The organism is Flavobacterium xizangense, assembly GCF_054075145.1.
This window is the reverse complement of the sequence record NZ_JBSIPG010000003.1, coordinates 57672-173014: the sequence shown is the minus strand read 5'-3', so window position 1 is coordinate 173014 and position 115343 is coordinate 57672. Positions and strand designations below refer to the sequence as shown.

At 33.2% G+C, this 115343-nt stretch carries 99 protein-coding genes (2 of these 99 cut by a window edge); 47 read left to right on the top strand and 52 right to left on the bottom strand.

Features of this window, described 5'->3' with window-relative positions:
• Nucleotides 1-568 carry the 5' end (the start) of a proline--tRNA ligase gene (gene proS / locus ACWA1B_RS10915; protein ID WP_456906772.1) on the bottom strand. It extends 911 nt beyond the left edge of the window, so 568 of the gene's 1479 nt are visible here — the first part of the coding sequence; it begins with the start codon at nt 566-568; its stop codon lies off the left edge, out of view.
• A 101-nt stretch (nt 569-669) separates the two neighbouring features.
• Between proS and ACWA1B_RS10910 the strand changes: the two genes are divergently transcribed.
• The 5 genes from ACWA1B_RS10910 to ACWA1B_RS10890 all read left to right on the top strand — a co-directional run bounded on the left by ACWA1B_RS10910 (nt 670) and on the right by ACWA1B_RS10890 (nt 6296).
• Nucleotides 670-1686, top strand: coding sequence for a hypothetical protein (locus ACWA1B_RS10910; RefSeq protein WP_456906770.1), 1017 nt, complete (start codon nt 670-672; stop codon nt 1684-1686).
• Nucleotides 1687-1731: 45 nt separating this feature from the next.
• Nucleotides 1732-3237: an OmpP1/FadL family transporter gene (locus tag ACWA1B_RS10905; RefSeq protein ID WP_456906768.1), complete on the top strand. Its 1506-nt coding sequence runs from the start codon at nt 1732-1734 to the stop codon at nt 3235-3237.
• Nucleotides 3238-3457: 220 nt separating this feature from the next.
• Nucleotides 3458-4771: a 30S ribosomal protein S12 methylthiotransferase RimO gene (rimO, locus tag ACWA1B_RS10900; protein WP_456906766.1), complete on the top strand. Its 1314-nt coding sequence runs from the start codon at nt 3458-3460 to the stop codon at nt 4769-4771.
• Nucleotides 4772-4808: 37 nt separating this feature from the next.
• Nucleotides 4809-5357: a hypothetical protein gene (locus ACWA1B_RS10895; RefSeq protein WP_456906764.1), complete on the top strand. Its 549-nt coding sequence runs from the start codon at nt 4809-4811 to the stop codon at nt 5355-5357.
• 33 nt (nt 5358-5390) lie between these two features.
• On the top strand, nt 5391-6296 hold the full coding sequence (locus ACWA1B_RS10890) for an N-acetylmuramoyl-L-alanine amidase (RefSeq protein ID WP_456906762.1): 906 nt from the start codon (nt 5391-5393) through the stop codon (nt 6294-6296).
• Between the two features lie 379 nt (nt 6297-6675).
• Here ACWA1B_RS10890 and ACWA1B_RS10885 read toward each other — a convergent pair whose 3' ends face one another.
• From ACWA1B_RS10885 to ACWA1B_RS10855, 7 genes are all read right to left on the bottom strand, one after another.
• The gene (locus tag ACWA1B_RS10885; protein WP_456906760.1) at nt 6676-7749 is read right to left on the bottom strand and encodes an outer membrane beta-barrel protein; all 1074 of its coding nucleotides are present in this window, start codon (nt 7747-7749) and stop codon (nt 6676-6678) included.
• A 595-nt stretch (nt 7750-8344) separates the two neighbouring features.
• Nucleotides 8345-9310, bottom strand: coding sequence for a glycoside hydrolase family 5 protein (locus ACWA1B_RS10880; RefSeq protein WP_456906758.1), 966 nt, complete (start codon nt 9308-9310; stop codon nt 8345-8347).
• Between the two features lie 10 nt (nt 9311-9320).
• Nucleotides 9321-10553 (bottom strand): glycoside hydrolase family 27 protein, encoded by a 1233-nt coding sequence (locus ACWA1B_RS10875; protein ID WP_456906756.1) that lies wholly within the window; start codon nt 10551-10553, stop codon nt 9321-9323.
• Between the two features lie 96 nt (nt 10554-10649).
• Nucleotides 10650-11690 (bottom strand): IPT/TIG domain-containing protein, encoded by a 1041-nt coding sequence (locus tag ACWA1B_RS10870; protein ID WP_456906754.1) that lies wholly within the window; start codon nt 11688-11690, stop codon nt 10650-10652.
• Nucleotides 11691-11709: 19 nt separating this feature from the next.
• The gene (locus ACWA1B_RS10865) at nt 11710-13308 is read right to left on the bottom strand and encodes a RagB/SusD family nutrient uptake outer membrane protein (RefSeq protein ID WP_456906752.1); all 1599 of its coding nucleotides are present in this window, start codon (nt 13306-13308) and stop codon (nt 11710-11712) included.
• Between the two features lie 12 nt (nt 13309-13320).
• Nucleotides 13321-16509, bottom strand: coding sequence for a SusC/RagA family TonB-linked outer membrane protein (locus ACWA1B_RS10860; RefSeq protein WP_456906750.1), 3189 nt, complete (start codon nt 16507-16509; stop codon nt 13321-13323).
• A gap of 313 nt (nt 16510-16822) precedes the next feature.
• Nucleotides 16823-17701, bottom strand: a complete 879-nt coding sequence (locus ACWA1B_RS10855) for an AraC family transcriptional regulator (protein WP_035647779.1) — start codon at nt 17699-17701, stop codon at nt 16823-16825.
• Nucleotides 17702-18007: 306 nt separating this feature from the next.
• Between ACWA1B_RS10855 and ACWA1B_RS10850 the strand changes: the two genes are divergently transcribed.
• The 6 genes from ACWA1B_RS10850 (at nt 18008) to ACWA1B_RS10825 (ending at nt 25726) form a co-directional block, all read left to right on the top strand.
• Entirely contained in the window at nt 18008-19144 is a 1137-nt protein-coding gene (locus tag ACWA1B_RS10850; RefSeq protein ID WP_456906748.1) for a glycoside hydrolase family 26 protein, read from the top strand.
• Between the two features lie 37 nt (nt 19145-19181).
• Nucleotides 19182-20573, top strand: coding sequence for an MFS transporter (locus tag ACWA1B_RS10845; protein WP_456906746.1), 1392 nt, complete (start codon nt 19182-19184; stop codon nt 20571-20573).
• Between the two features lie 30 nt (nt 20574-20603).
• Nucleotides 20604-21794 carry a glycoside hydrolase family 130 protein gene (locus ACWA1B_RS10840; RefSeq protein ID WP_456906744.1) on the top strand — a complete coding sequence of 397 codons (1191 nt, stop codon included), beginning with the start codon at nt 20604-20606 and terminating at the stop codon, nt 21792-21794.
• A gap of 6 nt (nt 21795-21800) precedes the next feature.
• On the top strand, nt 21801-22991 hold the full coding sequence (locus ACWA1B_RS10835; RefSeq protein ID WP_456906742.1) for an AGE family epimerase/isomerase: 1191 nt from the start codon (nt 21801-21803) through the stop codon (nt 22989-22991).
• Between the two features lie 46 nt (nt 22992-23037).
• Nucleotides 23038-24273: a glycoside hydrolase family 26 protein gene (locus tag ACWA1B_RS10830; protein WP_456906740.1), complete on the top strand. Its 1236-nt coding sequence runs from the start codon at nt 23038-23040 to the stop codon at nt 24271-24273.
• Nucleotides 24274-24430: 157 nt separating this feature from the next.
• Complete coding sequence (locus ACWA1B_RS10825) at nt 24431-25726, top strand: glycoside hydrolase 5 family protein (RefSeq protein WP_456906738.1); 1296 nt, start codon at nt 24431-24433, stop codon at nt 25724-25726.
• A 79-nt stretch (nt 25727-25805) separates the two neighbouring features.
• Here ACWA1B_RS10825 and ACWA1B_RS10820 read toward each other — a convergent pair whose 3' ends face one another.
• Nucleotides 25806-26762 carry an aldo/keto reductase gene (locus ACWA1B_RS10820; protein ID WP_456906736.1) on the bottom strand — a complete coding sequence of 319 codons (957 nt, stop codon included), beginning with the start codon at nt 26760-26762 and terminating at the stop codon, nt 25806-25808.
• Between the two features lie 114 nt (nt 26763-26876).
• Here ACWA1B_RS10820 and ACWA1B_RS10815 point away from each other — a divergent pair, with 114 nt between their 5' ends.
• Entirely contained in the window at nt 26877-27107 is a 231-nt protein-coding gene (locus ACWA1B_RS10815) for a DUF433 domain-containing protein (protein ID WP_456906734.1), read from the top strand.
• Nucleotides 27107-27442: a DUF5615 family PIN-like protein gene (locus ACWA1B_RS10810; protein ID WP_456906732.1), complete on the top strand. Its 336-nt coding sequence runs from the start codon at nt 27107-27109 to the stop codon at nt 27440-27442. Before ACWA1B_RS10815 ends, ACWA1B_RS10810 begins: the two co-directional genes overlap by 1 nt.
• 118 nt (nt 27443-27560) lie before the next feature.
• On the opposite strand, the gene bglX is transcribed toward ACWA1B_RS10810, so the two are convergent.
• The 3 genes from bglX to ACWA1B_RS10795 form a co-directional block, all read right to left on the bottom strand.
• Nucleotides 27561-29858 carry a beta-glucosidase BglX gene (bglX, locus tag ACWA1B_RS10805; protein WP_456906730.1) on the bottom strand — a complete coding sequence of 766 codons (2298 nt, stop codon included), beginning with the start codon at nt 29856-29858 and terminating at the stop codon, nt 27561-27563.
• 278 nt (nt 29859-30136) lie between these two features.
• Entirely contained in the window at nt 30137-31516 is a 1380-nt protein-coding gene (locus ACWA1B_RS10800; RefSeq protein WP_456906728.1) for a sialate O-acetylesterase, read from the bottom strand.
• Nucleotides 31506-32600 carry an SGNH/GDSL hydrolase family protein gene (locus ACWA1B_RS10795; RefSeq protein ID WP_456906726.1) on the bottom strand — a complete coding sequence of 365 codons (1095 nt, stop codon included), beginning with the start codon at nt 32598-32600 and terminating at the stop codon, nt 31506-31508. The genes ACWA1B_RS10800 and ACWA1B_RS10795 overlap by 11 nt, the downstream gene beginning before the upstream one ends.
• 207 nt (nt 32601-32807) lie before the next feature.
• On the opposite strand from ACWA1B_RS10795, the gene ACWA1B_RS10790 reads away from it, so the two are divergent.
• Nucleotides 32808-33314 carry a C40 family peptidase gene (locus tag ACWA1B_RS10790; RefSeq protein ID WP_456906724.1) on the top strand — a complete coding sequence of 169 codons (507 nt, stop codon included), beginning with the start codon at nt 32808-32810 and terminating at the stop codon, nt 33312-33314.
• A 37-nt stretch (nt 33315-33351) separates the two neighbouring features.
• Here the strand turns inward: ACWA1B_RS10790 and ACWA1B_RS10785 are convergent, their stop codons facing one another.
• Together ACWA1B_RS10785 and ACWA1B_RS10780 are read right to left on the bottom strand one after the other, a co-directional pair.
• Nucleotides 33352-34929 (bottom strand): L,D-transpeptidase family protein, encoded by a 1578-nt coding sequence (locus tag ACWA1B_RS10785; protein WP_456906722.1) that lies wholly within the window; start codon nt 34927-34929, stop codon nt 33352-33354.
• A 156-nt stretch (nt 34930-35085) separates the two neighbouring features.
• A complete protein-coding gene (locus tag ACWA1B_RS10780; protein WP_035647800.1) occupies nt 35086-35499 on the bottom strand; it encodes a DUF1573 domain-containing protein in 414 nt (137 codons plus the stop codon).
• A 166-nt stretch (nt 35500-35665) separates the two neighbouring features.
• Between ACWA1B_RS10780 and ACWA1B_RS10775 the strand changes: the two genes are divergently transcribed.
• The 3 genes from ACWA1B_RS10775 (at nt 35666) to ACWA1B_RS10765 (ending at nt 38481) form a co-directional block, all read left to right on the top strand.
• Nucleotides 35666-36928 (top strand): sensor histidine kinase, encoded by a 1263-nt coding sequence (locus ACWA1B_RS10775; protein ID WP_456906719.1) that lies wholly within the window; start codon nt 35666-35668, stop codon nt 36926-36928.
• A complete protein-coding gene (locus tag ACWA1B_RS10770; protein WP_035647801.1) occupies nt 36925-37611 on the top strand; it encodes a response regulator transcription factor in 687 nt (228 codons plus the stop codon). The genes ACWA1B_RS10775 and ACWA1B_RS10770 overlap by 4 nt, the downstream gene beginning before the upstream one ends.
• A 105-nt stretch (nt 37612-37716) precedes the next feature.
• Complete coding sequence (locus ACWA1B_RS10765) at nt 37717-38481, top strand: MBL fold metallo-hydrolase (protein ID WP_456906717.1); 765 nt, start codon at nt 37717-37719, stop codon at nt 38479-38481.
• A gap of 8 nt (nt 38482-38489) precedes the next feature.
• On the opposite strand, the gene ACWA1B_RS10760 is transcribed toward ACWA1B_RS10765, so the two are convergent.
• Nucleotides 38490-40706, bottom strand: a complete 2217-nt coding sequence (locus ACWA1B_RS10760) for a B12-binding domain-containing radical SAM protein (RefSeq protein WP_456906715.1) — start codon at nt 40704-40706, stop codon at nt 38490-38492.
• A 138-nt stretch (nt 40707-40844) separates the two neighbouring features.
• On the opposite strand from ACWA1B_RS10760, the gene ACWA1B_RS10755 reads away from it, so the two are divergent.
• A complete protein-coding gene (locus tag ACWA1B_RS10755; RefSeq protein WP_456906713.1) occupies nt 40845-46655 on the top strand; it encodes an Ig-like domain-containing protein in 5811 nt (1936 codons plus the stop codon).
• A 58-nt stretch (nt 46656-46713) separates the two neighbouring features.
• Here the strand turns inward: ACWA1B_RS10755 and ACWA1B_RS10750 are convergent, their stop codons facing one another.
• A complete protein-coding gene (locus ACWA1B_RS10750) occupies nt 46714-47991 on the bottom strand; it encodes an MFS transporter (RefSeq protein ID WP_456906711.1) in 1278 nt (425 codons plus the stop codon).
• A gap of 274 nt (nt 47992-48265) precedes the next feature.
• On the opposite strand from ACWA1B_RS10750, the gene bshC reads away from it, so the two are divergent.
• The 3 genes from bshC to ACWA1B_RS10735 all read left to right on the top strand — a co-directional run bounded on the left by bshC (nt 48266) and on the right by ACWA1B_RS10735 (nt 51842).
• Nucleotides 48266-49855: a bacillithiol biosynthesis cysteine-adding enzyme BshC gene (gene bshC, locus ACWA1B_RS10745; RefSeq protein ID WP_456906709.1), complete on the top strand. Its 1590-nt coding sequence runs from the start codon at nt 48266-48268 to the stop codon at nt 49853-49855.
• Between the two features lie 117 nt (nt 49856-49972).
• Nucleotides 49973-51244: an acyltransferase family protein gene (locus tag ACWA1B_RS10740; RefSeq protein WP_456906707.1), complete on the top strand. Its 1272-nt coding sequence runs from the start codon at nt 49973-49975 to the stop codon at nt 51242-51244.
• 178 nt (nt 51245-51422) lie between these two features.
• Nucleotides 51423-51842 carry a nucleoside-diphosphate kinase gene (locus ACWA1B_RS10735; RefSeq protein ID WP_012026941.1) on the top strand — a complete coding sequence of 140 codons (420 nt, stop codon included), beginning with the start codon at nt 51423-51425 and terminating at the stop codon, nt 51840-51842.
• Between the two features lie 168 nt (nt 51843-52010).
• Here ACWA1B_RS10735 and ACWA1B_RS10730 read toward each other — a convergent pair whose 3' ends face one another.
• Nucleotides 52011-52307: a DciA family protein gene (locus tag ACWA1B_RS10730; protein ID WP_035647835.1), complete on the bottom strand. Its 297-nt coding sequence runs from the start codon at nt 52305-52307 to the stop codon at nt 52011-52013.
• Complete coding sequence (locus ACWA1B_RS10725) at nt 52288-52728, bottom strand: hypothetical protein (RefSeq protein ID WP_456906705.1); 441 nt, start codon at nt 52726-52728, stop codon at nt 52288-52290. Before ACWA1B_RS10725 ends, ACWA1B_RS10730 begins: the two co-directional genes overlap by 20 nt.
• A 233-nt stretch (nt 52729-52961) precedes the next feature.
• Between ACWA1B_RS10725 and ACWA1B_RS10720 the strand changes: the two genes are divergently transcribed.
• Nucleotides 52962-54026 carry a serine hydrolase domain-containing protein gene (locus ACWA1B_RS10720; protein ID WP_456906703.1) on the top strand — a complete coding sequence of 355 codons (1065 nt, stop codon included), beginning with the start codon at nt 52962-52964 and terminating at the stop codon, nt 54024-54026.
• A gap of 271 nt (nt 54027-54297) precedes the next feature.
• Here ACWA1B_RS10720 and ftsY read toward each other — a convergent pair whose 3' ends face one another.
• From ftsY to ACWA1B_RS10665, 11 genes are all read right to left on the bottom strand, one after another.
• Nucleotides 54298-55251, bottom strand: coding sequence for a signal recognition particle-docking protein FtsY (gene ftsY, locus ACWA1B_RS10715; protein WP_456906700.1), 954 nt, complete (start codon nt 55249-55251; stop codon nt 54298-54300).
• A 188-nt stretch (nt 55252-55439) separates the two neighbouring features.
• Nucleotides 55440-55592, bottom strand: coding sequence for a DUF4295 domain-containing protein (locus ACWA1B_RS10710; RefSeq protein WP_008468081.1), 153 nt, complete (start codon nt 55590-55592; stop codon nt 55440-55442).
• 75 nt (nt 55593-55667) lie between these two features.
• Nucleotides 55668-55850, bottom strand: coding sequence for a 50S ribosomal protein L33 (rpmG, locus tag ACWA1B_RS10705; protein ID WP_008253902.1), 183 nt, complete (start codon nt 55848-55850; stop codon nt 55668-55670).
• A gap of 27 nt (nt 55851-55877) precedes the next feature.
• Nucleotides 55878-56114 carry a 50S ribosomal protein L28 gene (gene rpmB / locus ACWA1B_RS10700; RefSeq protein ID WP_008468080.1) on the bottom strand — a complete coding sequence of 79 codons (237 nt, stop codon included), beginning with the start codon at nt 56112-56114 and terminating at the stop codon, nt 55878-55880.
• A 71-nt stretch (nt 56115-56185) separates the two neighbouring features.
• The gene (locus tag ACWA1B_RS10695) at nt 56186-57439 is read right to left on the bottom strand and encodes a CinA family nicotinamide mononucleotide deamidase-related protein (protein ID WP_456906698.1); all 1254 of its coding nucleotides are present in this window, start codon (nt 57437-57439) and stop codon (nt 56186-56188) included.
• A gap of 193 nt (nt 57440-57632) precedes the next feature.
• Nucleotides 57633-57977, bottom strand: a complete 345-nt coding sequence (locus ACWA1B_RS10690; protein WP_456906696.1) for an Hpt domain-containing protein — start codon at nt 57975-57977, stop codon at nt 57633-57635.
• Nucleotides 57977-58588: a fumarylacetoacetate hydrolase family protein gene (locus ACWA1B_RS10685; protein WP_456906695.1), complete on the bottom strand. Its 612-nt coding sequence runs from the start codon at nt 58586-58588 to the stop codon at nt 57977-57979. The genes ACWA1B_RS10690 and ACWA1B_RS10685 overlap by 1 nt, the downstream gene beginning before the upstream one ends.
• 78 nt (nt 58589-58666) lie before the next feature.
• A complete protein-coding gene (locus ACWA1B_RS10680) occupies nt 58667-59437 on the bottom strand; it encodes an exonuclease domain-containing protein (RefSeq protein ID WP_456906693.1) in 771 nt (256 codons plus the stop codon).
• Between the two features lie 214 nt (nt 59438-59651).
• Entirely contained in the window at nt 59652-60995 is a 1344-nt protein-coding gene (locus ACWA1B_RS10675; RefSeq protein ID WP_456906691.1) for a dihydrolipoamide acetyltransferase family protein, read from the bottom strand.
• Between the two features lie 84 nt (nt 60996-61079).
• Entirely contained in the window at nt 61080-62243 is a 1164-nt protein-coding gene (locus ACWA1B_RS10670) for a glycosyltransferase family 2 protein (protein WP_456906689.1), read from the bottom strand.
• Nucleotides 62244-62274: 31 nt separating this feature from the next.
• Complete coding sequence (locus ACWA1B_RS10665; RefSeq protein WP_456906687.1) at nt 62275-63459, bottom strand: BamA/TamA family outer membrane protein; 1185 nt, start codon at nt 63457-63459, stop codon at nt 62275-62277.
• A gap of 109 nt (nt 63460-63568) precedes the next feature.
• Between ACWA1B_RS10665 and ACWA1B_RS10660 the strand changes: the two genes are divergently transcribed.
• Both ACWA1B_RS10660 and ACWA1B_RS10655 read left to right on the top strand, forming a co-directional pair.
• Nucleotides 63569-64177 (top strand): hypothetical protein, encoded by a 609-nt coding sequence (locus ACWA1B_RS10660; RefSeq protein WP_456906685.1) that lies wholly within the window; start codon nt 63569-63571, stop codon nt 64175-64177.
• A 5-nt stretch (nt 64178-64182) separates the two neighbouring features.
• Entirely contained in the window at nt 64183-64578 is a 396-nt protein-coding gene (locus ACWA1B_RS10655) for a hypothetical protein (RefSeq protein WP_456906683.1), read from the top strand.
• Nucleotides 64579-64656: 78 nt separating this feature from the next.
• Here the strand turns inward: ACWA1B_RS10655 and ACWA1B_RS10650 are convergent, their stop codons facing one another.
• Nucleotides 64657-65847, bottom strand: a complete 1191-nt coding sequence (locus ACWA1B_RS10650; protein WP_456906681.1) for a DUF5009 domain-containing protein — start codon at nt 65845-65847, stop codon at nt 64657-64659.
• 140 nt (nt 65848-65987) lie between these two features.
• Between ACWA1B_RS10650 and ACWA1B_RS10645 the strand changes: the two genes are divergently transcribed.
• Complete coding sequence (locus tag ACWA1B_RS10645; protein ID WP_456906679.1) at nt 65988-66731, top strand: tyrosine-protein phosphatase; 744 nt, start codon at nt 65988-65990, stop codon at nt 66729-66731.
• Nucleotides 66732-66813: 82 nt separating this feature from the next.
• Here the strand turns inward: ACWA1B_RS10645 and ACWA1B_RS10640 are convergent, their stop codons facing one another.
• The 15 genes from ACWA1B_RS10640 to ACWA1B_RS10570 all read right to left on the bottom strand — a co-directional run bounded on the left by ACWA1B_RS10640 (nt 66814) and on the right by ACWA1B_RS10570 (nt 84075).
• Nucleotides 66814-69198: a GumC family protein gene (locus tag ACWA1B_RS10640; RefSeq protein ID WP_456906677.1), complete on the bottom strand. Its 2385-nt coding sequence runs from the start codon at nt 69196-69198 to the stop codon at nt 66814-66816.
• Between the two features lie 14 nt (nt 69199-69212).
• Nucleotides 69213-69980, bottom strand: a complete 768-nt coding sequence (locus ACWA1B_RS10635; RefSeq protein ID WP_456906675.1) for a polysaccharide biosynthesis/export family protein — start codon at nt 69978-69980, stop codon at nt 69213-69215.
• A gap of 157 nt (nt 69981-70137) precedes the next feature.
• Complete coding sequence (locus tag ACWA1B_RS10630) at nt 70138-71556, bottom strand: undecaprenyl-phosphate glucose phosphotransferase (RefSeq protein ID WP_456906673.1); 1419 nt, start codon at nt 71554-71556, stop codon at nt 70138-70140.
• A 2-nt stretch (nt 71557-71558) separates the two neighbouring features.
• Nucleotides 71559-72671 (bottom strand): DUF1972 domain-containing protein, encoded by a 1113-nt coding sequence (locus tag ACWA1B_RS10625; RefSeq protein ID WP_456906671.1) that lies wholly within the window; start codon nt 72669-72671, stop codon nt 71559-71561.
• A 9-nt stretch (nt 72672-72680) separates the two neighbouring features.
• Nucleotides 72681-73778: a glycosyltransferase family 4 protein gene (locus ACWA1B_RS10620; protein ID WP_456906669.1), complete on the bottom strand. Its 1098-nt coding sequence runs from the start codon at nt 73776-73778 to the stop codon at nt 72681-72683.
• An 83-nt stretch (nt 73779-73861) separates the two neighbouring features.
• A complete protein-coding gene (locus tag ACWA1B_RS10615) occupies nt 73862-74920 on the bottom strand; it encodes a glycosyltransferase (RefSeq protein ID WP_456906668.1) in 1059 nt (352 codons plus the stop codon).
• A gap of 96 nt (nt 74921-75016) precedes the next feature.
• Entirely contained in the window at nt 75017-75886 is an 870-nt protein-coding gene (locus tag ACWA1B_RS10610) for a glycosyltransferase family 2 protein (protein ID WP_456906666.1), read from the bottom strand.
• Entirely contained in the window at nt 75879-77030 is a 1152-nt protein-coding gene (locus ACWA1B_RS10605) for an EpsG family protein (RefSeq protein ID WP_456906664.1), read from the bottom strand. The genes ACWA1B_RS10610 and ACWA1B_RS10605 overlap by 8 nt, the downstream gene beginning before the upstream one ends.
• A 24-nt stretch (nt 77031-77054) precedes the next feature.
• Nucleotides 77055-77924, bottom strand: coding sequence for a 6-hydroxymethylpterin diphosphokinase MptE-like protein (locus ACWA1B_RS10600; RefSeq protein ID WP_456906662.1), 870 nt, complete (start codon nt 77922-77924; stop codon nt 77055-77057).
• A gap of 4 nt (nt 77925-77928) precedes the next feature.
• The gene (locus ACWA1B_RS10595; RefSeq protein WP_456906660.1) at nt 77929-79350 is read right to left on the bottom strand and encodes a lipopolysaccharide biosynthesis protein; all 1422 of its coding nucleotides are present in this window, start codon (nt 79348-79350) and stop codon (nt 77929-77931) included.
• Between the two features lie 42 nt (nt 79351-79392).
• Nucleotides 79393-80607: a sialidase family protein gene (locus ACWA1B_RS10590; RefSeq protein WP_456906658.1), complete on the bottom strand. Its 1215-nt coding sequence runs from the start codon at nt 80605-80607 to the stop codon at nt 79393-79395.
• Nucleotides 80608-80682: 75 nt separating this feature from the next.
• Entirely contained in the window at nt 80683-81318 is a 636-nt protein-coding gene (locus ACWA1B_RS10585; protein WP_456906656.1) for an HAD family hydrolase, read from the bottom strand.
• A complete protein-coding gene (locus ACWA1B_RS10580) occupies nt 81308-82036 on the bottom strand; it encodes a 3-deoxy-manno-octulosonate cytidylyltransferase (RefSeq protein ID WP_456906654.1) in 729 nt (242 codons plus the stop codon). The genes ACWA1B_RS10585 and ACWA1B_RS10580 overlap by 11 nt, the downstream gene beginning before the upstream one ends.
• 4 nt (nt 82037-82040) lie before the next feature.
• A complete protein-coding gene (locus tag ACWA1B_RS10575; RefSeq protein WP_456906652.1) occupies nt 82041-83570 on the bottom strand; it encodes an aldolase catalytic domain-containing protein in 1530 nt (509 codons plus the stop codon).
• A gap of 79 nt (nt 83571-83649) precedes the next feature.
• Nucleotides 83650-84075, bottom strand: coding sequence for an adenylyltransferase/cytidyltransferase family protein (locus tag ACWA1B_RS10570; protein ID WP_456906650.1), 426 nt, complete (start codon nt 84073-84075; stop codon nt 83650-83652).
• 447 nt (nt 84076-84522) lie between these two features.
• On the opposite strand from ACWA1B_RS10570, the gene ACWA1B_RS10565 reads away from it, so the two are divergent.
• Complete coding sequence (locus ACWA1B_RS10565; protein WP_456906648.1) at nt 84523-85494, top strand: T9SS C-terminal target domain-containing protein; 972 nt, start codon at nt 84523-84525, stop codon at nt 85492-85494.
• On the opposite strand, the gene ACWA1B_RS10560 is transcribed toward ACWA1B_RS10565, so the two are convergent.
• Together ACWA1B_RS10560 and ACWA1B_RS10555 are read right to left on the bottom strand one after the other, a co-directional pair.
• Entirely contained in the window at nt 85478-86167 is a 690-nt protein-coding gene (locus ACWA1B_RS10560) for a DUF4386 domain-containing protein (protein ID WP_456906646.1), read from the bottom strand. The two genes, ACWA1B_RS10565 and ACWA1B_RS10560, sit on opposite strands and share 17 nt — an antisense overlap.
• A 17-nt stretch (nt 86168-86184) precedes the next feature.
• Nucleotides 86185-86616, bottom strand: a complete 432-nt coding sequence (locus ACWA1B_RS10555; protein ID WP_456906644.1) for a DUF6326 family protein — start codon at nt 86614-86616, stop codon at nt 86185-86187.
• 223 nt (nt 86617-86839) lie between these two features.
• Between ACWA1B_RS10555 and ACWA1B_RS10550 the strand changes: the two genes are divergently transcribed.
• The 4 genes from ACWA1B_RS10550 (at nt 86840) to ACWA1B_RS10535 (ending at nt 90536) form a co-directional block, all read left to right on the top strand.
• Nucleotides 86840-88702, top strand: a complete 1863-nt coding sequence (locus tag ACWA1B_RS10550; RefSeq protein ID WP_456906642.1) for an ABC-F family ATP-binding cassette domain-containing protein — start codon at nt 86840-86842, stop codon at nt 88700-88702.
• A gap of 82 nt (nt 88703-88784) precedes the next feature.
• Complete coding sequence (locus ACWA1B_RS10545; protein WP_456906640.1) at nt 88785-89156, top strand: four helix bundle protein; 372 nt, start codon at nt 88785-88787, stop codon at nt 89154-89156.
• 89 nt (nt 89157-89245) lie between these two features.
• Nucleotides 89246-89719, top strand: a complete 474-nt coding sequence (locus ACWA1B_RS10540) for an FKBP-type peptidyl-prolyl cis-trans isomerase (protein WP_456906638.1) — start codon at nt 89246-89248, stop codon at nt 89717-89719.
• Between the two features lie 31 nt (nt 89720-89750).
• Complete coding sequence (locus ACWA1B_RS10535) at nt 89751-90536, top strand: O-methyltransferase (protein WP_456906636.1); 786 nt, start codon at nt 89751-89753, stop codon at nt 90534-90536.
• Here ACWA1B_RS10535 and ACWA1B_RS10530 read toward each other — a convergent pair.
• Nucleotides 90529-91047, bottom strand: coding sequence for a hypothetical protein (locus tag ACWA1B_RS10530; RefSeq protein WP_456906634.1), 519 nt, complete (start codon nt 91045-91047; stop codon nt 90529-90531). The two genes, ACWA1B_RS10535 and ACWA1B_RS10530, sit on opposite strands and share 8 nt — an antisense overlap.
• Nucleotides 91048-91161: 114 nt before the next feature.
• Nucleotides 91162-91824, bottom strand: coding sequence for a DUF6565 domain-containing protein (locus ACWA1B_RS10525; RefSeq protein WP_456906633.1), 663 nt, complete (start codon nt 91822-91824; stop codon nt 91162-91164).
• Nucleotides 91825-92130: 306 nt separating this feature from the next.
• Here ACWA1B_RS10525 and ACWA1B_RS10520 point away from each other — a divergent pair, with 306 nt between their 5' ends.
• The 10 genes from ACWA1B_RS10520 (at nt 92131) to ACWA1B_RS10475 (ending at nt 104082) form a co-directional block, all read left to right on the top strand.
• Nucleotides 92131-92817, top strand: coding sequence for an ABC transporter ATP-binding protein (locus ACWA1B_RS10520; protein ID WP_456906631.1), 687 nt, complete (start codon nt 92131-92133; stop codon nt 92815-92817).
• 40 nt (nt 92818-92857) lie between these two features.
• Nucleotides 92858-93535, top strand: a complete 678-nt coding sequence (locus ACWA1B_RS10515) for a transglutaminase domain-containing protein (protein WP_456906629.1) — start codon at nt 92858-92860, stop codon at nt 93533-93535.
• A 68-nt stretch (nt 93536-93603) separates the two neighbouring features.
• Nucleotides 93604-94173 (top strand): cob(I)yrinic acid a,c-diamide adenosyltransferase, encoded by a 570-nt coding sequence (locus ACWA1B_RS10510; protein ID WP_456906627.1) that lies wholly within the window; start codon nt 93604-93606, stop codon nt 94171-94173.
• A 221-nt stretch (nt 94174-94394) separates the two neighbouring features.
• On the top strand, nt 94395-94616 hold the full coding sequence (locus ACWA1B_RS10505) for a DUF2795 domain-containing protein (protein WP_007138072.1): 222 nt from the start codon (nt 94395-94397) through the stop codon (nt 94614-94616).
• 86 nt (nt 94617-94702) lie between these two features.
• The gene (secA, locus tag ACWA1B_RS10500) at nt 94703-98044 is read left to right on the top strand and encodes a preprotein translocase subunit SecA (protein ID WP_456906625.1); all 3342 of its coding nucleotides are present in this window, start codon (nt 94703-94705) and stop codon (nt 98042-98044) included.
• A gap of 94 nt (nt 98045-98138) precedes the next feature.
• On the top strand, nt 98139-98585 hold the full coding sequence (locus ACWA1B_RS10495) for a hypothetical protein (protein WP_456906623.1): 447 nt from the start codon (nt 98139-98141) through the stop codon (nt 98583-98585).
• Between the two features lie 92 nt (nt 98586-98677).
• Nucleotides 98678-100837 carry a TonB-dependent receptor gene (locus tag ACWA1B_RS10490; RefSeq protein ID WP_456906621.1) on the top strand — a complete coding sequence of 720 codons (2160 nt, stop codon included), beginning with the start codon at nt 98678-98680 and terminating at the stop codon, nt 100835-100837.
• Between the two features lie 2 nt (nt 100838-100839).
• The gene (locus tag ACWA1B_RS10485) at nt 100840-102426 is read left to right on the top strand and encodes a PepSY domain-containing protein (protein WP_456906619.1); all 1587 of its coding nucleotides are present in this window, start codon (nt 100840-100842) and stop codon (nt 102424-102426) included.
• 172 nt (nt 102427-102598) lie between these two features.
• Nucleotides 102599-103165: a DUF2306 domain-containing protein gene (locus ACWA1B_RS10480; RefSeq protein ID WP_456906617.1), complete on the top strand. Its 567-nt coding sequence runs from the start codon at nt 102599-102601 to the stop codon at nt 103163-103165.
• Nucleotides 103162-104082, top strand: coding sequence for a YARHG domain-containing protein (locus ACWA1B_RS10475; RefSeq protein WP_456906615.1), 921 nt, complete (start codon nt 103162-103164; stop codon nt 104080-104082). The genes ACWA1B_RS10480 and ACWA1B_RS10475 overlap by 4 nt, the downstream gene beginning before the upstream one ends.
• Before the next feature lie 179 nt (nt 104083-104261).
• On the opposite strand, the gene ACWA1B_RS10470 is transcribed toward ACWA1B_RS10475, so the two are convergent.
• The gene (locus ACWA1B_RS10470) at nt 104262-104924 is read right to left on the bottom strand and encodes a TrmH family RNA methyltransferase (protein WP_456906613.1); all 663 of its coding nucleotides are present in this window, start codon (nt 104922-104924) and stop codon (nt 104262-104264) included.
• Nucleotides 104925-105125: 201 nt separating this feature from the next.
• Between ACWA1B_RS10470 and ACWA1B_RS10465 the strand changes: the two genes are divergently transcribed.
• The 4 genes from ACWA1B_RS10465 (at nt 105126) to ACWA1B_RS10450 (ending at nt 110999) form a co-directional block, all read left to right on the top strand.
• On the top strand, nt 105126-106433 hold the full coding sequence (locus ACWA1B_RS10465; protein ID WP_456906611.1) for a BNR repeat-containing protein: 1308 nt from the start codon (nt 105126-105128) through the stop codon (nt 106431-106433).
• A gap of 14 nt (nt 106434-106447) precedes the next feature.
• The gene (locus ACWA1B_RS10460) at nt 106448-107137 is read left to right on the top strand and encodes an SIR2 family NAD-dependent protein deacylase (RefSeq protein WP_456906609.1); all 690 of its coding nucleotides are present in this window, start codon (nt 106448-106450) and stop codon (nt 107135-107137) included.
• A gap of 79 nt (nt 107138-107216) precedes the next feature.
• On the top strand, nt 107217-108563 hold the full coding sequence (gene purB, locus ACWA1B_RS10455; protein ID WP_456906607.1) for an adenylosuccinate lyase: 1347 nt from the start codon (nt 107217-107219) through the stop codon (nt 108561-108563).
• 183 nt (nt 108564-108746) lie between these two features.
• The gene (locus tag ACWA1B_RS10450) at nt 108747-110999 is read left to right on the top strand and encodes a cation:proton antiporter (RefSeq protein ID WP_456906605.1); all 2253 of its coding nucleotides are present in this window, start codon (nt 108747-108749) and stop codon (nt 110997-110999) included.
• Between the two features lie 127 nt (nt 111000-111126).
• Here ACWA1B_RS10450 and ACWA1B_RS10445 read toward each other — a convergent pair whose 3' ends face one another.
• Entirely contained in the window at nt 111127-111765 is a 639-nt protein-coding gene (locus ACWA1B_RS10445) for a peroxiredoxin (RefSeq protein WP_426484120.1), read from the bottom strand.
• A 112-nt stretch (nt 111766-111877) separates the two neighbouring features.
• Complete coding sequence (locus ACWA1B_RS10440; RefSeq protein WP_456906603.1) at nt 111878-112789, bottom strand: AEC family transporter; 912 nt, start codon at nt 112787-112789, stop codon at nt 111878-111880.
• Nucleotides 112790-113036: 247 nt separating this feature from the next.
• Here ACWA1B_RS10440 and ACWA1B_RS10435 point away from each other — a divergent pair, with 247 nt between their 5' ends.
• From ACWA1B_RS10435 to meaB, 3 genes are all read left to right on the top strand, one after another.
• Nucleotides 113037-113444, top strand: coding sequence for an RrF2 family transcriptional regulator (locus ACWA1B_RS10435; protein WP_456906601.1), 408 nt, complete (start codon nt 113037-113039; stop codon nt 113442-113444).
• 57 nt (nt 113445-113501) lie between these two features.
• Nucleotides 113502-114143: an NAD(P)-dependent oxidoreductase gene (locus ACWA1B_RS10430; protein ID WP_456906599.1), complete on the top strand. Its 642-nt coding sequence runs from the start codon at nt 113502-113504 to the stop codon at nt 114141-114143.
• Nucleotides 114144-114398: 255 nt separating this feature from the next.
• Nucleotides 114399-115343, top strand: partial view of a methylmalonyl Co-A mutase-associated GTPase MeaB gene (gene meaB / locus ACWA1B_RS10425; RefSeq protein ID WP_456906597.1) — the 5' portion only. 150 nt of this gene lie beyond the right edge of the window; 945 of the gene's 1095 nt are visible here — the first part of the coding sequence; its start codon is at nt 114399-114401; the stop codon falls past the right edge of the window.

The window sequence follows — 115343 nt, the reverse complement described above, 5'->3', positions numbered from 1 at the left end:
TTTCAGACTCTTCAATAGCTTCCGCTTTTGTAGCATGAGCTGTATGTCCTTCTTGCCACAAAAACTCAGCAGTTCTTAAAAACAAACGAGTACGCATTTCCCATCTTACAACATTTGCCCATTGATTAATCAATAATGGTAAATCTCTATATGACTGAACCCATCCTTTATATGTAGACCAAATAATCGCTTCACTAGTTGGACGAACAATAAGCTCCTCTTCTAACTTTGCATTTGGATCAACCATTAATTTTCCCGGTCTTTCCTCATCATTTTTTAATCTATAATGCGTTACAACAGCACATTCTTTTGCAAATCCTTCCGCATTTTTTTCCTCAGCCTCAAACATGCTCTTAGGTACAAATAAAGGGAAGTAAGCATTCTGATGCCCAGTTTCTTTAAACATTCTATCCAACTCCGCCTGCATTTTTTCCCAGATAGCGTATCCGTATGGCTTAATAACCATACATCCTCTAACTCCTGAATTTTCGGCTAGATCTGCTTTAACAACCAGTTCATTATACCACTTTGAATAATCTTCTGATCTCGTAGTAAGGTTCTTACTCATATAATATAGTTTGGCACAAATTTTGTTTTAATAATTTTAACTAAATAGTTTGACAAAACTAACTATTTTTGTAATGTGCAACAATAAAAAACACCACAGATATGAAAACTTCTACTTCTCTCCGCCAAAACTCAAGTTACTTTTACTTAATTGGATTACTGAGTTTTCTACTTGCATCGTGTGGCTCTTACCAAAATTCCTCTTATTACGATAATGATGGGGTTTACGGTAAATCTACTAACACGTATACACAAACAAGCACCACAAGCACTAATAATCAATATAAAGATTACTTTAAATCACTCCAAGATGACAACCAGCCTACCGAAATTTTTACTGATGTAGACAATTACAGTAATTATGCAGTAAACGACAGCACTCAAACAGCATCAGTTGCTTATCCTGCTTGGGGAAGCGGAACCACAGAAACGTCGGTAACCTATTATTCTGATCCTTCATGGTCTTGGGGAATTGGATTTGGATGGGGATATCCTTATTATGGATACGGATATGGATGGGGATATCCTTACTACGGATGGGGATATTATCCAGGATGGGGTTACCCAGGTTGGGGATATCCAGGTTGGGGCTACCCAGGTTACGGATACTACAATAATTACTCTTACAGCTATGGAAGAAGAGGCTCTGCCGCTTATTACGGATCTAGAGGATATGCATCAAGAAATTCATATGCAGGAAGAGGCTCATATGCAGGAAGGAATTATGCTGGCAGAAGTTATGCTGGAAATAATTTCTCATCAAGAAATTACGCAGGAAGAAGCAGTAATTATAGTACAAATGGCAGAAGTTATTCCGATTTTAGAAGAAGCTCTTCTGTAAATGGCAGAACATATTCAAGTCCAACTTTTACAGACAGAAGAGGGACAGCTCAAGGCCAAAGTAGTGGTTACGATTATTCAAACAGAAGATCAAGCGCAGGGGCAACAAACAGAAGTTACAACCCTTCAAATAGCAGTTCATCAAGAACTTACTCTCCTAGCCCATCTCGTTCTATGAACAGTAGCGGCGGAAGCATGAGAAGCAGTGGTGGCAGCTACAGCGGCGGCGGTGGTGGCGGCGGAAGATCTTACGGTGGCGGTGGCGGCGGAAGAAGATAAAATTTCTTTCGTAAATCATTCAATCACTCTAAAATACTTAACCAGATGAAAAAAATATTCTTCCTTTTAATAACAGGACTATCTTTTAGCGCTTTACATTCACAAGAAGTATCTGATGCTGTGCGATATGCTCAAGATAACTTAACCGGAACTGCGCGTTATAGAGCCATGAGCGGTGCTTTTGGAGCTGTTGGTGGTGATCTATCATCCTTAGCTGTCAATCCCGCAGGTTCTGCTGTATTTAACAACAACCAAGTTGGAGTTACTTTCAGTAATCAAACCAAGAAAAACAACTCTAATTATTTTGGAACTGAAACCAGCGACAAAGACAATTCTTTTATCCTAAACCAAGCAGGTGGCGTTTTTGTTTTTCATGATCATAATCCAAATAACAATTGGAAAAAAATTGCGATCGGGGCAACTTATGAAAATACCAACAATTTCAATAATGAAATATTTTCTGCCGGTACAAATCCAAGAAATTCTATTGATCAGTATTTTCTGACTTATGCTAATGGAATACCTTTAAGCGTAATAACAGGAGTACCATATCGTGATATGTATTATGACGAACAACAAGCCTATTTTGGATATAAAGGATATGTAATTAATCCTGTTAACCCAAATGATGGCAATAACACACAATATGTTTCTGCAGTTCCTGGCGGCGGTAATTATTATCAGGAAAACGAAATTTACACAAGCGGCTATAACAGCAAATTAAGTTTTAATATTGCTACTTCATTCCAAGATATACTTTATTTGGGAGCCAATTTAAATGTACATATTACAGACTATAGAAGATCAAGCAGTTTTTACGAAGACAACAATAATCCGCTTGAAGCAGGCGAAACAATATCGAACTTGCGTTTTAACAATGACTTATATACTTACGGAAACGGTTTTTCTTTTCAATTAGGAGCAATTGTTAAAGTAACTGATGGCTTAAGATTTGGTGCGGCATACGAATCAAACACATGGTACGACCTATATGACGAAGTTGCACAAAGTTTATCAACAACAAGACAAGCAGCAGGTGGCCAGGAAATATATGAAAATATCAACCCAAACCTCATCAATGTTTATGACCGATATACTTTGCAGACACCAGGAAAATTTACTTTTAGTGGCGCTTATGTATTTGGAAAATCTGGACTGATAAGCGTGGACTACTCTATTAAGGATTATTCCAATACAAAATACAAACCAACGAGTGATCCAGGTTTTAGAGGATTAAATACGGATATGAGTAATCAATTGACATCTAACGGTGAATTACGAATTGGTGGAGAATTCAAAATCCAAAGATTAAGCCTACGTGGTGGATATCGTTTTGAAGGAAGCCCTTATAAAGACGGAACAACAATTGGTGATCTAAACAGCTATTCAGGAGGTTTAGGCTATAGTTTTGGAGCAACTAAATTAGATTTAGCTTATTCATATTCAGAAAGAAAATCAAATCAAGGATTTTTTGCAACTGGATTCACTGATGGAGCTAACATCACCTCAAAACTTAACAATGTTACTTTGAGTTTATTATTTGAATTGTAATTAGAAATTAAAATAGATTAATCAGGATTTCCGTCAAGTTCTTCTTGGCGGATTTTTTTTAGCCGCGATTGAAGCAGTAGCCTCTTATGATCCCGATGGTTATCAGAATCAGAAAATACAGCAAACAGCGGGATCAGCTTTATAAAAAACACCTAAAAGAAACCGAAACAGGCGGTGTTTGAATAAAAAAGTGTAATTTTGCACTCCAATTTATAAAAGTATGAGAACCAAGTCTTTAAAAAAGAACAAAATTAACGTAATCACTCTTGGGTGTTCAAAAAATGTTTATGACAGTGAAGTCCTTATGGGACAACTGCGTGCTAATGGAAAAGAAGTAGAACACGAAGCTCCTGCAGAGAAAGAAGGAAACATTATTGTAATAAACACTTGTGGTTTTATTGATAACGCTAAAGCGGAATCAGTAAATATGATTTTGGAATATGCAGACAAAAAAGACAAAGGCTTAGTAGACAAAGTTTTTGTAACTGGATGCTTGTCTGAACGTTACAGACCAGATTTAGAAAAAGAAATTCCGAATGTAGATCAATATTTTGGTACAACTGAATTACCACAACTACTAAAGGCTTTAGGTGCCGATTATAAACACGAATTATTAGGAGAACGTTTAACTACAACTCCAAAAAATTATGCCTACTTAAAGATTGCTGAAGGATGCGACAGACCTTGCAGTTTTTGTGCGATTCCTTTAATGAGAGGTTCACACGTTTCTCAGCCAATTGAGAAACTAGTTAAGGAAGCTCAAGGTTTAGCTAAAAATGGCGTTAAAGAATTAATTTTAATCGCTCAAGACTTAACTTATTACGGTCTTGATCTTTATAAAAAACGAAATCTTGGAGAACTTTTAGAGGCATTGGTTAAAGTTGAAGGAATTGAATGGATTCGTTTACACTACGCTTTTCCAACAGGTTTCCCGATGGATGTTTTGGAAATCATGAAACGCGAACCGAAAATCTGTAATTATATAGATATTCCATTACAGCATATTTCTGATTCTATCCTAAAATCAATGCGTCGTGGTACAACTCAAGCCAAAACGACTCAGCTATTAAAAGATTTCCGCGCATCAGTTCCAGGAATGGCAATCAGAACTACTTTAATTGTTGGATATCCAGGCGAAACTCAGGAAGACTTTGAAATTTTGAAAGACTTTGTTCAGGAAATGAAGTTTGACAGAATGGGATGTTTTGCTTATTCACATGAAGAAAACACGCATGCTTATTTATTGGAAGATGATGTTCCAGACGATGTTAAGCAAGCAAGAGCAAATGAAATCATGGAACTTCAGTCGCAAATTTCGTGGGACTTGAACCAAGAGAAAGTTGGACAAGTTTTCAGATGTATTATTGACAGAAAAGAAGGAGCTCATTTTGTGGGAAGAACCGAGTTCGATAGCCCTGATGTTGATAATGAAGTTTTGATTGACGCCTCTAAATATTACGTAAAAACAGGTGAATTTGTTAATATCAAGATAATTGAAGCAACAGAATTTGATTTATACGGAGAACCTGCTTAAATTTACGCTAAACTATTATCAATTTAGATAACTTATTATGAAACCAACTAACCTATTTTTATTTTTGATTTTCACTTTATGCTGTTTTAATGTAGCATCAGCTCAATATGGCGGCTATAATAGTTATAATAACGGTTACGGCGGAGGCTATGGACGTGGAGGCGGAATGGGAATGGACAGAAGTATGATGGCTGGTCCTCAAAGCTCTCCAAGCAAACCAAAAGAAATTCCTGCTGAAGAAACTGCTGCTAAAATTGTAGAACAAATGAAACCTGAACTGAAGCTTGACGATCTTCAAGCTATTGCAATTACAAATGTTTTGGCCGACAGCATGAAAGAGCAAGGAGTTCTTTTGAAAAACGAAAGCAGCAGTCAAGACCAAAAAATAGAGCAAATTAAGGCTTTACGAGAAAGTACAAACAAAAAAATCAATGCTTTCCTGAATCCTGATCAAGTTGAAAAATATACTGCGTTCATGGCTAATTTTAAAGAAATCAAAAAAGATAAATCAAAAAAGAAAAAAGATTCTAAAGACAAGAAAGAAGTAACAGAAGAAGAAAAAACAATAAAAGCTGAAGAAAAATAATTTCCAAACCTTCATCTTAAAATGTAAATGATCATGGTAAAAAAACATTTTTGTTATTTGATTTTAGCAATTATCATAGCTTCTTGCTCTACAAATCCATATAAAAATACTGAAAAAGTATACGATCAGCAGCTTAAAAATTTGGAAAACCAAATTACAAGCAAAGATCCACAACCAATTCCAGCAATTAGTCCGGTTGTAATTGACACCACCTATGCAGCTCAATTAGGTATTATAAAGGACACTTTGTCAAAAACAGGATCTACTCATTTAGTGAATGGGATAACAACAGAATGGATTGGAACTGTAAATTTCAATTTAAGAAAGCCAAGTTTTATCATAATTCATCATACAGCTCAAGACTCTCTTAAACAGACTATAAATACGTTTACAAAAACAAAAACGCAGGTCAGCGCTCATTATATTATTTCTGAAAATGGAAAAGTAGTGCAAATGCTGAACGACTATTTAAGAGCCTGGCATGCAGGCGCATCTACTTGGGGTAAAAATACCGACATCAACTCAAGCTCGATTGGAATTGAATTAGACAACAACGGTTTCAAGCCTTTTACAGAAAGCCAAATCAGCAGTCTTGTTGCTCTTTTGACAAAATTGAAAAAAGATTATAATATTCCGACGCAAAATATTCTAGGACACTCTGATATTGCACCAGGAAGAAAACAAGATCCGAGTGCTTTGTTTCCGTGGAAAACATTAGCCGAAAAAGGTTTTGGAATCTGGCCGGATGAAATTTTAGAAGAAGCTCCTTTTGATTTTAAAATTGAGAATGCATTGCGAATAATTGGATACAACACAAAAAATCTTTCGGCAGCAATTATGGCATTCAAACTACATTATATTCAAACTGATGTAACGCCTACTTTAGACCGAAAAACAATAGACACTATTTACTCTATCTATAAAAAGCAAGTGCAGTAATAAGTTTCAAAAAAAATACAAAAGCGCATTTCTTAAACATTTAGAAATGCGCTTTTTTTATGACCTAATAAGTGTATTAGGGCTAAAAATACTTTAGGGTGACTAAGCCAATAATTCTTCTTTTAATATTACCATTTGTAAAATTAAAGCTAGAGACACAGCATTTCCAATATCATTGCATCGACTAAAAGTTCTTATACAAAAATCATCTAGTTAGTATTATATTTAATAACTTACTTTTTACTGCTCACATTTCACGATTCACATTTCACGATTCACATTTTACAATTCACACTTTGGGTCAAAAATAAAAAAGCTGCCAAAACATTAATATGTTTCGACAGCTCCAAAAAAAAAAAAAAAATATCAATCTTTATCTCTAGAAAGAGTATGTTGTAGCTATAAGACCATAGAACGATCCACCTGTTGGCAATGCATCACTATCTAAAAAGATGTCTTCAGATGCAGCATCGTATCTTAACTCAGGAATTATAGTCAGTTTTCCAACTTTGTAATTTAAAGAAACTGTGTTTGCAAAAACACTTGAACCTGTTAAAGTCCCTAAACTTGGTGCAGCATCTTTAGCATCAAAATATTCCATTCTGTAAGCCAGTAATAATGATGGAGAGAATGTGTAATTTGCGTATCCTACTAATGAGAACCATTCTCCATCTAAATCGCCGTCAAAATCATTTTTTGTTTTAGCATAAGTAGCATTAAATCCAAGTCCGAAACTATCACTAATTGTTTTTGATGCAACTAAATCAAATTGTGTTTTATTCTCGTCAGATGCTGGATTACTACTTCCAGACGTAAAGTTCAAATAAGCGCTTCCTGTTTCACCAATATATCCAACTTGTCCGATATATGTTTTTTGTGTTGAACCAGCATCCATAGCTGATTTAAAATCCGTTGGATTAGTGATACCAAACATAGCCGTAAACTTTCCTGAAGTATATTGCGCTTTTACACCCGTATTAAAGAAAGGTCCGTAAGAGAAAGCATATGACATACTGTAGTTTTTATTATCAACAGCATCTAGTACCTCATACCCAATATGGGTACCAAAACTACCTGCAACAAATTTAAATTTATCAGTAACATTATAAGTAAAGAACAATTGTTTAATTAAAAATTTTGCGTTTATATCTTTATCTGTTGTTTCATTGTATGAAAATTCGCCTGCTCTTTTTCCGAATCCTAAGTCTACAAATACAGAAGCTTTCCCGAAAGTGTGTCCAGCTTCGATAGATGCCATCCCTAATTCAAATGAATCCTGAGAGTTGGTAAAGCTCGTTAATCCGTTCATTTGTTTAGAAAAATCGTATTTATAGTAAGCATCCGCTGATCCGCCCCATGTAGTTGCTGGTGAAACTGGAGTTTCTGTATCATCTTGGGCAAAAGCAAAAGAACTCGTTAACATCGCGGCAAAAATGTGTAATACTTTTTTCATGTTTTAATTGGTTTTTGGTTATTAATTGATTCTGGTTAGTTAATCTTTTATATAGCTGTAATTAATAGTATATGTCAATTCTAAAATCCCTCATCATCCTCAAAAAACCCCTTCATTTTCATTAGCGAATTTATTAACTTTTGTATGAGTAGAACAATCGAAAAGTAATTTTTTGATGTTTTACAAGCAGAATTACGGATTACAAAAATTAAAGAAGCAATAATCGTTATTTGACATTTATACGGATTCATTTTTGAAAATTTAATAACGTCATTTTGGTTATTTTTCAATTTTTAAAAGGGTTTTAAGCAAAAAACAAATCAAAAATTAAGAGAAATCAATATAAAAAACAACAAAAACAAAACACTACCCTAAAAAATTAGGGGGTAACAATAATACATTAAAAAACAAACCAAAACACAAAATAAAATCATCTCATTAAAAAAAGCTATTTTACGAAAACAAAATTCCTACAAAAATTAACCTACAAAATAACTAAGAACAATCTTCAACAAAAGATTCAATTTCTCATTTTGAGAACAAAAAAAGCCTGTTCAAAACGGAACAGGCTTCATAAAAAACAGCAAGAATTTTTCTATTCCTGCATATTATATTTCCTTAAAAACTCTCGAACCTTAATTCCAGATTCTTTCAAATCTCCATCCTTCCATTTACCTTCAGATTTGGCTGATTTCATAAGAATAGAACAAGTTTCATCTTTATCAGAAACCGACCACGTAATCCAGCTCAATTTTCGGGATTCCATCCAATCGATGTATTCCTGCCAAGCTTTCATGTTTAAAGGTCCGTCACCAGAAGCTTCCATTCCGGCAGATTCAGAAATAAAAATTGGTAATCCGCTTTTTATAGCAGCGTCCGTTCGATCTCTTAATTCTTTGCCATGAGTTGCTGCATAAAAATGCATCGTGTACATTATATTATTGTAACCTACAATTGGATCTTCGGCAGGAAGATTAATATCCTGATCCCAATGTGGGCATCCAACCAAAATAACATTATTAGGATCATTTTCTCTAATTACACGAATAATCTCTTCGGAATACGTTTTAACTTCCCACCAACTTTCATAATCGGGTTCATTAAACACCTCATATATTATATTAGGATATTTAGCATACTTTTTTGACATCTCGGCAAAAAAAGCCGATGCTTCTTTCAAATTAACATTATGACTATGCCAATCAATTATCACATAAATATCCGATTTGATAGCGCCATTTATAACCGCCTCAATTTTTTCTTTTGATTGTTGAGGCTCTTTCATATAAGACATCTCCCCTAACTCAATTCCATTTGCGGCTCTGACAACATTGCAATTAAAATCTTTCTTTAGCCAACTTACTGCTTTTTCATTATAAAACCTCGGCCACATGCTATGCCAGCCAAAACTCAAACCACGTAAAACAATTGGGTCGTTATTTTTATCTACTAATTGAGTTCCGTTAACACTCAACTGTCCATGTTTTTTGACAAACTGAGCTTGTAAAGCAAAAGAAAACAGCAACAAGACAATAGTGTAAAAATGGCTTTTTGATTTCATAATTTAAGATTTAAGGCGTTAATCTCAGTGTAATAACATCGTGTGACGCAAGGTCAGAAACAAAATTCTTTTTAGTTGTTCCGATTTCTTTGTTTTTCCAAAGATCCTTTATTTTATAGGTTACTTTATTAAAATCGGCTTCATAACCAAAATCAGCATCTTTGATACTATTCCCTTTAAAATCGAAATTAACTTTTTTAGCAACATCACTTCTGTTTAAAAAAGTAATTGCCCAATTTCCATCTGACAAAGGTTTAACCCAAACTTCTAAGCCGTCTTCTGCTGCATATTTAAATCCCTGAATTCCTAATTTATCCTGATTTACCGCAATCAAATCTTTGTTAGTTAAAATTGCTAATGTTTCTTTCGACATTTTTCGGTAATCATTTCCTGTAAATAAAGGTGACGAAAGCATGCACCACATTGCAAAATGCGATTTATCTTCAGTATCGTTCATTTCATTTCCAACTTCCATCATATCAAAATCATTCCAATGATCTGGGCCAGAATATTTGCGGATATCTTTTCGCATTTCTGCAATTTTCATAAATCCCCAAGACGACCAATTTTCCGGATGTTTAAATTCGCAGTCAAAACAAGGATAAATATCTCCTGAAATTCTCCAAAGATTCCCAACAGGTTTTCCCCATTCCCACGGCTGATTATCACCCCATTCACAAAGACTAAAAACAATTGGCCTTCCAGCCACTTTTAAGGCGTTACTCATTGTAGTATAAGCTTCAGGAGCCGTAATTCCTTTTGTATTGCACCAATCGTACTTTAAAAAATCAATTCCTAATTTAGCATAAAAACGGGCATCTTGATATTCATAACCACGCGTTCCGGGATATCCGGCACAAGTTTGAGTTCCGGCGCAATTGTACAAACCAAATTTTAAACCTTTGCTATGTACATAATCAATCAACGCTTTCATTCCGTTTGGAAATTTAACTGGGTCAGGGACAAGTTCACCATTTGCATCACGTTCTCTTGTCATCCAACCGTCATCTAAAACAATATAATTATAACCAGCCGCCGCCAAGCCTGACAAAACCATAATATCAGCGGTTTCTTTTACTAATTTTTCATTAATATCGGTTCCAAAAGTATTCCATGAATTCCATCCCATTGGCGGCGTCATGGCTAAACCTTCGAATTTTCCTCCTGACTGATTATGCGTATTTCCTTGCCCGAAACTCAGACAGGAAATAAAGAAAACGAATGTTGATATAATCTTTTTCATTATTAAAATTTCAAATTAATTATAATTAAAAAAAGTATTCCCTAATTGAGTAGATTAGGGAATACTTAAACAAAACTCAAAACAAATAAATGCTTTTTATTTTAATACAAATCCCATGTCATCCATAAGGATTGTATTTCCTCCAAAATTACCCGATTCCTGAAGTGTCAACTGATCGAAAGTCGTTGGATTTCCAATATCTGAAAACGGAATTTCAATTGTAGTCCAATTTGGAGTTATTGTCTTTTTAATTTGATAAGCCCATCCGCCAAAAACAAATATTACACTTGCACCAGTATTTGTCGATGTCGATTTCACTTTCACTCTAAATGCTTTATATTTTGAAATATTTCTAGAATTAAATTTCATATCAGCGCCATTCCATCCTCCAAATACAAATTTAATTGAAGATTTACCTTGAACTTTATCATCTTTAAAATCCGTATCAAAAGTATCGCCACCGCTCCACATCCAATGTCCGGCGTCACCTTGTAAAGCATCATCATATAATGCAGAACCAATCGCTTCCTCAGAAACAGTCGAACCAGAAATATTTGTTACCGTAACATATTTATCTGTTGCATTGGCTGGCATTTTAAATTTAATTTCAGTCAATGTAGAAGAAATTACAGGCACATCTGCTGTTCCTACTTTTAATGTTGGATTCAAGAAATAATCACCATAAACTGTTACAATTTCGCCTTCAGCAGCATTAATAGAATTATAGCTCTCTAATTTTGGTGTTGGCGGCGCAATCACAAAGTCATATAAAACAGTTCCCGTTTTTGTAACCAATTTTAATTTATTACTTGAATTTGCATATGGCGTTTTTTCATCAATTAAAACAAAAATTGCAGAATCCGTAACTAATGTCGGGTTGAAATAAGTATCAAAATCATTAAAATAGATTTTTGTCACATTAGCAAGGCCTGATCCCTGAATGATATAGTAATTTTTAGGATCTCCAACCTTAACCGGCACCAAATCACCTTCAACAGATTTTGCAACACTTGTGATTACAGGAGTTCCTCCAGAACCGCCTACAGCTTCATCATTATCGCATGAAGATAACACTCCGAGAACCATGAACACCATCGTGAAAAACGGCAAAAGGTATTTTATTTTTATATTTTTCATAATTGTCAAATTTTAGTAATTATTTAAAAGTATACGGAACTGGCGCTTGCAACAACTTAGGGTTTTTAGCCACCTCATTATCCGGATAATCCATATAGAAATCATTTGTTGCGTGATCTTGACTGTACACCGGCGTGTAATGACGTTCAGCATATCTGTCACCTCTGTTTTGAGCCGTCATAATTGCGATTGCTTTATTTTTGTCAATACGTCCTAAATCAAACCAATAATCTCCTTCAAAGCACAATTCTTTTCTTCTTTCTAAAAAGATATCATCAAAAGTAATTGAAGTTAAATTAGCCAAACCAGCTCTTCTTCTAACCTGATTGATTGAGTTTAAAGCACTCGCATCAGTTGTACTTGCATTTGCTCCTAAAACCGCTTCAGCATGAATCAACAACAACTCTGCATAACGCATAACATAAGTATTATTATCCATCATTGCCCATGCATCGGCTTGACCTGTAGCACTTCCGTTTACAACACCAATACAATATTTTTTAATTGCACCTCCAGAAGCCTGAGCCAAATCTTTACCAGTTGGAACAGTAAAACCAATTCCTTGTGTTGTTTTGATAGTTGGATAACTATCTCCTGCAACCATTACAGTTTCATGTTTTCTTAAATCACCGGCTCCATACAAAGAAAGAATCACCTCTTGACTTGGCCCAAAAACCCCTGCGTAAGATGCATTTGAAGTTGATAATGTACCATCCTGGAATCCAAATTGCGTGTTACAGTTATTTGCTGAACCGTAAGCTCCGTCACCTTTCCATTGAATCGCAAAAATAGATTCTTCATTATTATTGTTTGGATAAGTAAACAAATCTGCAAAACTTTTTCCTGGCAATTGATCACCTCCTAAAAGTTTAAATTCACCACTGCTGATAACCGCTTCTGCCATTGCTTTTGCATTTGCATAGTCCTTTTGATATAAATACACTTTTGCCAACATAGCTCTTGCAGAACCTTTAGAAACGTGTCCATTACTTGCGTAATTTGTCCCTCTTGTTTTAGTAGCCAATAATTCAATTGCTTTTAAATAATCCATTGTGATTAATTTATAAATATCTGCAACTGTATTTGTGTTTACATAAGGATTGCTTGTGTAATCAAGCGGGTTTTCGATAATTGGAACTGGTCCCCAAAGTCTTACCAAGTCAAAATAAGCAGTTGCTCTCATAAAATAAGCCTCCCCTATTGTATTGTCCAAAACAGCTTTATCAACGTCTGGACCTACTCGTGCCGCCAAAAAGTTAATAATCATATTAGACTGTTGTACATTTGCCCATAATGACGACCAACCATTTACTAATTCCGGATCACTTCCGTTTAATGAAAATGTTCTTAACCCGCTTACGTCTGGAGAACCCGAATACATGTTTCCGGAACCTACTTCAAGCGCCCACCAAAATTTATTATACATTTGGAACCAAGTTCTGCTATACATACCATTTGTAGCCGATGAAACCTGGTCGTTTGTACTGTAATAAGAATCTAAACTTATTCCATCTTCAGAAGGTCTGTCCGTAAAATCATCTGAACATGATGCAAAAGTCAGAAATGCTGCTGCTATAAAAAGCAAACTATATCTATTTAAAAAAGATTTCTTTTTCATTTTTTTTTTTTTTTAAAATTCTAAGTTAAGACCAACTAAAAATGTTCTTGCTACCGGATATCTTCCGTTGTCAATTCCTGATAAAAGCACATTTTGATTAAATGAGCCAATCTCTGGATCGTAACCTGAATAATTAGTAAACGTGTATAAATTTTGAGCAGATCCGTACAATCTTAATCTTGAAATTTTATATTTTGAAAGAACATCTTGTGGTAATGAATATCCTAATGTTACGTTTTGAATTCTCAAATAAGAACCATCCTCAACATAACGATCAGAAATAAGCAAGTTGTTATTTGCTGAATCCGCAATTGGCCTTGGATTATTGCTAGCTGTATTTGTAGAAGAATAATAATCCATCGCATCTACTAATTGATTGTCATATAACGAAGCATTCGTTGTACCAGCTCTTTTCGTCAAGTTCATAACATCATTTCCGTAAGATCCCTGAAGAAAAATTGAAAGATCTACGTTTTTGTATCTGAAATTATTTGTAAAACCGTAAGTGAATTTTGGATGCGGATTTCCGATGAATGTTTTATCAGCAGCATCAATTTTTCCATCATCATTTACGTCAACATATTTAACATCACCAAGTGCCGTTTCTCCGGCTCCAGTTCCAACAGGCTGACCAAATTGAATCGGCGCGCTATTCAAAACTGCCTGATCTTTAAAAAGTCCGTCTGTTTTATATCCGTAGAACAAACCAATTGGATTTCCAATAGTAGTATTAGTAACTACAACTGGTTGATATCCATTAGTATTTACTTCCTGAGTCAAAACGATTCCGTTTGCAATTTCATCCAAATTATTTTTGTAATGAGAAACAACTGCTGAAGCATTCCAATTGAAATTTCCTGCAGATCTCATATCATACCCAAGAGTCAAGTCGAAACCTTTATTGCTCATGGTACCTAAATTAGAATAAGGTGCAGATACTCCTCCGTATTGACCTCCGCCACCTGTTAAATAAAGAGGCAATGGAACCTGGAATAAGAAACCTTCTGATTTTTTGTCGTAAACATCAAAACTTGCAGAAAGCTTACTATCAAGCATTGTAAAATCAATACCAAGATTCGTCTGATTCAATGATTCCCAAACTAAATCTGGATTTGGATAATTTGACGGAAGGAATCCGCTTCCTAAACCAGAATTTTGTGTTCCTAGCATTGCAGAATAGCTGTTGTTTGGAATTTGCTGATTTCCAGTTTCTCCGTAACCCACTCTAATTTTAATATTATCTACATATTTGCGTGTTCCTTCCATGAAAGATTCATTAGATAATCTCCAAGAACCAGAAATCGCGTTGAAAACACCTTTTTGATTGTTTGTAGTTGGATCAAATTTAGAAGAAACGTCTTGTCTGATCGAAGCTGTAATACTGTATTTATCATTGAAATCATAAATAATACGAGCAAAAAGAGACGATAATGATGCGCTTCCTTTATATTGTGTTACTGTATTATTATCAACATCAGCTAAATTAATAGTGTGAATTGAATTTGTTTTAAAACCTTGTGCAGAAGCAATTACACCCTCCCAGTGAGAATCATTAGCTTCCTGACCTGCCAAAACTGTAAATTTATGTTTCCCGATAGTTTTATCATAAGTTAATAAATTTTTGATGTTTGTAGAATACCAATTTTGTCTTCTTACATCAAGATCGGCAAGCAAGTTTGTCTGGCTTCCCCATTTATACGATGGTCTAAAATCATCATTTTCAGAAAATTCAGTGTTTGCTGCAATTTCTAAACGGTATTTTAAACCTTTCACAATTTCAGCTTCAGCGTAAACATTTCCTAAGAAATTCTTTCTAACCAATTTATTATCTCTGGTTAAAGCCTCAGCAACTGGATTATAATAGGTTACACTTTGTTCAGATGATGGTGGTCCTGCAAAAGTTCCATCTGTATTTCTAACAGGAATATCTGGAGACTGCAATAAAGTATTAGAAATCAATCCAGAGAAACTTTGATTCACTGTAATTCTTTCATTTGTAATACCTCCCGTAAGATTACCTCCCACTCTTAACCAAGATTTAATTTTAGAATCTAAGTTCAATCTAACTGTATATCTTTTTAATCCAGAGTTAATGATTGTTCCTTCATTATCTAAATAACTTCCCGACAAATAGTAGCTTGTTCCGTCTTTTGCTCCCGAAAATGACAACTGATGACTATTAGAAATAGCCGTTCTGTATACCTCATCTTGCCAGTTAGTTCCTGGTCCTAATAATTCTGGATGTGCAAATTCCTGACGTGTTTGAAAACCCCATAATTTGGCCAAATTAGTTTTTAACGTTGCGTATTCTGGCAAAGTCAAAACATCTAATTTATTAGTTACAGAAGCAAACGAAGTATAGTTTTCATAAGATACTTTTCCAGTTCCTTTTTTACCTTGTTTCGTTGTAATTATGATTACACCATTTGCACCTCTAGAACCATAAATTGCTGTTGCAGAAGCATCTTTTAAGATATCCATAGATTCAATATCATTTGGATTGATCATAGAAAGTGGACTCATAGCGTTATTTCCGCTTCCTCCTGAAGAAGAAAAACCATCTTTTCCAGCCAAAGTTTGCCCACTTGTAGATTTTCCAGTTGCATCTCCGGAAATTGGCACGCCGTCAATTACATACAAAGGCTCGTTAGTTCCTGTGATCGAAGTTGTACCGCGAACTCTTACAGAAGCCGCACCTCCCGGCTGTCCCGAGTTGTTTGTTACTGAAACCCCCGCTGCTTTACCCTGAAGCATTTGATCAATAGAAACTTGCTTTAAATTTTCAATATCTGTTGATTTTACTGAAGATATTGCACCGTTTACGTCTTTCTTTTTCTGAGTTCCGTAACCAATTACAACTACCTCTTTTAAGTCTTCAGAGCTTGATTGCAATGAAACATTAATCTTTGTTCTACCTCCAATGGCTATTTTTTGAGAATCAAATCCAATAAATGAAACTAATAAAGTCCCGTTTGAAGGAGCGTCGATCGTATATTTACCGTCAAAATCAGTCGAAGCCGTAGTTTTTGTACCAACAACAGAAATGTTGGCTCCAGGAATTGTCATTCCTTTATCATCAGAAACTACTCCTGATATTTTAACCTGAGCAGTAATAAAATTACTCAGCAACAAGAATAAAATCAAAGGAACTGCTCTGTGGTTAGCATTCCAATGAATAAAGTTAGTCATTAGTTTTTTCATAATAAGTGTTTGGTTAGTTTAAATTTGTTTTACTCATAATTAAGTAATAAAAAAGGGTGTGATTTATTTTCTAAATTATGTAACAAATCTATAACAGAACAAAACATCAAATCGATAGTATTATATCATTTAATGATAATATTTTTACTATATCAGTTTAAAAAAACACATATGAAAATAAAACCAGATATTAATTGCGTTTTTCGCAATAGCACCTCTTAAATCACTACTTCTTATAAATAAAAATGAACGAATCTGCAAAAAGCAAACGATTTCGTTAAAAATAATATTTGTTTGTGAAAAAAAAGTATCACTATAAAATGCGTTTTAATCCAGAAAAATCTTCTCTATATTGGCTAGGCGTGCAGTTTTTAGTAGCTTTAAAACTACGGTTAAAATTGGCAATATTATTAAAACCCGATTTAAAAGCCACTTCTGAAACACTCATATCTTTTTCAACAAGCCATCGAGCGGCGTATCCAATTCGGATATCATTAATATAATTTACAAAAGTTTTTCCGGTGCGTTTTTTAATAAATCGGTTGAATGAAATGATTGACATGCTTGCCACATTTGCAGCATCTTCTAAAGTAATTTTATCAGCAAAATTTTTCTGAACATATTCATAAACCAGCTTCATTTTATCATAATCATCAAACGTATCATAATCTACAGTATAAGTAGAAAGCAAACGCTGATTTCTGGAATTGGCAAGATCATATAATAAGGAAGTGATTTCTAAAAAATAGTCCATGCCGTCTAATTTAGAAAGCCTTACAAGTCTTGGCGTTAATTCTTCGGCTACTTTTTTAGAAAACAAAATTCCATGAATCGAACGATTAAACATATCCCGAATCGGATTCATAATTCGTCTTGACAACAAAGATTCATGAAATAAATCATTATGAAACTGAATTGTAATTTCATGTATTTTTTTGCTGGTACATTTATTCAATTCCCAGCCATGATATAAATTAGGCCCAATCAAAACCAATTCAACATTGTCGATTTCTTCAATATTATCACCAACAACGCGCTTCACTCCTTTTCCGTTTAAAATAAAATTAATCTCAAATTCCGGATGATAATGAACTGGGAAATCAAAACTATCTTTAACTCGGTCAAAAACCAAAAAACTGTCTCCAGCAGACAGCGGCGCTATTTCTCTATAAAAATTTTTAGTACTGCTCATATCTATATAAAGCTATTTTATGAAGTAATTAGATCTTTTCGATTGCAATAATATGATATATAATTGATAAAATAATATTAATTATACGATAAACATCCAATTATCTTTGAAAAATAGAATTATCAATTTTATAAAAAGGTTATTAATAATAAACATTAATCGTTTTTAATAGAATATCTTTTTAAAGTTTTAATAATTTTATCTGAAAAAATATACTGAATCGTCGATTGAAAATTGAAGCACAAAAATTACATTCTCAATCTCTGAATTTGTGGATATTATATCCAAAAACATTATTAAACCAGAATGAAAAAAAACATACTAACCTTAATTATTACAGTATTTATTGGAACTTCATGTTCTTCAAAAGCTATTGTCAGTAATACTAATTTGTCACTTTCAGATAAAAAAGCGACACCTGAAACTGTTTCGCTGTATAAAAAACTAAATCAATTAGCGCAAAAAGGATATTTGTTTGGGCATCAGGATGACCTTGCATATGGCGTAAAATGGAAGTACGAAAACGGCCGAAGCGATGTAAAAGAAACCGCAGGAGATTATCCCGCAGTTTACGGCTGGGATATTGCAGGTTTAGAAAAAGACGATTCCAAAAATATTGACGGAGTTCCTTTTGACAAAATGAAACAATATATCAAAGAGGCCAATGAAAGAGGCGGAATTTCAACTATCAGCTGGCACTTTGACAATCCCGCAACTGGAAAAAATGCTTGGGACAATACGCCAAACTCTCTAAAAACAGTTTTGCCTGGCGGCGAAAATCATAAAAAATTTACTTCTTGGCTGGATAAAGCTTCTGTTTTCTTTTTGTCTTTAAAAGACAAAAAAGGAAAAAATATTCCGATTCTTTTTAGGCCTTATCACGAACTTACTGGAGGTTGGTTTTGGTGGGGGAAAGGAAATTGTACGCCCGAAGAATTTAAAACTTTATGGAAATTCACCTTTGAATATCTTCAAAAAAAAGGTGTTCATAATTTAATTTACATCTACAACACAAGCAGTTTTGGCACTAAAGAAGATTTTTTAGCCAATTATCCTAGCGATAATTTTGCTGATATTTTAAGCTTCGACAGTTATCAGAATAATGATGATAAAGACGGCAAAAAATTCATTGACGAGGTTCAGAAACAACTTAAAATTATAAATGAAATTGGAGTTGAAAAACACAAATTAATTGCCATTGCCGAAGCGGGTTATGAAGCAATTCCGGATCCTCAATGGTGGACAGGAACTCTAAACAAAGCAATTGGCGATTACAAAATATCATATGTTTTATTGTGGAGAAACCACGGCTGGCAGGAAAAAGAGCAAAAAATGCATTATTACGCGCCATTTCCTGGACAAGTCAGCGAAAAAGATTTTGTAGATTTTTACAACCTAGGCAAAACGCTTTTTGAAAAAGATATTCAGAAAGCCTTAAAATAGCAACCAAATCTAACTTACAACCTTTAAAAAGTATTCAATGCACGACAAAATTAATTTAAAAGAAAAAATCGGTTACGGTCTCGGAGACGCTGCATCATCCATGTTCTGGAAAATCTTCAGCATGTATCTTCTCTTTTTCTATACTGATGTTTTCGGAATAGCCCCTGCTGTCGTAGGAACCATGTTTCTAATTACCAGAATCTGGGATTCTTGTTTTGATCCAATTGTGGGAATCATTGCCGATAGAACAAAAACAAAATGGGGAAAATTCAGACCTTATTTATTATGGGTTGCCGTGCCTTTTGCCGTAATTGGAGTTCTAACTTTTTATACACCCGATTTTGACGAAAAAGGAAAAATAATATATGCTTATGTGACCTATTCGTTAATGATGATGATTTATTCGTTAATCAACGTTCCATATGCTTCGCTTTTGGGCGTTATGTCATCTGACCGAAAAGAAAGAACAACTTTGTCTTCATACCGAATGGTTTTTGCTTTCGGAGGAAGTCTTTTAGCGCTTTGGTTAATTGAACCTTTAGTAAATTACTTTGGCGGAAGCCTTAATTCTAAAACAGGCTGGCTAGCAACAATCGCTGTTTTTGGTGTTATTACAACTGCATTTTTCTGGGCTTGTTTTCTTTTTACCAAAGAAAGGGTTAAACCTATAGAAAATGAGCAATCTAACTTAAAAGAAGATTTAAAAGATTTGCTTAAAAACAAACCGTGGTGGATTTTATTAGGAGCCGGAATTGGCACTTTGGTTTTTAACTCCATTAGAGATGGTGCTGCTGTTTATTACTTTAAATATTATGTAAGCAGTTCTGTTAACTTCGATTTTTCACTTTTTGGAACTCATTTTCATATGGCGCCAACTTCAATTTATCTAGTGCTGGGTCAGGCCGCAAATATTATTGGAGTTATACTGGCTACACCAATTGCGAATAAAATTGGCAAGAAAAAAACCTTTTTTGGTGCCATGGCAATCGCCTCAGTATTGAGCTTAATTTTCTATTTCTTCGGAAAAGAAGACATTTTCCTAATCATGACTTTCCAAATTTTAATCAGCATTTGTGCAGGCTGTATTTTCCCGTTAATCTGGTCAATGTATGCTGACAGCGCCGATTACTCGGAATGGAAACAAGGACGCCGTGCAACCGGTTTGGTTTTCTCCGCTTCATCAATGTCACAAAAATTTGGATGGACAATTGGTGGCGCGGGCGCTGGATGGCTTTTGGGTTATTATGGTTTTAAAGCCAATGTTGAACAAACAGCCACCGCACAACACGGAATTCAATTAATGTTAAGCATACTTCCTGCAATCGCAGCCGCAATATCAGTCGCTTTTATTTTATTCTATCCTTTATCTGAAGAAAAACTGCAAACGATAGAACAAGATTTAAACGAAAAAAGAGACCAAAAACTATAAAAATAAATCCAGATACAGAAATAAAAATATATGACAACAATAAAATCTTCAGCTATTTTTCAGGACCGAAAAACAGCATTAGAAAAAGAACATAAAGCACTTGTGGAGCAAAAAAACGCTCCTGAAGAAAATGCTGGAAACGGAATTTATCAGCGTTATAAAAATCCTGTTGTTACCGCAGCTCACGTGCCTTTAAACTGGCGTTTTGACTTAAACGAAAAAACAAATCCGTTTTTGCAGGAAAGAATCGGAATGAATGCTGCGTTCAACGCCGGCGCAATGAAATGGAATGGAAAATATTTACTTGCCGTTCGTGTAGAAGGAATCGACAGGAAATCATTTTTTGCTATTGCTGAAAGTCCAAATGGTGTTGATAATTTTAAGTTTTGGGAAAAACCATGCGTAATTCCGCAAACCGAAGAACCTGACACAAACGTTTATGACATGCGTTTGATCAACCACGAAGACGGCTGGGTTTACGGTATTTTTTGTACCGAAAGAAAAGATCCAAAAGCACCTAAAGGCGATACAAGTTCGGCTGTAGCCAATGCAGGAATCGTGCGTTCTAAGGATTTAATAAATTGGGAAAGACTTCCGGATTTAATTTCGAACACAGGACAACAACGAAATGTAGTTTTACATCCGGAATTCGTTAACGGAAAGTATGCTTTATACACACGTCCACAAGATGGATTTATAGATGTTGGCGCAGGAGGCGGAATTGGTTTAGGTTATGTTCAAGACATGAAGAATCCGATTGTAAAAGATGAAAAAATCATCTTCGGAAAACAATATCATACCATTTACGAATTAAAAAATGGTCTTGGCCCTGCTCCAATTAAAACAGAAAAAGGCTGGTTACATTTGGCACACGGCGTTCGTAACACCGCTGCAGGTTTGCGCTACACCTTATATATGTTCATGACTGATTTGAATGACATTTCAAAAGTTACTCACGTTCCTGCCGGACATTTCATGGGACCTGAAGGAATTGAAAGAGTCGGCGATGTTTCAAACGTACTATTTTCGAACGGATGGATCGAAGACGCTGACGGAACAGTCTATATCTACTATGCATCATCAGATACGAGAATGCATGTTGCTGTTTCATCTGTCGCAAAACTTGTTGATTATGTTACCAATACTCCCGCTGACACTTTTATTTCTGCAGGTTCTGTCGAAACAATAATCAGCCAAATTGAAAAAAATAACGCAATATAATTCATCGTGTCAGCAAAACTAAAACAGTTTAAATCTGAATTAACTGCAGAACTGGATTCCATTTTACAATATTGGTCAAAAAATACTATTGACAATCAAAATGGCGGTTTTATTGGTCAGATTGATTTTGAAGAACACATTATCGCCAATACCGAAAAAGGTGCCGTTTTAAATGCCCGGATATTATGGTCGTTTTCGGCAAGTTATCAAGTTACCCAAAAAGAAGAGCATAAACAATTGGCCAAAAGAGCATTTGAGTTTCTTTCAAAATATTTTTATGACTCCGAATTTGGCGGATTATTTTGGAGTATAAATGCGGACAAAACTCCAAAAGATACTAAAAATCAGATTTATGCTCTGGCTTTTGCGATTTATGGATTATCTGAATATTATGCTATTTCTAAAGAGGAAAAAGCTTTAGAAATAGCCATCAATTTATATTTAAAAATTCAGGAACATAGTTTTGATCCTGAAAACAAAGGCTATTTTGAAGCATTAACACGCGATTGGCAACCTATTGACGATTTGCGTTTGAGCGACAAAGATGCCAACGAGAAAAAGACCATGAATACACACTTGCATATTGTCGAGGCTTATGCAAATTTATTTAAGGTCTGGAAAGACAAAGCACTTCAAGACGCTATTATTGGATTGCTTGAAACCATTCACAGGCATTTTATAAATACCGAAAGCGGACATCTACGTTTATTTTTTGATGAAAAATGGGTCGAAAAACCAGATGTGATTTCATATGGACATGATATCGAAGCAGCTTGGCTTTTATTGCAATGCGCTGAAATTTCTGAAGATAGAAGTTTGATTTCGCGCTATAAAAAACACGCTGTTTTAATGGCCGAAGTTACCAAAGAAGGTCTTGATACTGATGGTGGCTTATGGTACGAACTCGATCCAAAAAACAATGAATTGATTGCCGAAAAACATTGGTGGGTTCAAGCCGAAGCTTTAATTGGTTTTTACAACGCCTATCAATTAACAGATGACGAAAACTATTTAGAAATTGCTTTAAAGAACTGGGATTTCATTAAAAAACACATTCTCGACACACAAAACGGCGAATGGTTCTGGGGCGTTTACCGCGATTATACTTTGATCGAAAAAGACAAAGCCGGTTTCTGGAAATGCCCGTACCACAACAGCCGAGCCTGTTTAGAACTTATTCAGAGAATAAAAGACTAATATTTTACTTTCAAATTTCAAATTAAGCTTTTTAAATAAATTCAAAATGAAAAATACTTTTCTGCACATTCTTTATATAAGCTTATCTTTTTTAGCTCTTTGTGGATGTTCATCAAATGATGAAAGTGACCCGCCAGTTGTAATTGATCCGCCAGTTGTGGTCGATACTGATCCGCTAACGACTGCAAATGCATCAACATATTTAGTTGATGCCAATGCGACAAAAGAAACGGTTGCTTTGTTTTATAATTTGAAAAAATTATCCAAAACTAAAACAGCAATTGGTCAGCAAGATGCTTTTAATAGTTTTTATCAAGATGTGGGAGGCGATTCTGATATCAAAAAAAATACGGGATTTGATCCAGCAATTTTAGGTTCAGATTTTATGTTTATTACCGATAAAAGTAATGACGGCACAGCAAGTAATTGGTTTTATCAGCAAGAACAAAAAATTGTTTCTGATGCAAAAGCCGCTTACGCGAAAGGTGCAATAAATACTTTTTGCTGGCATTTGAGAGAACCAAATAGAGAGGAATCTTTTTATGCTGCCGATATGACATCGGAACAAAAAACTACGGCTTTTAGAAGCATTTTACCGGGCGGAGCAAATAATGAATGGTACAAGAAAAAACTGGATAAAGTGGCCAGCGTAGTTTTGAATTTAAAAGGCACAAACGGCGAATTGATTCCGATAATCTTCAGACCTTTTCATGAATTTGATGGAAGCTGGTTTTGGTGGGGTGCGAGTTTTTCTACTGCCGATGAATATAAAAAAGCGTATCAATTTACCGTTGATTATTTAAAGAATACTAAAGGCGTACACAACATTTTATATGCTTTTTCTCCTGACAATTCATACACCACTCAAGCCGATTATTTGAGTCGTTATCCTGGTGATAATTATGTAGACATTATTGGAATGGATAATTATGGTGATTTTAATAATCAAGGACAAACTGGAGCCGACAGAGCGAACAGTAAACTAAAAATCCTTTCTGATTATGCTAAAACCAAAGTGAAAATTGCTGCTTTAACAGAAACTGGTTTTCGCGTAACAAGCACAACACCTGCGATTTCCGATTGGTTTTCGACTTTACTTTATAGCTCTCTAACTAAAAATGACATCCAAATAAGTTATGTAATGTTTTGGAACAACAATAAAGACGGATATTACGTGCCGAATGGTTCTGTTTCAAATACAAACGACTTTAAAAATTATAGCACAAAAACAAAATCGGCGTTAGTGAATTCTTTGCCGAAAATGTATGAATTGCCGAAATAGTTTTTTTGTTTCTGGTTTCAAGTATCAAGTTGTAACAACAAAATGTCTAGAATAACGGATTGCCCTAGCCCTGATAGAAGTGGAAATCCTTTTGTGCCGGGGTTCGGCACAAAAGATTGAAACGGATAGCAGGATTAGCTCCTAAAAAATACAAATAATGAAAAACAGATTTCTAAAAACCTTTTTTTTCGTACTAATTTTTTCTGCAATTGCTTGTCAGGCGCAGGAAAGAATTACGGTAAAAGGAACGCAATTTTATAAAGGCGATAAACCGTACGCGTATATTGGAACCAATTATTGGTATGGAAGTTTACTGGCTTCTAAAAAAGTTGGCGATAGAAAAAGATTGCTTCGTGAACTCGACTTAATGCAGAAAAACGGCATTGACAATCTTAGAATTTTAGTTGGCGGAGACGGCGGAAAATACGATTTTACGGTTCGCCCCGCTTTGCAATACGAGCAAGGAAAATATGATGAAGATTTACTTGACGGATTAGATTTTCTTATAAATGAAATGGGCAAACGCAAAATGTATGCGGTTTTGTACCTAACAAACAACTGGGAATGGTCTGGCGGAATGTCGCAATATTTAGAATGGAACGGCAAAGGCCCAGTTCCAGTTCCGGGCATTGCACCAAATACATGGCCACAATTTATGTCTTATACAGAACAATTTCATAATTGTGAACCTTGTATGCAAGCTTTAGAAAATCATGTAAAATTTATAATGGGAAGAAAAAATGCTTATTCTCATAAAAAATATACCGATGATAACACAATTATGGCCTGGCAAGTTGGGAATGAACCTCGAACTTTTACACCAGAAAACGAGGCAAAATTCACCGTTTGGCTAAACAACATTGTGAATTTAATGGACAGTTTAGATAAAAATCATTTGATTTCTACGGGTTCTGAAGGATTGAACAGCTCGAATGATGATATCAAAATTTTTGAAAGAACGCATCAAAATCCAAATATTGATTATTTGACCATGCATATTTGGCCTAAAAACTGGGGTTGGTTTAAAGCTGATAATGCTGAAAAAACTTTACCGCCAACTTTAGAAAATGCGGGAAAATATATTGATAAACATTTGGCTGTTGCAAACCATTTAAAACGCCCTATTATCATTGAAGAATTTGGTTTAGGAAGAGAAAACGAAAGTTTATTACCAACTTCATCAGTAGCAAATAGAGATGTTTTTTATAATTATATTTTTGGCCGTGTTGCTGAAAGTGTTAAAAATAACGGACCATTGCAAGGAGCCAATTTCTGGGGTTTTGGCGGTGAAGGAAAAGCCATTAACGAATCTGGAAAATGGAATCCCGGAGATCCTTTGACAACAGATCCTCCTCAAGAACCGCAAGGTTTGAATTCGGTTTTTTCTTCGGATAAATCGACATTGGATATTGTAAAAAAATACAATTTAGAATTCAAGAAAATAAGATTATAATTCATCCCTATTTTCGTAGAGACGCAGAGCGGTGCGCCTCTACGAAATAATTGGTGTTTTATGTTTTTCAAAAAACATTTTACGCTAATATCTTCTCAATCGCATTCAGTTCGTCCTGAGTAAATTCAGTATTTTGCAGACAATCAATATTATTACATAATTGCTTTACCGAACTCGCGCCAATTAAAACCGATGTAATTCGTTTGTCTTTTTGAAGCCAGGCCAAAGCCATTTGAGCCAAAGATTGATTTCTATTTTGTGCAATTTCATTCAACTGAATTAATTTCTGAATTCTTTCCTGCGTTACCTCATCTTCTTTTAAATGTCCGTTCGGATTGTGCGCTCTTGAGTTTTCCGGAATTCCGTTTAGATATTTATCTGTTAAAAGTCCTTGTGCCAAAGGTGAAAACGCAATACAGCCTACTCCTTTTTCTTCTAAAACATCCAATAAACCATCTTCAACCCAGCGTTGTAACATTGAATATTTAGCTTGGTGAATCAAACAGGGCGTTCCTAATTGTTTTAAAACATCAACCGCAACACGAGTCTGTTCCGCCGAGTAATTACTGATTCCCACATAAAGAGCTTTTCCGCTTCTAACGGCGTAATCCAAAGCCATCATCGTCTCTTCAATTGGCGTTTCAGGATCTGGGCGATGCGAATAAAAAATATCAACATAATCGACTTTCATTCGTTTCAAACTCTGATCGAGACTTGACAGTAAATATTTTCTAGAACCCCAGTCGCCATAAGGCCCATTCCACATTGTGTAACCCGCTTTAGTCGAAATTATAATTTCATCACGCAAATTGCCCTGAAAATTATGCCAAAGAATTTTACCAAAATTAGTTTCCGCAGAACCCGGAACTGGCCCGTAATTATTCGCTAAATCATAATGAGTAATTCCTTTATCAAAAGCTTCTACAGCAATACTTTCAGCATTATCAAAATTATCTACTGATCCGAAATTGTGCCATAATCCTAAGGAAATTTCAGGTAATAATAACCCGCTTTTTCCACATCTGTTATATTTCATTATTTTAGTTTAAGGTTGGAAGTTTAATAGGTTTTAAAGGTAAAAAAAACAAACCTGATTATTTTAAAATCAAATAGTGTTTTATTTTTGTAAATTTGTTTAAATAATAAAATTATGGAAAATAGCTGGCAAAATTTAATTTCAATAAATGCTGACATCAGATTTGGAAAACCTGTTATTACGGGAACAAGAATTTGTGTTTCAGATATTCTTTCATGGCTTTCAACAGGAATGTCTTTTGAAGAAATTATTGAAGATTTTCCCGAATTAAAAAAAGAACATATTCTTGCAGCTTTAGCTTTTGCTGCAAATAGAGAAAATATTACCAAAATAATTGCAGCGTAATGAAGTTACTTTTGGATGCCAATATTTCATGGAGAATAATTAAACTTATTGAAAATAATTTTCCAGATTGTTCACATGCTAATGAAATCAAAGTAAATCAACCAGCAAAAGACATTGAAATTTGGGAATTCGCCAAACAAAATAATTTTACAATTCTAACTCATGATGATGATTTTGAAAAATTGTTACTTTTAAAAGGTGCTCCACCAAAAGTTATTATTTTAAAAACTTTCAATAAAAACACTAAGCAAATTGCTGAAATTCTGATTTCAAAGAAAGAGATTATTGAATCATTTATTTTGAATAATGACTTAATGATTTTAGAAATTTATTAAATATAAAAAGTGAAAATCGTCACGAATTCACAAATTATTTGTTTTAAAAATTCGTGAATTCGTGGCGAAAAAAAATTTTTGCGCCTTTGTAACTTTGAACCTTTGCGCCTCTAAATAATTACTCTTTTATTTCAAAACCGTCTTGCAAACCTTTATCAGAACTTCCTCCGACCATTATTTTAAAAGTTCCTGGTTCAACTAAATACTTTCCTTCATTATTATAAAAACCAAGTTCCTTATCCGTTAAAGTAAAAGAAACTGTTTTCGTTTCCCCTTTTTTCAGATTAACCAATTCAAAACCTTTCAATTCTTTAATGGGACGAACGATACTCGCATATTCATCATGAATATACAATTGCACGACTTCTTTTCCATCATAATTTCCTGAGTTTGTAACCTCAACGCTAATTTGAACTTTTTCACCTTTTGCAAAAGCAGTTTTGTTCAATTTCAGGTTTTTATATTCGAAAGTTGTATAACTTAATCCAAAACCAAACGGAAACTGAGGCGTTTTTTCCACATCCATATAATGCGACCAGAAAACATTTTTATCACTGTCAATTGGTCTTCCTGTACTGTATTTGTTATAATAAATTGGCACCTGACCTACATTTCTTGGGAACGACATTGGCAATTTTCCACTCGGATTATAATCTCCGTATAAAACCTGCGCTACTGCATTTCCTGTCTGAGTTCCTAATTGCCAAGCTTCTACTATTGCCGGAACATTTTCTGCAGCCCAAGGAATACTCAACGGACGACCATTATTTAAAACCAAAACCACATTTGGGTTTACTTTATAAATTTCTTCCAATAATTCTTGCTGTAGACCAGGCAAATTTAAATCCGTTCTGCTTCTTCCTTCGCCACTCTGGAAACCGTATTCACCTAAAACCATTACTACAACATCAGCATTTTTTGCAGCTGTTTTTGCCGCTTCAAATCCGCTTTTATCTGTGGTGTTGAAAACTGTTTCTGTTAAAAAAGTTGCTTTTTGTTTCAACAAATCAACTCCTTTTTCAAAAGTCAATTGATTGTTTTTGTATTGCTGCATACCTTCTAAAACTGAAACCGCTGTATTATCATCAGCCGCAATTCTCCAACTTCCCAGTGGACTGTTTTTATCATTTGCCAAAGCGCCAATCAAAGCGATTTTTTGTCCTGATTTTTTCAGCGGAAGCAAGTTTTTCTCATTCTTCAATAAAACGATTGATTTCTTCGCCATGTCCAACACGCCATCGTTATTGGCTTTGCTTCCAACAACTTCTTTTTCCCGTTTTTCATCGCAATATCTGTAAGGATCATCAAACAATCCTAACTCAAATTTCACGCGTAAAATTCTTCTAACAGCATCATCAACCAAAGCTTCTTTTACTTTTCCTGATTTCACCAAATCAACTAGTTTTGCGACATACAAATACGATTCCATATCCATATCAGAACCTGCAATTACAGCTTTTGCCGTTGCATCAGCTTCGTCTTTTGCATATCCATGTGCAATCATTTCGCGAATCGAAGCATAATCTGAAATTACAAATCCGTCAAACTTCCATTTCCCTTTTAAAATATCCCTTTGTAAAAAGGCATTTCCAGTCGCAGGAACTCCATTCAGCGTATTAAACGAATTCATAAAAGTGCGAACTCCAGCTTCTACAGTGGCTTCAAAAGGAGGCAAAACCGAATTATACAATTTAGAATTACTAATATCCACAATATTATATTCCAATCCCGCTTCAACATAACCATACGCCGCAAAATGTTTCGCACAGGCTGCAATCGTATTTATTTTTGCCAAATCAGCAACCGTTTCGCCCTGAAAACCTTTTACTCTGGCATAACCCACTTTACTTCCCAAATACGGATCTTCTCCTGCACCTTCCATCACACGTCCCCAGCGCGCATCATTGGCAACATCCACGTTTGGCCCAAAAGTCCAGTTAATTCCAGATGCCGAAGCTTCATCAGCCGCAATCGCCGCCGATTTTTTAATCGCTTCCAAATCCCAACTCGCCGCTTCTGCCAACGGAATCGGACTTAACGTTTTATAACCATGAATTACATCAAAACCAATAATTAACGGAATTCCCAATCGGGTTTCTTCAACAGCAATTTTCTGTACCGCACGAACCTCTTTAACGCCTCGAACGGTCAACATCGAGCCCACTAATCCTTTTCGTAAATGTTCATATTTTAATTCCGCCGTTCCGCCTTTTGGTGCCGGTCCCGTCACATCCCAAAAACCGTTGTATTGATTCATTTGCCCCACTTTTTCCTCCAAAGTCATCAATGGCAAAAGCAAATCGATTCTTTGCTCAACAGTTTTATTTTTATCCAGATACGGCTTTTTTTGTGCATTCATATTTCCAACAGTAAACAGGGACAAAACCCCGATAATTATTATTTTTTTATTTTTCATGGTTAGTTTTTTTTAGATACTAAGGTACTGAGATACTAAGATTCTAAGCTTTCTCTTTTGGGCGTGTCCCTCCGGGTCGGGCTATCCGTTTCAAGTCCTCGCCTGTTCGTTCCTCACGGCTGTGGGCTTTCCACTTCTATCCCTCACGCAAACGGTTTCATGAGAACTTTTTCGGTTTAATTTTTCAATACAGAATCTTGTCATCCTGAGGAACGAAGACACAAAACATCTAAAGTCTAAAATCTTTCTTCTTTCTTCTATAAAAATCTAAAATCAAATCACTCCGTAATAAAACAAGAAGCCGGCAAATTGGCCTTATTAAACAAATCTGACTGAATAGTATTTCCCCAAGCAAATCTCACTTTTACAGGTTGAGATACTTTTTTACTTGACAAAATCACCTGATTATTTTTTATAGAAGCCTCCGCAGGAAAGAAATTCCCATCGGCTCCGGCCAATTCAAATTGATTCGAAATTTTATTTTTGAAATACAAACCTTCAGCATAATCAAACAAAACGGTGACTTTGTTTTTCTCGATTTTAATGTCTTTATAAAGCGGTCCGTTTACCAAATTTGAATTGACTTTATACGTTTCGGCAAGCGCCAAATTAGCTAAACGAATTCCAACTGACTTTTTATTCTTCGGATGAATATCAATCGTATCAGAAATATCAGAAGTCAAAACCATTCCGGTTCTCGAAACTTCTTTCAAAACTTTTCTTTGAGAATTTCGAACTGTTACGTTCGAAAAATTATTGCTACCGGTTTTATAAGGCGCAATTTGAACGTAGTAAAAAGGAAATTCATCATTCCAGGCTTTTCTCCAAGAAGTAATTAAAGCCAACAACGTTTTATCATAAACCAAAGAACCAACATTAGATTCGCCCTGATACCAAAGCGTTCCAGCAATTTTAAACCCAACAAAAGGATAAATCATAGCATTATAAGCGCGCCCAGGCTGACGTGGTCCGTATTCCTGCTCGTTAAGTTTTTTGGCATTTTCTAGTAGAATTGGATCATTCTGAACAACTCCTTCCGGCATCCAGATTTCTGCTGGAGTTCCGCCCCAATTGGACGAGATTAATCCGATTGGAACATTTTTTAAATCTTCGCGTAAGCGTTTGGCAAAGAAGTAGCCAATTGCGCTAAAGTATTTCATCGTTTCCGGCGTCGACTCAACCCAGTTTCCAAGTAAATTATTTTGTGGTGAAGTTGATGTTAACTTTGGAACAGTAAAAAAACGAATATTCGGATTTTTTGCGTTTTTCATTTCCTCTTCTCCATTATCAATTCCCCAACTTACAGCCATTTCCATATTCGATTGCCCGGAACAAACCCACACTTCGCCAATTAAAATATTTTTTAAGACAACTTCATTATATCCTTTTATGTAAATCGTAAAAGGTCCGCCTGCTTCTGGAGTTTTAATCAATAATTCCCATTGCGCCTGATTGTTGGCAACAGTTTTATATTCCTGATTATTCCAGCTTGAAAACAATTTGATTTCTTCTTTTGGATTTGCCCAACCCCAAATCTTAATTTCAGAGTTACGCTGTAAAACCATATTATCGCCAAAAATATTCGGAAGTGTAACGTTTGCCATCATAGTACTGGAAATCAACAGAAAGAAAACAAACTTAAATATATTATTTTTCATTTAATAGCTTTTTTAAAAACGGAGCATATTGATCGGCCATCATTTTTTGATCAGCAACATCCGGATGTCCTAAACAGCCTTTCGGTTTCATTGGTTTGAATTTGAAAATCAAAATTGATTTGTGCGCTTTATCATTCGCGAAAGCATTTTTAACTTTATTCAGACAAGCTTCAAAAACAACTGCCTTTTCGCCATTAACCATTGGACTGTTTGTAATAACAATTTGCGCTTTAGGATTGTGTTCAAAAAGCATTTTGATGAAATTAATGTAATTCGAAACGTATTTTTCAGGATTAAAAGGCAAACGTTCTTTTTTTCCGTCTCCGCCAGAAAAATCATTTGTTCCCAAAGCAATACTGATAATATTTGGCTGAAAAGCAAAATCATATTTAGGTTTAGAATTATCTTTTGTCAAATACAAATTTTGATACACCTCAGGCATTATAGGCTCATTTATATTTTCGTCGTTCCAGTTTCGGTACATCCCAATTCCGGAAACAGAACTAGTCAAATAATCAACGTCAATTGCTCTTGAAAGTGTTGGTCCATAAGCATAGTATCCATTATGATGATCCATATATTCTCCTTTGTCGCAATCAACAGCATCACTGGCTGCGGCACAAGTAATAGAATCGCCAATAAATTCGATTTTCTTTTTCTTTTTAAATGAAATTGAAGTCAGTTTTGCAGTCGTTCCTGCAAATAAAATACCGCCAGTACGTGCTTCGGTATTTTTATAAATTTCGAGAAGATGTACTTTAGATTTGCTCGTTGCTTTTATTGGAAAAGACTGTGCTGCACCTTTTTCTATTCTAATTTTTCCAAGGTATTTTCCGTCCAAAACTAAAGCAACATAATTATGATGCTCATAAGAATCAATGCTCTGAAGTGAAATTGAACATTCGTTTCCTGTAAAATTAAATGAAACCGAAGAAGCCGTTCCAATCAAAACAACATTATCATTCTGAAGTTTTTCGATTCGACCTTCGTATAAAAAAGTTTTATTTTGATTTTGGATTTGTGAAACGCAATCAGTCTCAGCCAATAAAAACAAAATCAAAAGAGGTATTTTTTTCAAAAACATAAGTTATTTGTTAAATATAAATAGGATTCACAAATATATTTGAAATCAAGTAGACAGAAAGATACTAAAACATCAAAATGCAATAAAAAAATACCACATACATGTATACGTTTTAGTTTTTCTGTTGTTTATTCTTACAAATTCATCTTAAAGCGCTTCTTTACTATTCAAAAACAAATTATCTTTATAAAAACAACATTAGCAAAAATGAAATCATTCTTTTATATATCTATCTTTTCAACTGTTATTTTATGCTCTTGCTTTACGTCAAAAGAAGAACATAAAACAAAAACAATTCAAAAAACGCAGGCTGCTATTGAACGAGATTCAATTATAAATTATGCAAAAAAATATTTAGGAACTCCTTATTTATATGCAGGCAATAATCCAAAAAAAGGTTTTGACTGTTCGGGTTTTGTCAGTTATGTTTTCAAAAACTATGGTGTGACTTTACCAAGAAGTTCTGGCGAATACAAAAACATTGGAACAAAATTAAATCCTGAAGATTTTAAAATTGGTGATATTTTGGTTTTTTACGGGTACAAAGACAAAACAATTATAGGGCATCTGGGCATTATTTGTGAAGCCAATGGAATGAAATCGAAATTTATTCATGCATCGTCAGGCAAAGCGCAATGCGTAACCATCACCTCATTAGATACCGAGCATTATACCAATCGTTTTTACAAATGCATTGACGTTTTGACGAAATAGTTTTGCCACAAATTACACGAATTCGTGGCAAACTTTCTTACTCTTCTGTCAAAAGCTTAATCAGGCTTTCATCTCTTTGATAAATGTCTTTATAAAAATTTAGATTTCCTTTTCGGTCCACCCAAGCAGTAAAATAACCAATATAAACGGGAACTTTCTTTTTTAATGTGTACCAGCTTTCTTTTCCGGCATGCATTGCTTTGTCAATTCTGGCGGGTGTCCATTGCGGATCATTTTTCAATAATTCTATAGCCAGTTCACGAGGTTTTGCAACACGAACACAACCATGGCTGAAGGCTCTGCTTTCTCTTTCAAACAAACTTTTTGCTGGTGTATCATGCAGGTAAATATTGCTTGAATTTGGAAATAAAAACTTCACTAAACCAAGTGAATTATTTTTTCCGGGAAGTTGGCGAACGGCGCCGTTATTCCATTCTAGATTCTTCTTTTGCAAATAATTTTTATCCTTTGCCATTCCGGGTTTAATCTCCGAATTGATAATACTTGTTGGAACATTCCAATAAGGGCTAAAAACAATATTATTCATCATTCCGCTGAAAATAACGGTTTTTGTCATCGCTTTTCCTACTACAACTGGCGAAATAAAAGCAATTTTTCCGTCCTCAATTATATACAATCTAAATTCAGGAATATTGACTTCGATGTATTTTTTTCCTTTTTCCAATTCAGGATCAATCCATCGGCAACGCTCCATATTAACGATAATCGTTTTGATTCGGTCTGAAACCGGAATATTCAAATCGTCAATATGTTCTTTCAGAATACTGTTTTTTGGTGTATAGCCATGACGCAGCTCATATGTTTTCATTGCATTAATCAAAACCGTATCGCAAACCGCACTTTTACTATCTTCTTTAATATCTTTTGTAGCAAAGAGCCTTTCTCTAATTTGAGTCACAATTGCAGACGAATCACCTAATTTCAAGTTTTTAAACTCTTCGCCAGTTTCAATTGTTTTCCACCCGCCTTTTTTTTCAATATCACGATATTGTTTTAAAACATCGCGCAGTTTATAATACTGGCTGAACATTTTGCTTTTATGATCATCATTGATGGTTGATTTTTGAAAAATGGAATCGGTCAGCGCGCGGTAATTCAGTTTTTTTCTCGGCAAAAGCCATTCAAGCGAAATACTAGTTTTTTCGTCAACACCAGAATATACTTTTTCGGCATAATAGAAATACAGATTTGAAATCATTAAATCTGTACTTTCTTTTGAAAGTTTATTATCGTTGTTGCTTTCAAAAACAGCATTGATTTCTTTATAAGGAAAATTGGCTTTTAGTCCTTCTTCATCAAGACCTTTATATTTATTAAATAAAGTATGTGCAAATTCATCAATTCCTTTATTATCCTGCCACAATTGAGTCGATTTATTCTTTTTGTATAAAGCCTGAACCTCATCCTGAAATTTATCAAGTTTTGGGTATGTAGTATAAAATGCAGCAATTTTTGTACTATCAATTGACAGTCGGAGTTCAGGTAGCTCGGCTTTGACTTTTATTTGATTTTCTTCTTTTTTATCTCCTTTTGAATTACATGAAACAACAACAAAAAGGCTTATAACGGCAATAAACGGACACCAGATTTTCATAATACAATTTTTAATAAAAATAGGAAAGTTTTAATAAATACAAACTTTTCCAAAATGAAATTTTCAATAAATCCTTAGAATACAAACAAATAAAAAAAAGCCCCAAATACGCAACATATTTGAGGCTTACGATATAACCAACCTATTAAAATTCTATTAGATAACGGTTCCTTTTAAAGTAAGTACTTTAGGAGTCGTTTCGGCACTAGTTGTAACGGTTACCGTTTTTGTAAAACCGCCTTTGTTTGCTGCATTGTAAGTCGCAGTAACTTTAGCTGTTTTTCCTGGCTGAATTGGCTCTTTTGTATAATCTGTTGCTGTACAACCGCAAGAACCCTGAACATTTGTAATTACGACAGCTGTTTTTCCTGTGTTTTTGAATTCGTAAACAATAGCTTTTGGAGTTCCCTGCGGAATTTGTCCAACATCGATTGTTTCAGCTTTCCAAACAATTGTTGAAGCTGTTTCAATTTTTTCTGTTTTAGTTGCTAACGATTTTACCGGTGCAACTGCAGAGAAAGACATTAAGCCTAATGCCAAAACTAACATGGAGATTTTAATCATTTTCATAGTTAAATATATTTAATGGTTTATTGTTCTAAATTTCTATTTCAAAAGTATTTCAGATAAATTCAAATCGCTGTTAACCGGTCTCAAATCTTTGTTAACGACTTGTTAAGGGGTGTTTTTAAGCATAAATTTGATTAATATTACACTTTTAAAAAGCCATTTTTTCTTGAAAGTAAACAAACTCAACAGTATTATCCTCCTCGGATTAATTGCCATTATTAGCATATTGGTAGCGCAATTGCTTTGGACAAAAGAGGCATTTACATTAGAACAAAAAAAACTGAGCCAAAAAGCTCATATTGCCTTGCTTGAAGTTTCCCGAAAATTATATGAAGGAACTGATCACGAACATTCTTGCCAAAATCCTGTTCAAAAAATTTCGAACGATTATTATATTGTCAACATTGAGAATGATTTTGAACCCGATATTTTGGAATTTTATTTGAAATCGGAATTCAAAAAAATGAATATTACGACCGATTTTGAGTATGCTATGTACAATTGCCAAAGTGACGAAATGGTTTACGGCGATTATGTTTCTTTGTCTAAAAAAGGAAAACAAAACAAGACCGTATATTTTCCTAAACATAAAAATCTGGTTTATTATTTTGCCGTTCGTTTCCCGAATGAAACTACATATTTGTTTAGTTCCATGCGTTTTTGGTTTGTGCTTTCGACCGCGCTTATTCTGATTTTACTCATTTATGTGTATTCTATTTTTAAGCTTTTACAGCAAAAAAAATACTCAGAACTGCAAAGGGATTTCATCAATAATATGACGCATGAATTTAAAACACCTTTATCTTCTATTTTGATTGCTTCGAAATATCTAATCGAACAAAATCCGATTAAGGAAGACAAAAAGCTGCATACTTATACCGATATCATTATCAAACAGAGTCATAAACTGAATAATCATATTGAAAAGATTCTGAACATTGCAAAGTCGGATTATGTGCCTTTGGAAATAAAAAAAGAAACCGTTTTAATTGTTCCTATTATTGAAGAAACGATTGAAAACATTCGATTAAAATATCCCGAAGCCAATGTTAGAATTGAATCGGCATCGGCAGAATATAAAATTGAAACTGATGTTTTTCATTTCCATAATTTGGTTTACAATTTATTAGACAATGCCATAAAATACTGCACTGACAAACCCGATATTCTGGTTCAGATTAGTTCACATAATCAAACTTTAAAATTGGCTTTTGTTGACAATGGAATCGGAATTCCGGTTAAAAACATTTCTTTTATATTTGATAAATTTTATCGCGTAAAAAACGAAAAAAGCAATGAAGTAAACGGTTTTGGTCTTGGCTTGTATTATGTAAAAGAAATATGCAACCTTCAAAACTGGAAAATAAAAGCCGAAAATAATTCAGAAAAAGGCGTTACAATAACTTTGTCCATTCCTTATAAAAAATGAAACAGTTCAAAATACTTTATACCGAAGATGATGAAACTTTAGCTTTTTTAACCAAAGATAATTTGGAACAAAGCAATTACGAAGTTGTGCATTGCTGCGATGGAGAATCGGGGCTTCAGACTTTTAAAAAAGAAAAATTTGACATTTGCATTTTTGATATTATGATGCCAAAAATGGATGGTTTTGATTTGGCGACCGAAATCAGGAAATTAAATACTGACATTCCGATTATTTTTCTTTCGGCCAAAACTTTAAAAGAAGATCGAATTAAAGGACTTCGTTTAGGTGCCGATGATTATTTGGTAAAGCCTTTTAGTATTGAAGAATTGATTTTGAAAATTGAGATTTTTTTAAAGCGTTCACAGAAAAATGTTCCGTTAGAAAAATCAGTTTATGAAATTGGAAAATATCAATTTGACATCAATAATTTTATTCTTTTTAATGAAAGTGAAAAAATCAGCCTGACGCAACGCGAAGCCGAATTGCTGAAACTTTTTCTAGACAACAAAAATCTAGTTTTAAAAAGAGAACAAATTTTGACCGCTCTCTGGGGAACCGACGATTATTTCATGGGGCGAAGCCTTGATGTTTTTATTTCCAGACTTCGCAAGATTTTAACCGGTGAGAAAGGAATCTCAATTGAAAACCTGCACGGAATTGGTTTTAGATTTTCTGTTGAATAATTTTTATTCTTCGTATAAATCTTAACAATTCTGCTAAAAATAAAGAAAAATCTGTAAATGGATTTTAAAAAATCTTTGTATTTTTAAGTTCTAATTTTGTCAGATATGAAAATACATCATTTGCGAAATGCGACTTTAGTAATTGAAACCGAAAAGCATGTAATTCTGGTTGACCCAATGTTGGGGAAAAGAAAAACAATTGCTCCGTTTACTATTTTTCGTTACAAACCAAAAAGAAATCCGCTTGTTGCTTTGCCAAAAAACAGCCGGGAAATTTTGAGCAGAGTAACGCATTGCTTAATTACGCATTTACATCCTGATCATATTGACAAAGCCGGAGAAGTTTTTTTAAGACGAAAAAGCATTGCTGTTATTTGTAGTACAAAAGATGAAAAAGAACTCTCGAAAAGAGGTTTGAATATTGTTCACACACTTAATTACTGGGAACCTCAACCTTTTCTTGATGGTAAAATTATTGGGATTCCGGCGCTTCACGGCTACGGATTCATTGCTAAACTTATGGGTAATGTAATGGGATTTTATATTGAACTTGCCGATGAAAAATCTATTTACATAAGTTCAGATACCATTTTTACTGACGATGTTCAAAAAGCATTAATTGAACTTAAACCTGATATTGCAACCGTTGCCTGCGGAACTGCGCGATTGGATATTGGCCAGCCTTTATTAATGCGAATGAACGATATTTTGAAATTTACAGCACTTGCACCCGGAAAAGTTTTTGCCAATCATCTTGAAGCCTTAAATCATTGTCCTACAACCCGTGAAGAATTAAAAAAAGCGCTTTTAGAAAATGATCTTTTGTCTAAAACTGCTATTCCTAGTGATGGGACTTTTGTGGAATATTGATTTATAATTTATAAAACCAACAATCCAAATTCCCGCAACGTACTTACAGGCTTTGAATACCAAAACAATTCAAAATCTTCCAATTGCGTTTCGAAATCATTTTTCACTTCCTGAAAAGTATAATTTTTAGTCGCTGAAACTGAAATATTTCTCAAAATAGAAAGTAGCCATTCGCCTTCATCTTTGCTGGTTTGAATGGCAAAACTTTCTTTTTTATCATGAAAAGTCAATGACATCATTTCCCAGCTTTTGCCTTTTTTGGATTTTGTAAAAATTTCAGCTGATGGTTTTCCTCCAAGCCAAACTACTTTTGCATTTGGTTTTATACTGAAATCATTTTGCTCCTCTAAAGCATTAAAAATAAAATCGGGATGGATTTTTGTTTTCGGAATTTTAAAATCGAACCAATCCTGCAGTTCGTAATCAAAGCAGATTCCGTGCATGAAATTAAAAAGTGATTTCTTTAATCCGAAACTAAATTTATCGTGATTGATTCCTGTTGAATCTGTGTAATCAATATCATTATTAGCAAAAGTTCCAATTAATTCTGTCTTTTTAGTTACGCCGAATTTCTCCGGATATAATCCCACCGGACTATGTGCCGTAAGCGCAAACTGATGCCAAAATCCAGATTGTAAAACGCCAGCTTCAAACAATTGACGCACCATTTCAAGACTGTCAACTGTTTCCTGAATCGTTTGTGTAGGATATCCGTACATCAAATAAGCATGCACCATAATTCCGGCTTCAGTAAAATTTCGGGTAACTTTAGCAACTTGTTCGACTGTAACGCCTTTATCTATTAATTTCAATAATCGGTCTGATGCAACTTCTAAACCTCCAGAAACTGCGATACAACCGGAAGCTTTCAGTAATAAACATAAATCTTTTGAAAAGCTTTTTTCAAAACGAATATTCGTCCACCAGGTTACAGCTAATTTTCTTTTTAGTATTTCAAGCGCCACAGCACGCATTAATGCCGGCGGAGCAGCTTCATCAACAAAATGGAATCCGTTTTGTCCTGTTTGCTGTATTAATTCCTCCATTCGGTCACAAAGCAAGCTTGCGGCAACTGGTTCGTAAACTTTTATATAATCTAAAGAAATATCACAAAAAGTACATTTTCCCCAATAACAGCCATGCGCCATGGTGAGTTTATTCCAGCGTCCGTCACTCCACATTCTATGCATTGGATTTACGATTTCTATAACTGAAATGTATTTATCCAAAGGCAAATCTGAATAATCAGGCGTTCCAACTTGTGACTGTTTATAATCGTGTTTTAAAGAATTGTTTTTGTAAACTACTTCTCCATTTTCTAATAAAAATGTTCTTTTAAAACGCTTCTCATCCCTCGACTCCGCTCGGGATGACAAATTATCAACAAGTTCTTCAATCGGAACTTCGCCATCGTCTAAAGTGATGAAATCAAAAAACTCAAAAACACGTTTATCTGAAAGCGAACGTAATTCGGTATTCGGGAAACCGCCACCCATTGAAATCTTAATTTCCGGATGATTTTGTTTGACCCATTGTGCACATCGAAAAGCACTATATAAATTTCCAGGAAATGGAACAGAAATTAAAAATAATGTAGGTTTTACAGCTTCGATTTTAGTTTTTAAAAGTGAAATTAAAATCGAATCAATATAAGTTGGTGCTTGTTGAAGCGCTTCGTATAATTCATCAAAAGAATTGGCGCTTCGGCCTAAACGTTCGGCATATCGGCTGAAGCCAAAATTTTCATCGACGCATTCAACAATAAAATCGGAGATATCTTCGAGATATAAAGTCGCCAAATGTTTTGCTTTATCTTGCGTTCCCATTGTACCAAAAGCCCAATCGAGTTCTTCTAAATGTGCAAAACGTGAGGCTTCTGGAAGAAAATCTTCCTGACAAATTTGTAAAGCCAATGTTGGATTTTTCCCTTGCAGAAATTGAATTACAGAATCAATTGTTTTGATGTATTCATCCTGTAGTGCAAAAATTCGCTTTGAATTATCTGAAATTTCATTTCCAATAATTTCAAACTTAAAACTTGAAGCTTGAAACAAATCCAAAAGTCCTTTTTTCGAAAACAATTCCAAAATCACATCAATACCTAAATCTGCCTGAACGGATTCGATATTTTTAGTGTTTAAAAAACCTTTTATATACGCCGTCGCCGGATACGGAGTATTCAGTTGTGTAAATGGAGGCGTAATTACAAAAAGTTTCGTTTTCAAAAGGGAATTATTTTTTTTTGCAAAAATACGGGTTATTAAGGACTTTTTCAGGAAAAGATTTTAGTTGATGGTGTTTTGATTTTTTGATTTTATCTTGTAGGATAATTAATTACATTTGCTTCAATCCAAATTTATCAAATGAAACAAAAATTACTATTAATATTTTTCTTTTTTTCAATATTTTGTTATTCTCAAGAAAACTGTAATAATGGAATTGACGATGATGGTGATGGAAAGATAGACTTAAACGATGAAGACTGTATTTGCAATAAGACTGCTTCAATTTTAGCGAATTCTTCTTTTGAAGATAAAACTAGTTGTCCTTATAATGCAAATGATTTGACTCCGGTTCTCTCTTGGACAAGAGGAACACAACCTTCTCCTGATTATATAAATTGTCAAAAATCTAGTATTATTTATGATAAAAAACTTGATAATTTTCCTGATGGCGACGGAATAATTAGAGCTGAATATAAAAACAGCAGTAAAGAATATTTGGCAACTAAACTACAAACTCCATTAATTGCAGGTAAAAAATATCAATTAAAATTAAATATTGCTACCTTAATTAGTAATGATATTTCTGATCATGGAAACAAAGAGTACGATTTCGATTACTTAGAGCCTATCAATATTACCTTATTTGGATGTAATAATCGTGATAATTTACCTTTGTATACAAATGATAGTCCAAATACATTTGACCCAACTTGGATTGAAATTGGTCATGTTACATATCAGCCGCAATCAAAATGGGGCGAAATAACTATTAGTTTCACTCCTACTATAGATGTAAACTCAATAATGCTTGGCGCTCCATCTGGAAAATTACCTGCTTCATTTGACACTCTAGAATCTCCTGCACTACTTTATGATAATTTAGTTTTGAATACAGCTGAGAGTTTTGGAGTGACCATTTCTCAAACCGGATTTTTTTGTAATGGCAATTTACAGTTGACCGCTAATTTAACCAAGAATCTAAACTTAGGCACTGCTTACCAATGGTATAAAGAAGGAATTGCAATTAATGGGGCAACAAATAAAACTTATAACATATCATCAATACCATCTAATGTAGGAACTTATTCAGTTAAAATAACTAATGGTAGCGATTGTTTTATCAGTACGAATTTAACAATTAACAATTCGCTTTCAAGTCCAGAAACAACTGTCATTCAGCCCAACTGTAATACTATAAATGGAACAATAACTGTTAAAGAATCTGGATTGATTTATAGTTTCGACAATGGCAAATCTTGGCAGAATTCTCCAAGTTTTACAACCAATGGCCCCGGAAAATATTACGTTAAGACAAAATCTGCTTCTGGATGCATTTCTACACCTGCAATTGTAACAATCATTGATCCTGTATTATTAGACAGGCCATCATTTTCGATAATTCAGCCAACATGTTCTACAAATGGAAGTATTACGATTACAACACCAGCATCTGAATATAGTTTTGATGATGGTGTGACTTGGAGTGCTAACGCTACTAAAACCAATTTACCTGCGGGAAACTATAACATTAAAATTAAAAATAATTCTGGCTGCCAATCTTATTCACGTAGCATATTTCTTTTCATTCCTCATTTAGATTACCCTAAATATACCTTTACAATTCCTACTTGTAATTCAGGAGGAACTATCACTATTACAACACCTGCATCTGAATATAGTTTTGATGATGGGGCAACATGGACCACAAATCCTACTGCAACGAATTTAGATCCTGGCTACTACTTAATAAAAATTAAAGATCAATATGGCTGTGAATCTAATTCCCCTTTAGAATACATTTATTTGAAAAAATTTTATGTGCCGTTTCCTAAAATAAAAAAAGTAGATCCTACTTGTGGGAAACCAGGTTCAATAAGTATTTTGACAGTTGCCGATCAGTATAGTTTTGATAATGGTCAAACGTGGACTACTAATCCTAATGCTACTAATCTGACTTCAGAATATTATTCTGTAAAAACAAAAAATGAAATAGGGTGTGAATCTGAGGCATATCTTGTTCACCTAAATCCTTATTATCTTCCACCTGCTAATTTTACAATTAAATATGCTACTTGCAGAGATACTGGAAGCATTACAATTACAACCCCAGCATTTGAATATAGTTTTGATCGTGGTGTAACTTGGACCAAAAATCCAACAAAGGTAATCCCTACAGTTTTTTCAGATTTTTTAATTGTTATTAAAAATGAATTTGGCTGTACAACAGAACCTCAATACGCATATGCATATCCAGAGCCATATACGGGCGATACTCAGTACAGAATAAATAAAAACGTAACCTGCGATTCAGGAGCCAGCATTACCATTACCTCAGCAGGATCTGAATTTAGTTTTGATAATGGGACTACGTGGTCTTCAAATCCTACTGCAGACAACCTAAAACCTTCTGACTATTATTTAATAGCGAGAACCAGTGATGGTTGCTCAACTTATCAAGCCAGAGTTTCGGTTTATGATGTTAATTTAGATTTTCCAACTTATTCTGTTATCCAGCCCACATGTAATAACAAAGGGACTATTACAATTACTACTCCTGCGGATTTTTACAGTTTTGACAATGGAGAAACCTGGGGAACAAACCCAACAAAATCTAACTTGGAAGAAGGCAATTATCAAATTATGATAAAGAATGCATCTGGATGCAAGAGTTTGCCATTTAACATCCATATTTTCTCCACTTTCTTTGAAGCGCCATACTGCAATATTACCCAGCCAACAGAATGTGGACCTAATGCAACTGGAGGTATTACAATAATTACTCCTGCTGCCTTTTACAGTTTTAATGATGGTGCGACATGGAGTACAAATCCTACTGCTACAAATTTACCGATAGGTTCTCAGTATCGTGTACGAATAAAAAACAGTAGTGGCTGTATTTCAGAAAGCGTCTACATAGAATTTACGCCTTTTGAATTAAAAAGTGCCCAATATACCTATACTGACCCAACTTGTGATAAAGGAGGCAGTATTACTATTACAACTCCTGCGCCTTACTATAGTTTTGATGGTGGTGAAACTTGGGGTACTAACCCAACTGCTACAAATTTGCCCAAAGGTTATTATCATCCAAGAATCAAAAATGAAGCAGGCTGTCTTTCACCTTTATATTATAGCGTAAATTTTAATGAACCAAAATTAAGTTATCCAACCTTTCGCGTTACACAACCAAAATGTGGAATTCCCGGAAGCATTATAGTTGATACTCCTGCTTCACAATACAGCTTTGACGGTGGAAGAACATGGAGTAACTCAAATAAAGTTTTAGACATACCAGCTTCAGTTAATTCGGACAATTACGAGATAATGATTAAAGACGAAACAGGTTGTGAATCTTATCAAATAATTGCACCTATTTATCCTGTTTATTTAGATCCTCCTGATTACTCAACTATTAAACCAACTTGTCAAGTTGGAGGAGGCATTTCTATTGACCCAATTGGAGCCGAATATAGTTTCGATAACGGATTAACATGGAGCAAAAGTCCAATTGCTACAGATTTAGAAGAAGGAAATCATTTTATAATTATGAAAAATGAGTTAGGCTGTCAATCATATCCTTTAGCTGTTTACATACCTAAATTTTATCTTAACGAACCTTCGTTTACAGTCATACAAGCTAATTGTGACATTTTAGGAAGTATAAAATTTACCACTTCAGCCTCTGAATATAGTATTGATAATGGAGGTACCTGGACTTCAAATCAAATATTTTCTGATTTAAAACCCGGGAATTATTATTTAAAAATTAAGGATTCATTTGGATGTGAGTCGAATTCTAAATCCATTACACTTTCTGATTTGAACCCTGCCCCTGTCCAGCCACGTATTACAGTTGAACAACCTAGCAGTTGTACCTCTGCAGTAGGATTCATTATAGTTAACACAAATGCTTATCAATATAGCTTTGATGATGGACTTACCTGGGGTATAAATCCTCAAGTTGGACTAGATCCTGGTGATTATTTTGTTAAAATTAGAAATAGCGCAACAGGCTGTCCATCACCTTCTACTAAAGCAACAATTAATCGTCCTTTAGACGCTGTAAAAGTACCAACTTACACAATTTCGCAGCCTATCAGCTGTACAAATCCTTTTGGAATAATAACAATAACAACTTTAGCTTCAAAATATAGTTTTGACAATGGGACAACATGGAAAACAAATCCAGATTCTGGAAATTTAGCTGTTGGAAATTATAAAATTAAAATTCAAAACGCTGCAGGATGTGAATCTGAAGCCGTCTCCATTCAAATAAATAAACCAGCAGATTCTCCAGCGATTCCGACATACAATATAACTGAACCAAACTGTAATAATAACCAAGGAAAAATAACATTTTCTTCTATTGCAACAGAATACAGCTTTGATAATGGTGCAACTTGGGGTGTTAATTCGGCTTCTTCATTTTTAAATCCTGGGGATTACTATATAAAAATAAAAAACTCCAATGGATGCATTTCTGAATCTATAAAAGCGACTATAGTACCTTTTGTCAATTCTATCCCAAAACCTGAAAATTTAAATTCAAAAATCTTCTGTATTCAGCAAAATGCAACATTAGCTAATATTCAAGTTACCGGACAAAATATAAAATGGTATGATGCCCAAACTGCTGGAACACTTTTATCCAATACAGCTTTACTTCAAAATGGCTTGACTTATTATGCATCACAAACCATCAATGGCTGTGAAAGTGACAGAACTCCTGTTATTGTTACAATTCAAAATACTTTGGCACCAACAGGAAATGCAAATCAGCCTTTTTGTACTGGACAAAATTCAACTATTTCCGACATTCAAATTACAGGAACTTCAATAAAATGGTATGACGCTTTAACAAATGGCTCTTTATTAGCAGAAACTACAAATCTTGTAAACGGTAAAACGTATTATGCTTCTCAAACTGTAAATAATTGCGAAGGCCCACGATTTGGGATTACGATTTCTATTGTGAATACACCTGCAGTTCCAATCGCAAATTTGAATCAATCATTCTGCAAAAATGAAAATGCAACGTTGAACAACATTCAAATCTCTGGACAAAATATAAAATGGTTTGATACAGCAATGTCTGCCTCAACTTTGCCAAACACAACTTTGTTAGAAAACAATAGAACTTATTACGCATCGCAGACTGTTGGATGCGAAAGTGACAGAACTCCTGTTTTAGTTCATGTTTATGATACGACATTGCCTACTGGAAATAATAGCCAACTTTTTTGCATTGATGAAAACGCAACAATTGCAAATCTGGCTGTTACTGGAACAAATATAAAATGGTACGATTCAGCAACAAACGGAGCTGTTTTACCAAAAGCAACTTTACTGCAAAATAAAATCTACTACGCAACCCAAACATTGAATAATTGCGAAAGTGAACGATTTGCCGTAACTGTAAAAATTCAGGATACACAAAATCCAATTGTAGACTCACCGCAAACATTCTGTATTCAGCAGAAAGCAAAAATTAGTGACATCAATATTTCCGGCGAAAACATAAAATGGTTCGAAAACACAACTTCGTCAATAAGTCTGCCGGAATCAATTTTGCTTGAAAACGGAATTACATATTATGCTTCAGAAACTATAAATGATTGTGAAAGCGAGAGAATTCCGGTCATCATCAATATTCTTGAAGCAACGGCGGGCAATTGCATCAATTTTGTTGAAGAAATCCCTTTTCCAAAATTCTTCACTCCAAATGGCGACGGCTATAATGATAAGTGGACGATGGATTTTGCTTATTTAGCACCAAATACTGAAATCAGAATATTTGACCGTTACGGAAAATTAATTAAAGAACTAAATAACAATACTGCTTGGGATGGGAATTATCTTGGACAAGAACAGCCGGCATCAGATTATTGGTTTATTGTTACACGAGCAAATGGTAAAGAATTTAGAGGGCATTTTAGCTTAAAAAGATAAAAAAAAGTCCGCAAGTTAATTTACTTGCGGACTTTAATATTTTATTCTTGTTTCTTTTTTAAAACTTATGTTCGTCTTTACTTATCACCAAAAACGAAAACAAAGAAATACAAGCAGCCGCAGTTAAATACAATCCTACATAACTCACGCTATAAGTTGAGGCCAGCCAAATTGCTATCATAGGCGCAAATGCCGCTCCAAGAATTCCTGCCAAATTAAAAGTTAAAGATGCACCAGAATAACGAACGTTTGTTGGAAATAACTCCGATAAAAAAGTTCCCAGCGGGCCATAGGTGAATCCCATTAAAGCCATTCCGATACAAGCAAAAATAGTAACCAGCGTAATATTTCCTGAACTTAAAAAATAAGAAAAGAAAAATCCGAAAATTGCAATCGCTATTGTGGCAAAAATAAGCATTTTACGGCGACCAATTTTATCTGCTACAACAGCCGAAACTGGAATAAAAACTGCAAAAAACAATACCGAAAATAATTGAATTAACAATCCGTCTCTTTTTACAATTCCTAAGTCAGAAGTTGCCCAACTCAAGGTAAAAACTGTCATCAGATAAAAAACCAGAAAAGTCGTAATAGCGCAAAATGTCCCAAAAATCAATTGATTTTTATACGATTTAACTAAAGCCAAAAAAGGAACTTTTACTTCCTCATGTTCTTTTTTAGAATTTTCAAACGAAGGAGTTTCACTAATTTTTGTTCTGATATAAAACCCAACAACAACTAAAAGCGAACTCGCAATAAACGGAATTCTCCAACCGTAATCCATAAAATCTTCATTGCTCATAGCATCTGTCAGCAATAAAAAAGTACCGCCCGAAAGCAACAATCCTATTGGAGCTCCTAATTGCGGAAACATTCCGTACCACGCACGTTTATTAGGAGGCGCATTTTCAATTGCCAATAAAACGGCACCGCCCCACTCTCCTCCTAAACCAACTCCTTGTCCAAATCGGCATAACATCAACAATAAAGGAGCCGCAACGCCAATACTAGCATAACTTGGCAAAAATCCAATTGCAACCGTCGAAATTCCCATAGTTAACAAAGCTGCAACTAAGGTAAATTTTCGCCCAATTTTATCTCCATAATGTCCAAAAAAAGCAGAACCTAAAGGACGAGATAAAAAAGCGATTGAAAAAGTAGCTAAGGATTCCAGAGTAGCAATAGTCGAATTAGCGCCGGGAAAAAATAATTGTGGAAAAACCAATACTGCAGCATTGGCATAAATATAAAAATCAAAAAATTCAATTGTGGTACCTATAAGGCTTCCAAAAAGAACATGTTTTAAAGAGTTTTTCTGATCGGGGCTAGTTTTCATGTAAATTAGATATAACTTTTTTTTGATTACAAAAATATAGTTTCATTATTAATAATTTACATTTAACCAAAATAGTTTCAAAACATCAATTGCTTTTTAACAAATTCACTATGTTTTTACTTTTTACAAACTGCCATTTTATCCAAATTTAAAAACCTCATTTCATGAAGTTTAAAAATCATTAACAAAAAAACAAATCATAAGCAATCGTTAAAAACGTTTTTAACTCTATATTTTCATTAAATTTACAGCTATCAAAAATAAATCTAAAATTATGCCTACCGACTGTATCAGCTATCAAAACTCAGGATATTTCTCTACATTGATACAAGATTATTTAGATCAAAAACCAGCGCTCCAATCTTTATATAATAATTTTCCAACATTGGAGAATTTCGAAAAACAAATTCAGGAAAAACAATCGAATTTTGACAACAACAACCGAATTCCTTTGGTTGAAACGCTAAAAAAGCAATATCAAAATATTGAGATTTCGGATTTAACCAAACAAAATATTGAGCTTTTAGCATTAGAAAACACTTTTACGATTACAACTGGCCATCAATTAAACTTGTTTAGCGGTCCTTTGTATTTTTTATATAAAATCATTTCGACAATTAATTTAACAAAAGAATTAAAGTCAAAATATCCCTCAAATAATTTTGTTCCAATTTATTGGATGGCAACTGAAGATCATGATTTTGAAGAAATTAATTACTTTAATTTTAAAGGAAAAAAATTCAGATGGAACAAAGAAAGCACCGGTCCTGTCGGCCGACTTTCAACTGAAGGTTTAGCAGAGTTTTTCGAAATTTATTCATTAGAACTAGGATCAAATACAAACGCAAATACTTTAAAAAAACTTTTTGAAGATGCTTATTTAAAACATGAGAATCTAGCCGATGCAACGCGTTTTTTAGCCAACAGTCTGTTCGCAAATTACGGATTAGTGATTTTAGATGCTGATGATGCCAATTTAAAACGTGCTTTTATTCCATTTGCAAAAGAAGAGTTGGAGAAAAACACTTCTTATAAAGCTGTTCAAAAAACAACTGAAACTTTAAAAGATTATACGGTTCAGGTAAATCCGCGAGAAATTAATTTATTTTATATAGAAGATAATTTACGTGAAAGAATCATTTTTGAAAACGATAAATATCACGTTAACAATACCAAAATATCATTTTCTAAAGATGAAATCTTTCAAGTTTTAGAAAACAATCCAGAGAAATTCAGCCCAAATGTAATTATGCGTCCGTTATATCAGGAAATTATTCTTCCTAATTTATGTTACATTGGCGGAGGTGGAGAAATTGCTTATTGGCTGGAATTAAAATCTTTTTTTGATGTTGTAAATATTACTTTTCCAATGATTTTAGTTCGTAATTCTGTTCTTCTCACAACAGAAAAACAAGCTAAAAAAGCCGATAACTTAAGTTTGACCTGGAAAGATTTATTCACAAAACAGGAAAATCTAGTAAATGCGATTACACACAAAATTTCATCTTTCCCAATTGATTTAACGCCACAAAAAGAATTGCTGAAAACACAATTTGAATATCTTTACAATCTAGCCAATCAAACTGATAAATCTTTTTCTGGTGCCGTTAAAGCTCAGGAAGCAAAACAGACAAAAGGTCTTGAGAATTTAGAAAAACGTTTATTAAAAGCACAAAAAAGAAAATTAAGCGATCAATTAGAACGCGTAATCGACTTGCAATGTGAATTGTTCCCAAATAACAGTTTACAAGAACGTCAAAGCAATTTTTCTGAATTTTATCTGGAAAAAGGCGAACAATTAGTTCCACTTTTAATCCAAAAACTAAAACCATTAGAAATGAATTTTAATATTATAACAATTTAAAAAACAATAAAATAATAATTCTGAGAACCAAATAACCACCTATCTTCTCAAAATTATTATCGAATAAACCAAATAGCGATTTTTAAAATTATTAACTAACCTATTTACCCTAAACCAATGGTAAAAGAACGCTTAATTTCGCTAGATGTCTTTCGCGGACTCACTATTTTATTAATGACAATTGTCAACAATCCCGGAGACTGGGGCAATGTTTATCCGCCATTACTACACGCCGAATGGAACGGTTGCACGCCAACCGACTTAGTTTTTCCATTTTTTGTATTTATTATGGGAGTTGCCGTACCACTTGCAATGCCTGATAAATTCTACGACAGCACCACTTTCAACAAAATCCTGATTCGTTCGTTAAGAATGTTCTGTCTTGGAATCTTCTTTAATTTTTTTGGAAAAATTCAGTTATTTGGACTTGAAGGAATTCCGCTTTTAATTGGCCGTTTAGCCATAACTATTGCTGTTGGCTATGCTTTAATGGGAAGTTTCAGTTCAAAAATCAAAAACATTTTAGCATTTTCAATTCTGATAATTTACTTATTTCTGGTTTATAGTGGTATTGAAGCTTATCACGATGTCAGGCTTCCGGGGGTTTTACAACGAATCGCGATTGTTTATTTTGTAGTTTCGCTTTTATATTTAAAAACTTCTCAAAAAACACAAATTATTACCGGAATAGTTTTGTTACTCGGATATTGGGCAATAATGACACTAATCCCAGTTCCCGGAATTGGGGAAGCAAATCTTGATAAAGGAACAAATCTCTCTGCCTGGCTAGATGGCGTTTTATTAAAAGGACACATGTACCGAGGCACCGTAACTTGGGATCCTGAAGGGATTTTAAGTACCCTTCCGTCAATTGTAAATGGAATTATTGGTCTATTGATTGGGAAAATTCTGCAATTAGATATAACCAAAATTCAAAAAGCCCAAAAAATGGGTATTGCAGGAACCGTACTTATATTTTTTGGTTTGCTTTGGGATGTTGCTTTCCCAATAAACAAATCAATCTGGACTAGCAGTTATGTTTTATATACAACAGGACTGGCGACAGTATTTTTAACCGTTTTGTATTTAATAATCGATATCAAAGATTATAAAAAAGGATTTAAACTGTTTTTAATCTGGGGAGTGAATCCAATGATTGTATTTTTTACATCACAGATTATTCCGCAGGCTTTAGTAATGATTGAATTCCAAAATCCGCATGCTCCTTCAGAAAAGATCAACTTATTAAATTACCTGTATAGTTTTTGGATTGCACCATTTTTTAATAATCCAATGACAGCTTCATTAGCTGGAGCATTAGTTTATGTAGGTATTTGGACATTTATCTTATGGATATTCTACAAAAATAAATTAATATTTAAAGTATAATTTTCCTTATCAAATTATCAAGAGGCGAACAGTTGTCCGCCTCTTTTTTTATGGCAATATTCATAATTGACACTTTTCTTAATCAAAACATCATTCTAACCTATTTAAATTATGAATTTATTAAAATCAATTCACAAAAAAAGTCTACTTTTGCACAAAATTAAAAATAAGCAATAAAATGGCAACAAATAGAACTTTTACAATGATTAAACCAGATGCTGTTGCAAACGGACACATCGGGAATATCTTAGCAATGATTACTAATGGAGGTTTCAAAATCGTTTCATTAAAATTAACTCAATTAACTGTAGCTGATGCTAAAGCATTTTACGCAGTTCACGCAGAAAGACCTTTCTACGGAGAATTAGTTGAATTTATGTCACGCGGACCAATTGTTGCTGCAATTTTAGAAAAAGACAACGCAGTAGAAGATTTCAGAACTTTAATTGGAGCTACAAACCCAGCTGAAGCTGCTGAAGGAACTATTCGTAAAGCATATGCTACATCTATCGGAGAAAATGCAGTTCACGGTTCTGACAGCGATGAAAATGCTGCTATCGAAAGTGCATTCCACTTTGCTGGAAGAGAGCAATTCTAATTTTAGACTTCTTAGACAGTTAGAATTTTAGACTGGCTTGGATTTACTTAGATCTTAGAATAAAAAATAAAACCCACTTCAATGAAGTGGGTTTTATTTTTTTGACAATTTATTTTAAAACAATCTAAAATCTAAGTAAGTCTAAAATTCTAAGAAGTCTAAGCGAGTCTAACGCAAAACAACATCCTTCACCACCTCACGTCCCAATTCTTCATTAATCATCTTTACGATTTTTGATTTTCCGTGGCTTAATTCTTCTCTTAAAACAGCCGAACCTAATTCAACATAAAGCGTACTTCCTTTCAAAACAACATTTCTCGTGTATGTTTTAACTCCATTTCCCATTAAGTTTGCCCACGCCTCTTTTACATCAATTTGATCCATTCCAGGCTGTAGTTTATTCACCTGAATGATCTGCTGCAAAACAGCCCCAATCGTACTTTCGTTATTTAGTCTTTTTGCCATCATTCAAAATATTAATTGGTTCCGCTTTTTTATAATGATATTCTTTGTTCTGATCATTTTTCACCACAAATTCCTTATCCGAAATTGAAACTAATTCCTCACTCCATTTGGCATAACTCGTTTTATAATCCAAAAAAGTCCCTTTGTCTGTAAATCTAACAGATACATTTTCAAAAGTATTTGTTGTCAAAAAAGTTCCATCCAGTTGCGCCATCACTTTTGTCCTTGTTCCTTTTCCTTCTTTAATTTTAAAAAAATCAAAGTTTTCGTTCATTCCGTACGCCTTCTCTTCACCTTTATCAAAAACTACTTTTTCAATTTCCCAATATCCATTCAGTTTTGCAATGTCTGCGGGTTTTATTTCCTGTTTGCAACTCACAAACAAAAGTGATAAAACCAAAATCATAAAAGCGTTTTTCATAATAATTTATAATATTAATAAGGAGCTATTTCCTGCTGTCCGCTGTATCTTTTGCGCCGAACCCCGGCACAAAAGGATGCCGCTCCCATCAGGGCTAGGGCTCCCGTTTTCAAAAGAAAATTTAGTGAATTACAAAGGTAACTTTATATCATATAAAAGAAATAAAAATTTACAAAACCCATTAAACTATTTTACATATTTTTGGTCAAACCCCCAACCTAAACAAAAAAACCATGACCAAAACTATTTGTACCATCCTGACAATCTTATTGTTTGCAAGTTGCAGCAAAGATTCTAGTGAACCAGAAACAACTCCTTCAGAAAGCATATATTTTCCGCCCTTAACAGGAAATACTTGGGAAACGAAATCAATAGCTGATTTAAAATGGAATCAAAATGCCGTTCAGCCTCTTTTGGATTATTTGCAGCTCAAAAACTCCAAATCGTTCATAATCTTAGTTAACGGCCGAATTGTGTTAGAAAATTACTTCAACGGACATTCAGCAACAACACCATGGTATTGGGCCAGTGCCGGAAAAACATTGACTTCAACCGTTACCGGAATTGCACAGCAAGAAAATTTATTAAATATAAACGATAAAGTTTCAAAATATCTGGGTACAGGCTGGACAAGCGAGACATTAACACAGGAAAACCTAATTACCTGCAAACATTTATTAACGATGACATCAGGATTAGACGACAGCACAGACGATGTCGAACCTGCCAATTTAAAATACAAGACCGATGCCGGTTCTCGATGGGCATATCACAATGTATACGTAAAGTTACAAGATGTTGTCGAAAAAGCAAGCGGACAAAAATGGGAAACCTATTTCAACAGTAAATTAAGAGACAAAATCGGAATGAACGGTAATTGGGTTCAAATCGATGTCAACAGCGTCTATATGAGCAACACAAGAAGTATGGCGCGTTTTGGGCTTTTAATGTTAAACAAAGGAAAATGGGAAAACAACACCATTTTGAACGAAGCTTATTTTAACGAAGCCACAACAACTTCTCAAAACATCAATTTAAGCTATGGCTACTTATGGTGGCTAAACGGAAAAGCTTCCTACCATTTACCACAATCGCAACTTACTTTTCAGGGAAGCGTAATTCCGACTGGCCCAAGCGATATGTTTATGGCTTTAGGGAAAAATGATCAAAAGATTTACGTAATTCCGAGCAAAAAAATGGTTGTAATCAGAATGGGCGATGCGGCAGATAATGTCAATCTTGCTTTATCCGATTTTGACAAAACACTTTGGGAAAAAATTAATGCCTTGTACCAATAAAAAGAGCTTTTAAATGGGAAAGAAGATTTAAAAACCTTTCCCATTTAAAAACTCATGCTATTTCAAAAATAATAACTGAATAAAATTATCGTTTGGTTTTCATTCTTTTTAAAACTCCCATAAAAAAGAATCCTATCCCAAGAACCAATAAAATATAGTAAAAAGAAAGACTGTTATCTCTTAACACATTTGCCAAAACAAAACAGATAACGCTCGCGAAATAAAATACTACAGGCGATGCATTTTTTATAGATTCAAAACTCATTTTTAATTATTTAAAGAAACTGTCAACGAATTCATATTTATTAAAAACCTGTAAGTCTTCAATTCCTTCGCCAACACCAATATATTTTACCGGAATTTTAAACTGGTCCGAAATACCAATTACAACCCCTCCTTTTGCTGTTCCGTCTAATTTAGTTACTGCAAGTGAAGTCACTTCAGTCGCTGCAGTAAATTGTTTTGCCTGTTCAAAAGCATTTTGACCTGTTGAACCATCTAAAACCAAAAGTACGTCATGCGGAGCATCAGCAACTACTTTCTGCATTACACGTTTTACTTTTGTCAACTCGTTCATTAAGTTGATTTTATTGTGCAAACGTCCAGCCGTATCAATAATAACAACATCGGCATTTTGAGCCACAGCAGATTGCAAAGTATCAAACGCTACAGAAGCAGGATCACTTCCCATATTTTGTCTTACAATTGGCACATCCACTCTATCGGCCCAAACTTGCAATTGATCAATTGCAGCAGCACGGAAAGTGTCAGCGGCACCTAAAACAACTTTATGTCCCGCTTTCTTAAACTGATACGCTAACTTACCAATCGTTGTTGTTTTTCCAACACCGTTAACGCCAACAACCATTAAAACATAAGGTTTTTTAGCTGCAGGAACTTCAAATTCTGTTGCTTCTCCAGTATTAGTTTCAGACAACAATGCTCCAATTTCATCTCGAAGAATCTGATTCAATTCGTCAGTTCCTAAATATTTATCTTCAGCAACACGTTTTTCGATTCTCTCGATAATTTTCAAAGTAGTATTGACACCCACATCCGAAGCCACAAGAACTTCTTCCAAATTATCTAAAACATCATCATCAACTTTAGATTTTCCGGCAACGGCTTTACTTAACTTTGAGAAAAAAGTAGTTTTTGTTTTTTCAAGACCTTTGTCTAAAGTCTCTTTTTTTTCGGTAGAGAATAATTTTTTAAAAAAACTCATTTTTTTGTAGATTTTTTTGATTATCAGATTTCTTGATTTTCAAATCAGAAATCAAAATCTTTAAAGAAAGTGCAATTGTTTTTCAAAAAAGAGTCAATTGTTACGATTCTCTAAATTTTTAGACAAATATAGGTAATAAAAAAGCTACTTCCGAATGAAAGTAGCTTTTCTATATAATGTAATTGTAATTATTTCTTTTTCAAGAATTCATCAACTTCTTCAGGAGCCATAATAGATTCTACGAATGTATATGCACCAGTTTTAGGAGATTTTACCATTTTGATGGCTTTTGATAATCTCTTAGAAGATGTTTGTAACGATGCTACGGTTTTCTTTGCCATGATTCAAATGTTATTTGAAGCTTTTATAAAACTCTCATGGCTAAACCATTCGAGATTTACAAAAATCTCTAATTATTACTTAATTTCTTTATGAACAGTTACTCTTTTCAAGATTGGATTAAATTTTTTAATCTCTAATCTGTCTGGAGTATTTTTTTTGTTCTTAGTTGTAATATATCTAGAAGTTCCTGGAACACCAGAAGTCTTGTGCTCAGTACATTCTAAAATTACTTGGATTCTATTACCTTTCTTTGCCATCTTGCTATATATTTATTTAGGAAAAGATTATTTGATAAATCCTTCTGACTGCGCTTTTTTCAAAACAGCAGTGATTCCATTTTTATTAATTGTTTTTATCGTAGATGCTGCTACTCTAAGAGTAATCCATCTATCTTCTTCTGGAAGATAAAAACGCTTTTTAACTAAGTTTACAGAAAACTTTCTCTTAGTTTTGTTCATAGCGTGAGAAACGTTATTTCCTACCATCGCTCTTTTACCTGTAAGGTCACAAACTCTTGACATTATACTTATCTTTTATCGTTATTCAAAATCAGGGTGCAAAGAAAAGAAAAATAAACCATTGTAGCAAAAAATTATTGCACAATTTTTAAAATTTCTTTCTGCAATATTTCCAAACTCTTAATTGTTGCTCTATCTATCACTTTTTCACGTGGTTGCCCAAAGTTAAATTCTTCAACAATTATATCATCCGGAGTTGCTAAAGCTATGAAAACGGTACCAATTTCAGCATCTGAGTCGCCTTTTGACGGACCGGCGTTCCCGGTTGTCGCAATTGCATAGTCAGTTTTAAGCATCTCTTTAACGCTCAAAGCCATAGCCTTTGCAACTTGCCCACTTACCACCGAATATTCATCAATTAAATCCTGCGAAATCCCCAAAACATTAGCTTTAACCTCAGTCGCGTACGAAACAACACTTCCTTTGAAATATTTTGACGAACCTTGTACTGAAGACAAAAGCGAAGCAATTCTTCCTCCGGTACAGCTTTCTGCCGTTGAAATTGTTTTATTTTGTTTCGAAAGCAATTTGCCAATTACGGTTTCAATTGTTTCATTTTCTTCGTAACCTACTATTATATCATGGATTATCGCATCCAACGAATGAACGTTGTCTTCAATTGCTTTTTCTAATTCTTCTTTATTAGTTCCTCTTGCAGTTAAACGCAAACGCACTCTTCCCGGATTTGGCAAATAGGCTAATTTGATAAAATCGGGCAAATTATTTTCCCATTCTTCTATACGCTCTGCCACTAAACTTTCACCCTGACCATAGGTCAAAATGGTTTTATGAATGATATAGGGACGTTTGTATTCGCGTACAATTTTCGGAATTATTTCTTCTTCAACCAAATATTTCATTTCATATGGAACTCCCGGAAGCGAAACAAATACGGTATTTTCCTTTTTCATCCACATTCCTGGCGCAGTCCCAACCTGATTATGAAGAACCGTACAAGTTGATGGAACCAAAGCCTGATCTTTATTCAATTGTGAAATTGGTCTTTTATAGAAACCTTCAATCAATTGTGTTACGTGCGCTAAAACTTCTGAATTCACAACTAACTCATCATCAAAATATTCGCAGAAAGTTTTTTTAGTGACATCATCTTTTGTCGGACCTAAACCACCGGTTACAATAACAATATCAACTTTATTTTGAAGTTGGGAAAAAGTATCTAAAATTTGTTTTTTATCGTCACTTATTGAGATCATTTCCGTTACTTCAACTCCAATTCGGTCTAATGATTTCGCAATAAAACCTGAATTCGTATCAATAATCTGACCTATTAATATTTCGTCCCCTATAGTTATAATAGTTGCTTTCATAACATTAAAATGCTTTATTATTTCTTACTTAAGTAAGTCAAAAATTTACAATGGAATATTTTAAACTTTGTCTTTTGGGGAGGTATTAAAACGTCTTTTACAAGTTAAAATCCGCTTTCACAAAATTTAAGAATAACAATCTTAACTTATTCCTGTTTTTTTTCGCAGAACAGGAATAAATCAGATTTTAAATTTAAAGATCAAAGTCTTTTTTTATTTCTTTTATTGCTTCTTTTACTTGTACCTTAATACTTTTAAAAGTTTCAACAATATCTTTTTTCTTGCCTTCTGCTTTTGTCCAGGCTTCTACTTGAAGAATTTCTTCGAAAGCCACATTCAAACCCATCAAATCCAGTGTAGGTTTTATTTTGTGCGCATACGAATAGGCATATTTATGATCCTTTTTCTTAATTCCTTCTTTGATTTGCTTTAAATCTTCAGGAACTTCAGTAACAAATAATTTAAGAATTTCATTTACAAATTCCGGATCATTATCTGAAAGCGCATATACTTTCGAAAGGTTATACTTTAAAGCCATTATTTTACTTGTATTCTGAATAATTTTTTATCTTCTAAAAATCCTTCTAAAACATCATTTGGTTTTACAGCAGCAACACCTTCAGGAGTTCCTGTAAAAATAATATCTCCAATTTTTAATGTGAAAAACTGCGAAACATACGACACAAGCTCATCAATTTTCCACAACATCAAACTTGTATTTCCTTTTTGAACGGTTTTAGAATTGTTTGTCAACTCAAAAGTAAGATTTTCCACAGAAACGAAATCACTTTTTGGTAAAAAATCTCCAATGACCGCAGAACCGTCAAATGCTTTTGCTTTTTCCCAAGGCAATCCTTTTGCTTTCAATTTATCTTGTAAATCTCTGGCAGTAAAATCGATACCAACACTAATCTCATCATAATACTTATGAGCAAACTTAGGTTCGATATACTTTCCTACTTTGTTAATTTTAACAATTATCTCTATTTCGTGATGAATCTCCTCAGAAAATTCTGGAATTACAAACGGATGTTGTTTCAACAAAACTGCCGAATCCGGTTTCATAAAAACCACCGGTTCATCTGGACGTTCGTTTTTTAATTCCGCAATATGATTAGTATAATTTCTACCGATGCAAATAATCTTCATTTCTTTTTAAGTTGCTAAGATTCTAAGGCGCTAAGATACTAAGAACTTAGCGCCTTAGAACCTTAGCATCTCAGAACCTTATTTCGTATTTAATTTTCTTAATTTAATTCCTGTCAAAACTTTTTTGGTATACAAAGGAAAATCGGCATTTTGGATCCAGCTGAAATATCCAGGTTCTGTTTCCAAAACTTTTTCAACTTTGACACCTTTGTGTTTTCCGAAGGTAAAAATCTCTTCATCATCTTGATCAAAAGCAATCATTCCGGCAAAATCAGCAATTTTTTTACGCGTTGTAAATTCAGACAATGCTTTCATATCATTTTCCAGTTCCGGATAACGATCTAATTGTGCTTTTAAAATTTCGTAAGTCGCCATTGTATCAGCTTCTGCTGAGTGTGCATTTTCAAGACTTTTTCCGCAATAGAATTTCAAAGCCGCACTCAAGGTACGCTCTTCCATTTTATGAAAAATAGTCTGCACATCTACCGAAACCTTATTTTTCATATCAAAATCAACTCCCGCGCGAAGCAATTCTTCGGCCAAAAGCGGAATATCAAAACGATCTGAATTAAAACCTCCCAAATCACTATCTTTTATCATATTATGAATATGTGGAGCCAGTTCCAAAAAAGTCGGCTCGTTTGCCACTTTTTCATCGGTGATGCCATGAACAGCTGTAGTTTGCGGAGGAATTGGAATAGTCGGATTTACTAACCACGTTTTACTTTCCTTATTTCCGTTTGGAAAAACTTTGAATATTGAAATTTCTACGATACGATCTTTACCGATATCAATTCCAGTTGTTTCAAGATCAAAAAAGCAAATTGGTTTGTTAAGTTTTAATTCCATTTTAATTTTTATAAGATTACAAATGTAAATTTTAAAGCCGACTTTTCCGACCCTATTTTTATTTTTTTGCCCACAATTAGACTATTTTTTAAATTTTAACTTCGAAAAAGAATCTAAAATAGCGTTGTCTAAAATTTATTTTTCTATTTTTTCACTAATAAAAAACCCGGAAAACGAAATCATTTTCCGGGTTCAAAATTTATTTATAAGTAGATTAGAAATCTCTATCTACATCAAAAGCTTCTAAATATTCTGCTACTCTTTTTACAAAACTTCCTCCTAATGCACCATCAACAACTCTATGATCATAAGAGTGCGACAAGAACATTTTTTGGCGAATTCCGATGAAATCACCTTCTGGAGTTTCAATAACAGCCGGAACTTTACGAATTGCTCCAAGTGCTAGAATTCCAACTTGCGGTTGATTGATAATTGGCGTTCCAAAAACACTTCCAAAAGTTCCTACATTCGTAACTGTGTATGTTCCTCCCTGAGTATCGTCTGGTTTTAGTTTTCCAGCTTTTGCACGGTTTCCTAAATCGTTAACCGCTTTTGCCATTCCAACAAGATTTAACTGATCTGCATTTTTAATTACAGGAACAATTAAATTTCCATTAGGTAAAGCTGCCGCCATTCCTAAGTTTATATTTTTCTTTTTAATGATATAATCACCATCAACAGAAATGTTCATTCCAGGGAAATCTTTAAGCGCTTTTGCAACCGCTTCCATCATAATTGGTGTAAAAGTCAATTTTTCGCCTTCTCTTTTTTCGAAAGCTGTTTTAACTTTATCTCTCCATTTTACAATGTTTGTTACGTCAACCTCAATAAACGATTGTACGTGTGCTGAAGTCTGAACCGAAGCCACCATGTAACCTGAAATCAGTTTACGCATTCTGTCCATTTCAATAATTTCGTCACCTCCATTTACTGAAACCGGAACAGTCTGCTGACTTTTTTGAACTATTGGTTCTGGTGCTTGAACTGCCTTTGGAGTTTCAGCAACAACTTTTGGCGCTTCTTCAACCGCTTTTGGTGCCTGAACAACTCCTGATTTACGGTCTTCAACATATTTTAAAATATCTTCTTTGGTAACTCGCCCATCTTTTCCTGAACCTTGAATACTATTAAGTTCAGCAACAGAAACTCCTTCTTCTTTAGCAATATTTTTTACTAATGGAGAAAAGAATTTATCCGATGAAGCAAAATCCTGAGGAGCACTTACAGTTTCTTTTACCGCTTCAATTGTTTTTTCAATTTCTGCCGCCGCTGCCGGAACTGCTGCTGCTTCAACTTTTGTTTCAGCTGGAACATCACCTTCTGTTTCAATAATTGCAATAGTTTGTCCTACCTGAACTAAATCATCTTTACCAAATAACTGTTCAACTAAAACTCCTGATACCTCGCTCGGCACTTCGCTGTCAACTTTATCAGTTGCTATTTCCAGTACAGCTTCATCAGCTTCAATTCTGTCTCCAACTTCTTTCAACCAGTTTGTAATAGTTGCTTCAGCGACACTTTCTCCCATTTTAGGAAGTTTTAATTCAAATCTTGCCATATTGTTAACCTCAAGGGTGATTTTGATTTTCAGATTGCGAAATTACCGAATTTTTTAAATATAAATTACATTTAATATAATTTTTTACTCAATTTTTACAATTTGCCCCCTGTCATTTCGCGAATTGCTTCCAATAATAAAATTTGTTTTTTTGGGGAAAATCTTAAAAGTAACGTTCTTATCTTTAAGAGTTTCTATGATTTTGATACATTTTTTGAATGAAATGTACTGATTATCTAAAATAATCTCAACCTTTTTACCCTTAAAAATGTGGCACGAATTTACCATTTTTTCTTTTTTGAAATCTAAAAACTCCATTTTATTTTTTAGAATTGCAGGCAATTTTTCAGACAAAATACTATTTGAAGAATAAAAAATATACTTTTCTGGCAAAAGTTTTCGTTTTGGTTTTCCTTGAAACATTTTAACAAAAGCAAAAAACCAAATCCCGATTTGAATAAAAGCACTAAAAAACAATGACTTCTTGAAATGCTTTTTATAAAAGAAATTCATTGCTTCCTGAAAACGTTTCATATATTTTTCATCTTTTATTGTGCTTTCACCTTTATAATGCAAAACCGTTGTTTCATGAAAATAGTAATTTGACTTTTGTTTGAGCAACGCACGATACGACAAATCGATATCATCGGCATACATAAAACAGTTTTCGTCAAAACCTTTTAGATCCAGATAAAGTTCACGTTTCATAAACATAAACGCACCAACAAGAATTTCAACTTTTCCGTTTTCATTTTCGTCAATATGCTGTGCATAATATTGATTGAAAATTTTCCATTTTGGAAAGATTTTATAAAAACCTAAAACTTTCGTAAAAGCAACCCAAGGCGTTGGAATACCACGTTTGCTTTCGGGCAGAAAATTTCCCGTTCCGTCGATTAGTTTGCACCCAATTATTCCTAAGTCTTTTTTTTCCTCGGCGAAAGCCATAACTTTAGTAAAAGTATCTTCAGCAACGACGGTATCGGGATTCAAAATACATATATATTCTCCTTTTGCTGCCCCAACTCCAATATTATTACCTTTTGGAAATCCGAAATTTTCTTTGTTTTGAATGAGTTTAACCGAAGGAAACTTTTCCTGAATCATCAAACAGGAATTATCTGCCGAATTATTATCAACCACAATAATTTCAGCATCAAGCGTTGCAATTGCTTCCTGAACGCTTAAAACGCATTGTTCAAGAAAGTATCTTACATTATAATTAAGGATTATTACCGATAATTGCATGAAAATTTTGGGCTGATGATTTTTGGGGAAGTTAAAAATTTTCTGTCAATCCCAATCGTAAAGACCAATCGTTTTTACTTATTCCGTAATCCAAAGCTAAATTGCTGTTGTTTTTTTTATTCCATTTAATTCGGACCCCCGTTCCAACCGCTGGATGCCATTTGTCAAATTGATAGGTATCCAGTTTTGAAACCGATGAAATATTGGCAAAAAAAACGGCTCCAAAAAAACCATTTCTGGTTATATCAGTTCTATATTCGGTTTCAAAATAAATCAATGCATTGCTTCGGTATCTGTTTTTTGTAAAACCGCGTCCCGTTTTTCCATCGCGATCCCAACCAATACTCGGCAAATCAAGATAATGAGGTTTTCCACCAAAAGTAGACCAATAAAATGCTCTCGATGCCCAAACACGATGTTTTGTTTTACTGAAAGAATGGTATTTCCTTGCATCAAAATACAAGGACTGCCATTTGTCGCCATTTACGCCACTTGTATTTATTCTCAAATCGGCTTCTATATACATTCCTCCTTCGGGATTAACGATGTTTTTTCGGGAATCGTACAAACCTTGAATCGCAAATCCAAAAGAAGTTTCATCTGAAAAATCGCCATTCATATATTTTACATAGTCTGTTTCTTCATCTATATAAGAGTCCTCAGAAATATTAGTGTAATTATCATAAAGAAACCCCATTCCTAATCGATAATTACCAGCAACTTTTCGCGTAATAAATTGATAAAATCGCCATTGCTTATAATCTAAAGTTGACATTTCTTCTTTTGAATTATTATCGCCCAAGCCGTAAGTAAGCTGCGGATAAATTAAATAACGATAATCGCCAATGAAATTCCACTTATTTTCTTTTGTATAAATATAAGATTGAATTGGAAACACATATTGATTGCTAAAACTAAAATAAGGCGAAAACGAAACCTGTGACATGTTTGTTGTTTCATGGTCCTCACCCAAATAAAAAGTAGTCAAAAAAGAGATTACGAGTCCGTTTGAATTATTTGCACCAATTGGAACTGGCAATAGAGAAAAAGCCAATTTTCTATCTCTGCGTTCGTTGATTGTATCGTTTTTTTTAAAGATTTTTTGAATGACGTCTAAAATATCTTGACTTTGCACAGAAATACTATCATTTTGCGAATAACAAAATGGCGAAACAAAAATTAAAAACAAGATAAATTTTATTTTTAAACCACTCATTAAAAAGAAGTTAAGAATGTATCCTAACAAATTTAAAACTTTATTAAGACAATAACATCTTTTCAAAAAGAATTACAGAAAGAAAATTAAGTCGGTAGAAAAAGTATCTTTGAGAGAACGAATATTGATTTCAAAAACAAATTTAATTATGCTTCGATTGTTTTATCTGCATGTCGCATTTATCTTTTTAATTTCCAGTTTTAACAACAAATCCAGTTTAGAATCAATAAATCTTGTAAAATCAAATACTTGGTTTATTGCTGGTCCAGCCAAAGAAAATCAGGAAACGATAAACACTATTCGCCAAAAAGAAGGCATTATAAGAGTTACTGCCAAAGAATTTCCGAGAGGAGAAATTGAATTAAATGTGACTATTATTCCATCCGATACAAATGACGGAAAACCGAAAAATTTAGCCAACGACTCTGGTTTTGTTACTATTATTTACAAATCGACTCAGCTGATAAAATTGCAGGCTCGAGAAGGAAATCCGGAGGGAACAGGTTGTGTACATGGAGGTTCACATCCTATGGCAGATTTGCCAGCATCTCCTAATGAGTTTACAACTTTAAAAATTCCCTGGAAAAACTTCAGACAAGATGGATTAGCTGATGGGCGACTTTTGAATATTCATAATCTGTGTAAATTCAATTTTGTGAATTACAAACCTATTCCTGGAGCGTCATTAGAAATAAAATCTGTTATAATTCAAAATTAAAGAACATGAAAACAAGACTTTTTCTTTTACTTTTTATTTCATTTTTAAATTTCGGCTACGGCCAAAAAAAAGCTTCAGCTCCAAAAATAGACATTAATGGTGTTTGGGAAGATATCAATCCTGGCGTTCAAAATACTGTTGCGATTATCTCAGACCAAAACGGAAAAATTATTTTTTCGCATTATTTAGAATGGAAAGGTCAAAAATTTGTAGAAAGCGGTACAGGAAAAAGAACAGGAAATACAATTACCTATACCGTAAATGTGACTTTACCAATTGAAGGCTGGGCAACCGCCGGAACTCATACTTTGGTTTTATCCGAAGATGGAAACACACTTGAAGGAACTTTTAAAGACAACAAAGATCGAAATGGTCCAATCGCATTTAAGCGAGTTAGATGATTTCTGTTTCAGGTTTCAAGTTTCAAGTTTCAGGTTTCAGGTTTTGTTTGTGAAACCTGAAACTTGAAACTATTTTTTCTATAAATGCAATTGGATTTTATATTTATTACAAATTTTCATTACAAAAAGCATAATCGTTGAAAATAGCAGCGACCAGATAATTCCCGGAACTCCTACCCTAAAATATCCTGGAATAATATGAAAATTAAGTGCTTTACAAAAGTAATAAATAACACCCGGCAAAATATAAATCAACAATGAATTTGCTGCGGCTGGCATAAAAAATTTGCTCCATTTTGTTTGTTTTTTAATTTCCATAATCCAATACAGAAAATAGAACAATGCCGTACAAATTGCTGCTGAAAACATGGTCCAGGAAGGTGTTCCTTTAATTTTTGAAATTCCAAAATAAGGGCGAAGCAAATATCCTGTAACTAAAAACAAAAGCGTAAGGCCAATTACTGGCCAATTAATTTTTACTTCTGTTTTGCGATCAAAAAATAATAACGAAATTATAACTCCGCTAGTTACTAAAGTAGCATGAGTAAGATGCCCGGCAATAAAATTAAACCAAGGCAATTGAGATAAAGCCGTGTCTTCGGTAAGATTGATTGAATTACAAACAACGCATAAAACTAAAAATGCGGTCATGGCCCATAATCGTCCGCAAACCAACCAATAATAAACAACGGTAAACAAATAAGCCCATCCTATAAGCCCCAGAATTCCCCACCATTTTGGCGTCATTCCTCTTTCACCATTGTCCTGAATATACAGAAAATACAGAATTACCAAAACAAGCATACCGCCATATTGAAGTGTGTATTTTAACCAAATCGGGAAATCTTTTGTGTATTTATTCCAGATTGGAATTGGCATCGCATAGGCTAAAAGTCCCCAAATAACAGGAGTAATCAACATTTTTGAGGCGTCATAGCCATATTCTGCATTGACCATAAAAACACCAATAATAATTAAAGCCAAAGCTCTTTTGAGTGTATGAATCCATATTGTCTTAGGACTATCTCCTTTAATTAATCGGGCATTAAACGCAAACGGAATCGACATTCCTACAATAAACAAGAAAGCAGGAAAAACTACATCAACAAAAGTCATTGCATCAGCATCGGCCGGCATGTGTCTCATCCATTGCGGCACATTCTTTATGCTTGCAAGCTCATTTACAAAAATCATTACAAAAATGGTAATTCCACGCAAAGCGTCTATAGAAAAAACCCTTTTACTAGATAAATTTTCTTTTATTTTCATAAATTATTAAATTATTACCAGAAACAAATATAAAATAATCCTTGACATAGAAAAATTTGATGAACAATATAAAGGTATCTGTAATAAAAAGTTTACTCTTTATGATATAAAATACAATGTACTTTACTTACTTTTGCAGCATGTTATCATTCTTAAAGTCAAAACCGTATTTAAAGGACCTATTAACTGGAAATTATGTTGATATTCATTCACATTTATTACCAGGAATCGATGATGGTGCCAAAACCATAGCAGATACAAGCAAACTTACTAAGTCCTTTCAGGAAATGGGTGTAGTTCAATTTATTACAACACCTCATATTAGCCATTATATTTGGAATAATTCACCTGAAACTATCATTACAAAACATAAGGAAACCCAAATTTTGTTGGAAGCTGAAAATATTAAAATCCCTTTTCAGGCTGCTGCAGAATATTTCATGGATGATTGGTTTGAAACCCATTTTCAAAATGAAAAATTGCTCACACTAAAAGATAATTATGTGTTGGTTGAAATGTCATACATGAATGCGCCGGTTCAATTATACAAGATTCTTTTTGATCTTCAGGTTGCAGGATACATTCCGGTTTTAGCACACCCAGAGCGCTATTTATTTTATCATAAAAAGTTTGATGAATATGATAAATTAAAAAAAGCCGGCTGTTTATTTCAGCTTAACTTGCTTGCAACAGTAGGTTATTATGGTGGTGAAATCACGAAAGTTGCAGATGAACTTCTTAAAAAAGGAATGTATGATTTTGTTGGAACAGATGTACATCACAATAATCACATCGCATCATTCAATCAGAAAGTAAAGATTGACAACAATAATATTAAAACCTTAAAAGAAATTATTGCGAATAATCAATTCTTTAAATTTTAATTTCATCTTCTCTTTTGAAAATATTTCATAAAAAAAAACGGCTCAATTACTTGAGCCGTTTTTTTTTATGAAATCCCTTTTATTATTTCGAGATTAATCTTTTGTACCAAGGTTTCTTCTCTACCCTAACACCATAGCCGTATCCATAACCATAGCCTTTTGTAGAATCGGTATCATTAAGTACGATACACATGTTTGGCAATTTTTTCTCTTTGTAGAAAGTATTTGCAATATTCAGCATGCGTTTTTCAAGAACATTTGCACGCATTACATATACAAACGTATCAGCATTTTTGGCAATTAATAATGTATCTGTAACCAAACTAACTGGTGCAGTATCCACAATAATATAATCGTATTCTTTTTTAAGTTCTGTAAAAAGCTGATCCACTTTACTACTCATCAATAATTCAGCCGGATTTGGCGGAATCACACCTGATGGCAGAATAAAGAAATTCTTGTATCCTTCATGTTTGATGATATAATCTCTAACGTCTTTATCAGTTGATGACAAATAATTTGTCAAACCAACACTTGGGACATTAATATATTCCCCAAATTTAGGGTTTCTAATATCCGAACCAATCAATAAAACTCGTCGCCCAGACAAAGCAAAAGTCGCAGCAAGATTTACCGATATAAAAGTTTTTCCTTCAGAAGGGAAAGTTGACGTAACAAAAACCGTTTTTGCAATTCCTTCAGGTACTTTAGTAAGCATGAACTCCAAATTGGTTCTTACAATACGAATTGCCTCCGCCGAACTCGTTCTGCTTTCCGATTTTATCAATTCAGCAATATCATCTGAAGTTGGTACATCTCCAATAAATGGAATTTGTGTTTTCCCTTCAAGATCCAATTTACTTTTGATTTTTGTATCTAAAAGAGCGTTAGCATAAATAACTCCAAATGGAACCAATAATCCTAGCAACATTCCAGCCAAATAAATAATTTTTTTCTTAGGACTGACTGGATCTTTCTCTGCTTTTGCAGCGTCAATAACACGAGCATTAGGCTCTGTTGCGGATAATGAAATTGCGGTCTCTTCACGTTTTTGAAGTAAATATAAATATAGTTCTTCCTTAACTTTTTGTTGTCTTGCAATTACTCTAAACTGACGTTCCTGAACTGGAATTTTCCCTATTTTGCTATTTAAAATTCCTTCCTGACTTTTAATATCACGATTCTGGATTTGCAAATTAGCCTGCATACGTCTTAAGCTAGTGGCAACGTTTGATTTTAAAGATGATATTTGCTGGTCTAATTTTACTACAGATGGGTTTTCCTCAGTAGCTGATTTAAGAATTCTGTTGCGATCTAAAACTAGTTGATTGTAAGATGAGATTAATCCGCTTGCATCAGCATTATCCGAAATCATATTTGTTGGCAGCAAATCAGAATTATTGCTCTTTTTAATGAAATCTAAAAGTGAAGAAACCACGTTCAATTGAATTTCGGTTTCTACTCCTTTTTTATCATATTCAGTAGAACCTTCAATAAAAAGTTTTGCTTCAGATTCGATATCTGTAAGTTTGTTGCTTTTTTTAAATGTTTCAACGTCTTGTTCTACCCCATCTAATTCTTGGGCGATTAATGCTAATCTACTAGCAATAAATTTAGAAGTGTTTTCTGAAATGAAATTTTTATCTTCCGCAGCATTTTCATTATAAATCTGAATCATGTTATCTAAAAAGTCTTCCGCTTTCTTAGCAACAGGATCAGAAATAGAAACATTCACAACACTACTAGTTTTACTAATTGGTTCTACCTTTAATTTTTTTCTAAAACTCTCCGTTAATTCATCTAATGGATTTATAACGATGCGAATGGATTCAAATCTTCCGGTATGATTTTTAACATAAAAAGGTGTTTTTTGAATTACTAATACACCAATTTTTGTAGCAATCTTTTGACCAAATTTAAATTCTTTTTGGGCAGACAAAATAAAATTTTCCTTTTCTTCTGTTTCATTTTCCAATAAAAAAGTAGTAGAATTCAAAAGTTTACAATTCAAAACAACTTTAGTTTTGTCAAATAAATTTGTTTTATTAGAAAAATATGCAATAATTGGTTTCTCTGCATAAACATCGCGGTCAACAACTTTTCCTTCAACAAAAAATGCAACGTTTAAGTTCAATTTTTTAATTGTATTTTCAACTAATGTTCTGGATTTTAAAATCTCAATTTCATTGTCGACATTATTTTTCATACTTCCGCCTAAACCTAAATCAGCAAAAGCAGAAAGCTCAGAAAGCATACCTCCTTTTTTCTCGTCCTTAACTAAAATAGAGGTTGTAGCTTCATAACTTGGTGTGGTATAACGTAAATATATAAAAGCTAAAACCAGACCAATTACTACACTAACCAAGAACCAACGCCAATGAATTAAATATTTATCTAACTGTTCTCTTAAATTAACATCTTCAATTTCATCATCAATTATATCATTATAAAAATCTTGCTTTTGCATTTTTTATTTCAATTTTATTTAAAGATTAGAACAGAAAGCGATACTAAAATAGAAATCGCCGAAATAATTACTGAGGTATTAGGGCCAACTGCAGAGGAATTTATCCTAGTCTGATTTGGCTCAACGTAAACCACATCGTTTTGAGCCAAATAATAAAAAGGAGAATTAATAAAATCCGATTTTGTTATATCAACCCTATTATATGATTTGACACCATTTGTTTCTCTAATAACTAATATATTATCTCGTCGACCATAGATAGTTAAATCTTTTGCCATACTCAAAGCTTCAATTAAAGTAACTCTTTCTGAAGCAATTGGATAAGTCCCCGGAAAATTAACTTCTCCCTGTAATGAAATTTTAAAATTCATTATTCGAAGGTTAATGATTGGGTTTTTAATATAAGTACTGATTTTATCCTGAAGAAGTTTAAGGACTTCAGTACGTGTCAGCCCGCCTACATGTAACTTACCAATAACAGGAAATTCTATATTACCGCTTTGATCAATCAAATACAATTGAACAGTTTCCTGCCCTCTGGTAATATCCAACCTATTATTACTTGTTGTACTATAGGTTCTTAAATTAAAAGGAATTGCAACTTCAGGATCATCTGCAGAAACTAAAATCATCAACAAATCATCAGGTTGAAGTTTAACTTCAAAAGAATTTGCATTTTGCTGTGCAGCCAAGTTATCAATATTCTGATAGTATACTACATCTTTTTTTGATCCACAGGAAAAACATAAAAATAAAAGCAATAAAAAACTACTGGCTTTCATAAAAAAAGAAAGGTTCAATTTCATCAGGTCTACAATTTACGGGGGCAAAGATAAGGATTAAAATATTTTATTTACAGAAAAAACTTAATGGTACTAAAGTGTATTATTGAACTCTAATTTAAATCCAGAAAAGTTCATACAAAATCTGAATAAATACTTAAAAGGCATTTTCTTCACCTTTAAATACATTAATCACAGTTTTTATTATTATTTTAATATCGAGTAACAAACTCCAATTTTCGATATACCATATGTCATATTCTACTCTGTTTTCCATGTCAATAAGCTCTTTTGTTTCACCACGAAAGCCATTAACCTGAGCCCAACCTGTGATACCTGGTTTTGCATATTGGCGTACTAAATAATTACTAATCAACTCACTGTATTGTTTCGTATGATTAACCATGTGAGGTCTTGGCCCAACAACTGACATATCTCCAAAGAAAACATTAAAAAACTGAGGTAGCTCGTCGATGCTTGTTTTTCGCATAAAAGCTCCGAATTTCGTTACACGACTATCGCCTTTCACAGCTTGCTTGTTATCGGCAGCCCCATTAAGACGCATACTTCTAAATTTTAAACAAGTAAAAGATTTATTATCTCTACCAGATCGTTCTTGCTTGAAAAAAATAGGACCAGGAGATTCCATTTTGATTATGATCATTATTATAGGAAACAGCCATGGAAATATAAATACCAAGACAAACAACGAAAAACAAATATCAAATACTTTCTTTAAAATTCTATTTACAGCTGCCTCGAGAGGTTCTCGCCTAAACATTAATACTGGGGTATTTTCATAAAAAGTCATTTCGACTTTATTTGATTTGGTATACAACTGAAAATCCGGAATAAACTTGATTCGTACCATATGGTGCTCACAAATTTTTACTAGTTTATTTATAACCTCAATATTATCAATATGCAACGCTACATACATTTCATCCACTTCTTCATTTATAACAAATTCTTCAATTTGATCAAATCCACCTAAAATAGGATGCGAAATAAAAGCAAAAGGATCTACTTTTTCATCAAAAAAACCAAGAAAACGATAACCATAAGTCAAATCTTTAGCTAAAATTCTGCGCATTCGCTCACCTGTATCATTGGCGCCAATAATTATAAAACTTCTAAAATTATAACCTTTAGCCCTAATATATTTAAGAAGTTTCATCGATAAATATCTTGAAACCATAAGCAACCCAAAGAAAATCAAATAGAAATATATCAGTCTAAGTCTTGAAATATCACTATATTTTAATACAACTACGAAGAAAGTTGTTATAGCAATATGTATAACTACTTTTTTAATTGTCCTTCTCAATATAGATTCAATAGGTTCAACTCTAACAATTCTGAATGAATCTTTATATAACAAAAGTCCAATCCATATTAAATTGCCCAATAAGGAAATAGTTTGTACTTCTTTTAAAAATAACTTATCAATATTACCAAATCTCAATAATGCAGATAAAACAATCGCTGTATTCAACAATACGACATCCCATACCAAAAATATGGTTTTGAAATAACGGGAAAAACGATATTCTGAGAGTTCTTGCAGAATTTTCATGGTTAAATAGTACTTTTTTTCACTTTTAAAATATCTTCAAAATGACTAGCATATTGATTAACAATAAGTTTCCAATCAAATTCATCAACAATTTTTCTTTTATTCTCACTTAACATTGATTGAAATTGATTTTCTTCATATTTAACGTTTACCAAATGATTTGCTACATCATCGGCATTTTTGAAATAAATAGCATCATTACCTAAAATATAGCGGTTGAAATCATTATCATTTGCACAAATCAAACAGTTGGACGCCATGGCTTCTAATAACGATGGGTTTGTACCTCCAACAGTATGCCCATGGAAATAGATATTTGAATAATAACGTAAATTGTTTAAAACATTAATATCATATATTCCTCCAATAAACTGAATTTGCAAAAAGGATAAAAATTTTTGCTTTAAGTATTTCCCATAGGTCGTATCATGATTTCCAACTACTAGAAATGGACGATCAATATTAGCTTTTGCAACGCCATCTAGAATAATTTCAATACTATTTTCAGGTTCCAAACGCGCAATAAGCATATCGTATTGATACTCCTTTAAAGCATAATTTTCCAAAATACTAGGATTGTTATTTTCAAAAAGTGTTGCTCCGTATGCGATATAAGTCGATTCTGACTTGTAAGTTTCTTTAAGATAATTTTGAATGCCTATAGAATCAGAAATAAGATGATCGCTGTATTTAACCCCTAATGATTCGGCATAACGCAAGAATTTTTTAACTTTTTCGGAGTATTTCGTCCTCTTCCACTCCAAGCCGTCCATGTTGGTTGTTACTATAGATTTCTTTGGCATCAACCATCCCCATATCGAACTACTGGTATATCCTAATTGCAAGATGACATCGCAGTCACGTTTTCTAACATCTAAAATACAATTCAAATCATAGATAAACTGACCTGCCGTTCCTAATTTGTGTTCTGGATCGTAGCAATGTACAATTTGAACTCCATTCCATTGATTTTCATGATAAGGGTGATTATGAGAATTATAAACAACAACTTCAAATCCACGCTTTAACAACCCTAGTGCAAGGTATTCAGCACATTGCTCAAATCCACCATAGTGATTGGGAATACCTCTGGTTCCTAATATTGCTATTTTCATAAATGAATTCTACTTTACTTTAATCTTATTTTTTAATTCTTCAAAATAATTTTTAGCAATCATATCCCAGTTATATTTACTTTGAATATTTTCTTTTATTTCTTGGTATGGATAATCATGATCATTCAATAATTGATTTAATTTTGATTCCAATTCAATAGGATCATTTGGATTAAAGCGATATTTAAAAAATCTGAAGTCATCCATAGCAGTTGTGTTGGAACATAACACCTTACAATCATTAATAGCAGCTTCTAAAGGTGGTATACCAAAACCCTCCGCCAATGAAGGAAAAACAAAAGCAGCAGCTTGTGAGTAAAAATTATTTAGTTCTTCATCATTTATTTTTTCAAAAAAGAAAACAAATTGTTTAATTTCTTGAGGGATTAATGAGTTTAAATTTTCAAATGCTTCTATTTCAATTTTTTCTTTTTTACTTCCAATAAATATTATATCATATCCTTGCTCGTATAATCTTAAATTAAGGTAGGCTTTCAATAAAGCAATATGATTTTTGCGTGGCTCAAATCTACTTACATATAAAATGTAATTTCTTTTATTTATGTTTTTTATTTTATTTAGAGCTGTATTGGTAATAGCATTAGGAGTTACAATTACATTTTCCCCCTTTAAATTGAAATATTTAATTAAAGACTTTTTTGAATACTCTGAAACTGTTAATATTATATCGGATTTTTTAGCAGAATATTTAAATAAAATTCTTTTTGTAAATCTATATGACCACGGAAAATATTGTGGATACTCTAAAAATAATAAGTCGTGAATTGTATTTATTATTTTGCAATTTTTAAATAATGGCACTATGTATTGAAAATGAGCAAAATCAAAATTATTTTCTCTAATAATTTGATAATATTCTATAGAGAGTCTTTTAAACTTTGAGTGAGTTTTTAACTTTATAAATTTAAACTTTTTATCAGGAAAATGTACTTTTAGATTGTCTATATCGTATGCGCAAAGCACTATTTCAATCTCATCATATTTCACAAGCGAATTATAAAGCCCTTTTATATAAGTTGCAGTCCCTTGATAAGAATGATCAAAAATATGCGCATCTACCAGTATTTTAATTTTTATTTCATTCATTATTTAATTTAAAATATTTTATTTCTGAGTGATAGTGATAATTTAAGTTTTTAGGGGGTAGTATAAAATAATTTTACAATATTTTAAATTGATTTCTGAACAATTCTCTTTAAAAAAGCTTTAAATGTATATTCATTGTCGTATAATTTTTTAGCATTATCCGCAATTTGTTGAATTTCATCATTTTTATTCGAGTGAACATACTCAATAATATTCGCTAGACTTAATTTATCTTCAGCTTTATAAAAAAAGACCGTTTCTTCTGAAACATAGTCTCTAATAGAAGGAACATCAGCTGTAATAATAATTTTATTCAAACTCATTGCCTCCAATAAGGCCATATGTCCAGCAGATAAACTGGTATCAATAATAGGCAAAATAAAAATAGAAGATTTTTCTATAAAACTACCAAATCGATTAAGTTTGACATTATATGTTATAATTGTATTTTTTGGCACTGTAAAATTGTTGAGAGCCTCAGGTCTAGTAGCAATAACACACTTTAATTCAGGATATTGAATTTCAAGACTTTCCATAGCTTCACAAAGAGTTTTAAAATCTCTGTTGCTTCTGCCCCCACTTGATACATAATTTATCTCATTTTTGTATTCATCACGCTTAGCATATTGATAATCACGTCCGTATTTCTCAAAAGTAAATTTTGAGGCAAGTTTAGGAAAAATTTGGCTATACGTATTAACCTCATTTTGAGAGAAGACAAAAATTTTATCTATTTTTTTATATGAAAAATTTACAAACGATTTTCTTAATTCCAGATAAATTTTGTTTGATTTGTTTTCAAAAAGAAAGCCTGCAATACTTATTTTTTCAGTTCTAAAAAAAATTCTTGATAAGAAAGAATAAAAAATGGCAACAATAGGGTTGATAAATAATTTATTCTTACATAAATTATAATTAACAAGAATACTGATTGCTTTTAGAAATGAAATCCACCAATAAGACAACCTTGTAAGTGCACCACCAATGTATGGAAGTTTATGAAAAAATTGTATTATCTTGTTTTCATATTCAGAATAAGTAAAGACAGGATTACAATAATCAATAATCTCGTTTTTGAATAAGGATTCGCTACGTTGGTATTCATATGAATCCAACACTATTAATATATTTTTTATTTCCATTTAATTAGTCACGTGGATATACAAATAAAATCGTTTTTTATTTATCGCTTAGATATTTATTCCCAATAATTCTATATTGAATTTTCTATATAAAACTTAGGGCTTATTAAGATATCCTCTTGAATATTGATTTATACCTTTTAAGTAAAACTTTCTTCTTTCGTTCGTTATCAGTTTTCCTAATAAAACATGGGCTATTATTGCACAACATGACATAATCGTTTTTTTTATTACTAAAAACTTTGAAATTGATTTGTCCATAATTCTTCCCGATTTCCCAAGTTCTTTTGAATATGTTAAAATATAATCTTCATTGAGTTTTTCATTGATTTTGTGAAGGATGTTCTGTTTTGGATGGTAATGCATTTTGTACCCCATTGCACTCGCTCTATTTTGATAATCGACTTCTTCATTACCTCCAAGTATTTTACCATTTCTACCTAATGATGTATTATATAAACCGATTTGCAATGCATCCTTTCTTCTTATAGCAAAATTACCACCCATAAGATGTTTAACAAATTTGGAAGAATCCCCCAAATCATAAATACTGACAAGAAAATAAAAATTTTTAGGTAACCAGCTAGGAATATCAGTTTTAAAAGGTAAAACTTTCCCGCCTGATATTGAAATTGATAAGTCAGAAAATATTTCATCACAAATTGCAAAGTAATTAGGAACTAATTCAATATCGTCGTCCAGATAAACCAATATCTCTCCCGTAGCTTCTTTCATACCTCTATTTCTAGCTTGTGATAATCCCTGTATGGTCTCGAGAAAGTATTTTACAGTTTTGTTCGAGCTGAATTTTTCTTCTAAAGTGGCAGTTAAATCAGTTGATTTATTATCGATAATAAGGATTTCACAATCATTTCTCTCTTCTATAACACTTAAAACAGAATTAATAGTTTCATTTAACAATTCGAATCTATTGTAAGAACAAATAATAATACTGTATTTAATCATGGTTAAAAATAAATTGAATTGGAGCAATATTGGCAGCATTGCTATAAATTGCCTTGTAATAAAATAGTAACATAGCCAAGCAAATGGCAATTGCAAATGGTTTTATTATTTTTTTTTCCGATTTTTTTGAAATATTAAAAATATAAAACATAAAAAAAGACAATATAATGACTCTGAAAAATATAAAATAATCCGAAATTCTAGCTAAGATGAAGTTATCTGCAAACATTCTAGATAAAATTACCCCAATAAAAAAAAGATTGTAAAATGGTATAAAATTATAAGAACTAAATTTTTCTTTTAATTTCTCATAAAAAAGAATAATCATTAAATCAATAAAAAAGAATAATATAATGGAAGTACCATTACCTCCTTTATTCTCATCTGTGAGTTCTTTCATGTAATCAAGGTTTTCTACATAATAGTTATACCCTAATAAGTCTACTAAGGGAGAAACATAATGCAACAGAATTTCAAAAAAACTAGGTAATACGAATACTGATAAAAAGAGTAATATTATTTGAACTTTAGTATTTTTAAACCATTCAAATTTCAATATTGGAAGTAAAACAATAACTAATATTACTGTTTTATGTATTAGTAATGCTAAAAGACCAAATAAAACAGTACGGAGATATTTTTTTTCACAAAAAAGCTGTATACAATACATGAAAATTATATAAGCGATTGTCTGACGCATGGCATTCATGCTAACAAAAAACAAAAGACTCGTAAAAAAGAAAAACATGTACCATGTACGGAGGAATGGAATTCTTTTCAGAAAAAACAAAAGAAAAACAAACTGTAAAAAAGCAATAATTATAAATAAAGAATAACTTTCAAATCCAAATTCTACTAGAAATTTGTTCAGTAAAACAAACCCAATTTCATTATCTACAGGGAAATTTCCAGTAAGTCTAAGCTCTTTGAACCATCCAGTATAGCCCATGTAATCTCTTCCTACATCATATCTTAGACCTATAACTAAAGTATAAATTAACAAAAATAAATAAACTGCTGGCTTAGTAAAGTCTATTTCAGTATTGTTATGTATTTTACTCTTTTTTAGTTTTAGTTTATTTGAAAATATCAAACAAAATATTAGAAATAAAGTATAGAATATATAAGTATTAACATCGTCCATCTAAATCTATTAATCTATGCTTTATTAAAAAATCTCGCTGTAATCTTTTCGTTCAAAAACCTCCAAATGGCCGCCATAAGTTGCATTAAAAACTTTTCGCCCATTATTTATAAAAGATTGATTTGCAACTGAAAAACCTTTCTCCATTCTCTCAACATTTGGATCATGCCATCTTTCCCCTTTTGTATAATAATTGGGTACGAAATGGTTATCATCTTTGTCTTGAGTAACAATAATTGATGAAGAATTTGCTACATCAACTTTCGGATAATTATGATCAAAACCAATCATATACACTTCATCAAATCCCATATAATATGCCAATTGCAAACACATAAATGTAACACTTCCTCCAACACCAACTTTTTTTAAGCAATCGTCCGAAAAATTAGGTTCAAAAATTTTATCTGTATAATTTAGATAGGCATTAAAATTAACAGTGTTTTCGTCTTTATTTAATGTATAATCTAGATAGGTTGGAACAAACTTAGTTTCTACCCGAAGTCTATTAATTTCAGAAGCACGATCTTCAGCTATTAGATAATCTTCTATTACATAATAAGTCGGCAAAAAACCCATTTTCTCCTTATTAAGATAAATACCATTTACTCCAAATGTAATTTCATTTTTCAACAACGTTAAATCCAATTTATTTAACGAAGGGCCATTACCTATAATGAAACATCTTTTGCCTTTATGTTTGTCTTTGAAATTTTTTAATTTCTCCTCATTCTTGGTAAGTATCATTCCGAGTCCAGCCATTCTAAATCTGAATGTATACCAAATATGGTCTAAATAATTTGTGTTTTTTCTAACATCTAATATTGAATTTTTATCAATAAAAACATTTAAAAAAGAAAAGAAAACTGGTTTTAAAAGTTTTTTCAACGACATATTACTACTTATTAAAAAATTTAAATTTGAAAAATTGTATACCATTCATAATATCCTTCCTCATTAGTATAGCCAAAATTGCAATGCTAATCAAAAACGTAATTATTATAATATAATTGTTAGATATGAAACTAGAAACCATTACATCTGTAAAACAAATCATAAGCATGAACACGTATAAGTATATCTCTTTGATTTTTACAGTTTTCCAAGAATATTTTACTCTTGAAAGCATCATGGTTAAATGAGAAAGTACTATTGCAACAACTGCTCCGTATAGTCCCCATATTGGTATGAGTAAAAAATTAAATACAATTGCAATTAATGCGCCCCATATACTTGAATAGAAATAATACTTACTTTCTCTGGTAGCTGAAAAATTACAGCCAACAAAACCCGAAATCGATGAAAACAAGGCTGATAAAGAAAGTATCGGTATATATTTCCAAGAATCTATAAATTTGGCATCTGCAACAAATCCTGTTAATGCTTTTCCTAAAATACTAATTGTCATAACGCATATTATCAAAAACAAAAATACTATCTTAAGAATGTTATTGTAAAACTTTTCGTAATTTTCTTTTTTAAATTCCTCAATTACAGAAATTTGCCAAGACACCATAAATACGGAAAACAAAACATTAACTAAAGATGGAAATTTATTTGATACTGCAAAAAGTCCAACTGCATGCATCCCTAAATATTCTTCCATTACTGGCCTATTTAATGATCCTACTAGCCACCACATTACTGCATTAGGAATTAAAGGAATGGAATATTTAAGCATTTCTTTATATCTCTCTAAACTTAATGTCTTGAACGAAATATAATTATAAGCTTTTGAATGTATAAATGTATAAACCCCTGAAACAATATAGGAAAGTATTTGAGCTATAAAAAAACCTACTAACCCATAATTAGGAATAAAAGCAATTGAAAAAACTGCAGTTAACAATGTTAATACAACTCCTGAAATTGAATATACTTTAATATTATTTATACTACGAGAAAACTGTTGCAGAAAGGTCTGAAAAAATAAAGCAACAACTAATGAATATATAAATATATAATTATCTGTGATACTTTTTAAGATTCCAATTTGAGAGAAAAACTCTTTTACTCCGAATAAAATAAAACCGGCACCGCAAAGCAAAATAGAAGAATAAAATAACCCTGCTGTAAAAAATTGCTTTTGTTTGCTTGTTTCTTGATCTTTTGGAAAAATAAAAATTGATTCTGAGATACTTAGACTAACTATCCCCAACAAAAGACTCGCATAAACTAAAGCATTATCTGAGACTCCATAATCTTCTACACTCAACCATTTAGTATAAAACGGAAGCATTACAAAAGTAATCATCTTACTACCTATATTGCCTACGAAAACAAGAATTGTATTTTTTCCTAATTGTTTATAATTACTCATTTTTACTTCTCGTTTTCAACCTTATTTTTATTATGATGTATATCACTTAAGCGAGCTAATTTCTGTTCTAAATATTCCGGAATTATTATTCGCAATAATGTCACTTTCTTTAATCTTTACAAAATGTATAATTGCAGGAGGTACTCTGGATTGATCATAAGTTATATTTATTACTCCAGGAGTGGTCTCAATCATGTCAGGATAAGAAATATCTGTATTGCTGTCGATAACCATTTTATAAGGCCATGTAGCTCCATCATCCTCAGATAAACAAACGGTCATATTTGTTCTTGTTGTGGCATTGTTAAAGATTAAAATCAAACGCCCCGATTGTAGTTTTGCGAGATGGAAACGTGCCGAGGTAGTTGCACCTAAATCTGTGAATTTTTTTGCTTCATCCCATACATCTCCATTTTTACTTTTCGAATAGTAAATCCCGTCTAAAGTTCTCGTCATCCCTAAATATGTTGAATCCGCAAGTTCCACAAACATATGTTCATATACCATATGTTGTTTGGAAACATTCATTTTCATACCTCCAACTTTAGTAAAAGGTGAAAGATAATTTGCCGAGTAATTTCCTTTATACATAAAAGGCTGTTGCAGTATTGAATTCCCAGCATACCAGACAGCAATTGGAAAAATCATTTGATCTGTAATTTTAGATGAAAAAGGCTTATTTATCATTATCCCCACAGCTAATCTTCTTGGAGAAGAATACTCAATAGTATTAGTCTCCTGAGCAAGTTTTAATTTTGAATACCAGACCTCTGCCCATTGTTTTTTAGCTATAATCTTTTTATCGCTATGTTTCGCCCATGCAATGTATAAATTACCAAACTTATCATTAAATAAACTAGGATCCATAACTCTTGTAGAGTCTTCGGGATTAGTATAAATCACTAATTTATCATGTTTCCAAGATTTTCCATAATCTTTACTTAAAGATACTGTAATATAATTGTCATTACCCTCCCATTTTCCACCAGTAATCCATGTTGAATATAAATTTCCCCATTTATCAGCACCTATAGAAGGTATTCCTTGCCAAGTCCTAAGGCTTTTGTTATATTTAGCATTATTCTCTTGGTTTTGTAAAAGTCCTCCTTCTACATACAAATCAGAATCAGGAACATGATTTTCAGGAAGTAATGTAAAATCTTGTCCGATATAACTTGTAGGTTTACTCGTTAAATCAGTACTAACAGGAGGTTTTTCTGAAGTAATGTCTTTCTCAGAACTGCAAGAAGAAAGCATCAATAAGGCAAATAAGATAAGTAAAATTTTTCGCATATATTGTATTACATTAAAAAATTAATTCCTTTAACTATTTTAAAAAATATCTGTATGATTTAAAAAACTATCGATATAATTTTCAGTTTTATCTACAAGTTTTTCATTATTATAACCTAGAAAATTTATATTATTAACTTGTGCAGCTTCTAAATCATTAAATGAATCCCCAATTAAACAAGTATCTTCTATTTTATATTGATGCTCTGCTAGTAGAATTTTAACTAATTCATTTTTAGGAGTAGGCGAACCATTAATCGACATAAAATATTTTGATAAATTCAAACTCTCACAAATATGTCGCAATTCATTTCCATCGGAGCCTGAAACAACATGCATGTTGTATTTTAAATAGTTTTCTTTAATGAAATTTAAAGAATCTTCTATAAGGAGTTTTGAATCTAACAGATTTTGAAGCATCACTACTGAAAATTCTTCGGCTAACTCCTTGATTTGTTCGTCAGTGATCTTTTCCTCTCTTATATTCTCAAAAAAATATCTAAATTTATTATATCTTGAAAGTCCACCATTATTTCTGTGGTATTCCATTAATAATGAAACCTGTTCTTGCGGATATTTTTTCAAAACAATTTCAAATCCTTTATCACGAACTGGCATGGAATCCATGATGACACCATCAAAATCCCATAATATAGTTTTGTAATTACTCAACATCTTGTAATCTTTTTAAAACTTTGTCTACATCTTCTGGATTGTCAATAGGAATTGATTTTTTTGACATTTTTACCATTTTCACTTCATAGCCCATTTCCAGAAAGCGTAAAATTTCAATATCCTCTTCTAATTCCATAGGTGTTTTCTCAGTAGCCTGACTAAAAGCTCTCAATGCTTCTTTCGGAAATGCATATATACAAACCTGTCTAAAACCAACTTGGAATGAATTATTTTTGTTACCTGGAATTGGCGCTCTTGACATATAAAGCAATCTATTGTCTTGTCTCATGACAACTTTTGGAACTGAAACGCTTAAATAATCGTCTGAATTATCAATTTCACAAAAGCCATTTAAGATCTCACCATTTGATTCAGGTAATAATGCAAAAATTCTACTTATATCATCTGGATTTATAACAGGCTCATCGCCTTGCACATTGATATAATAATCTGCATCAATTTTATTAGCTACCTCAGCAACTCGGTCAGTTCCCGTAAGACAATTATCAGAAGTTAATATACATTGTATCCCATTTTCTGTACAATGTTTTAAGATTCTTTCATCCTCAGTAGCTACAAAAATTAATTCAGGATCAAAAGCTTTACTACATTGTTCCCAAACTCTCTGAATCATAGTCTTACCATTTAACATTATAAGTGGCTTGCCGGGAAATCGTGAAGATTTATATCTGGCTGGAATTACAAGTACGGCTTTCATTTAATTAGATTTGAGAGTATATTGAATCAATTATAAGGTTTTTATATTTGGTTGGCGTAAGAGAAATCAAATTCATTCCATTTTCTTGCCCATGAGCAAATAAACTTTCATTTTCTAAAAAAAGTTCCTGTTCTTTATTTCCAACAGTTGAATTTGTATAACCATCATAACCAACTACAAAGCATTTTTCAATCTCTAAGTTTATTGCTGTTTGCAAAGCTATAGCAGTATGAGAATCGTTTAATAAATTTGTAAAAGTAACTTCGGCTAATTCTGTTGCTTCATTAACCAACTTTGCAGGAACAAAAGTTCCCATTTTTCTTGGTGATGGTGGCAAAACACAAGTTCCTTTAAACTCCTTAATATTTTTGAATACAGATGTCAATCGATTTCCTTCATTACCCACTAAACAATAATAGTTTTGACAATTGACATCTTTAAATGCTATTGAATTTTTTGAACTTGCATGTATAATAACAATTTCATTTTCAAATTTATTGATAAATTCAATTATTGCATCTGCTTTTTCCACGGCAGTTGGGCCTCCTCCAATTATTAACCCATATTTGTATTTTTTCTGAGTATTAAAAATTGGAAATTTATCTATCGTTTTATTTTTTTGTTGATGTAATGCGCGAACGATGCTATTTATAGAGTAATATCGTTTAGAAACCCATTCCATCACATCTTTTTGAGGCAATGAATTAGCTCCAGAAACCATATATGGCAAGTTTGTGCCCCATTCATATTCTTTCTGCAACTGAGTAAAAGCATCTGTGACAGAACTTAAAGCATTGAAATCAACATCTAAGTTATTTTTTTGATTTAAAGCTGTAAGCAAAAGCTCTGTTTTTAAGTTTCCAGCACCACGCCCCATTCCAGTAACAGTTGCATCAACCATATCTGCACCGCATTCGATGGCAGTAAGAGTATTTATCAAACCTAATTCCAGATTATTGTGGCCGTGAAAACCAATCTTAGTTTTCATTTGTGATCGTACTAAGCCATAAATTTCTTTCACATCTTCGGGATAAACACCTCCATATGAATCTACCATATAAAAATAATCTGCAACACCATCAACATGCTTTAAATTGGAAAGAAACTCAGGTAAGTTCTTCCATTTTGACATGTACATAACATTGAATCCCAACTCAAACCCCATTGATTTAACCTTTTTTGCCAAATCAATCGCTCTTAATAATTTCTCTGGATCAATAGCAATTCGAACCATAGTGATTATTCCAAGACAAGGTTTTAATAATTCCTCAACTGTTTCTATGTCAATATTTTTTTCATCTAATATAATTACCAGTTTTTTGTTTGATATTCTAGCTAGTTTTTTCAATACAAAATCGGGACAGTAAAAATATTCACCATAATAGCCTGATAGCTTAGGACTTCTATAACCTACTTCTAAATAATCAACAGGCAAATCATTCATTGCCGCTATGTATGTATCAACTAAGTTTTTATCAAAATCCCAGTTGGTATAATAACCTCCGTCTCGTAATGTACAATCTAGTATTTTCATATATTTTTATTATAACCTATCATTTACAAACTATAAGGATATATTTCCAACCACTATCCTATCTCTAAATGGCAGTTAATTATTTTACTTTTTTCAACTCCTTAACCGCAACCTCTTTTCTCAAGCCACTGCTTGAAAAACGATGATCCCTTGTGTTAAAATACAATTCGATTCCTTTTTCTTCACAATAGGCTCTTCCTGAAAAATTTTTGTCTTTATACTCGTCTCCAAGTATACGAACATCAATTTTAAAAGCGCGCAAGATATCATCTAGATCTTGTTCTGTTGCGTAAGGTACAATTTCATCAACAAATTTGCATCCTTTAAGCTGAATATAACGTTCTACTACTGTCTGAGTAGGACTATTCTTTTCTGGACGATCTAATGTTGGATCTGTTTGCAAACCAACTATTAAATAATCACATTGACGTTTTGCCTCTTCTAGCATTTTAATATGTCCTGCGTGCAACAAATCAAATGCACTAAATGTGATTCCTATTTTCATATTTCTACAAATATTTTTCTGTAATTTATATCTAATTTCAACACACGGCTTCGCCCTTCCAACTCCCAAATTTTGAAAGCAGAAAATTCACATTGATGGCAAATATATTGACAAATTTTAAGTTTTTTTTATCAAATAACACTTTAACAAACATGCCAAAACAGTCGGTTTAAAACGCAAAATACTAAATACCAGTAACATAAACAATAAACACGTAAGAATACCCCTCTAATATTTTTGCAAAAGTACACTTCTAAAATGAATACTAAAAGTGGGAAAGAAAGAATTGTCTTAATTTAAGATGTATCAATCTTTACGAGCATGGTAACAGATAACCGTTTAATTTTTAAAAAATTGCATCATGTAGAAAATTATTACCTAATTTTTTCCTCTTTTTTCTACATTAAGAATTACCTTTGTCTATTTATTTGACCGAAAACTATCTACATGAAAAAACTAAGTTTCTATTTTTTCTTAATTTATTGCTCGGTAAATTCTCAGATTGTCGGCTGTAACGATTCGTACGCCAAAAATTATGACAAAACTGTTATTGAAAACAATGGGAGCTGTCAATATGAAAATTTTAAAATAAGGCCAAAATATTCCATCCGGCTAAATGATTCAATAAAGGAAACATCTGGATTAATATCTTTTGACAATCTATTGTGGACTCACAATGATGATCACGATAAAACTATTTATGGATTAGATACTTTAGGAAAAATCAAAAAAAAAGTTAATCTGAATAAAGACATTAACAATGACTGGGAAGAAATTTCCCAAGATAGTTCTTCTGTATATATTGGCGATTTTGGGAATAATTATTCAGGAAACAGAAATAATCTGCGTATTCTAAAAATCAACAAAAAAGATTTTTTCGAAGAAAACCCAACTATCGAAACAATCTCTTTCACATATTCTGATCAAACCGATTTTTCTCCAAAAAAACAAAACACCACCGATTTTGACTGCGAAGCTTTTATAGTAACTAAAGACAGTATTTTTCTATTTACGAAACAATGGCAATCCTCCAAAACAAATATTTATACTTTGCCAAATAAACCCGGTCAATTTATTGCGCACTACAAACAAAGTATCGACACCAAAGGTTTAGTCACCGGAGCAACCTATTTAGAGTCCAAAAAACTGATTACGCTTTGTGGCTATTCGAAGCTCGGAAAACCGTTTTTATATTTATTATATGATTTTAAAAACTATGATTTTGATTCGGGAAACAAGCGTCGGATTGATCTTCAACTTTCTTTTCATCAAATAGAAGGAATCACAACTACAGACGGACTTCACTTCTATTTAACAAATGAAACGCTGATTCGTAAACCAATCATAAATGTTCCTTCACAAATTCATTGTTTAGATTTGAGTCCGGTTTTAAATCAATATGTTAATCGGCAGAAATAATGTTGTTTTTCGCTCCCATTATTAAAAGCCATAAACACGTTCCGATTTCGCCAAGAGTTGCCGGAAGTCTTACATAAGAAGAGATTCCGAGTTCAGAATAATTCGAAAACAATGCATTTCCGAAGAAATTGATTAAATAACTCACACAACCAAGCATTAATAATACTCCTAAAAATTTTGGAATTATTCCTGATTTAAAAATTAAATATCCTAACGGAAACAGCCAAAGTCCCCAAAATATTTGAACAATTAAATTCCCATAATCATATTGATTCAGATAAAACATTACCAAATCCTTTTCTTCTCCGCCTGAACTAATTACAGAAAGTACTGCAAATTTATTCTGCATGTTTATAAAAGAAATCGGCACGCTTACAATTGCCAAAACAACAATATATATTGCGTACGTTTTATGAACTGATTTTAATAACTTGTACAAAACCAAAGGCAGAAACAAAAAGAAAGTATAACAGATTAATCCGCTTACCATACCAAGTCTAAAAAGAAATTCATGGTTTACAATATTACTAAACGTTTTAGCAGCATCGTTCCAGTCAATTAATTTTGAAGGAACATATCCCAAACTAAAAATTCCGGTTATTACGACTACTAAATATAACAAACCGGCAATCCTTCCCGTATTTCTAAACGATAGTTTTGATTCTTGATTCATATTTTATCTTTTAAAATTTAAACTTGTCTCGGCCATCTAAATGCAGTCCAAAATATCATCGCTGTAAGTACACTTTCTATTATTGCGAAAAAAACGTAGAAACTCCACCAAGCTCCAGTTGTTGTAAACGCTATTAACAACATTATGGTGGTATAAATAATTCCGAAAATAATATTAAGCCAACGGTTTATTTTTGGTTTTAAAACAATCGATGCAAAAATCATTAATGCCGGAATTGCCATTAAAATCGCCCCAAGAAATAATTTTACCGGAGAATCTAGCATTGTATCCCCGCTTATAAAATCTTCCACCTTCTTTGGAACATACAGCGAGAAATAATCTCCATATACATAGCAAAACATTACGGAGATCCATAATGTTGCAAGTTTGATTTTTGTGTTTATTTTAAAATCTTCAAAACCACTAGTGTTTATTTCTTTCTCACTCATATTTAAGGAATTAAACTTTAAATATGTCGGAGATGATCTTAAAATGTTACAAGCTGTTTTTGTTCTGAAACGAAAAACTCAAAAGCTTTCTTCTAATTTTCATTTTTCTAAAACTTAAATAAGATTAACAATTCGCAAATCGTAAGATAAAAGTTTACTTTTGCAAAAAGTTATGTTTTTTAAAACACTCATAACTCATAATTTATAACTTACAATATACAAAGTGAATTACTTATCTGTAGAAAATATATCGAAGTCATTTGGCGAAAGAGTCCTTTTTGACAACATTTCATTTGGAATCAACAAAGACCAAAAAATCGCTTTTATTGCCAAAAATGGTTCTGGTAAAACAACAATCATGAGCATTATTAATGGTTTGGATGAACCAGATACAGGACAAGTTGTTTTAAGAAAAGGAATTAGAATGGCATTTCTTTCGCAGGATAATAATCTACAAGATGAACTTACGATTGAAGAAAGCATTTTTGCTTCGGATAATGAAACTTTAAAAATTATTGAAGCTTATGAAAAAGCGCTTGAAAATCCAAATGACGAAGAAGCTTACCAAAAAGCTTTCGACGGAATGGATCAGCATAATGCTTGGGATTTTGAGACGCAATACAAACAAATTCTGTTCAAATTAAAACTGGAAGATTTCAAACTTAAAGTAAAAAATCTTTCGGGAGGACAAAAAAAACGTCTTTCTTTGGCTATCATATTAATAAACAGACCTGATTTATTGATTCTGGATGAGCCAACCAACCATTTAGATCTTGAAATGATCGAATGGCTTGAAAGTTATTTTGCCAAAGAAAATATTACGTTGTTTATGGTAACGCACGACCGTTTCTTTTTGGAGCGTGTTTGTAACGAAATTATCGAATTAGACAACGGAAAACTATATCAATACAAAGGAAATTACTCGTATTATTTAGAGAAAAAAGAAGAAAGGATAACTTCTGAAAATTCTAGCATTGACAAAGCTAAAAACTTATTTGTAAAGGAATTAGAATGGATGCGCCGCCAGCCAAAAGCGAGAACAACCAAATCGAAATCGCGTCAGGACGACTTTTATGTAATTAAGGAAAAAGCGCAAAGCCGACGTAAAGAAAACAAAGTGGAGCTTGAAATTAATATGGAAAGAATGGGAAGCAAAATTATTGAGCTTCACAAACTTTCTAAAAAATTTAAGGATAAAGTTATTCTGGATCATTTTAGTTTTGATTTTCAGCGTGGCGAAAGAATCGGGATTATTGGTAAAAACGGAACCGGTAAATCGACTTTTTTGAATCTTTTGACAGGAACAATTCCGCCAGACAGCGGACGAGTTGTAAAAGGTGATACTATTAAAATTGGCTATTATACACAATCCGGAATTAACCCAAAACCTGGACAACGTGTTATAGATATTATTAAAGAGTACGGAGAATATATTCCGTTAGCGAAAGGAAAAATTATTTCGGCTTCGCAATTATTGGAGCGTTTTCTTTTTGATGCCAAAAAACAATACGATTATGTTGAAAAATTAAGCGGTGGAGAATTAAAACGTTTGTATTTGTGTACGGTTTTAATTCAGAATCCAAACTTCTTGATTCTGGATGAGCCAACAAACGATTTGGATATTGTGACTTTGAACGTTTTAGAAAGCTTCCTTTTAGATTATCCGGGATGTTTATTGGTTGTTTCACACGACCGTTATTTCATGGATAAAATTGTCGATCATTTATTTGTTTTTAGAGGGCAAGGTGAAATCGAGAATTTCCCGGGAAACTATTCTGATTTCAGAGCTTATGAAGACAGTGCCGATGTTGCTCAAAAAGAAGAAAACAAAGCCGAAAAGAAAGATTGGAAACAAAATAATCCAACTGGAAACCTAAGCTTCAACGAACAAAAAGAATATCAAAAAATCGAAAGAGAAATCAAAGATTTAGAAATCGAAAAAACTAAAATCGAACAATTATTCTCTGACGGAAAAGTTGCTGATGCTGATATTGAGAAAAAAGCAAATGAACTTCAGAATATAATCAATAAAATAGACGCAAAAGAAGAACGTTGGTTTGAACTTTCAGCTAAACTGGAAGAGTAGGTTTAGTTTTCAGTCGCAGTCGCAGTTTTCAGTTCTCATTCTTTTTAGAAAGAAAATTCTTAATTTAGCTAAAAAATAAATTATGGATTTTAAAGAATTATTAGCCTATAAAAAGTCGTTTGAACTTGCTATGGAAATTTTTGAATTATCAAAAACGTTTCCTAAAGAAGAAAGATTTTCACTAACCGATCAAGTACGCCGATCTTCAAGAAGTGTTGCTGCTAATATTGCTGAATCATATAGAAAAAGGAGATATACAAATCATTTTATAAGCAAATTAACTGATAGCGATGCTGAAAACTCAGAAACAAACACATGGCTACAGTTTTCGTTAGAATGCCAATATATTACAAAAGAAACATTTGATAGACTAAATATTAAAAATCTCGAAGTTGGAAGATTGATAAATTATATGATCAACAACCCTAGTAAATTTGGATGCAGTCAGAACTAATGATTGCTACAAAACTGAAAACTGCGACCGCGACTGAGACTAAAAACTATTTTTACTATATTCGACACATTAAAAAATAAAATATCACAGTGAAAAAATTATTAGCCGCCCTATTTACTTTAACATTATTCATTTCTTGTACAAGCACTGAAGAAAAACCTGCAGCACCACCAAAAGATTATACTGTTGAAAATGAAAAAGAAATAACAGACTATATTGCAAAAAATAATTTAACTGCTACAAAAAGTAGTACTGGTTTATATTACATCATCAACGAACCTGGAACAGGGGACCAACCAACAGCTGCTTCAAGAGTAACTGTAGCTTACAAAGGATATTTTACAAATGGAAATATCTTTGATCAAAGTAATGCTAGCGGGCTTACATTTTCTCTTTCTGATGTAATTAAAGGTTGGAGAGAAGGAATTACTTATTTTAAAGAAGGCGGAAGCGGCACTCTACTTATTCCTTCGCATTTAGCTTACGGAAGTTCTGCACGACCTGGAATACCGGCTGGGTCAGTTCTTCTTTTTGATGTAAAATTAATTGCTATAAGTAAATAATTTTCGGAAAACACGACTGAAAAATTTAAAAATGCTATTTCAAATACAATCTTATCTCAAATTCCTTTGGCATTCAAAAAACGAACATGCTGTTCATTCGCCGTTTGTTTTTAGTTTGCTGACTAAATGTTTTTATGATAAGAAATCAAAACCAGAATATGCAATTCTGAAAAAATATCGGAAATCACTTTTAGAAAATCAAAATTTTATTGAAGTAACCGATTTTGGTGCAGGTTCCAAAGTTTTTAAATCGAATAGAAGACAAATTTCTAAAATTGCAAAAACAGCTGGAATTTCTTCTAAACGTGCCGAATTATTATTTCGAGTTACCAATTATTTCAAACCAAAAAATGTTTTAGAAATTGGAACTTCTTTAGGATTAGCATCTTCTGCTATTGCATTAGGAAATAAAGATTCTTTTTTACTTAGTCTTGAAGGCTGTCACAGTACACTTTCAATTGCAGAAAATTTATTTAACGAGCAATTTCCAAATTTCAACTTTGATTTTGTAAATTCAGAATTCAACAAATTCCTGACCCAAGGATCTGCAAATATCTGTGATTGGGACTTAATATATTTCGACGGAAATCATTCGAAAAAAGCAACTTTAGAATATTTCGAACTTTTATTACCAACGATTAATAATGATTCTGTTTGGATTTTTGATGATATTCACTGGTCTTCAGAAATGGAAGAAGCTTGGGAGATTATCAAAAAACATCCTAAAGTAAAAGTCACAATCGATACTTTTCAGTGGGGATTTGTATTTTTCAGATACGAACAGGAAAAAGAACATTTTACAATTAGAACTAATTAGTAAAAACATCATCAGGTATTCCTTTTTTAAATAACTCCCTATATTCAATAATATCAGTAGAATTTGTTATAGGATAATTAAAAAGAAGAAAGCTGTTCTTAGGAAAGTTTTGTTGGTAAATTATTAAGTAACTCAAGGTAGTATCCGGCTTTGTTTCTGGAATTTCAACAAAATCATTTTCAGTAACACTATTTGATATCAGTTCCTCATTTACGACATAGTCAAATGCTACTTTCCCTGTTTGTCTCCTTCCTTTTCCTGAATGATAATATGTAATTTTTCCTTCTGCTAAAGCATAATTTTCTTTTATTTTTACGACAAAATGAGTTTGAATTAACGCTAAAAAGAATAGTGAAACGGCAATAAATAGAGAAACAAAAATCCCTAATAAACCTGGAAACTCAAAAGTCGAAAATCCTTCAAAAAAATAACATAAACGGAAAAGCAGAATTGTAATTAGTAAAACAATTATAATTTTAAAATAGATATTTAGATCTAAAAAAAACTCCATATGTATTCGTTTATGATACTAAAGTAAAATTATTCTATAAATATGCATCAAACAGACATAAAAAAAAGACAATCATTTCTGATCGTCTTTTTTACTAATTCAAATTTTTAAATCTTATTTTTTAGCGTCTCTATTTTCTTCAGACTTTGCTCCCATTCTGTTAACAGTATACATTGGAGCAAATTTAATTTTCAAACCGGCAATTTTTCTGTTGTCCTCAGCAGTCAAACCTTCTTTTTCAACAGTATTTTTTCTGCTATCCAATGCTTCATACAGTAATTTGATTTCATCCCAATCTTCTCTTGAATAACTATCTTTATTATTTTCAACTGTATGAACAAATTGCTGGTACACACTATGAATATTTTGGGCATTTACCCATGAAAAACTCATATCATCTCCAATTTTTCCTTCACCAAATAATGCATTACGCAATTGCTGTTTTGGACTTGGAGCTGGTGGCGGCGCAAAAACGGCAGTCATTTCTTTTTTAAATTCTTCGTATTTAATTTTACTTGTATTTATTTTTTCAGTTGCTGCTGTTTTATCTTTTAAATCTGCCAAAGCTAATTCAGCCTCTTGTGCTCTTTTGTCATATTCAGCATCAACACTTTGCCAATCAGCTTTCAAATCTTCTGCTGCGACATTCTTTACTGAATCGACGTAGGCTACATAAGAGTCTACAGTTTTTTGAGCTTTTTCTTGTTTTTCATCTTTACACGATGTAAAACCGAAAACCAACAATGCTATTCCTGATAATAATTGTATGCTTTTCATAATTCTGATTATTTTTTAATTAATACATTAACAAATGTACCTAAACCATTAACCAAAAAATTACATTATTATCATCTTTAAAAAATTAAAAACATAATAAAACTGTAAAACATAAAAAATAATGAGGATAATGTAACATTTATCAAAAATAATATAACATCTTATTCACTGCAACAATGTATAGTTTTAATCAGCTAAGTATATTTTAAAGCAAAATTGATTTTTGTAACAAAAACCAATAATCTACTACTTATGAATTTTATTGAAAAGTGTTTTGTACTTTTAAAACCAAAATTGTAAACCAAAATGGCAAATCCATTAATTAAAATAACTGACATCAAACGAAATTTTGTACTTGGTAATGAAATCGTTTATGTCTTAAAAGGAATTAATCTGGAAATAAATAAAGGAGAATATGTTGCTTTAATGGGACCTTCAGGATCTGGAAAATCAACATTGATGAATTTATTAGGTTGTTTAGATACCCCAACTTCCGGACGATATGTTTTGAATGAAAAAGATGTAAGCCAAATGCGGGATGATGAGTTGGCTGAAATCAGAAACAAAGAAATTGGTTTCGTTTTTCAAACCTTCAATCTTTTACCAAGAACAACGGCTTTAGATAATGTTGCACTTCCTATGATTTATGCAGGTTACGGAAAATCAGAAAGAATTGCACGCGCTACAGAAGTTCTAAAACAAGTTAATCTTGCAGACAGAATGGACCACCAGCCGAATCAGCTTTCCGGAGGACAGCGCCAGCGTGTTGCGGTTGCACGTGCTTTAGTAAACAAACCTTCAATCATTTTAGCCGATGAGCCAACAGGAAACTTAGACAGTAAAACTTCTGTAGAAATCATGAAGCTTTTTGGTGATATTCATGCACAAGGAAATACTGTAATTCTAGTAACTCACGAAGAAGATATTGCAGCTTATGCACACAGAGTTATTCGTTTAAGAGACGGATTAATTGAAAGCGACACGACGAAATAATTTTAGATTTCTGAACATTTCAAATTAATTAATCTTTAAAATGAAAAAAATCAAGTTCTTATTTATTTTTCTTCTTGCAGTTTCAATTAATGCTCAAAATCAATCTTTTTATCGACTAATCGAATATGTAGAAAAAGCACCTGAATTAGAAACTAAAGATATACAAACCTTAAGCAAGTATTTAACAAAAGGAGCCAAAAGCAAAAAAGAACTTGTACAATTAATATACTATTGGATCTCATTAAACATTGATTATGATATTGAATCATTCGAAAACAATACAATAGGTGATGTTTCAGCAGAAACTACTTTTTTAAAGAGAAAGTCCGTTTGTGCTGGGTATGCCAATTTATTCAAAGAAATTTGTACTATTTCAAAAATAAAGTGTGAAGTAATAAATGGCTACGCTAAAGGATACGGATACAAAGGAGAATATTTAAAAGAAGTAAATCATGCATGGAATGCTGTTAAGATGTATGACAAATGGAAATTCATAGATGTAACTTGGGGTGCAGGCAGCGCTTTTGAAAATGAAAATGGAAAATTAATCTTTGAAAAAAAATTATGTGTTCGTTACTTACTAGACAATCCTGAAGATTTTATTTTAGAACATTTACCAGAAAAACCTGAATGGCAACTTTTAGAAAAACAAATTTCCATGGATGCCTTTTTTAGTAAAGAAATGGAAATTAAAAGACTAGAGAGGATTGGTCTTTAAAAATCTTAGTTACAAAACAAAAAAGCTTAATCCCTTAGCATCTCAGAACCTTAGCAACTTTAAAAAAAATGAAAGTATACACCAAAACAGGCGATAAAGGTACAACAGCTCTTTTTGGAGGAACACGTGTACCAAAAGACCACATTAGAATTGACAGTTACGGAACTGTTGATGAATTGAATTCCTATATAGGATTAATTCGTGATCTGGAAATGGACTCGCATTATAAAACCATTTTAATAGAAATTCAGGATCGTCTTTTTACTGTTGGTGCCATTTTGGCAACTCCTCAGGAAAAAGAAATTTTAAAAAATGGCAAACTTCGTTTAGAAAATCTCGGAATTATAGATTCGGATATTGAATTACTCGAAAACGAAATAGATAAAATGGAAGAAAGTCTTCCGCAAATGACTCATTTTGTTTTGCCGGGCGGACATCCGACTGTGTCACATTGTCATATTGCCCGCTGTATATGCCGTCGCGCAGAGCGTTTGGCAGTACATTTAAGTCATAATGAACACGTTCCTGAAATCGCAATTATGTACTTAAACCGACTTTCTGACTACCTTTTTGTCTTGGCACGGAAGTTGTCGTTTGACTTAAAAGCGGAGGAAGTAAAATGGATTCCGAGAAAGTAAACAGTCACAGTTTTTAATTTTCAGTTTTCAAGCTGCAAACTAAGACCAAAACTGAATGCTAAATGAAGTAAATTAGTTGCAAATCTAAGTCTCCAGACTGAAAACTGCCACTGAAAACTGAGTACTAGTAGAGACGTTCTTAAATTTTATTAAAATAAATCAAAATTTACTTGTCTTTTTCAGTAAAAAATTTATTTTTGCACAAACTAAACAGATAACAGATGTATTGGACATTAGAATTAGCATCTTATTTAAGTGATGCGCCATGGCCTGCTAACAAAGACGAACTTATTGACTACGCTATTAGAGCTGGTGCTCCATTAGAAGTAGTAGAAAACCTTCAGTCAATTGAAGACGAAGGTGAGATATATGAATCAATGGAAGAAATTTGGCCTGATTATCCAACAGACGAAGATTATCTTTGGAATGAGGATGAATATTAAAAAATAAACCAAAGGAAAAAGTCTCATCACAGAGGCTTTTTTTTTGGTTCAAATACATATAAAATAATAAAGAAATACAATAAATCATGAGTTTCATAAACAGTATTATTAAAGTCTTTGTAGGTGATAAATCACAGAAAGATGTCAAAGCTTTACAACCTTATTTAAATAAAATTAAAACATTCGAAGCTCCTTTAATGAGTCTGTCAAACGACGAATTAAGAGGAAGAACTGTTTATTTTAAAGATAAAATAAAAGAAGCCAGAGCTGACAAAGATGCTAAAATCGCTTCGCTAAAAGCAGAAGTAGAAAACATCGAAGACATTGATAAAAGAGAAGATCTTTATGATGCAATTGATGCTCTTGAAAAAGAAGCTTATGAAATCTCTGAAAAAACTTTATTGGAAATTCTTCCAGAAGCTTTTTCTGTAGTAAAAGAAACAGCACGTCGCTTCAAAGAAAACTCTCATATTGAAGTTACTGCAACTCCAAAAGATCGTGAATTCTCTGCAACGAAACCGTATATTACAATTGATGGTGAAAAAGCTATCTGGGCAAACAAATGGAATGCTGCCGGAAAAGATATCACTTGGGACATGATTCATTATGATGTTCAGTTAATTGGTGGTATGGTATTGCACGAAGGTAAAGTTGCCGAAATGCAAACAGGTGAAGGTAAAACTTTGGTTGCAACACTCCCTCTTTACTTAAACGCTTTAACAGGAAATGGAGTTCACTTAGTAACAGTGAATGATTACTTGGCAAAACGTGACAGCACATGGAAAGCACCTTTATTCGAATTCCACGGTTTATCTGTTGATTGTATCGATAATCACCAGCCAAGTACCGAGGCTAGAAAAAAAGCTTACGATGCTGATATCACTTATGGAACCAACAACGAATTTGGTTTTGACTACCTAAGAGACAACATGGCGCACTCACCTAGTGACTTAGTTCAAAGAAAACACAATTTTGCAATTGTCGACGAGGTCGATTCTGTATTAATTGATGATGCAAGAACACCACTTATCATTTCAGGACCAGTTCCACAAGGAGATCGTCATGAATTCAACGAATTGAAACCAAAAATCGAAAACTTAGTTGCACAACAACGTCAGTTAGCGAATGGTTTCTTAGCAGAGGCAAAAAAATTAATCAAAGAAGGAAATACGAAAGACGGAGGTTTCCAATTATTAAGAGCTTACAGAAGTTTACCAAAAAACAAAGCATTAATTAAATTTTTGAGTGAAGAAGGAATTAAGCAATTACTTCAAAAAACCGAAAATCAATACATGCAGGACAACAATCGTGAAATGCATAAAGTGGACGAAGCTTTGTATTTTGTGATTGAAGAAAAAAACAATCAAGTAGAATTGACAGACAACGGTATTAAATACCTTTCTGGAGATACTGATGCCGATTTCTTCGTTTTACCAGACATTGGAACAGAAATCGCTGCGATTGAAAAACAAAAACTGGATAAAGATGCTGAAGCGGAAGCTAAAGAAAGATTATTCCAGGATTTTGGCGTAAAAAGCGAGCGTATTCATACTTTGACTCAACTTTTAAAAGCTTACGCTTTATTTGAAAAAGATGTTGAGTACGTTATCATGGACAACAAAATCATGATTGTCGATGAGCAAACAGGTCGTATCATGGATGGCCGTCGTTACTCTGACGGTCTTCACCAAGCGATCGAAGCAAAAGAAAATGTAAAAATCGAAGCTGCAACTCAAACATTTGCAACTGTTACATTACAGAATTATTTTAGAATGTACAGCAAATTAGCTGGTATGACGGGTACTGCTGTTACAGAAGCTGGAGAGTTATGGCAAATCTATAAATTAGATGTTGTTGAAATTCCAACTAACCGTGGAATTGCAAGAATTGACAAAGAAGATTACATATACAAAACAACACGTGAGAAATTCAACGCAGTAATCGAAGACGTTACCGAATTATCAAACGCAGGAAGACCTGTATTGATTGGAACAACTTCGGTAGAGATTTCAGAATTATTAAGCCGTATGCTTAAAATGAGAGGAATCACTCATAACGTGTTGAATGCTAAAATGCACAAGCAAGAAGCACAAATCGTTGAAGAAGCTGGTAAAGCGGGAGTTGTAACTATTGCAACAAACATGGCCGGTCGTGGTACCGATATTAAATTGTCTCCAGAAGTAAAAGCTGCCGGAGGTTTAGCAATTGTTGGTACAGAGCGTCATGATTCACGTCGTGTTGACAGACAGTTACGTGGTCGTTCTGGCCGTCAGGGGGATCCGGGAAGTTCTCAATTTTATGTTTCTCTTGAAGATAACTTAATGCGTTTGTTCGGTTCTGAAAGAGTGGCAAAAGTGATGGACAGAATGGGATTGAAAGAAGGTGAAGTGATTCAGCATTCTATGATGACTAAATCTATCGAACGTGCTCAGAAAAAAGTAGAAGAAAACAACTTTGGTGTTCGTAAACGTTTACTAGAATATGATGACGTAATGAACTCTCAACGTGAAGTAGTTTACAAACGTCGTCGTCACGCTTTATTTGGTGAGCGTTTGAAACTGGATATCGCAAATATGCTTTACGACACTTGCGAATTAATCGTAAGCAATAGTAAAGTAGCTAATGATTTTAAAGGGTTTGAATTCGATTTAATTCGTTATTTCGGAATTACCTCTCCAATTTCAGAAGCTGATTTTACAAAATTATCGGATACTGAAGTTACAGGTAAAGTATATAAAGAAGCTTTAGCTTTCTACACTGAAAAAACAGAAAGAAGTGCAAGAGAAGCTTTCCCTATTATTAAAGGAGTTTACGAAGAGCCAAACAATCATTTCGAAAGAATTGTAGTTCCATTTACAGACGGAATCAAAACTTTAAATGTTGTTACTGATTTGAAAAAAGCTTATGACAGCCAAGGTGCTCAATTAATTGCTGATTTCGAAAAAAACATCACACTTTCGATTGTTGATGAAGCTTGGAAAAAACATTTGCGTAAAATGGATGAATTGAAACAATCCGTTCAATTGGCTGTTCACGAACAAAAAGATCCATTGCTTATTTACAAATTGGAAGCTTTCAATTTGTTTAGAGGAATGTTGGATAACGTAAATAAGGAAGTTATTTCATTCTTATTCAAAGGTGATTTACCAGCTCAAAATGTTCCTGAAATTCACGAAGCAAGAGAAGTTCGTCAGAAAGAAAATTTACAATTAAGTAAAGACGAAATTCCAAATAGCGAAAGTATGAACCGCGAAGCTGGAGAAACACAACAACGTCAGGTTACTGAAACTATCGTTAGAGATATGCCAAAAATCAACCGTAATGATACGGTTACCGTTCAGGAAGTTGCAACGGGCAAAACTGAAGAGATGAAATTCAAAAAAGCTGAAACACTTTTAGCTTCAGGAACTTGGGTTTTGGTTAAATAATAAATATTGAAAACCTTCTTTGTATAAAGATTGCTTTCGATTAAATTTAAAACAGCTGTAATTTTTATTACAGCTGTTTTAAATTTAACATTAAATGACAAAAATCATTCTTGTAAATAATATTTATAATGTATTTTTGCTCTCGAAAACAACGAAACACACTTTGAAACGACTTTTCGTCATATTTCTTTCCTGCATGCTATTAGTTCCTTCTTTTGGCAGTTTTTTTGTTTATGCCTTATTCAAATTAAATCAGGAAGAAATTTCAAAAACAATCTGTGTACAGCGTAAAATGGTTTTCAATACCTGTAACGGTCGTTGCGAACTTCAAAAAAGCTTAAAAAAATATGCTGATAACGAAAAAAGAATGCAAAACAATCTGAAAGAAAAAACAGATGTTGTTTACATTCAGACTTCCATTTTAAATAATTTTAAATTAACGGCACCTATCGAATCAAGAACAAAAATTTTCGCTTCTTTCGATAAAAAACCTATTGCTGTTTCCAATACCACTTTTCGTCCTCCATCCTATTTTATATAAATTTTAATCTGGCTTTTCGCCAAAACTGAAAACCTATTTTTTGATGTATGTCAAAGAAAGCTGGTTACTCTTTAAAATTTATATAATCTAAAATGAAAAAGATATACTTTACCCTATTAATTATAGGGCAATGTGTTTTTGCTCAAAACAAAACGGAGCAAGACACAACAAATTCGCATGAACTTGAAAATGTTTTTGTAACTGCAAATCGTACAGCAACTTTAAGAAAAGAAACTCCGGTTGCAATCAGTAAATTGACAGCAAAAACCATCAATGAAACCAAAGCTACAGCGGTTTACGAAATCATAAATAAAACTCCTGGGGTCTTGATGGTAAATTTAGGGAACGAACAACATATGATGTCTATTCGTCAGCCTATGACTACGAATGCTTACTATTTATATTTGGAAGACGGGCTTCCAATACGCCCGATGGGAATTTTCAATCACAACGCTTTATTGGAAATAAATCAATATAATCTACAAAGTATTGAAGTTGTAAAAGGTCCAGTTTCTTCTTTATACGGACCCGAAGCTGTTGGTGGAACTATCAATTTAATTTCACTGAAACCTCCTGTTGATCCAGAATTTAAATTTGGAATCCAAGCGGATAATTATGGCTACAGAAGATTTCAGGCTGCGGGCGGTGCAACAATTGGAAAAGTTGGTTTTCATATTGCCGGAATTTCAAGTTTGCAGGAAAATGGCTGGATGGCATATTCTGATTATAACAAAGACAATCTGAATGCGAGAATTGATTACAACATTTCTCCTTCTACCCGATTGACTAGCAATACGATGTATGGAAAATATTATTCGGATATGAGCGGCACAGTCAATGAAGAAGCTTTCAATAATAGAACTTATAAAAGCACTTCTGATTTCACATACCGAAAATCGGATGCTTTGCGAACTCGTTTAACATTAGAACATGATTGGAACGAAAATTCGAGCAGTTACATTACGGCTTATTTACGTGACAATAAATTAGGCCAAAATCCATCATACGGAATCAAATGGAGCCCAACAGTAAATCCTACCACAGCCAAAGGTGAAGTAAATTCAAACAACTTCAAAAGTTACGGTGCAATTGGGCAGCATACTCAAAAGTTTGATTTCTTAAACACAAAAATTGTTGCCGGAGCATTATACGATTATTCTCCAGTAACATATTGGTCGTATGTAATTGATTTAAAAGCCAATTTAAATCCGGGAGATCCAGGAAAACAAACGGTGGATTCATACGAAATTATTGCAGAACACCCTGATTCTAAACTTTCGGATTATACTGCAGATATTTTTAATACAGCCGGTTACGCACAAATCAGTTTTAATCCAATTGAAAAATTAGTTATTACTCTCGGAGGACGTTATGATAATATGAAAGTGAATTATGATAACGCAATAGACCTTTCGTCAGGAAGTAAAGTTTACGACAAAGCCACTTTTAAAGCAGGAGCAAATTACAATCCGTTAGAATTTGCAGGATTTTATGGCAATTATTCTCAAGGTTTTGCGCCTCCGGGAATCACTTCAATTTTTAGAGCTAAATCGGGAACTGGCGGCACTACAGGTGTCCCAGCTGAATTTTATTACAATCTAAAACCAGCAGATTTTGATAATTATGAAATTGGCGGATGGCTGTCATTTTTAGAAAACAAACTGAATTTTGATTACGCTTTCTATTATATGGAAGGTAAAAATGAATTATTAAACATAAAGCTTCCTGACAATTCAACCGATTATCGATCTGCGGGGGAAACGCGTCATAAAGGAATTGAGTTTGGTGCTTCATACAAACCATCAAAACAATTCAACATTCGTCTTGGAGGAACTTATGCACAACATACTTATATTGATTTTAAACTTTCTGACAAACCATCAGATGCAATTCAGGATTTAAATGGAAAAGAAATGCCGTCAGCTCCAAAATGGTCAGGAAATTCAGAAGTAAGTTATTATCCAAACTGGCTTCCAAATCTAAGAACCTCTTTAGAATGGCAACTTGTTGGAAGTTATTATCAAGATCAGATCAATACCGTAAAATATGACGGTTATAACATTTTCAATGCCCGAATTGGCTATCAATGGAAAAAAATTGAAGTCTATGGAAATGTGCTAAATCTTACTGACAAACTATATGCTTACAATGTTTCAAGAACAAATGTTGCAAATGCCCAGCCAACTTACACAGCTGCAGCACCACGAACTTTTGTGTTCGGAATTCAATATAATTTTTCCTTAAAAAAATAATTATGAGTAAAAAAACTTATAAAAAGAAAGATTCAAAATTCATCAAAAAAATCAAACAACACATGTACAGATGGCATCGTGTTATTGGATTAATCACTGTTGTTCCTGTAATTTTCTGGACATTTTCAGGTTTGATGCATCCTTTTATGGCGCATTTTTTCAAACCAGAAATTGCTCACGATAAAATTGAACAATCAATTATTGATAAAAGCCAACTGCATTATTCAATTCAGGAAGTTTTGCTGAAAAACGAAATATCGCAATTCAAAAATTTCAGAATTGTCACTTTCAATAATGCGACTTATTATCAGGTAAAAACAATTTTGGGCGAACTTTGTTATTATGATGCTTCAACTGCCAAAAAACTAGAAAATGGTGATCAAAAATATGCCGAATGGCTTTCGCGTTATTTCTTAGATGATCAAAAAAGTCCGGTGAAAAACAGTGAAATTGTAACCGAATTTACTTCGCAATATAAATATGTAAATCGCTATTTACCTGTTTATAAATTAAGTTTTGACCGCCCTGATGCCATGCAGATTTATGTAGAAACCTCATCGAGCAAACTGGCAACTTACAATCCAACTTCCAGACAAGCTTTCATTTGGTTCTTCGACACTTTTCATAATTGGTCTTTTATCGATGCCATCAGCAATAACAGCATCCGAATTATTACGATGATTTTCTTATTATCAATTATTGGATTTTCAGCCTTGAGCGGTATTTTAATTTATGGTTTGCTTTGGAAACAATTCAAAAAAACAGATAGTGTAGCGCCAAAAAAAGGTTTGAGAAAATACCACCGCCAAATTGGAATCTGGATTTCTCTTTTTACTTTGACTTTTGCTTTCAGCGGTGCTTATCATGCGACGACAAAATGGGCACCGTATACGTTGTCACAAATGGTTTATGAACCAACATTTGTAACCAAAGAAATTCCTGAGGCAAATAATAATCTTGATTTAGACTGGAGTCGCTTCCAAAATATTAGCATAATTACATTAAACGACACTACTTATTATCGTTGCCAATTACTTGAAAACGAAAATAAGAGATTCAAAAAACCAAAATCAGATTCGAAATGGAATAAAAAAGAAGATTCAAAATCTGAAGTCGTTTACATTAACGCAACAACAAATAAAATTGCACCAAATCTGGATTTAGAATATGCCGAATTTTTAGCTTATTATTTTACCGATGGAGCACCAAAAGCTTCGTGTTGCGAAATGATTGACACATCAGAAGATGATTCTCAGCCTTCATTCGAAAACATAAAATTACTGGAATCAAAAGTACTAACCGATTTTGAAAGCAGAGAATATGGTTTTGTAAACAAAAGGCTTCCGGTCGTAAAATTAGCTTATGACACACCCGAAAAAACAACTTATTTTATTGAGACTTCAACCTCAAGATTGGCTGCAGTTATCAATAATTCAGATAAAGTTGAAGGTTATTCTTTTGCTATTCTGCACAAATTTTTATTTATGGACTGGGCTGGAAAAAACATTCGGGATTTAGCAACTGTTTTGGCAGCACTATCTATTTTAATTGTAAGCATTTTAGGTTTTATTCTATTTCTGAAAAAATAAAAAAAGATACTAAGATTCTGAGTTATTAAGATTCTAAGAAAAGAAACTTAGTAACTCAGAATCTTTTTCTAAATTTGATCATCAAATAATCTTACAAATAAAGTTGAAAAAACACTTAAAGCTTTCGTTGCCCTTCTTAATGACATTGTGCTTTAGCTATTTTTTCATTTTAATGATTAAAATTACCTTTCAATATATCCCATTCAGAAATGATGTCGCTTTTCTTCAAATAAAACAGACGGAAGTTACCGAAATCCCTTTTTACACAGCTTTCTTTTACCTACATGTGTATTCGGCCATTTTTGTTTTGCTTGCCGGATTTACTCAGTTTAATTCGTGTTTATTAAAGAAAAAACCTATAATTCATAGAAATATCGGGAAGTTATATGTATTTATTGTACTGTTTTTAAGTGCTCCATCGGGTTTATTTATTGGCATTTTTGCAAATGGAGGTATTTATTCAAAAATCTCTTTTGTCACTTTATCAATTTTATGGTTTTACTTTACGCTAAAAGGTTTTTTAACCATTAAAAACAAAAACATCAAACTTCACAAGGCTTATATGCTGCGAAGTTTTGCTTTAACATTTTCAGCGATAACTTTACGTTTTTGGAAGGTTTTTCTTGTATATTTGTTTCAGCCTTCGCCAATGGATGTTTATCAAATAATAGCCTGGCTCGGCTGGGTTCCGAATTTATTAATCATTGAATATTATCTTTTTAATCAATCTAAAAAATGAAAAAACTTTTTTGTTTTCTGTTAGTTGTATTGTTAATTTCTTGTAATTCAAAAGAAAAAGAAAGTCCGAAAAGCACAAAACTTTTAGCAGAAAACAAAGAAATAAGAACCTATTTATATGGTTCGTATGTAGGAACTTTTTTGATTGAAGAGCGAGATACTACAAGACCTGTTGTCGAGTATGCAAATACAATTAATATTTTAATTAAGAAAATTACAGAATCAGAAGTAATTGGACAAAGAATTATTGATGGAAAAAGCAAAACTATAAAAGGTCAAATGACCAAAACGGGAAATACATTTTATTTTACACTTAAAGAATATGGAGATTCTAAAAATGATGGCGTCTATAATTTTGAAATCCAAAAAGATACTTTAATGGTGGGAACTTGGACAGCCAATGACCCGACAAGAGAAGTAACTAAAAGAAAATTCACGCTTACTAAAAGAGAATTTAAATATGACCCGAATTTCATGCTTCCTGAAGACGATGTGTATGTCGATTATGTAAATCCTAAAAAAGTGGAAGAACAAGAGCAAACGGAAGAACAATCACAGGATGAAATAGAAAAAGATTCGATAAATGAAGAGGAGGAATATGAGTCCAGTTCTGAACTTTTCAGAGCTGCATCAAGTGCTATTTTAACGATCAATTCTTCAACAACCAAATTAAAAGAAAGTCAATTAAAGAATTTAAAGAAACTGGATTTAGAAATTCTGAGAAATACCATTTTTGCCCGACATGGTTATGCTTTCAAATCGAGCACGATTCGTCAATTTTTCGAATATGTGCCATGGTATGTTCCTATTTCAGAAAATGTCGACAATCAATTAACCGAAATCGAAACGCAAAATATAGCATTATTAAAACGCTTTGAAAAATACGCAACAGATAATTATGATACTTTTGGGAGATAGTTTTAAAAGAGGTGCTAAGGCGCTAAGGCACTAAGGTTCTGAGGCGCTAAGCTCTCTAATCATCGCTTCATAAAAAAACTCAACCAGATAGACTACAAAGTGTCTAGTTGAGTTTTCTTCAAAAGATGATTTGCTAAAGAAAAGACTTAGCACCTCAGAACCTTAGTACCTTAAAAAAATCATCTCGGATTTTCCTGATAATAACGCTCTTCAATTCGTTTAATATCTTTAATAGAATTTTTCGCCCATAAAAGACGTTTTTCCAGAATTTCTTCTTCAGACAATTGCCATTTTACATTTGATCTTCTAAGTCTGTTGGTCAAACTTTGAATAATAATTGCGGCTGAAACCGAAATATTCAGACTTTCGGTAAAACCGACCATTGGTATTTTTAAAAAACCATCGGCGTTGTCCATGATTTCTTGTGACAAACCTTCTTTCTCTGTTCCAAAAAATAAAGCGCTTGGCTTTGAAATATCGAAATCTTCTAACATCGAATCTTTTTCGTGCGGTGTTGTAGCGATAATTTGGTAACCTTTATTTTTTAAATCGGAAAGACATCCTGAAACCGAATCAAATCGGTTGATGTCTACCCATTTTTGTGCTCCAAGTGCAATTTCTTTATCGATTCTTTTTCCGAAACGCTGTTCGATTACATTCAATTCCTGAATTCCAAAAACCTCACAGCTTCGCATTACTGCACTTGTGTTGTGCATCTGAAAAACATCTTCTACAGCAACTGTAAAATGTTTGGTACGATTTTCCAAAACATGCAAAAACCTTTCTTTACGGTTATCAGTCAATATATTTTCAAGAAATGCGAGGTAATCTAAATCAATCATTTTATTTCAATTTGCGGCAAAAATACAATAATTTGTCATATTGAAACAAAATGAGCTTTTGCAAACCAGTCATTCTCTAAAGCTTAAACTGGTATGGTTTAAATCCTCATTCTTCATAAATCTTTTATTTTTACTGATTCGAGGAAAGAATTAACCAAATTTTCCATTTCTAATTAACTGCTATCAAAAACCAACCTTTTAATGAAACCACATCTTTATAAAATCCTTTTTATCCTTTTCTTAAGTTCTTTTTTCTGTGTCGCACAACAAAATATCGAAATTCCGGTAGGAAATGGTTGGAGCAGTAACTCTGTGAATACAGTAAAATTTAGAAAAAACGCTTTAACGACTTTTAAAAATTTTCAGTTTATAGCCTATTACGATAATGACGGTGCGGTAATTTTAGGCAAAAGAAAACTGAATTCTGTCAATTGGGAAATTGTAAAAACACCTTACAGCGGAAATGTAAAAGATGCACATAATACGATCAGCATTGCAATTGATGGCGATGGATATTTGCATATCAGCTGGGATCATCACGACACGAAACTCCGATATGCAAAAAGCAAATCTCCATTAAGTTTAGATTTGGATAAAGAAGAATCAATGACCAGAATTGCCGAAGAAAAAGTAACGTATCCGGAATTTCACAATCTGCCAAATGGGAATTTAGTATTCTTTTATCGCTCAGGCTCTTCGGGAAGAGGAAATATGATTCTCAATTTATATGCTGTAAAAGACAAAAAATGGTCGCAACTGCAAAGCAATTTATTAAACGGCGAAGAGCAAAGAAGCGCATACTGGCAGGCAAAAGTGGATAAAAAAGGTACAATTCATCTTTCATGGGTTTGGAGAGAAAGTTGGGACGTTTCAACGAATCACGACATTTGCTATGCACGTTCTTTTGATGGCGGTTTGACCTGGGAAAAATCAAATGGAGAAAAATACAATTTGCCTATCACAGTTGCATCGGCAGAAATTGCCTGGAAAATTCCAGAAAAATCAAGTTTGATTAATCAGACTTCAATGACGACGGATGAAAACGGAAACCCATATATTGCCAATTATTGGAGTGAAAATGCCATTCCGCAGTTCCAGATTGTTTATTTGGAAAACGGTATTTGGAAAAAATCAAATACAGGTTTCAGAAAAACCCCTTTTTCTCTTGGAGGCGGAGGTACAAAAAAAATCCCAATTTCAAGACCTGATTTATTAATTAAAGAAGAAGAGAAAAAACGCAATTTGTATCTTCTTTTCAGAGACAGTGAAAGAGAAAACAAAGTATCAATAGCTTATATCAATTTAACTAAAAACTCCTCATGGAAGATAACCGACTTAACCACAACTTCTATAGGCGAATGGGAGCCTAATTATGATATTTCGCTTTGGGAAAAACAAAAAAAACTTCATATCTTTCTTCAAAATGTAAATCAGGTTGATGGCGAAGGTCTTGCCCAATCAGAACCGACAATGGTCAGGGTTTTGGAGGTTTATCAGTTGCCTAAATAATAGAATTTAAGAAAATGAAAAAGAAACTTGTAGTCTTAACCGGAGCCGGAATTAGCGCTGAAAGCGGCATCAAAACTTTCCGCGACAGCGATGGTTTATGGGAAGGTCACGATGTTATGGAAGTCGCAACTCCTGAAGGCTGGCATAAAAATCAGGAATTGGTTTTGGATTTTTATAATAAAAGACGTCAGCAACTAAAAGAAGTAAAACCTAATTTAGGACACATTATTTTAGCCGAATTAGAAAAAGATTTCGACGTTCATATTATCACCCAGAATGTTGACGATTTGCATGAACGTGCCGGAAGTACAAACGTTTTGCATTTGCATGGCGAATTACTTAAAGTTCGAAGCGTACAAAATAAAAATCTGATTTTAGATTGGACAGAAGATTTAAATACAGGCGATTTTGATGCAAACGGACATCAATTAAGGCCGCATATTGTTTGGTTTGGCGAAGAAGTTCCGGCATTAGAAGAAGCGATCGACATTACAGAAACCGCTGATTATTTCGCTGTAATTGGAACTTCGCTTCAGGTTTATCCAGCAGCAGGTCTAATTGCTTATGCGCCAAGTACAACTCCAGTTTTTTATATTGATCCAAAACCAATTGCAATTCCAAATATTCGAAATAAAGTAGAAACCATTGCCAAATTTGCATCAGAAGGTGTTGCCGATTTAAGAGCGCGATTAAATTCATTTTGAATGCATAAATGCGCGTTTTAATTACCTCTAATCGCTAAATTCTGCTTATATTTGCACCTTTCGAAAAAACAACATAACAATGACTACTCTAAACGAATTGAATGCTATATCACCAATTGATGGAAGATATAGAAATAAAACTCAAAATTTAGCACCTTTTTTCTCAGAAGAAGCCTTAATTAAATACCGCGTTTTGGTTGAAGTGGAATATTTTATTGCTTTATGCGAAATTCCATTGCCTCAACTAAAAGGTATTGATTCAAGTTTATTTGAAAGCTTAAGAAATATCTACAAAAATTTCTCAACTGAAGATGCGCTTTGGATTAAAGAAACGGAGAAAGTAACCAACCATGACGTAAAAGCGGTTGAATATTTTATCAAAGATGCTTTTGAAAAATTAGGTTTATCTCAATACAAAGAGTTCATTCACTTCGGGTTAACATCTCAGGACATTAATAATACTGCTATTCCGCTTTCTACAAAAGAAGCTTTTGAGCAGGTTTATATGCCTTCACTAATTTCTTTAATTTCGAAATTGAAAGAATTAAGTGTGGAATGGAAAGACATTCCAATGTTGGCGCGTACACACGGACAACCAGCTTCTCCTACTCGTTTAGGAAAAGAAATTTTGGTTTTTGTTGAGCGCTTAGAAGAGCAAATGCGTTTGTTGTTCAATGTTCCTTTTGCAGCTAAATTTGGTGGCGCAACTGGAAACTTTAACGCACATCATGTTGCCTATCCACAAATCGACTGGAAACAATTCGGAACTAAATTTGTTGAAACGAGCTTAGGCTTACAACATTCATTCCCGACAACTCAAATCGAGCATTATGATCATTTTGCCGCGTTTTTTGATGGTTTAAAAAGAATCAACAATATCATTATCGATTTAGATCGTGATATCTGGACGTACGTTTCGATGGATTATTTTAAACAAAAAATAAAAGCAGGCGAAATTGGATCTTCGGCAATGCCACATAAAGTAAACCCAATTGATTTTGAAAATTCTGAAGGAAACTTAGGAATTGCAAATGCTATTTTCGAACATTTGGCTGCTAAATTGCCAATTTCAAGATTACAGCGTGATTTAACAGACAGCACTGTTTTAAGAAATGTTGGTGTTCCAGTTGGTCACACAATTATTGCCTTTGAAGCGACTTTAAAAGGTTTGAACAAATTATTATTAAACGAAAGCAAATTTGCTGAAGATTTAGAGAAAAACTGGGCGGTTGTTGCTGAGGCTATTCAAACTATTTTGCGTCGCGAGGCATATCCAAATCCTTACGAAGCATTGAAAGGTTTGACTAGAACGAATGAAGCAATTGACAAAAATGCAATCCATAATTTCATTGCGACTTTGGAGGTTTCTGATGCTGTTAGAGCAGAATTAATGCAAATAACTCCAGCAAACTACACAGGAATTTAACGAAAACCTAAAATATTTTCCCAAAAAAAGCTATCTTTATCGAGATAGCTTTTTTTATTAAATCTGACTGGAAATTAGACCAGACTGAAATGAAAAGCCTTTTGCTTGAAAAACATATTTTTTTACCAAAAGCTTGAAATGTAAGGCTAGAAATAACTCCTGAAACTAAAATACCACTTCTATATGATTGCCTTAAACGCCGCTGCCGAAACTACACACCACTTACAACCCTTAATCAGCGACTTGGGATTAATCCTAATGACCGCCGGAATTGCCGTGCTGATTTTCAAAAAAATGAAACAGCCGCTCGTTTTAGGATATTTGATTGCGGGATTTTTGGCTGGAAATCATTTCGACTTTTTCCCATCGATTACAGATATGAAAAGTGTTGAAGTATGGGCAGAAATTGGTGTTATCTTTTTACTTTTTAGTTTAGGGCTCGAATTTAGTTTTAAAAAACTTATGAAAGTTGGTGGCACTTCCTCCATCACCGCTATAACTCAGATTATGTTTATGACCTTGATTGGTTATCTGGTTGGGCAATGGATGGGCTGGGGAAAAATGGACAGCATTTTTCTTGGCGCAACGCTTTCTATTTCTTCTACAACTATTATTATTCGCGCATTTGATGAATTGGGAGTAAAAGGGAAAAAATTCGTAGGAATTGTATTTGGCGCTTTGATTGTCGAAGATATTGTCGCAATTTTAATGCTTGTTTTATTATCAACAATAGCGGTGAGCGATCAGGTGTCCGGAACTGCTTTATTACAATCTGTTTTAAAATTAATTTTCTTTTTGATAATTTGGTTTTTAGGCGGAATCTTCATCATTCCAACGATTTTAAAAAAGGCTAAACATTTATTGAGTGACGAAATGTTGCTTATTATTTCGCTTGCATTATGTTTGATGATGGTAATGTTTGCAGCTAATGTTGGTTTTTCTCCTGCATTAGGCGCTTTTATAATGGGTTCTATTATTGCTGAAACCACTCAGGCAGAAAAAATCGAACATTTAATTCAGCCGGTAAAAGACCTGTTTGGAGCTGTTTTCTTCGTGTCTGTCGGAATGTTGATCAATCCGGTAACTTTGGTTGATTATGCGCTTCCTGTTTTGATCATCACATTGGTTACCGTTTTTGGAAAAGCATTCAGTTCTACATTTGGAGCTTTACTCTCGGGACAACCTTTAAAACAATCTGTACAAACCGGAATGAGTTTAGCACAAATTGGAGAATTCTCGTTTATTATTGCAACACTCGGAATGACATTAAAAGTGACAAGTGATTTTTTATATCCTATAATTGTGGCAGTTTCTGCAATTACAACATTTACAACTCCATTTTTAATTAAATATTCTGAAACTTTTGCTTTGTTTTTAGAATCAAAAATGCCAAAAAAATGGATCAAAAACATTAATCGTTATAGTGTAAACGCACAGGCAATTAAATCGGTAAGTACCTGGCAGATTGTATTGCGAGCTTCAATAACGCAAATTATACTTCATACGATAATTATTACTGCTATTATTTTATTGTCTGCCAAATTTGTTGCGCCTTTAGTGGCTGATACCCGATTTGGAAATACGCTTGCCGCATTAATTACATTAGTGATTATTGCTCCTTTTTTATGGGCACTTTCGTTGCGAAGAGTCAAAGTTGATGAAGTTGAAATTTTATGGGAAGAACGAAAATATCGTGGCGCACTTTTAATGTTGATTTTAATCAGAATGAGTCTTGGTTTGTTTTTCGTAGGCTTCTTGTTGAATATTTTCTTTTCGCCTTTGGTTGCTTTTGTTGCACTGATAATAGCCATTGGAGCCTATCAGATTTTTCCAAAAAAATTAAACGAACAATATCATAAAATTGAAAATCACTTTCTGAAAAATTTGAACGATCGTGAAAACAAAAAAATCGACAGACGTTATGCCAATTTAATGCCTTGGGACGGTCACATGTCGTTTTTTGATATTGGAAAAGAATCAAACCTGGCAGGAAAAACTTTAGAAGAATTAAAAATTCGAGAACAACTCGGAATTAATATTGCGGAAATAAAACGAGGCGATATTACGATTCCTATTCCAACTAAAAATGAACGTTTGTTTCCGGGTGACGAAATTTGCGTAATTGGTACAGATGCTCAAGTTACAGAATTTGCCAAATATTTAGACCAAAATGAAATTGAAGCTCCGCCTGCGGTCCAAGAATCTGAAATTGTTTTGCGTCAGTTAGAAGTCTCTCAAGAAGAATTTATTCAAAAAAGCATTGGACAATTTAGAGGAAAAACCGGCGGCCTGGTGGTAGGAATTGAGCGAAATGGAAATCGAATCCTAAATCCTGAATCGAACATTATTTTAAGTCAGAATGATATTATTTGGGTTGTAGGCGACAAGAAAAAAATGAATGAGTTGACTAAAGGGACTAAGGTTCTGAGGGGTTAAGGTTCTAAGTTTTTTTCTTTGTCAATATATATTAAAAAAGGCGCTAAGATTCTAAGTTATTGAGAGTGAAACCTCTTCAATAAAAAACTTAGAACCTTAGCACCTTAGTATCTTAGGACCTCAAAAATTACTTATTCGGCTGTGGCGTCAATCGTAAATAAGGTTTAATTGGCGTGTGTCCTTTCGGAAATTTTGCCGGGATATCGCTGTCCGGAATTGCTGGAGCAATTACAACATCTTCACCATCTTTCCAATTTGCAGGAGTTGCAACACTGTAATTTGCAGTTAATTGCAAACTATCGATAACACGAAGCAATTCATCAAAATTTCTTCCTGTTGAAGCAGGATACGTCAAAGTCAATTTAATTTTTTTATCGGCACCAATTACGAAAACAGAACGCACTGTGAATTTATCGCTGGCATTTGGGTGAAGCATATCATATAAAGTTGCTATTTTTTTATCTTCATCAGCAATAATTGGAAAATTCACTTCTGTATTTTGAGTTTCGTTAATGTCCTTAATCCATTCTTTATGCGATTCCAGACCGTCTACACTTAAAGCAATAACTTTCGTATTTCTTTTAGAAAATTCCGGAAGATAGTTGGCTACTGTTCCCAATTCAGTTGTACAAACCGGAGTAAAATCGGCAGGATGCGAAAATAAAACACCCCATGAATCTCCCAAGTACTCGTGAAAATTGATTGGTCCTTGTGTGGTTTCTGCATGAAAATCTGGAGCTATATCGCCTAATCTTAATGTTGACATAATTTATATTTTTTAGTTCCTCTAAAATTAACTAAAAAATACATTTAGAAAACACGTAAGAATTAAAAAAAAGTTAAAATTCTATTTTCTCTATATAATTAGTATTTTACTCTTAAATAAAACTAAGAATGAAGTACCAAAAAGCAAGCGTTATAAAGGAAAGCGGAATTCCAAAACCAATCATCATACTGCTTAATTTTGGCTTTAATCCGTAAGTTGAAGCTAAGATTGCGCCCGTAATCATTGGCGCCATTGCAGTTTCCATCAAAGTAATTTTTATAACCTCAGAATGCTGATTGAAAATAAACACATACAGCACAAAAATGATAAAAGGAACTAAAAGCAATTTAAAAAAAAGTCCGAGTCGTAAAAATTTCCAATGCTGGCTCTTTCGATCAAAAGTCAATTGCAAACCAACGGAAAGCAAGGCCAAGGGTGTAACCAAACTTCCAATTTTCAGCAATACCAATTGAAAATTTTCATTTAAATTGTAATCAAAAATATTCATCAGACACGCCAAAACAAACATTAAAAAGGGAGGAAACAAAATAATCTTTTTGAAAATCCCTAAAGCATTCGGACTTCCTTTAGAATAAAAAGCTGCTGTAAAAACACCAAGTGTTGAAACCACAACAAAAGTTCCAGGCTGATCGACCAAAACAGCAGTTTCTAAGCCTTTTTTCCCAAATAAAGCTTCAATAATTGGATATCCAAGAAAAGAACTGTTGCTTAATCCAGCGGTTAAAATTAAACAGCCAATTAGTTTGTTTGACCAACCATTTCTTCGTCCTAAAAAATGAAAAAAGATAAAAGCCAAAATATAAGTAATCCACCCCGCTCCTATTGGAAAAACCAATTCACTGCTCCATTTTATCTTCGGAATATGATATAAAGTAATGGCAGGTAGGCAAAAATAGATGACAATCTTATTAAGTGTCTTATAAATATGAGTAGGAAATTGTTTTACGTGTTGTAAAATCAAGCCCAACGAAAGAAATAAAAATATTAGAAGAAAGTTGTTCATATCATAAGATTGCTACAAAAATAGCTATTTATATTTTAGTGATTAATGAAAAGTAATTAGTAATTAGTTTTGAAAGGAATACCAACTACTTATTTTCTTTTGTTACACTTATAACACTTTGACGAGAGTAATTCGCTAATCACTTTTCACTAATTACTATTCACTAACAACTAAATACCAAAAAGTTAGTTAAAATTTATTTTCGTATTGAAAAACTCATTATATTTGTAATATATTTTATTACAGTATGCTTTCAGGTAAATTTGCCATAACGATTCACATTCTTACTTTGCTCAATAAATTCCCAAATGATTATTTGTCATCGGAATATATTGCGGGAAGTATTAACCTTAACCCTGTTTTGGTTCGAAAAGAAATTGCAAACCTAAAAGCGCATCATATTGTAGAAAGCAAAGAAGGTAAAAATGGCGGTACAAAACTGTCTGTAGACGCTGCTAAACTGACTCTAAAAGAAATTTTCGAAATGACTTTTGAAACCATTGGCTTAGGTTATGCCAAAAATCAGCCAAACCCTGATTGTCCAGTCGGAAAAAAAATCAATCAGAATCTGGATGCTTTATATAGCGAAATGAATCAAAAAGTCAGTGCACAACTGGAAAAAATTTCTTTGGAAGATTTTTCGAACCAGTTTTAAAGCTATTTTTTTATTCAAAACTGTAACATTTTTTATTACTAAATAAATTTATATATTATGAAAATCGCACTTATTGGAGCAACAGGATTTGTTGGCTCAGCAATTTTAAATGAATTAGCAGACAGAAAACATGAAATTACAGCAATTGCAAGAACTCCAAAAGATACTGCCAATGCAACTTGGGTTGCCGCAGATATTTTTAATGCTGATGCTTTAGCAGAAATTTTAAAAGGGCATGATGTTATCATTAACGCTTATAACCCGGGTTGGACAAATCCAAACTATAGCTCCGATTTCGAAAACGGATCAAAATCGATTCAGGAAGCTACAAAAAAATCAGGTGTAAAACGTTTTATCACAATTGGAGGAGCCGGAAGTTTATATGTTGCGCCGGGCGTGCAGGCAGTTGATACTCCAGAGTTTCCAAAAGAATATTACACAGCCGCTTCTGCTGCAAGAGATTATCTGAATGTTATTAAAGAGGAAAAAGAATTAGATTGGGCATTTTTTAGTCCTGCTCTTGAAATGCATCAGGGAATTACAACAGGCAGAACTGGACAATACCGTTTAGGTTTAGAAAATCCAGTTTTTAACGACGAGCAAAGAAGTATTTTATCTGTAGAAGATCTAGCAGTCGCTATTGCTGACGAAACTGAAAATGCAAAACATCACCAAGTTAGATTTACTGCTGGATATTAATTTTTTTTTTTCGCCACGAATTCACGAATTCTTTTTTATAAATTCTCTATATCATCCTGAGCGAAGTCGAAGGACACGAGTTTAGCTCGACAAAAATTTTCAATTTTGATTGTGGAGTTTTTATCGTGCCCTTCGACTTCGCTCAGGGTGACAAAAATGCGGCAAAAAATTAGTAGAAATTCGTGTAATTCGTGGTAAACTAACTTTTTGAAACTGTTTTTGTTTTCAGTACTTTTACAATACTAAAAAAGTATTTTGTCAAGTTTAAACAAACAGTCGAGCAATTTAACTGAAAAAGCTGGAATTTCATCTCCTGAAATCACCAATGTTTCAGCTATAAATCAAATTAAAAACAAACGCAGGCAACAACCAACTGCTGAAGAATTAATTTCAGGAATACTTTCAGGAAACAGAACTTCTCTAAGTCGTGCAATTACACTCATAGAAAGCACCAATCCTGAACATGCAGAAAAAGCAAACCAAATTATAAAGGGCTGTTTGGCACATGCCAATAAATCAGTTCGAATTGGAATTACGGGTGTTCCAGGAGTTGGAAAAAGTACTTTCATTGAAGCTTTCGGAACCTATCTTACACAATTAGGAAAAAAAGTCGCTGTTTTGGCAGTTGATCCAAGCAGTTCAATTTCACACGGAAGTATTTTGGGCGATAAAACCAGAATGGAAGAATTGGTAAAAGATGAAAATGCTTTTATAAGACCGAGTGCTTCTGGAGAAAATCTAGGTGGCGTGGCGCGCAAAACCCGTGAAACAATCATTTTATGCGAAGCAGCAGGTTTTGACACGATAATTATCGAAACTGTTGGTGTTGGACAAAGTGAAACTGCGGTTCACAGTATGGTTGACTTTTTTCTTTTATTAAAAATTTCCGGTGCTGGCGATGAACTTCAGGGTATCAAACGAGGTATTATGGAAATGGCAGACGCCATCGTAATCAATAAAGCCGATGGAGATAATATCAAAAAAGCCAATCAGGCAAAATTAGAATTCAATCGCGCTTTGCATTTATTTCCGCCAAAAAAATCAAACTGGCAACCAAAAGTTACCACTTGCAGTGCCATTACAAAAGAGGGTATTTCAGAAATCTGGAATACTATTTCTGACTATTTTGAAATGACTAAAGAAACTGGATTCTTTCAGGAAAAACGACATGAACAAAATCACTTCTGGATGATGGAAACC

Bases quoted from the DNA above. Each gene is read 5' to 3' on its own strand.
- ACWA1B_RS10655 (WP_456906683.1), top strand. From the start codon at position 64,183: ATGAAAACAAGACTTTTTCTTTTACTTTTTATTTCATTTTTAAATTTC.
- ACWA1B_RS10505 (WP_007138072.1), top strand. From the start codon at position 94,395: ATGTATTGGACATTAGAATTAGCATCTTATTTAAGTGATGCGCCATGG.
- ACWA1B_RS10585 (WP_456906656.1), bottom strand. From the start codon at position 81,318: ATGTTGAGTAATTACAAAACTATATTATGGGATTTTGATGGTGTCATC.
- ACWA1B_RS10895 (WP_456906764.1), top strand. From the start codon at position 4,809: ATGAAACCAACTAACCTATTTTTATTTTTGATTTTCACTTTATGCTGT.
- ACWA1B_RS10905 (WP_456906768.1), top strand. From the start codon at position 1,732: ATGAAAAAAATATTCTTCCTTTTAATAACAGGACTATCTTTTAGCGCT.
- ACWA1B_RS10630 (WP_456906673.1), bottom strand. From the start codon at position 71,556: ATGAAAATTCTGCAAGAACTCTCAGAATATCGTTTTTCCCGTTATTTC.
- ACWA1B_RS10490 (WP_456906621.1), top strand. From the start codon at position 98,678: ATGAAAAAGATATACTTTACCCTATTAATTATAGGGCAATGTGTTTTT.
- ACWA1B_RS10635 (WP_456906675.1), bottom strand. From the start codon at position 69,980: ATGAAAGCCAGTAGTTTTTTATTGCTTTTATTTTTATGTTTTTCCTGT.
- ACWA1B_RS10535 (WP_456906636.1), top strand. From the start codon at position 89,751: ATGCTATTTCAAATACAATCTTATCTCAAATTCCTTTGGCATTCAAAA.
- ACWA1B_RS10610 (WP_456906666.1), bottom strand. From the start codon at position 75,886: ATGATTAAATACAGTATTATTATTTGTTCTTACAATAGATTCGAATTG.
- ACWA1B_RS10795 (WP_456906726.1), bottom strand. From the start codon at position 32,600: ATGTTTTTGAAAAAAATACCTCTTTTGATTTTGTTTTTATTGGCTGAG.
- ACWA1B_RS10545 (WP_456906640.1), top strand. From the start codon at position 88,785: ATGGATTTTAAAGAATTATTAGCCTATAAAAAGTCGTTTGAACTTGCT.
- ACWA1B_RS10790 (WP_456906724.1), top strand. From the start codon at position 32,808: ATGAAATCATTCTTTTATATATCTATCTTTTCAACTGTTATTTTATGC.
- rpmB (WP_008468080.1), bottom strand. From the start codon at position 56,114: ATGTCAAGAGTTTGTGACCTTACAGGTAAAAGAGCGATGGTAGGAAAT.
- ACWA1B_RS10785 (WP_456906722.1), bottom strand. From the start codon at position 34,929: ATGAAAATCTGGTGTCCGTTTATTGCCGTTATAAGCCTTTTTGTTGTT.
- ACWA1B_RS10530 (WP_456906634.1), bottom strand. From the start codon at position 91,047: ATGGAGTTTTTTTTAGATCTAAATATCTATTTTAAAATTATAATTGTT.
- ACWA1B_RS10465 (WP_456906611.1), top strand. From the start codon at position 105,126: ATGAAACCACATCTTTATAAAATCCTTTTTATCCTTTTCTTAAGTTCT.
- ACWA1B_RS10600 (WP_456906662.1), bottom strand. From the start codon at position 77,924: ATGTCGTTGAAAAAACTTTTAAAACCAGTTTTCTTTTCTTTTTTAAAT.
- ACWA1B_RS10560 (WP_456906646.1), bottom strand. From the start codon at position 86,167: ATGAATCAAGAATCAAAACTATCGTTTAGAAATACGGGAAGGATTGCC.
- ACWA1B_RS10865 (WP_456906752.1), bottom strand. From the start codon at position 13,308: ATGAAAAAGAAATCTTTTTTAAATAGATATAGTTTGCTTTTTATAGCA.
- ACWA1B_RS10510 (WP_456906627.1), top strand. From the start codon at position 93,604: ATGAAAGTATACACCAAAACAGGCGATAAAGGTACAACAGCTCTTTTT.
- ftsY (WP_456906700.1), bottom strand. From the start codon at position 55,251: ATGAGTTTTTTTAAAAAATTATTCTCTACCGAAAAAAAAGAGACTTTA.
- ACWA1B_RS10670 (WP_456906689.1), bottom strand. From the start codon at position 62,243: ATGCAATTATCGGTAATAATCCTTAATTATAATGTAAGATACTTTCTT.
- ACWA1B_RS10890 (WP_456906762.1), top strand. From the start codon at position 5,391: ATGGTAAAAAAACATTTTTGTTATTTGATTTTAGCAATTATCATAGCT.
- purB (WP_456906607.1), top strand. From the start codon at position 107,217: ATGACTACTCTAAACGAATTGAATGCTATATCACCAATTGATGGAAGA.
- ACWA1B_RS10615 (WP_456906668.1), bottom strand. From the start codon at position 74,920: ATGGAAATAAAAAATATATTAATAGTGTTGGATTCATATGAATACCAA.
- ACWA1B_RS10875 (WP_456906756.1), bottom strand. From the start codon at position 10,553: ATGAAAAAGATTATATCAACATTCGTTTTCTTTATTTCCTGTCTGAGT.
- ACWA1B_RS10720 (WP_456906703.1), top strand. From the start codon at position 52,962: ATGACCAAAACTATTTGTACCATCCTGACAATCTTATTGTTTGCAAGT.
- ACWA1B_RS10580 (WP_456906654.1), bottom strand. From the start codon at position 82,036: ATGAAAGCCGTACTTGTAATTCCAGCCAGATATAAATCTTCACGATTT.
- ACWA1B_RS10475 (WP_456906615.1), top strand. From the start codon at position 103,162: ATGAAAAAACTTTTTTGTTTTCTGTTAGTTGTATTGTTAATTTCTTGT.
- ACWA1B_RS10640 (WP_456906677.1), bottom strand. From the start codon at position 69,198: ATGCAAAAGCAAGATTTTTATAATGATATAATTGATGATGAAATTGAA.
- ACWA1B_RS10650 (WP_456906681.1), bottom strand. From the start codon at position 65,847: ATGAAAATAAAAGAAAATTTATCTAGTAAAAGGGTTTTTTCTATAGAC.
- ACWA1B_RS10480 (WP_456906617.1), top strand. From the start codon at position 102,599: ATGATTAAAATTACCTTTCAATATATCCCATTCAGAAATGATGTCGCT.
- ACWA1B_RS10880 (WP_456906758.1), bottom strand. From the start codon at position 9,310: ATGAAATCAAAAAGCCATTTTTACACTATTGTCTTGTTGCTGTTTTCT.
- ACWA1B_RS10570 (WP_456906650.1), bottom strand. From the start codon at position 84,075: ATGAAAATAGGAATCACATTTAGTGCATTTGATTTGTTGCACGCAGGA.
- rpmG (WP_008253902.1), bottom strand. From the start codon at position 55,850: ATGGCAAAGAAAGGTAATAGAATCCAAGTAATTTTAGAATGTACTGAG.
- ACWA1B_RS10810 (WP_456906732.1), top strand. From the start codon at position 27,107: ATGAAGTTACTTTTGGATGCCAATATTTCATGGAGAATAATTAAACTT.
- ACWA1B_RS10780 (WP_035647800.1), bottom strand. From the start codon at position 35,499: ATGAAAATGATTAAAATCTCCATGTTAGTTTTGGCATTAGGCTTAATG.
- ACWA1B_RS10440 (WP_456906603.1), bottom strand. From the start codon at position 112,789: ATGAACAACTTTCTTCTAATATTTTTATTTCTTTCGTTGGGCTTGATT.
- ACWA1B_RS10485 (WP_456906619.1), top strand. From the start codon at position 100,840: ATGAGTAAAAAAACTTATAAAAAGAAAGATTCAAAATTCATCAAAAAA.
- secA (WP_456906625.1), top strand. From the start codon at position 94,703: ATGAGTTTCATAAACAGTATTATTAAAGTCTTTGTAGGTGATAAATCA.
- ACWA1B_RS10595 (WP_456906660.1), bottom strand. From the start codon at position 79,350: ATGAGTAATTATAAACAATTAGGAAAAAATACAATTCTTGTTTTCGTA.
- ACWA1B_RS10525 (WP_456906633.1), bottom strand. From the start codon at position 91,824: ATGAAAAGCATACAATTATTATCAGGAATAGCATTGTTGGTTTTCGGT.
- ACWA1B_RS10850 (WP_456906748.1), top strand. From the start codon at position 18,008: ATGAAAAAAAACATACTAACCTTAATTATTACAGTATTTATTGGAACT.
- ACWA1B_RS10800 (WP_456906728.1), bottom strand. From the start codon at position 31,516: ATGAAAAATAATATATTTAAGTTTGTTTTCTTTCTGTTGATTTCCAGT.
- ACWA1B_RS10885 (WP_456906760.1), bottom strand. From the start codon at position 7,749: ATGAAAAAAGTATTACACATTTTTGCCGCGATGTTAACGAGTTCTTTT.
- ACWA1B_RS10575 (WP_456906652.1), bottom strand. From the start codon at position 83,570: ATGAAAATACTAGATTGTACATTACGAGACGGAGGTTATTATACCAAC.
- ACWA1B_RS10750 (WP_456906711.1), bottom strand. From the start codon at position 47,991: ATGAAAACTAGCCCCGATCAGAAAAACTCTTTAAAACATGTTCTTTTT.
- ACWA1B_RS10590 (WP_456906658.1), bottom strand. From the start codon at position 80,607: ATGCTTTCTTCTTGCAGTTCTGAGAAAGACATTACTTCAGAAAAACCT.
- ACWA1B_RS10740 (WP_456906707.1), top strand. From the start codon at position 49,973: ATGGTAAAAGAACGCTTAATTTCGCTAGATGTCTTTCGCGGACTCACT.
- ACWA1B_RS10675 (WP_456906691.1), bottom strand. From the start codon at position 60,995: ATGGCAAGATTTGAATTAAAACTTCCTAAAATGGGAGAAAGTGTCGCT.
- ACWA1B_RS10825 (WP_456906738.1), top strand. From the start codon at position 24,431: ATGAAAAACAGATTTCTAAAAACCTTTTTTTTCGTACTAATTTTTTCT.
- ACWA1B_RS10840 (WP_456906744.1), top strand. From the start codon at position 20,604: ATGACAACAATAAAATCTTCAGCTATTTTTCAGGACCGAAAAACAGCA.
- ACWA1B_RS10685 (WP_456906695.1), bottom strand. From the start codon at position 58,588: ATGAAGATTATTTGCATCGGTAGAAATTATACTAATCATATTGCGGAA.
- ACWA1B_RS10445 (WP_426484120.1), bottom strand. From the start codon at position 111,765: ATGTCAACATTAAGATTAGGCGATATAGCTCCAGATTTTCATGCAGAA.
- ACWA1B_RS10680 (WP_456906693.1), bottom strand. From the start codon at position 59,437: ATGGAATTAAAACTTAACAAACCAATTTGCTTTTTTGATCTTGAAACA.
- ACWA1B_RS10695 (WP_456906698.1), bottom strand. From the start codon at position 57,439: ATGAAAGCAACTATTATAACTATAGGGGACGAAATATTAATAGGTCAG.
- rimO (WP_456906766.1), top strand. From the start codon at position 3,458: ATGAGAACCAAGTCTTTAAAAAAGAACAAAATTAACGTAATCACTCTT.
- ACWA1B_RS10645 (WP_456906679.1), top strand. From the start codon at position 65,988: ATGTTATCATTCTTAAAGTCAAAACCGTATTTAAAGGACCTATTAACT.
- ACWA1B_RS10845 (WP_456906746.1), top strand. From the start codon at position 19,182: ATGCACGACAAAATTAATTTAAAAGAAAAAATCGGTTACGGTCTCGGA.
- ACWA1B_RS10770 (WP_035647801.1), top strand. From the start codon at position 36,925: ATGAAACAGTTCAAAATACTTTATACCGAAGATGATGAAACTTTAGCT.
- ACWA1B_RS10820 (WP_456906736.1), bottom strand. From the start codon at position 26,762: ATGAAATATAACAGATGTGGAAAAAGCGGGTTATTATTACCTGAAATT.
- ACWA1B_RS10460 (WP_456906609.1), top strand. From the start codon at position 106,448: ATGAAAAAGAAACTTGTAGTCTTAACCGGAGCCGGAATTAGCGCTGAA.
- ACWA1B_RS10450 (WP_456906605.1), top strand. From the start codon at position 108,747: ATGATTGCCTTAAACGCCGCTGCCGAAACTACACACCACTTACAACCC.
- ACWA1B_RS10830 (WP_456906740.1), top strand. From the start codon at position 23,038: ATGAAAAATACTTTTCTGCACATTCTTTATATAAGCTTATCTTTTTTA.
- ACWA1B_RS10520 (WP_456906631.1), top strand. From the start codon at position 92,131: ATGGCAAATCCATTAATTAAAATAACTGACATCAAACGAAATTTTGTA.
- ACWA1B_RS10625 (WP_456906671.1), bottom strand. From the start codon at position 72,671: ATGAAAATAGCAATATTAGGAACCAGAGGTATTCCCAATCACTATGGT.
- bglX (WP_456906730.1), bottom strand. From the start codon at position 29,858: ATGAAAAATAAAAAAATAATAATTATCGGGGTTTTGTCCCTGTTTACT.
- ACWA1B_RS10430 (WP_456906599.1), top strand. From the start codon at position 113,502: ATGAAAATCGCACTTATTGGAGCAACAGGATTTGTTGGCTCAGCAATT.
- ACWA1B_RS10565 (WP_456906648.1), top strand. From the start codon at position 84,523: ATGAAAAAACTAAGTTTCTATTTTTTCTTAATTTATTGCTCGGTAAAT.
- ACWA1B_RS10815 (WP_456906734.1), top strand. From the start codon at position 26,877: ATGGAAAATAGCTGGCAAAATTTAATTTCAATAAATGCTGACATCAGA.
- ACWA1B_RS10470 (WP_456906613.1), bottom strand. From the start codon at position 104,924: ATGATTGATTTAGATTACCTCGCATTTCTTGAAAATATATTGACTGAT.
- ACWA1B_RS10725 (WP_456906705.1), bottom strand. From the start codon at position 52,728: ATGAAAAACGCTTTTATGATTTTGGTTTTATCACTTTTGTTTGTGAGT.
- ACWA1B_RS10910 (WP_456906770.1), top strand. From the start codon at position 670: ATGAAAACTTCTACTTCTCTCCGCCAAAACTCAAGTTACTTTTACTTA.
- ACWA1B_RS10855 (WP_035647779.1), bottom strand. From the start codon at position 17,701: ATGAGCAGTACTAAAAATTTTTATAGAGAAATAGCGCCGCTGTCTGCT.
- ACWA1B_RS10620 (WP_456906669.1), bottom strand. From the start codon at position 73,778: ATGAATGAAATAAAAATTAAAATACTGGTAGATGCGCATATTTTTGAT.
- ACWA1B_RS10860 (WP_456906750.1), bottom strand. From the start codon at position 16,509: ATGAAAAAACTAATGACTAACTTTATTCATTGGAATGCTAACCACAGA.
- ACWA1B_RS10435 (WP_456906601.1), top strand. From the start codon at position 113,037: ATGCTTTCAGGTAAATTTGCCATAACGATTCACATTCTTACTTTGCTC.
- bshC (WP_456906709.1), top strand. From the start codon at position 48,266: ATGCCTACCGACTGTATCAGCTATCAAAACTCAGGATATTTCTCTACA.
- ACWA1B_RS10665 (WP_456906687.1), bottom strand. From the start codon at position 63,459: ATGAGTGGTTTAAAAATAAAATTTATCTTGTTTTTAATTTTTGTTTCG.
- ACWA1B_RS10730 (WP_035647835.1), bottom strand. From the start codon at position 52,307: ATGGCAAAAAGACTAAATAACGAAAGTACGATTGGGGCTGTTTTGCAG.
- ACWA1B_RS10710 (WP_008468081.1), bottom strand. From the start codon at position 55,592: ATGGCAAAGAAAACCGTAGCATCGTTACAAACATCTTCTAAGAGATTA.
- ACWA1B_RS10495 (WP_456906623.1), top strand. From the start codon at position 98,139: ATGACAAAAATCATTCTTGTAAATAATATTTATAATGTATTTTTGCTC.
- ACWA1B_RS10555 (WP_456906644.1), bottom strand. From the start codon at position 86,616: ATGAGTGAGAAAGAAATAAACACTAGTGGTTTTGAAGATTTTAAAATA.
- ACWA1B_RS10870 (WP_456906754.1), bottom strand. From the start codon at position 11,690: ATGAAAAATATAAAAATAAAATACCTTTTGCCGTTTTTCACGATGGTG.
- ACWA1B_RS10515 (WP_456906629.1), top strand. From the start codon at position 92,858: ATGAAAAAAATCAAGTTCTTATTTATTTTTCTTCTTGCAGTTTCAATT.
- ACWA1B_RS10690 (WP_456906696.1), bottom strand. From the start codon at position 57,977: ATGGCTTTAAAGTATAACCTTTCGAAAGTATATGCGCTTTCAGATAAT.
- ACWA1B_RS10765 (WP_456906717.1), top strand. From the start codon at position 37,717: ATGAAAATACATCATTTGCGAAATGCGACTTTAGTAATTGAAACCGAA.
- ACWA1B_RS10735 (WP_012026941.1), top strand. From the start codon at position 51,423: ATGGCAACAAATAGAACTTTTACAATGATTAAACCAGATGCTGTTGCA.
- ACWA1B_RS10605 (WP_456906664.1), bottom strand. From the start codon at position 77,030: ATGGACGATGTTAATACTTATATATTCTATACTTTATTTCTAATATTT.
- ACWA1B_RS10755 (WP_456906713.1), top strand. From the start codon at position 40,845: ATGAAACAAAAATTACTATTAATATTTTTCTTTTTTTCAATATTTTGT.